Origin of the sequence: Bifidobacterium sp. MSTE12, assembly GCF_000513015.1 — a bacterium.
Classification (GTDB): domain Bacteria; phylum Actinomycetota; class Actinomycetes; order Actinomycetales; family Bifidobacteriaceae; genus Bifidobacterium; species Bifidobacterium dentium.
Genome location: NZ_AZYA01000017.1, coordinates 57672 through 154062 on the forward strand (window position 1 = coordinate 57672; position 96391 = coordinate 154062).

68 protein-coding genes and 1 riboswitch (1 of these 69 running past the window's edge) are annotated in these 96391 nt (G+C 59.1%); of the genes, 48 read left to right on the forward strand and 20 right to left on the reverse strand.

The features are described from left to right. The 6 genes from HMPREF1494_RS04760 to yicI (HMPREF1494_RS04785) all read left to right on the forward strand — a co-directional run. Nucleotides 1-745, forward strand: partial view of a glycoside hydrolase family 172 protein gene (locus tag HMPREF1494_RS04760; protein WP_034520272.1) — the 3' portion only. The gene continues 401 nt to the left of window position 1, outside the view; 745 of the gene's 1146 nt are visible here — the last part of the coding sequence; its start codon lies beyond the left edge, outside the window; its stop codon occupies nt 743-745. Nucleotides 746-987: 242 nt separating this feature from the next. Continuing rightward, nucleotides 988-2007, forward strand: coding sequence for a LacI family DNA-binding transcriptional regulator (locus HMPREF1494_RS04765; RefSeq protein ID WP_034520274.1), 1020 nt, complete (start codon nt 988-990; stop codon nt 2005-2007). 151 nt (nt 2008-2158) lie between these two features. Further along, a complete protein-coding gene (locus HMPREF1494_RS04770) occupies nt 2159-3472 on the forward strand; it encodes an ABC transporter substrate-binding protein (protein WP_034520278.1) in 1314 nt (437 codons plus the stop codon). Nucleotides 3473-3617: 145 nt separating this feature from the next. Then, nucleotides 3618-4589 carry a carbohydrate ABC transporter permease gene (locus HMPREF1494_RS04775; protein WP_034520281.1) on the forward strand — a complete coding sequence of 324 codons (972 nt, stop codon included), beginning with the start codon at nt 3618-3620 and terminating at the stop codon, nt 4587-4589. Nucleotides 4590-4593: 4 nt separating this feature from the next. Next, nucleotides 4594-5454, forward strand: a complete 861-nt coding sequence (locus tag HMPREF1494_RS04780) for a carbohydrate ABC transporter permease (RefSeq protein ID WP_003838273.1) — start codon at nt 4594-4596, stop codon at nt 5452-5454. A gap of 93 nt (nt 5455-5547) precedes the next feature. Then, the gene (yicI, locus tag HMPREF1494_RS04785; RefSeq protein ID WP_034520283.1) at nt 5548-7965 is read left to right on the forward strand and encodes an alpha-xylosidase; all 2418 of its coding nucleotides are present in this window, start codon (nt 5548-5550) and stop codon (nt 7963-7965) included. 310 nt (nt 7966-8275) lie between these two features. Here yicI (HMPREF1494_RS04785) and HMPREF1494_RS04790 read toward each other — a convergent pair whose 3' ends face one another. Next, nucleotides 8276-8938: a YesL family protein gene (locus HMPREF1494_RS04790; RefSeq protein ID WP_034520285.1), complete on the reverse strand. Its 663-nt coding sequence runs from the start codon at nt 8936-8938 to the stop codon at nt 8276-8278. 200 nt (nt 8939-9138) lie between these two features. On the opposite strand from HMPREF1494_RS04790, the gene HMPREF1494_RS04795 reads away from it, so the two are divergent. The 12 genes from HMPREF1494_RS04795 to HMPREF1494_RS04850 all read left to right on the forward strand — a co-directional run bounded on the left by HMPREF1494_RS04795 (nt 9139) and on the right by HMPREF1494_RS04850 (nt 27979). After that, nucleotides 9139-10176: an ABC transporter permease gene (locus tag HMPREF1494_RS04795; protein WP_003838277.1), complete on the forward strand. Its 1038-nt coding sequence runs from the start codon at nt 9139-9141 to the stop codon at nt 10174-10176. Nucleotides 10177-10200: 24 nt separating this feature from the next. After that, complete coding sequence (locus HMPREF1494_RS04800; RefSeq protein WP_003838278.1) at nt 10201-11133, forward strand: carbohydrate ABC transporter permease; 933 nt, start codon at nt 10201-10203, stop codon at nt 11131-11133. A 123-nt stretch (nt 11134-11256) separates the two neighbouring features. Further along, complete coding sequence (locus HMPREF1494_RS04805) at nt 11257-13044, forward strand: extracellular solute-binding protein (RefSeq protein ID WP_034520288.1); 1788 nt, start codon at nt 11257-11259, stop codon at nt 13042-13044. A 170-nt stretch (nt 13045-13214) separates the two neighbouring features. Continuing rightward, entirely contained in the window at nt 13215-13889 is a 675-nt protein-coding gene (locus HMPREF1494_RS04810; RefSeq protein WP_003843733.1) for an SGNH/GDSL hydrolase family protein, read from the forward strand. Beyond that, a complete protein-coding gene (locus HMPREF1494_RS04815; RefSeq protein WP_034520292.1) occupies nt 13882-15375 on the forward strand; it encodes an alpha-L-fucosidase in 1494 nt (497 codons plus the stop codon). The genes HMPREF1494_RS04810 and HMPREF1494_RS04815 overlap by 8 nt, the downstream gene beginning before the upstream one ends. A 68-nt stretch (nt 15376-15443) precedes the next feature. Next, a complete protein-coding gene (locus HMPREF1494_RS04820; protein ID WP_034520295.1) occupies nt 15444-17573 on the forward strand; it encodes a beta-glucosidase family protein in 2130 nt (709 codons plus the stop codon). A 112-nt stretch (nt 17574-17685) separates the two neighbouring features. Next, nucleotides 17686-19716 carry an alpha-xylosidase gene (gene yicI / locus HMPREF1494_RS04825; RefSeq protein WP_034520300.1) on the forward strand — a complete coding sequence of 677 codons (2031 nt, stop codon included), beginning with the start codon at nt 17686-17688 and terminating at the stop codon, nt 19714-19716. A gap of 256 nt (nt 19717-19972) precedes the next feature. Then, nucleotides 19973-22417, forward strand: a complete 2445-nt coding sequence (locus HMPREF1494_RS04830; protein WP_231495328.1) for a cellulase family glycosylhydrolase — start codon at nt 19973-19975, stop codon at nt 22415-22417. Between the two features lie 96 nt (nt 22418-22513). Next, on the forward strand, nt 22514-23362 hold the full coding sequence (locus HMPREF1494_RS04835; protein WP_231495329.1) for a glycoside hydrolase family 5 protein: 849 nt from the start codon (nt 22514-22516) through the stop codon (nt 23360-23362). A gap of 30 nt (nt 23363-23392) precedes the next feature. Next, nucleotides 23393-24904 (forward strand): glycoside hydrolase family 43 protein, encoded by a 1512-nt coding sequence (locus HMPREF1494_RS04840; RefSeq protein WP_034520303.1) that lies wholly within the window; start codon nt 23393-23395, stop codon nt 24902-24904. Between the two features lie 56 nt (nt 24905-24960). Further along, nucleotides 24961-26988 carry a beta-galactosidase gene (locus HMPREF1494_RS04845; RefSeq protein ID WP_034520307.1) on the forward strand — a complete coding sequence of 676 codons (2028 nt, stop codon included), beginning with the start codon at nt 24961-24963 and terminating at the stop codon, nt 26986-26988. A gap of 79 nt (nt 26989-27067) precedes the next feature. Further along, nucleotides 27068-27979: an ROK family protein gene (locus HMPREF1494_RS04850; RefSeq protein WP_003843775.1), complete on the forward strand. Its 912-nt coding sequence runs from the start codon at nt 27068-27070 to the stop codon at nt 27977-27979. A 33-nt stretch (nt 27980-28012) separates the two neighbouring features. Here the strand turns inward: HMPREF1494_RS04850 and HMPREF1494_RS04855 are convergent, their stop codons facing one another. Then, entirely contained in the window at nt 28013-29647 is a 1635-nt protein-coding gene (locus HMPREF1494_RS04855; protein WP_034520311.1) for a PucR family transcriptional regulator, read from the reverse strand. A 148-nt stretch (nt 29648-29795) separates the two neighbouring features. Here HMPREF1494_RS04855 and gabT point away from each other — a divergent pair, with 148 nt between their 5' ends. The 3 genes from gabT to HMPREF1494_RS04870 all read left to right on the forward strand — a co-directional run bounded on the left by gabT (nt 29796) and on the right by HMPREF1494_RS04870 (nt 33477). Next, complete coding sequence (gene gabT / locus HMPREF1494_RS04860; RefSeq protein WP_034520315.1) at nt 29796-31130, forward strand: 4-aminobutyrate--2-oxoglutarate transaminase; 1335 nt, start codon at nt 29796-29798, stop codon at nt 31128-31130. A 122-nt stretch (nt 31131-31252) separates the two neighbouring features. After that, nucleotides 31253-32392: a 4-hydroxybutyrate dehydrogenase gene (locus HMPREF1494_RS04865; RefSeq protein WP_034520319.1), complete on the forward strand. Its 1140-nt coding sequence runs from the start codon at nt 31253-31255 to the stop codon at nt 32390-32392. Nucleotides 32393-32611: 219 nt separating this feature from the next. Then, a riboswitch (TPP riboswitch) is annotated at nt 32612-32714 on the forward strand. A 61-nt stretch (nt 32715-32775) separates the two neighbouring features. After that, nucleotides 32776-33477, forward strand: coding sequence for a TenA family protein (locus tag HMPREF1494_RS04870; protein WP_003843746.1), 702 nt, complete (start codon nt 32776-32778; stop codon nt 33475-33477). 154 nt (nt 33478-33631) lie between these two features. Here HMPREF1494_RS04870 and HMPREF1494_RS04875 read toward each other — a convergent pair whose 3' ends face one another. Continuing rightward, on the reverse strand, nt 33632-34423 hold the full coding sequence (locus HMPREF1494_RS04875) for a TetR/AcrR family transcriptional regulator (RefSeq protein ID WP_003838318.1): 792 nt from the start codon (nt 34421-34423) through the stop codon (nt 33632-33634). A 181-nt stretch (nt 34424-34604) separates the two neighbouring features. Here HMPREF1494_RS04875 and HMPREF1494_RS04880 point away from each other — a divergent pair, with 181 nt between their 5' ends. Both HMPREF1494_RS04880 and HMPREF1494_RS04885 read left to right on the forward strand, forming a co-directional pair. Beyond that, nucleotides 34605-35636: a LacI family DNA-binding transcriptional regulator gene (locus HMPREF1494_RS04880; protein WP_034520324.1), complete on the forward strand. Its 1032-nt coding sequence runs from the start codon at nt 34605-34607 to the stop codon at nt 35634-35636. Between the two features lie 275 nt (nt 35637-35911). Beyond that, nucleotides 35912-37663: an ABC transporter substrate-binding protein gene (locus HMPREF1494_RS04885; RefSeq protein ID WP_012902570.1), complete on the forward strand. Its 1752-nt coding sequence runs from the start codon at nt 35912-35914 to the stop codon at nt 37661-37663. Nucleotides 37664-37752: 89 nt separating this feature from the next. Here HMPREF1494_RS04885 and HMPREF1494_RS04890 read toward each other — a convergent pair whose 3' ends face one another. Both HMPREF1494_RS04890 and HMPREF1494_RS04895 read right to left on the reverse strand, forming a co-directional pair. Next, nucleotides 37753-38574, reverse strand: coding sequence for an alpha/beta hydrolase (locus HMPREF1494_RS04890; protein WP_003843181.1), 822 nt, complete (start codon nt 38572-38574; stop codon nt 37753-37755). A gap of 111 nt (nt 38575-38685) precedes the next feature. Then, nucleotides 38686-41190 carry a GH36-type glycosyl hydrolase domain-containing protein gene (locus HMPREF1494_RS04895; protein WP_034520329.1) on the reverse strand — a complete coding sequence of 835 codons (2505 nt, stop codon included), beginning with the start codon at nt 41188-41190 and terminating at the stop codon, nt 38686-38688. 338 nt (nt 41191-41528) lie between these two features. Between HMPREF1494_RS04895 and HMPREF1494_RS04900 the strand changes: the two genes are divergently transcribed. Further along, nucleotides 41529-42752 carry a glycoside hydrolase family 26 protein gene (locus tag HMPREF1494_RS04900; RefSeq protein ID WP_034520332.1) on the forward strand — a complete coding sequence of 408 codons (1224 nt, stop codon included), beginning with the start codon at nt 41529-41531 and terminating at the stop codon, nt 42750-42752. A gap of 135 nt (nt 42753-42887) precedes the next feature. On the opposite strand, the gene HMPREF1494_RS04905 is transcribed toward HMPREF1494_RS04900, so the two are convergent. Further along, the gene (locus tag HMPREF1494_RS04905) at nt 42888-44465 is read right to left on the reverse strand and encodes a dolichyl-phosphate-mannose--protein mannosyltransferase (protein ID WP_034520439.1); all 1578 of its coding nucleotides are present in this window, start codon (nt 44463-44465) and stop codon (nt 42888-42890) included. Nucleotides 44466-44652: 187 nt separating this feature from the next. Between HMPREF1494_RS04905 and rsmI the strand changes: the two genes are divergently transcribed. Then, nucleotides 44653-45651 carry a 16S rRNA (cytidine(1402)-2'-O)-methyltransferase gene (rsmI, locus tag HMPREF1494_RS04910; RefSeq protein WP_003838339.1) on the forward strand — a complete coding sequence of 333 codons (999 nt, stop codon included), beginning with the start codon at nt 44653-44655 and terminating at the stop codon, nt 45649-45651. On the opposite strand, the gene HMPREF1494_RS04915 is transcribed toward rsmI, so the two are convergent. Beyond that, the gene (locus HMPREF1494_RS04915; RefSeq protein ID WP_033489334.1) at nt 45641-45889 is read right to left on the reverse strand and encodes a variant leucine-rich repeat-containing protein; all 249 of its coding nucleotides are present in this window, start codon (nt 45887-45889) and stop codon (nt 45641-45643) included. The two genes, rsmI and HMPREF1494_RS04915, sit on opposite strands and share 11 nt — an antisense overlap. 52 nt (nt 45890-45941) lie before the next feature. After that, nucleotides 45942-46577 carry a hypothetical protein gene (locus tag HMPREF1494_RS04920; RefSeq protein WP_034520335.1) on the reverse strand — a complete coding sequence of 212 codons (636 nt, stop codon included), beginning with the start codon at nt 46575-46577 and terminating at the stop codon, nt 45942-45944. A 154-nt stretch (nt 46578-46731) separates the two neighbouring features. Between HMPREF1494_RS04920 and metG the strand changes: the two genes are divergently transcribed. The 3 genes from metG (at nt 46732) to HMPREF1494_RS11450 (ending at nt 50217) form a co-directional block, all read left to right on the forward strand. After that, nucleotides 46732-48594 (forward strand): methionine--tRNA ligase, encoded by a 1863-nt coding sequence (gene metG, locus HMPREF1494_RS04925; RefSeq protein WP_003843192.1) that lies wholly within the window; start codon nt 46732-46734, stop codon nt 48592-48594. Nucleotides 48595-49036: 442 nt separating this feature from the next. Next, the gene (locus HMPREF1494_RS04930; protein WP_034520339.1) at nt 49037-49621 is read left to right on the forward strand and encodes a hypothetical protein; all 585 of its coding nucleotides are present in this window, start codon (nt 49037-49039) and stop codon (nt 49619-49621) included. Next, on the forward strand, nt 49585-50217 hold the full coding sequence (locus HMPREF1494_RS11450; protein ID WP_155807156.1) for a hypothetical protein: 633 nt from the start codon (nt 49585-49587) through the stop codon (nt 50215-50217). The genes HMPREF1494_RS04930 and HMPREF1494_RS11450 overlap by 37 nt, the downstream gene beginning before the upstream one ends. On the opposite strand, the gene HMPREF1494_RS11205 is transcribed toward HMPREF1494_RS11450, so the two are convergent. From HMPREF1494_RS11205 to HMPREF1494_RS04950, 4 genes are all read right to left on the reverse strand, one after another. Further along, nucleotides 50138-50464, reverse strand: a complete 327-nt coding sequence (locus HMPREF1494_RS11205) for a hypothetical protein (RefSeq protein WP_231495330.1) — start codon at nt 50462-50464, stop codon at nt 50138-50140. The two genes, HMPREF1494_RS11450 and HMPREF1494_RS11205, sit on opposite strands and share 80 nt — an antisense overlap. An 11-nt stretch (nt 50465-50475) precedes the next feature. Beyond that, nucleotides 50476-51153, reverse strand: coding sequence for a hypothetical protein (locus tag HMPREF1494_RS04940; protein WP_034520342.1), 678 nt, complete (start codon nt 51151-51153; stop codon nt 50476-50478). A gap of 368 nt (nt 51154-51521) precedes the next feature. Continuing rightward, nucleotides 51522-51830, reverse strand: coding sequence for a helix-turn-helix domain-containing protein (locus tag HMPREF1494_RS04945; protein ID WP_034520344.1), 309 nt, complete (start codon nt 51828-51830; stop codon nt 51522-51524). 72 nt (nt 51831-51902) lie between these two features. Then, the gene (locus HMPREF1494_RS04950) at nt 51903-52331 is read right to left on the reverse strand and encodes a restriction endonuclease (RefSeq protein ID WP_034520347.1); all 429 of its coding nucleotides are present in this window, start codon (nt 52329-52331) and stop codon (nt 51903-51905) included. 534 nt (nt 52332-52865) lie between these two features. Here HMPREF1494_RS04950 and HMPREF1494_RS04955 point away from each other — a divergent pair. Beyond that, complete coding sequence (locus tag HMPREF1494_RS04955; RefSeq protein ID WP_034520349.1) at nt 52866-53378, forward strand: hypothetical protein; 513 nt, start codon at nt 52866-52868, stop codon at nt 53376-53378. 635 nt (nt 53379-54013) lie between these two features. Here HMPREF1494_RS04955 and HMPREF1494_RS04965 read toward each other — a convergent pair. Continuing rightward, the gene (locus tag HMPREF1494_RS04965; RefSeq protein WP_034520355.1) at nt 54014-56152 is read right to left on the reverse strand and encodes a glycoside hydrolase family 2 protein; all 2139 of its coding nucleotides are present in this window, start codon (nt 56150-56152) and stop codon (nt 54014-54016) included. 634 nt (nt 56153-56786) lie between these two features. Here HMPREF1494_RS04965 and HMPREF1494_RS04970 point away from each other — a divergent pair. Continuing rightward, a complete protein-coding gene (locus HMPREF1494_RS04970) occupies nt 56787-58262 on the forward strand; it encodes a sugar porter family MFS transporter (protein ID WP_012902564.1) in 1476 nt (491 codons plus the stop codon). A 173-nt stretch (nt 58263-58435) separates the two neighbouring features. Here HMPREF1494_RS04970 and HMPREF1494_RS04975 read toward each other — a convergent pair whose 3' ends face one another. Continuing rightward, nucleotides 58436-59518, reverse strand: a complete 1083-nt coding sequence (locus tag HMPREF1494_RS04975) for an alpha/beta hydrolase (protein ID WP_034520360.1) — start codon at nt 59516-59518, stop codon at nt 58436-58438. A gap of 380 nt (nt 59519-59898) precedes the next feature. Here HMPREF1494_RS04975 and HMPREF1494_RS04980 point away from each other — a divergent pair, with 380 nt between their 5' ends. Both HMPREF1494_RS04980 and HMPREF1494_RS04985 read left to right on the forward strand, forming a co-directional pair. After that, nucleotides 59899-61779, forward strand: a complete 1881-nt coding sequence (locus tag HMPREF1494_RS04980; protein WP_003838349.1) for an ABC transporter ATP-binding protein — start codon at nt 59899-59901, stop codon at nt 61777-61779. A 15-nt stretch (nt 61780-61794) separates the two neighbouring features. After that, complete coding sequence (locus tag HMPREF1494_RS04985) at nt 61795-63582, forward strand: ABC transporter ATP-binding protein (RefSeq protein ID WP_003838350.1); 1788 nt, start codon at nt 61795-61797, stop codon at nt 63580-63582. 364 nt (nt 63583-63946) lie between these two features. On the opposite strand, the gene HMPREF1494_RS04990 is transcribed toward HMPREF1494_RS04985, so the two are convergent. Continuing rightward, nucleotides 63947-65953: a glycoside hydrolase family 2 TIM barrel-domain containing protein gene (locus HMPREF1494_RS04990; RefSeq protein ID WP_034520364.1), complete on the reverse strand. Its 2007-nt coding sequence runs from the start codon at nt 65951-65953 to the stop codon at nt 63947-63949. A 156-nt stretch (nt 65954-66109) separates the two neighbouring features. Next, complete coding sequence (locus tag HMPREF1494_RS04995) at nt 66110-67213, reverse strand: LacI family DNA-binding transcriptional regulator (RefSeq protein WP_231495331.1); 1104 nt, start codon at nt 67211-67213, stop codon at nt 66110-66112. A 340-nt stretch (nt 67214-67553) separates the two neighbouring features. Here HMPREF1494_RS04995 and HMPREF1494_RS05005 point away from each other — a divergent pair, with 340 nt between their 5' ends. The 9 genes from HMPREF1494_RS05005 (at nt 67554) to HMPREF1494_RS05045 (ending at nt 79977) form a co-directional block, all read left to right on the forward strand. Beyond that, the gene (locus HMPREF1494_RS05005; RefSeq protein WP_231495332.1) at nt 67554-69170 is read left to right on the forward strand and encodes an extracellular solute-binding protein; all 1617 of its coding nucleotides are present in this window, start codon (nt 67554-67556) and stop codon (nt 69168-69170) included. Nucleotides 69171-69247: 77 nt separating this feature from the next. Beyond that, complete coding sequence (locus tag HMPREF1494_RS05010; protein ID WP_034520376.1) at nt 69248-70216, forward strand: ABC transporter permease; 969 nt, start codon at nt 69248-69250, stop codon at nt 70214-70216. Between the two features lie 30 nt (nt 70217-70246). After that, nucleotides 70247-71209, forward strand: coding sequence for a carbohydrate ABC transporter permease (locus tag HMPREF1494_RS05015; RefSeq protein WP_034520379.1), 963 nt, complete (start codon nt 70247-70249; stop codon nt 71207-71209). Between the two features lie 113 nt (nt 71210-71322). After that, nucleotides 71323-72429: a glycoside hydrolase family 43 protein gene (locus HMPREF1494_RS05020; protein ID WP_034520381.1), complete on the forward strand. Its 1107-nt coding sequence runs from the start codon at nt 71323-71325 to the stop codon at nt 72427-72429. Between the two features lie 37 nt (nt 72430-72466). After that, the gene (locus HMPREF1494_RS05025; RefSeq protein ID WP_034520385.1) at nt 72467-73381 is read left to right on the forward strand and encodes a family 43 glycosylhydrolase; all 915 of its coding nucleotides are present in this window, start codon (nt 72467-72469) and stop codon (nt 73379-73381) included. A 166-nt stretch (nt 73382-73547) separates the two neighbouring features. Beyond that, on the forward strand, nt 73548-74258 hold the full coding sequence (locus HMPREF1494_RS05030) for a YesL family protein (RefSeq protein WP_034520388.1): 711 nt from the start codon (nt 73548-73550) through the stop codon (nt 74256-74258). A 5-nt stretch (nt 74259-74263) separates the two neighbouring features. After that, the gene (locus tag HMPREF1494_RS05035) at nt 74264-76420 is read left to right on the forward strand and encodes a glycoside hydrolase family 127 protein (RefSeq protein WP_196336389.1); all 2157 of its coding nucleotides are present in this window, start codon (nt 74264-74266) and stop codon (nt 76418-76420) included. A 134-nt stretch (nt 76421-76554) separates the two neighbouring features. Continuing rightward, nucleotides 76555-77292, forward strand: a complete 738-nt coding sequence (locus tag HMPREF1494_RS05040; RefSeq protein ID WP_231495333.1) for a hypothetical protein — start codon at nt 76555-76557, stop codon at nt 77290-77292. A gap of 231 nt (nt 77293-77523) precedes the next feature. After that, nucleotides 77524-79977 carry a glycoside hydrolase family 36 protein gene (locus HMPREF1494_RS05045; protein WP_034520403.1) on the forward strand — a complete coding sequence of 818 codons (2454 nt, stop codon included), beginning with the start codon at nt 77524-77526 and terminating at the stop codon, nt 79975-79977. A 235-nt stretch (nt 79978-80212) separates the two neighbouring features. Here the strand turns inward: HMPREF1494_RS05045 and HMPREF1494_RS05050 are convergent, their stop codons facing one another. Then, nucleotides 80213-81250 (reverse strand): glycoside hydrolase family 43 protein, encoded by a 1038-nt coding sequence (locus HMPREF1494_RS05050; RefSeq protein WP_003838380.1) that lies wholly within the window; start codon nt 81248-81250, stop codon nt 80213-80215. A gap of 65 nt (nt 81251-81315) precedes the next feature. After that, entirely contained in the window at nt 81316-82419 is a 1104-nt protein-coding gene (locus HMPREF1494_RS05055) for a LacI family DNA-binding transcriptional regulator (RefSeq protein WP_034520408.1), read from the reverse strand. A 312-nt stretch (nt 82420-82731) separates the two neighbouring features. On the opposite strand from HMPREF1494_RS05055, the gene HMPREF1494_RS05060 reads away from it, so the two are divergent. The 7 genes from HMPREF1494_RS05060 to HMPREF1494_RS05090 all read left to right on the forward strand — a co-directional run bounded on the left by HMPREF1494_RS05060 (nt 82732) and on the right by HMPREF1494_RS05090 (nt 93325). After that, nucleotides 82732-84096, forward strand: a complete 1365-nt coding sequence (locus tag HMPREF1494_RS05060) for a glycoside hydrolase family 27 protein (protein WP_034520446.1) — start codon at nt 82732-82734, stop codon at nt 84094-84096. A 16-nt stretch (nt 84097-84112) separates the two neighbouring features. Continuing rightward, nucleotides 84113-86434: an alpha-L-arabinofuranosidase C-terminal domain-containing protein gene (locus HMPREF1494_RS05065; protein WP_034520411.1), complete on the forward strand. Its 2322-nt coding sequence runs from the start codon at nt 84113-84115 to the stop codon at nt 86432-86434. Between the two features lie 24 nt (nt 86435-86458). Beyond that, the gene (locus tag HMPREF1494_RS05070) at nt 86459-88015 is read left to right on the forward strand and encodes an MFS transporter (protein ID WP_034520414.1); all 1557 of its coding nucleotides are present in this window, start codon (nt 86459-86461) and stop codon (nt 88013-88015) included. A 10-nt stretch (nt 88016-88025) separates the two neighbouring features. Then, nucleotides 88026-88982: a TatD family hydrolase gene (locus tag HMPREF1494_RS05075; protein ID WP_012902556.1), complete on the forward strand. Its 957-nt coding sequence runs from the start codon at nt 88026-88028 to the stop codon at nt 88980-88982. A gap of 164 nt (nt 88983-89146) precedes the next feature. Then, complete coding sequence (locus tag HMPREF1494_RS05080; RefSeq protein ID WP_003838396.1) at nt 89147-91324, forward strand: KUP/HAK/KT family potassium transporter; 2178 nt, start codon at nt 89147-89149, stop codon at nt 91322-91324. A gap of 107 nt (nt 91325-91431) precedes the next feature. Then, nucleotides 91432-92340 (forward strand): class II glutamine amidotransferase, encoded by a 909-nt coding sequence (locus HMPREF1494_RS05085; protein WP_034520417.1) that lies wholly within the window; start codon nt 91432-91434, stop codon nt 92338-92340. A 139-nt stretch (nt 92341-92479) separates the two neighbouring features. Next, nucleotides 92480-93325, forward strand: coding sequence for an HD domain-containing protein (locus tag HMPREF1494_RS05090; RefSeq protein WP_034520420.1), 846 nt, complete (start codon nt 92480-92482; stop codon nt 93323-93325). Nucleotides 93326-93512: 187 nt separating this feature from the next. Here the strand turns inward: HMPREF1494_RS05090 and HMPREF1494_RS05095 are convergent, their stop codons facing one another. Both HMPREF1494_RS05095 and HMPREF1494_RS05100 read right to left on the reverse strand, forming a co-directional pair. Next, the gene (locus tag HMPREF1494_RS05095; protein ID WP_003838403.1) at nt 93513-94622 is read right to left on the reverse strand and encodes an ATP-binding cassette domain-containing protein; all 1110 of its coding nucleotides are present in this window, start codon (nt 94620-94622) and stop codon (nt 93513-93515) included. Then, a complete protein-coding gene (locus HMPREF1494_RS05100; RefSeq protein WP_231495334.1) occupies nt 94619-95944 on the reverse strand; it encodes an ABC transporter permease in 1326 nt (441 codons plus the stop codon). The genes HMPREF1494_RS05095 and HMPREF1494_RS05100 overlap by 4 nt, the downstream gene beginning before the upstream one ends. Nucleotides 95945-96391 lie beyond the last annotated feature (447 nt).

The following is a 96391-nucleotide window of genomic DNA, read 5'->3' on the forward strand; positions in this document are numbered from 1 at the left end:
CTGCCGCATCAACTCCATCCCGGTCATGGTGGTGCCCAACCGTGGCTTCAACTGCTACTTCACCATGCCGTTCGAACATGCGCGTATCGTGCTGCGCAACGACCACAACGAGGACGTGCCGGCCTTCTTCTACCAGATCGACTACACGGAATACGACGAGCTGCCGGCCGATGCCATGCGCTTCCATGCACAGTGGCGTCGTGAGCGGGTTACGGAACTTGCACGCGACTATGTGGTGCTCGACGGCGTGCGCGGCCGTGGCGCCTATATCGGCACCTACCTGGCGCTCACCGCGCTCGAAAGCCGTTGGTGGGGCGAGGGCGAGTTCAAGATGTATATCGATGGCGACAGCCAATATCCGACCTGGTGCAGCACTGGTGCGGAAGACTATTTCGGCGGCGCATGGAGCTTCGCCGACTTCGATGACAACGGGCATATGAGCGAACGGACGTTTACCGGGCCATACCTGGGGTTCCCGTTCTATTCGCAGCAACTCGCCGCGAATCGGGAAAGCGCCTACTGGGACATCAATACGCCGGTGACGCGCGGTCTATACCGTTGGCATATCCCCGATCCGATCTATTTCGATTCCGATTTGCGCGTTGAATGGCAGCAGATCGGCACTGAGGAGGCCGGCAATTTCGAACGCCAGGACGATGTCGCCTCGGTGGCCTACTGGTATCAGCTCGAGCCGCACACGCCATTCGAGCCGATCGGTGACCGGCATTTCCGCCAGCCGCGGTGAGGGCATCGCCTGATTCTTGGCATGATTCGTCGGTTGACTTGAGCGAAGGCCGCTGAGTATGACTCAGCGGCCTTCGTGCGGATAGTCTAGTCGAAACTCTGCCGAAGCGGGTGTCCGGTAGGCCCAATTCGGCTGACAGGCTGAAGCTGTGAGTGAATCGCATTGCGATGAACGTCGAACGATAGACTGGCATACTATAAAAACCTACGGGCGGATTCAACGGACAGTTGTAGGAGACCGACATGGCTGGCATCAAAGACGTAGCGGCTCGGGCCGGGGTGTCGATCAGCACGGTCTCGTATGTGATGAGTGGCAAGCGCTCCGTCAAGGAGGAGACAAGACTGAAAGTCTTGCGGGCCGCCCGCGAACTGGGCTATCGCACGAGTGGCCAGACTCGTGCCGTACACGGCGGATGGACCAAGGTGTTGGCGTTGAGCTCGCCGCTGCATGAGTATACGGATTACTCGAATTACGCGATTTTCTTCTTTGCGCTCGCCACCCGTGCCAAAAGGTACGGCTATGACATTCTGCTGCTGATGCACGAATATGGCGATCGGGAACTGACCCGCATCGCGCGGAGCGGCATGGTCGACGGCATCCTGTTGCTCGACGTGCTGATGACCGATTCGCGTGCCGAGGTGGCTGCCATGCTTGATGTGCCGGTGGTCTGCGTCGGATACCCTTCGAATTCCGAGGCGGTGTATTCCGTGGATCTTGATTTCGAGCGGATGGGGCGCGAGGCCATGGAAAAGGCCTCTGCATTGGGGCATACGCATGTACTGATCGTCGGCAACAGCGGATTCGCCTACGAAGATGGTTCGAACTACCTGATTCGCTTCCGCGATGCGGTCGTTAAACGGGGTGACGATCTGAATATGAAAGTGTCGTTCATGCCATCCACGGGCTATGGCATGGCTGATGTACGGTTGCTGCTGGATTCCGCATTCGCTCAAGATCCTGAAATCACGGCGATTGTGTGCCAGACCAATGCCACGCATGTCAACAACCTGTTGATTGCGCTGCATGAGCGTAATCTGGTAGTTCCGCAAGACATTTCGGTGATGGCTGCTTGCACGTACGGATTGCAGCAATTGCCGCAAGCGGTTGATGAGATGCCGATGGAGCCGAATGTGGTATGTTCTCGTGCGGTCGACACCATGATGGAGATTCTCGAGTATCGTCGTCATGACGTCGGTGCCGTTGAGCTGTTGCCGGGAAAATATGTTGCCCGCGGCACGATGGGGCCGTGTAACATCCTGTAGTTTCTCCCAATGTTTACGACAATATGATGACTTATCGAAAAAATGTCGAAACAAATTGAAAAGAAGGCGGAAATCTTTTAGTTTATGGGTAATGAGTCCCTCGAATATATTTCGAAACTCATTTCAGTAAAGGCGCTGAAAAGGAGAAACAATGAAGTCCACCCGTAAACTTGTCGCCGCCGGATTGGCAGTGGCGACCATGTTCGGAACACTGGGTCTTGCAGGCTGTGGCGGCGATGACGGCGCACAGGAGAGCAATCCGAAGACCATCAAAATCTGGCACTATGAAGAAGATAACGGGGCCCAAGGCAAAGCTTGGGCCAAGGCCATGGAAATCTTCGAAAAGAAAACCGGCGTCAAGGTCGAATTCGAAAAGAAGTCCTTCGAGCAGATTCGCCAGAATGCGGCCCAGATCCTTAATTCCGATGAAGCTCCGGATGTCATGGAGTACAACAAGGGCAACGCCACCGCCGGCCTGCTGGCCAGCCAGGGCCTGCTCACCAATCTGAACGATTACGTCAGCAAATACAAGTGGGATAAGAAAGTCAGCGGCACCCTGGCCGACACCGGCAAGTACGACGACAAGGGCGTCATGGGTTCCGGCGACTGGTATGGCATTACGAACTATGGCGAAGATGTCGTGATGTACTACAACAAGGACATGTTCGACAAGTACGGCATCGAGATTCCGAAAACCTTGGACGAGCTGAAGTCCGCCATGCAGAAGTTCGTGGATAACGGGGTGACCCCGCTCTCCGAAGGTGCCGCGGAATACCCGTTGCAACATTTGTGGTGGCAGTTGGTGCTGTCCAAGGCAAACGACAAGTTCGTCAAAGCCTATGAGATGTACGATGGCGACGTCGACTGGCAGGGCGAAGCGACCACCTATGCCACCCAGACCATCAAGGACTGGGTCGACAAGGGATACATTTCCAAGGATTGCACCGGCATCAAGGCCGAGGACGCCGGTCAGTCCTTCATGAATGGCACCTATCCGATGTTCTTCTCCGGCACTTGGTGGTTCGGCCGTTTCCAGAGCGACATGAAGAACGCCAACTGGACCTTCTCCACCTTCCCGAACACCGATAAGGTCGTGGGTTCTTCCGGCAACATCTGGGTCATTCCGGAGAATTCCAAGAGGAAGGATCTCGCCGCGCAGTTCATCGACATCACGCTGAGCGACGAAGTTCAGAATCTCATGGGCAATTCCGGCGGTCTGCCGATTGCCGCCGACCCGGACAAGATCACCGACGAAAAGACCAAGGAACTCATCACGTCCTTCAACAGCGTGCTTGAGAAGAACGCCCTCGGCTTCTACCCGGATTGGCCGACCTCCACATTCTACGACGAGCTGAACTCCGCGCTGCAGGAGCTGGTCAACGGCACCGCCGACGTGAAGGATGTGCTTAAGCAACTGGAAAGCAACTACAACAAGGGTGTGGAAGCCGCAGGCGTCAAGTCCTAAGGCCTTCGGAAATCCGATAAATAACTGAATATCGTCGGTGCGCCGACCGGATGACGTCGGCGCACCGTTAACCCAACTGCATCGCCACCGGACATAGGGGTCCGGATCATTATCGGGATGCGAATCATGGGAAGTGATCTACGTTATGAACGCTCATGCAAAACACAACCGACCGCACGGCCAGCAACCGACCGCGCGCGAAAAGGAGATGTCCCGTATTCCGGGCAATCCGTCAAGCCGATTCTGGCTCTACCTGCTTCCCGGCTTCCTGATGCTGCTGTGGATCATCATCGTGCCGGCCATCTGGAACATCTATCTCAGCTTCACCAACTATCGAGGCATCAGACCGCCGAAATTCACAGGATTGACCAACTGGGCGAGACTGGTGAAGGACACCACGTTCTGGGTGTCGTTCCGTAACTCGATCTGGATGATCATCGCCATGGTGGTGATTCCGATTCTGATCGGTCTGATCCTTTCGTCGCTGGTGTTCGACGTGGTGCAGAAGAAATTCGGTCCGAAAACCGCTTCCACCATGCGCGCCGTCTACTACTTCCCGCAGCTGCTGCCGATTGCGGTCGCGTCCCTGGTGATGGGTTGGATATTCCGGCCGGAGAATGGCGCGTTGAATGCATTGCTCAAAGCCATCGGTCTGGGCGGACTGCAGCATGATTGGCTCGGCAAACCGGATACGGCGCTGATCTTTCTGATGCTCATCATGATCTGGATTCAGATCGGCTACCCGCTGGTCATCTTCATGTCCGGCCTGCAACGCGTCGATCCGGAACTCTACGAGGCGGCGAGCCTCGACGGCGCCAACTGGTGGCAACGCTTTCTGGCCATCACCCTGCCGGCCATCAAGCCGGAGATCTTCGTGGTGGCGCTGACCTGCACCATTGCCGCACTCAAAGTGTTCGGACCCGTCTACATGCTGACCAAAGGCGGCCCGGGAACCAGCACCATCGTGCCGTCGTACTACTCCTACGTGCAGTTCTTCCAATCCCAGCAAGTCGGCTACGGTGCCGCGATCGCGACCGCACTGACCGTCGTCATCATCATCGTGGCCGTAATGTTCACGAACCTTCAGGAGAAGGTCGCGAAGGAAGACGAGGAGTGAGATCATGACTTCCGCAACCAACATTCCCGTGCATGTCAGGAAGAATCGCACCGCTGGAGATTGGGTGGTTCTCGCCCTGCTCATCATAGGCGGCCTGGTGATGCTCTTCCCGTTCATCGTGCTGTTGCTCAATGCGTTCAAGACCACCGCGGATTACAACTCGTCCGGTCCGCTGTCCTGGCCGCAGGAATTCAGCGCCGATGGCCTGATGAAGTTCTGGAATCGCGTCAACTATCCCGAGAAGCTGTGGAACAGCATCTGGACCTCCGGTCTGGTCGCCGTGCTTGCCGTGGTGCTGTCGATGTTCAACGCCTTCGCCCTCGGTATCGGCCGAGTCAAGGGCCGCCGCTGGATCGTGCTGCTCATCATGCTTGCCAACATGCTGCCGCAGGAAGCCATGCTGTACCCGCTGTACATCATGTTCAAGAAAATCGGCCTGTACAACTCGCCATGGGCGATTGTGATCATCTTCACCGTCATCCAGAGCGCGTTCGGCACATACCTGCTGTCATCGGTCTACGGTACGTTCCCCAAGTCGATTCTTGAGGCGGCGACCATCGACGGTGCCAGCCGCTGGACCATCTTCCGCAAGATCGTGTTCCCGATTTCCAAGCCGACGCTCAGCGTCATGCTTGTCTTCTTCTTCATCTGGACATGGAACGAGTACATGATTCCGATGGCGTTCCTGATCGACAATTCGACGCAGACCATCCCGATTGCCGTCAGCTCGCTGACCGGCGACCGTCTGATGGACGTGACGACGACCGCCGCCGCATCGCTCATCAGCATCGTGCCGACGCTCATCTTCTACCTGATCTTCCAGCGCACGCTGTCCCGCGGCATCACCGCAGGGGCCGTCAAGTAGCGGAAAATCGTAATTTCAGCAAATCAATCCCGGCTCCGAATCCTTCCTCATTTCCTTGTTCGGAGCCGGGAACCTATATCAGGAGTAGCGACAATGAAGTTCACCAATGGATACTGGATGATTCGAGACGGCGTCAACGCACTGTACGCGCGAGAGGCATATGAGCTGAACGTCGGCGAAGACAAGGAAAGTCTGAATGTGTTGGCTCCGACTTCCGTAGTCCACGGACGTTACGATACGTTGAATCTTCCCACATTCAACATCGATGTCACTGCCCCGGCGGAAGGCGTGATTCGTGTGGTCGCCGGTCACTGGCAGGGAGCGACCGAATATCCGGGATTCCCTTTGAACGCTGACGATGCAGGCGATCGGGATTATGTACGAACGGCGGCCGAAGGCGACGGTGACGGCGAAGTGGGCCAGGAAGGCGCGAGCATTTCGCTCACGTCGGGTGGATTGACGGCAAAAGTGGTCAAAGGCTCCCCCTGGAATCTGACCTTCCTCGGCAGGGACGGCAAGGAGCTCACCCAGTCGTCGGGCAAGTCCTTGGGACGTTTCGCACTGAACGGCCTGTCCAACGTGACCGCCCAGCCGGTCGGTGAATTCGGTGTGACCATGGACGGCTCCGCATACGATGAATCCGACGTATTCACGGCGATTCAGCTCCGTCTTGGAGTGGGAGAGAACGTCTATGGCTTTGGCGAACGGTTCGGCGCATATGTGAAGAACGGCCAGACCATCGACATTTGGAATGAAGACGGCGGCACCGCCTCCGAACAGGGGTACAAGGACATTCCGTTCTACATGACCTCCAACGGATACGGTGTGCTGGTGAATAATCGCGGGCATGTGTCGTTCGAAGTCGGCTCCGAAAATACCGAGGCCGTACAGTTCTCGGTACCGGGGGAGACCATCGACTTCTGTGTGATCTACGGTCCGACGCCGAAGCAGATTCTCGACCGTTACACCGCACTGGTCGGACGCCCCGCCAATGTTCCCGCATGGAGCTATGGCCTGTGGTTGACCACCTCGTTCACCACCAAGTATGACGAGAAGACCATCAACTCCTTCATCGATGGCATGGCCGAGCGAGACATTCCGCTGAGCGCCTTCCACTATGACTGCTACTGGATGCGCGAATTCCATTGGACCGACTTCGAATGGGACAAGCGTTTCTTCGGTGACATCGAATCCACGCTCAAGCGGTTGCATGAGGATAAGGGCCTGCATATCTGCGCGTGGATCAATCCGTATATCGGTCAGCGCGGCTCCATGTTCAAGGAAGGTAAGGATAAGGGCTATCTGGTCAAGAAAGCCAACGGCGAGGTGTGGCAGACCGACTTCTGGCAGGCCGGCATGGGTCTGGTGGACTTCACCAATCCCGAGGCCCGTGATTGGTTCAAAGGCAAGGTCAAGGCGTTGCTGCATCAAGGTGTGGACGCCATCAAGACCGATTTCGGCGAGCGAATCCCGCGCGATGTGGTCTGGTACGACGGCTCTCCGAAGTTGTCCATGCACAACTGGTACACCCAGCTGTACAACCAGGCGGTATTCGAAGCCATTGAGGAGACGTACGGCAAGGGTAAGGCGTGCCTGTTCGCCCGCTCCGCGACCGTCGGCGGCCAGCAGCAGCCGGTGCATTGGGGCGGCGACTGCGAATCGACGTTCAATGGCATGGCGCAGACCTTGCGTGCGGGTCTGTCGATCACCGGTTCCGGATTTGGCTTCTGGAGCCATGACATCGGCGGTTTCGAAGGAGCCCGTCCGGATCCTGCGGTCTACAAGCGCTGGGTGGCGTTCGGCCTGCTGGGATCGCACTCACGCATGCACGGATCAACCGTGTATCGTGTGCCGTGGTTGTTCGACGAGGAGGATGAGAAGAACGGTGTGGTGAATGCGCCCGGACAGACCGCCGTCGATGTGGCCCGCACGTTCACCAAGCTCAAGCTTTCGCTCATGCCGTATCTGTTCCAGACCGGCCTGCAGCCGCATCTGAACGGCACTCCGGTCATGCGCTCCATGTTCGTGGAGTTTCCGGATGATCCGACCTGTCGTACGCTCGACCGCCAATACATGTTCGGCCCGAACCTGTTGGTGGCTCCGGTGTTCACCTACTCCGGTGATGTGGAGTATTACCTGCCTGCTGGCGTGTGGACCAACTGGTTCACCGGCGAGAAGGTGGCTTCCGAGCATGGTGTGTGGCGCAATGAGCGGCATGGCTTCGACACCATTCCGTTGTGGGTACGCGAGGGCAGCGTGCTGGTTACCAAGCCGGGGGCCGAGACTCCGGATTACGAATATGGCAAGGATGCGCTGGTCTCCGTGTTCCTCGATGGCACCGATGCTGCCGAGGCCGTGGTGACCGAGGCGGACGGTTCCTCCGTGGCGTTCTCGGCTCGAAAGACGGCCAATGGCGTGGAGGTTTCCAGCTCGGACGGCCGAGCGTTCACCGCACGTCTGGGATTCGGGGAGGTCGTGGCCGCTTCGGAAGGCAGGGTGATGCTGTCGTAGGACTGCCCGGTTCGGAACCGTCGTTTCCGAACCGGATGGGGCGAGGATCGAAACGCCACTGGGTTGTGCTCAGTGGCGTTTTGTGTTGAGTAGACGGGGTGTACTCGCAGCTTGCGGACTTTAATCCGGGTGTTTGGGGCCCTGATCTGCGAGTACCGCAGGGTTCCTCGCAAATCAGGACCTCTAACATGCGTGTTTGAGGTCCTGGTTGTTGAGCAGCGGTGCGGTTCTCGCTAATGAGGGCCTTACACAATCGTGAAGAGGGCAGGCGGTCGCGTTCCGTGCGTTCGAGGGGATGCGCAGATACGGGTTATTGGATGGAGGCGCTGGGCAACGAGTAATCAGGCTTTTCTCGCGGCGTGTTCGGGTCGCCGCTGACACGCTGGAACGCCCGCAGATAGAGCAGTGACTTAGCATAGGCCAGCCATGCGAAGCCGAGCAGGATGAATAGGAATCGCAGATACGGCGTGAATGCGAAGATCGCACCCGCGGCCACGTCGATGGCGAGGATGCCGAGCGTGTATCCGAAACAGGCCCAAGGCATCATGAAGGAGTTGCGCAGCGTCTGCCGGAAGGTGTTCTCATAGCGAGCCTGAAGCGGATAGTAGTATTCGAAGGTCAGGAACGTGAGCACGCCGAAGATGATGAGGATCGGAAGCGTTATGTAGGCGGCGTTGGTGTCGAGCGCGTTCCAGAACACGATGGCGAACACGATGGCGGCAATCAGCACCACGAAGATGATGGAAGAGCCGATGCCGCGCTTGAATTCGCGTTTGAAGCGTCGGATGTATTCGCGGCCGAGGTTGATGTCGTCATTGTCGCTGAAGGCAAACACGGTGCTGTACATTGCGGCTCGGGCCGGTCCGATGGTTACGATCGGGATGATGGAGATCAGGAAGAACAGGTTGAGGATGAAATACCGCAGGCAGAGCGAGACGAACTGCCATACGGGGCTATTGGGATTGTAGTGCATTGGACCTCCGTTTTCGTTGATATTCCAAGCATACTCGCCGTTTAGCGCGCTGAATTGACAAGTTAGTAAGACGAATATACTATAGCTCCTAACAGCTTATTTATTAAGCAATAAATAAGAAGGTTACCAGATGGGACGGCATCAAGGAAGTGTTGCGTTCCTGAAGGGGCCATCGGATGCATCGCCGAACCAAAGGAGGAATGATGCAGTCACAAGAGGGAATGGAGAGTGTGGTGACATCTGCTGATGGCAGTGGTTCAGGTGCTATGACGCTTTCCGATAAAAAAACACGGCGAGCCGTGCGCAAGGCCGAGAAGCTGAGCCAACAGCAAAGCGACAGGAAGCGCCATGGATTTAAGTTGTTCCTGTTGATTTCGCCATTTTTGATTCTGTCCGTGCTGTTCAGCTACCTCCCGCTGTTCGGCTGGGTTTACGCATTCTATGATTATCAGCCGCCGATTCCGCTGTCCCAGAGCGAATTCGTCGGTCTGCAATGGTTCAAGATGATGGTGCAGAACCCGGCGCAGCTTCAGACCATCGGCCAGGTGCTCATCAACACCTTCGCCATGTCCGGCCTGAACATCCTCACCTCGTTCTTCCCGTTGTTCTTCGCCATCGCATTGAACGAGATTCGCGCCAAGTGGTTCAGGAACCTTATCCAGACGCTGACCACGCTGCCGAACTTCATCTCCTGGGTTCTGGTCTACGCAGTGGCCTTCGCCATGTTCTCCACCACCGGCATGCTCAACGAGATGCTGCAGAACTTGCACATCATCAGCGAGCCGATTAAGTTCCTTGATTCCGATTCGCACACTTGGCTGAAGATGTTGCTGTGGGGCCTGTGGAAGGGCCTTGGTTGGGGCTCCATCATGTACCTCGCCGGCATCGCAGGCATTGACCCGGAACTGTACGAAGCCGCCCAGGTGGATGGTGCGAACCGCTTCCAGCAGATCGTCCACGTCACGATCCCGCAGTTGCTGCCGACCTACTTCGTGCTGTTGATGCTGTCGATCTCCAACTTCCTGAACAACGGCATGGATCAGTACTTCGTGTTCCAGAACGCCTTCAACACCAAGCACATCCAGGTCCTTGACCTGTACGTGTACAACGTCGGTATGGGCAACAACTCCCTGTCGTATGCAACCGCAATCTCCATGCTGAAGTCGCTGGTCAGCGTAGGCCTGCTGATTGTTGTGAACTGGCTGTCCAAGCGTACCCGTGGCGTATCGATCGTCTGATGAGGAAAGAGTAAGGAAGCAATCATGGCAAAGAAAATCAAGCAGGGTATCGCACCGGCTATGAGGCGCACCAAGGGTGAGGAAGTCTACAATGTCTTCAACATCCTGTTCTTCCTCGTGTTCGCATTCATCTGCGTCTACCCGTTCTACTACCTGATCATCAACTCGATTTCCAGCAACAACGCCTCCGCGGCAGGCCAGGTCAACTGGTGGCCGCAGGGCATCCATTGGGAGAACTACAAGCAGGTCTTCGCACTGAGCGGCCTGACCACCTCGGCCTTCATCTCCGTGGCTCGTACCGTCATCGGCACCGTGCTCACCGTGATCGCCAGCGCGTTCCTCGGCTTCATGTTCACCCAAGAGAAGATGTGGCACCGCAAGTTCTGGTACCGCTTCATCGTGATCACCATGTACTTCAACGCAGGCCTGATCCCGATGTTCATCACCATGAAGAACCTGCATCTGACCAACAACTTCTGGGTCTACATCCTGCCGGCCATCGTGCAGCCGTTCAACATCATCCTGGTGAAGACCTTCGTCGAGTCCATCCCCGCCTCCCTGCAGGAAGCGGCGGAAATGGACGGTGCCGGCACGCTGACGATCTTCTGGAAGATCGTGTTGCCGATGATGGCCCCGATTCTGGCGACCGTCGGCATCTTCTCCGCCGTCGGCCAGTGGAACTCCTTCCAAGACACCCTGATCTACATGACGGATTCCAAGCTCTACTCCCTGCAGTACGTGCTTTACACCTACATCAACCAGGCAAATGCACTGGCCGCTTCGGTTCGAGCGAGTGCAGGTAGTGCCATGAACGTAGCGGCTCTCGCAACGCAGCAGACGCCTACCTCGATCCGTATGACGGTTTCCGTAATCGTGGTGCTCCCGATTCTGTTCGTCTATCCGTTCTTCCAGCGCTTCTTCGTCAAGGGCATGATGCTCGGTGCTGTCAAGGGCTGATTCGTAACGGTTCGGTACTCCCTATAGCCATTGTGGGCCGGCGAGATCTGCCGGTCGGACCGGCCCCGCAATCTCAATTCCCATCCCTGCAAAATAAAAGGAAATAGAGAAAGGAAGGACGCAATGTCCCTCAAAAAGAAGGTAACCATTGCTGCGGCAGTGACGCTTGCAGCAATGATGTCGCTCTCCGCCTGCGGAGGGTCCGGCAGCACCACGGCCGCCGAAAAGGATGATAACTCCCTGATGACCGTTGAGGTCTTTGACGGTCTGGCGAACTACCAGGGCGAGCAGAAGGGCTGGTTCGCCAAGATCATCAAGGACAAGTTCAACATCAAGCTCAATATCGTGGCTCCGAACGTCGCAGGCGGCGGCAGCACCCTGTTCGATACCCGCGCAGCTGCGGGCAATCTGGGCGACATCGTGATCTACGGCTATGACACCGGTAAGGGCGCCAAGCTGGTTAAGTCCGGCCTGATCGAGGACATGACCCCGTACCTCAAGGGCATGAAGTACATCAACAAGTACAAGGATGCCACCGATTACGTCAACGAACAGATCGGTCAGAAGTCCGGTGTGTGGGGCGTTCCGGCATCCGTGGTCGACACCCTGACTCCCGACCAGCCGTCCGAAGGCCTCGAACCGACCTTCGGCCCGTACCTGCGTTGGGATCTGTACAAGGAAATCGGTTATCCGGAGATCGACACTCTCGAGGACCTCATCCCGGTACTCAAGCAGATGCAGGACAAGGCTCGCGAAGAGTCCGGCTCCGATGACATCTACGCCATGTCTCTGTTCAAGGACTGGGACGGCAACATGATGAACAACGCCAAGCAGCCGACCTGCTTCTACGGCTTTGACGAAGTCGGCTTCGTGCTGGCCAAGGGTGACGGCTCCGACTTCGAGTCCATCACCAAGGAAGGTGGCATCTACGAGCGCGTGATCAAGTTCTTCAATGCCGCCAACCGTGCCGGCATCGTCGATCCTGAATCCACCACCCAGAACTACGACACCATGAACTCCAAGTACAAGAACGGCAAGGTGCTCTTCTCCTTCTGGCCGTGGCTTGGACAGGCAGCCTACAACACCAACGCCAACAAGGCTGAGGGCAAGGGCTTCATGCTGGCTCCGCTCAAGGACATGAAGATCTTCTCATACGGCGCCGCTCCTCGTGGCGATAAGACTATGATTGCTCTGGGCTCCAAGGCCAAGAACAAGCAGCGCCTGGTCAAGTTCATCAACTGGCTGTACTCTCCGGAAGGCGTCTATGCTTCCTCCAACCAGACCGGTGGCTCCGCTGGTCCGAAGGGTCTGAACTGGGAGATCAAGGACGGCAAGCCGGTTCTGACCGAATTCGGTTCCGCGGTGCTTTCCGGCGAATCCAAGAACGTGCCGGAAGAGTGGGGCGGCGGCTCCTACTCCGACGGTATTTCCGCTCTGAACTTCACCACCGTGACCGTGAACGACATTGATCCGGATACCGGTTACACCTACAACCCGGTCATGTGGCCAAGCGAGATCGAGAAGGCCAACCAGAACCCGCTGAACAAGGATTGGCAGGAGCATATGGGTGCCTCCACCACCATGGAGTACCTGGAGAACAACGATATGCTGCTCGTCGGTGCTGGCTCCAGCTATGTCCAGCCGGAGGAGAACTCCCAGATCTCCACGTTGCGTGGCTCCATCAAGACCGAGATCGTCAACTCCTCTTGGAAGACGTCCTTCGCCAGCTCCGAGTCCGAATGCGAGAAGATCTTCAACGAGATGATCAAGACCGTCAACGGTCTGGACATCGATTCCGTGCTGAAGGTCGACATGAAGAACGCCAAGGATCAGGACAAGGCCCGTAAGAACATCCTGAAGGAGTATCAGAACAAGGAGAAGTCCTCCAGCTCCGATTCCTCCTCCGAGTGATGAGGCGTTAGTCCCCACCACGTAATCCAAATAACTGAAAGAGGCGGGGCGCCAGATGTGCTGAACCGGTATCTGGCGCCCCGCCTTTCTTTACATACCAACCCATCAATCCGACCGTTCATATGAACCGAGCGCTGTTACAACGCCGTATGACACCAAAGGAATCAAAGTTGATTTTCGAAAAGCACTCACGCATTGTTTTCGTAGGCGATTCCATCACGGACGCCGACCGCGACCGTACTGCTATCCCCGGAGGCTGGGGATATGGGCATGGGTATGTCAACACATTGCATAATCTTCTTACGGCCGTATATCCGGATAAGGCATTGTGCACCATCAACGAAGGCATCAACGGCAACGATATCGTCGACATGTCCGAACGCTGGCAGAGTGACGTCATCGACATGAATCCGGACTATGTGTCCATCATGATCGGCGTGAATGACGCCTGGCGTTATTTCGACGGTCCGCTGTGGCAGGCTCGCCTCAACACCGTGGAAACTTACGAGCGTATCTATGATGAGCTTATTGAACGCGTGAAACAGGATGCACCGAATCTTAAGGGGATCATCGTCATGCGTCCGTTCATGTTCGAGCCGAACCCACAGGATGCCATGCGCGCCAAGGTTGAGGAGTTCGCGGCCGCGTCCAAGCGTGTGGCCGAACGTCATGGCGCGATTTTCGTCGATACGCAGGCGGCCGTGGACCATTGGCTCACCCAGTTGCACGGATGCTTGGCCAGCCAGGATCGTGTGCATCCGTACGAGCGTGGTGCGATGATCATCGCCCGTGCATGGTGTCAGGCCGTGGGCTTCGATTGGAACAGGACCACGTTCGATGATTGATCTGAGCACCGTCGAGGCGGTCATCGCCTCCGGGCCCTACGCCGACACCTGGGAGTCGTTGAGCCAGGCTCCGGCCCCGGCATGGTTCACCGATGCCAAATTCGGCATCTTCACGCACTGGGGTCTCTACAGCGTTCCCGAATACCGCAACGAATGGTATTCGCGCAACATGTACATCGAGGGCTACCCGGAATTCGAACACCACGTGAACACCTATGGTCCACAGAACAAGTTCGGCTATCGGGATTTCATTCCGATGTTCACCGCCGAACGGTTCGATGCGAACGAGTGGCTCGACCTGTTCGCCGCCGCAGGTGCACGCTACTACTTCTCGGTTTCCGAGCATCATGACGGCTATCAGATGTACCGTAGCGAATTGTCGCACTGGAACACCTTCGAAACCGGTCCGCATCGCGACGTGCTGGGGGAGTTGCGTGACGCCACGCATGCCCACGGCCTGCATTTTGCCACGTCGAACCATCGCGCCGAGCACTGGTGGTTCATGGGCCATGGCAAGGACTTCGACTCCGATATCAAGGAGCCGTTGCAGAAGGGCGATTTCTATTGGCCGGCCATGCCCGAACCGAACGAATTCGACATTCACAGCACTCCCACGCCGACCGCCGAATATCTGGAGGACTGGCTGCTGCGCGTCTGCGAGATCATCGACGATTACCGGCCGGAACTGCTGTATTTCGATTGGTGGGTGCAACACGAATCGTTCAGACCCTACATGAGGAAGCTTGCCGCCTTCTACTACAATCGTGGCGTCGAGTGGGGGCGGAACGTCTCGATCTGCTATAAGTACGACGGTCTCGCCTGGGGCGCGGGCATCGTCGACGTGGAACGCGGAGGTTTTGCCGATGCCACGCCGTTCGTCTGGCAGACGGATACCGCAATCGCCCGTAATTCGTGGTGCTACACGAACTCGCTGGAGTACAAGACGCTTGCCGAGCTGATCGTCGCGTTGGTCGACGCGGTATCGAAGAACGGCAATCTGCTGCTGAACGTAGGTCCTCGCGCGGACGGTTCGATCGCCGACCATGATCGTGAGCTGTTGCTCGGCATCGGCGATTGGTTGCGCGCGAACGGTGAGGGCATCTACGGCACCCGACCATGGAGGCTCACGCAGGAAGGGCCTACGAAGCAGGCCGACGGCATGTTCGCCGATCAAAAGCCGACCGAATGGACCGCCGCGGATTGGCGATTCACCACGAAGCACGGCGCGATCTACGCATTCTGCCTGCATCCCAATGACATTGCGGATAGTTGTGAAACATCTTGTGAAACACTTGCAATGTCGACGTTCGCCGCGTATCACGACGGCGTCAAACCGCCGTTCAACGGCATCGTCGAATCGGTGGAACAGCTGGGGGCGGGACCGGTGCGCTTCAAACGCGGCGATGAGGCTTTGGAGATCTCACCGCTGCCAAGGGAACCCGATCAGCAAGGCCTGCCAATCGGATTCAAGATAACCGTCGGTTGACGAGAAGAACAACGTAGCGACCGCTTTCAGCCAGCTTCCCGCTGACGGGAGCGAAGAAAGAAGAAGACATGACCGTAATCACCGAAGCCAACAAGACCAAGGCCAGGGACCTGACCGCCAAACTCACGTTGGACGAAAAGATCGCCATCGTGCACGCCGCCGGCCTGTTCAGGAATGGCTGCGCCGAACGACTGGGCATCCCATCACTCAAGATGGACGACGGCCCGATGGGCGTGCGGGCAGAGTTGCATAACGACAACTGGGCGCCGCTGTACAACACCCGTGACTATGTGACCTACCTGCCGTCCGGCTCCGCCGTCGCCTCCACATGGAATCCCGATCTGGCCCGCGCGACCGGTGAGGTACTTGGCGAGGAAGCGCGCGGCCGCGGCAAGGACGTGATTCTCGGACCGTCCATCAATATCAAGCGTAGCCCGCTGTGCGGTCGCAATTTCGAGTACATGAGCGAGGATCCGGTACTGACCGCCACGCAGGGCGTGGCCTACATTCAGGGTGTGCAGGAATCCGACGTGGCCGCTTGCGCGAAGCATTACGCGGTCAACAGCCAGGAGACCGACCGGCTTGACGTTGACGAGACCGTAAGCGAGCGGGCATTGCGCGAGATCTACCTGCCGGCTTTCGAGGCGGCGGTGCATGATGGCGGCGTGCTCTCCGTCATGGGCGCCTACAATCTCGTCAACGGCACCAAATGCTGCGAACACAAGCAACTGCTTGACGACATTCTGCGTGACGAATACGGTTTCGACGGCTTCGTCGTCTCCGATTGGAGCGCGGTGCGTGACACCAAGGCCAGTGCCGAGGTCGGCATGGACGTTGAGATGTCGGTGACGCCGAACTTCGATGATTACTATTTCGCGAATCCGCTGAAGAAAGCCGTCGAGAACGGCGAGGTCAAGGAAAGCGACGTCGATGTGAAAGTCGAACGCGTGATCGCCGTCATGGATGCGTTGCACATGCTGGGCGACGCCCGTGCGACCCGCAAGCCGGGACGTTACGCCACCATCGACCATGCCGCGAAGGCATTGGAGATCGCCCGCGAATCCATCGTGCTGTTGAAGAATGACGAAAACCTGTTGCCGCTTGACGAGCGCGGTATGACCCGTCTGCTGGTGATCGGCGCGAACGCCGATCGCATTCACTCCAACGGCGGCGGTTCGGCCGTGATCAAGGCGCTGCATGAGATTTCGCCTCTGCTGGGGCTCAACGGCGAACTCGGCGGCAACGTCGACATCGAGTATGTGCTCGGCTATGACGCCAAGCAGGTGAATCAGGACGAATCCTGGCAGGAGGAAAGCCTCGAGAACTCCAAGGGTTCCGACGCCAAGGACGAGCTGCACGCACACGAACTGCGCGAAGAGGCCGTGGCCAAGGCGCGCGAATACGCGGCTGCCGGTGATCCGGTGCTGTTCATCGGCGGTCTTGACCACGAGCATGATCTCGAAGGGCGCGACCGCACCGACATGCGTCTGCCGTACGGTCAGGACGAGTTGATCGAAGCGTTGCTCGAAGCCGCTCCGAATACGATTCTCGCTTTCGTGGCCGGCTCCCCGATCGAGATGCCGTGGGCCGACAAGGCCAAGGCCATCGTGTGGAACTGGTATGCGGGTTGCGAATCCGGCGCCGCGCTGGCCGAGGTGCTGTTCGGTCGCGTAAATCCGAGCGGCCATCTGCCGGAGACCTTCCCGATCGCGCTGGCCGACGAACCTGCGCACAGGATCGGCACCTTCGGACTCGAAGACCACGTCGACTATGCGGAAGACATCTATGTGGGCTACCGTTACTTCGACACCAGGCAGGTTCCGGTGCTCTTCCCGTTCGGACACGGCCTGAGCTACACCGACTTCGCATTCCGCGATCTTGACGTGCGTCAGGTGGATGACGAGATCCGCGTCACCTTCACCGTCGAGAACATTGGGGATTGCGCCGGTAAGGCGGTCGCTCAGGTGTATCTCGGTCTTGAAGGCACCGGCGAGGACCGCCCGGCCAAGGAACTCAAGGGATTCGCCAAGGTCGAGCTGGACGCAGGGGAGTTCCGCGAAGTCACCGTGGCGATGCCTGCCGCCAAGGCGTTGCGTTACTGGTCCAACGAATCCGGAGCCTACGCCCTGGCACCGGAGGCAAGCGTGTTCGTGGGAGAATCCGTGGAAGATATCCGTCTCTCCGGACGTGTCGCATAACGCTTATCTATAAACTTATAAATAAAGTAAAATGAAATAACGAACGTCTTTGGAGGATAGGTCGCGGACCGATCCTCCAAAGCGGAATCCCACTAATGCAAAGGAGCAATGTATGAAGTTCCTCAACGGCGGCTGGCTCGTCAAGGATGGCTTCAGCGTCAAGTATGCGGCAAACATCTATACCGCCAACATCGAGCCGAAGAAGCTCACTCTGTTCTGCCCGTTCGGTTCTCCGATCTACAACGCCGGCATGACCCTCGACGGCGGCATCCTGACCATCGAGGTGACGTCGCCTCGCGAAGACGTGATCACCACCAAGCTGATCAACTTCAAGAAGGATCGCAGCAACTGCCCGAAGTTCGGCTTGAACGAAACCGATCCGGATGTCGAAATCGACGAAACCGACGACAAGTGGACCTTCACCTCCGGCCGTCTGACACTCGAGATCGCCAAGGGCGAGACCATCGACTTCAAGTACCTGTACGACGGCAAGGTCATCGCGCATTCCGGCTGGCGTGCCAAGGGCCTCGTCACCGACCCGGAAGGCCAGTTGCACGTCTCCGAACAGCTCGACCTCGGTGTGGGCGAGAAGATCTACGGCCTTGGCGAACGCTTCACCAACTTCATCAAGAACGGCCAGACCGTCGACATCTGGAACGAGGACGGCGGCACCGGCACCGAGCAGGCCTACAAGAACATCCCGTTCTACCTGTCCAACAGGAAGTACGGCCTGTTCGTCGACAATCCGGGCAAGGTCAGCTTCGAAGTCGGCTCCGAAAAGGTCTCCCGCGTGCAGTTCTCCGTGCCGGGCGAGGAAATGAGCTACTCCGTGGTCGGCGGTGAGAATCTCAAGGCGATTCTCAACACCTACACCGACCTGACCGGCAAGGCCCCGCTGGTTCCGGACTGGAGCTACGGCCTGTGGCTGTCCACCTCCTTCACCACCGACTACGATGAGAAGACCGTGCTTGAGTTCGTCGACGGCATGGCTGAGCGCAACATCCCGCTGTCCGTGTTCCACTTCGACTGCCGTTGGATGAAGGAACTCGAATGGTGCAACTTCGACTGGGACAAGTCCAAGTTCCCGGATCCGGAAGGTCTGCTCAAGAAGCTGCATGATCGCGGCCTGAAGATCTGCGTGTGGATCAACTCCTACATCGGCCAGAAGTCCCCGCTGTTCGAGGAAGGCGCCAAGAACGGCTACTTCATCAAGAACGAAGACGGCTCCGTGTGGCAGTGGGACAAGTGGCAGGCCGGCATGGCCATCGTCGACTTCACCAACCCGGAGGCCACCAAGTGGTATCAGGGCTACCTGAAGAAGCTCGTGGCCATGGGCGTCGACTGCTTCAAGACCGATTTCGGTGAGCGCATCCCGACCGAAGGCGTCAAGTATTATGACGGTTCCGATCCGGAGCTGATGCATAACTACTACACCTACCTGTACAACAAGGCCGTCTACGACGTGCTCGTCGAGACCAAGGGCGCCGATGAGGCCATTCTGTTCGCCCGCTCCGCAACCGTGGGCGGCCAGCAGTTCCCGGTGCACTGGGGCGGCGACTGCTCCTCCAACTACCCGTCCATGGCGGAATCCCTGCGTGCCGGCCTGAGCTTCGGCATGTCCGGCTTCGGCTACTGGAGCCACGATATCGCCGGTTTCGAGGACCAGGCGAGCCCGGACCTGTACAAGCGTTGGACGCAGTTCGGCCTGCTCAGCTCCCACTCCCGTTACCACGGCTCCACCGCCTACAAGGTGCCGTGGCTGTATGGTGACGAGGCCGTCGACGTGGCCCGCGAGTTCACCGAGCTCAAGCTGCAGCTCAAGCCGTATCTGCTCAAGATGGCTCAGGAGACGCACGAGACCGGCGTTCCGATGATGCGTGCCATGGTGCTCGAATTCCCGGATGACCCGACCTGCGAGGATATCGACACCCAGTACATGCTGGGCGACGACCTGCTGGTCGCCCCGGTGTTCCGCGAGGATGGCGTGGCCCGCTTCTACGTGCCGGACGACGGCACCGGCCAGGCGTGGACCAACATCATCACCGACACCGCATACGAGCCGGGCAAGTGGTACACCGAGCAGTACGACTACCATACCCTGCCGGTGTTGGCACGTCCGGGCACCGATCCGTTGCACGTGTGATCGCATACGCCGTGCATGCCGTAAATGAATGACAAGAGCGTGCGGACAAAAGGTGTGTCCGCACGCTCTTGATGCATTGTGTTGGATGCGTGGCCTACGAACTCCTCGCCATCCAACCCACGTTGACACAACAGTGTCGATGAAAGTGTACCAACCAGCTGTCGAAGAGGCCTGTGCTCCGGTGTTTGTAGGGCGGTGGCTGGCCGGTGCCTATCAGAAAGGGAAAATAGTGTTGTTGCATACGAGGCACGAAGTTGTGCCGCAAGTCATGGGAAGGAACGGCCGCCAGCGGCGCATGGGTGCGCTGCTGACCGTGGTCACGGCAATGTTCGCCGTGCTTCTCATGATGGCTGGCATGACGACACCCGCTTTGGCCGCCGAGCAGCATGCCGCGGTGACCATCAACGCCGAACGGGTTGCCGCCGGCGAATACCGGCTGACCATCACCAACAACGGCAGTGAAACCATCGTCAAGGCAACCGGTGTCACCACCGTGCCGCAAGAGATTCTCGCGGATGGCGCCGCAGCCAGCTACGCATGGCAGGTGAGCGGACTGCAATCCGGCGCATCCGCGGTCGCGCAGCAGGACGGTAAGGCTCTGACCATCCACATCAAGGAGGGGTCCACTTCCGGCAAAACCAAGGAGCAGATCACAGACAACACCGCCGCAACCGTATCGACGGATACGCAGCGCAAAACAACCGACAACAAGGACGTTAAGAAAAGTGCCGGAATCCTTGGCAGCACAGGCTCCGCGGTGTATGCGATCGCACTGATTGCGGTGGGTCTTGCAGGTGTCGGCATCTCCTGCAAGTGGGAGAACGGCCGTCTTGCCGTACGCCGTACGATTGCCGTGCTGGGAACCGTCGCCATGATTGCGGGCTGCATGTACGCCGTTCCGCAACGGCAGGCATCCGCTGCGCAGCACACCGCCACAGTCCAAGGCGTCACCTCGGCGATTACCGTGAACGGTAAGGAATATCAGCTTGCCTCCGACGTGACCATTACCTACGAGCAAGTTGCCACGTTGTCTTCCACCGAATATGCCAAGGCCATGGGCGCCGGCTGGAATCTGGGCAATTCCTTCGATGGCGTCAACACCGATCTGAGTGCCGAAGACAAGGGTGAAGAGGCCTGGGGCAATCCGAAGGTGACCCGCGAGCTCATCCATTCCGTCAAGGAGAAAGGCTACACGAGCATTCGAGTTCCGATGACCGTCTACCATCGTTCCAGCGAAAACAAGGATGCGAAGGACGGCGAATACCGTTACGTCATCAACGCGGATTGGCTGAAGCGATACAAGGAAGTCGTGGATTGGGCCGTGGATGAAGGCCTGTACGTGATGATCAACATCCATCACGATTCCTGGATCTGGCTGAAGAACTGGAACGGCGACACCTCCGCCGCCGAATACCAGGAGTTCAACGACTATTGGAAACAGGTCGCCTCCTATTTCGCCGATGAACCACTGTCCGTATGCTTCGAGACCATCAACGAACCGCAGTTCGCGGATGGCGACGCGCAGGCCAAGCTCAATGCCGTCAGCAAGGCGGCATACGACATCATCCGCGCCACCGCAGGCAACGAACAACGCATGATCGTAATTCCGACACTCGGCACCGCACATGACGACACCGCCAAACTGCAGGCGACGGTCGACTTCATCCACAAGGATCTCAAGAACGATGCGAACGTCATCGCCACCGTGCACTACTACAGCGAATGGGTGTACAGCGCCAATCTCGGTCGCACCGGTTTCGACGAATCCATCTACGGCGACGAGCGCACCCCGCGCAACGTCATCGATTCCTTCGCCGACCGCATGAATCAGTACTTCACCGAGAACGGCATCGGTCTGGTAATCGGCGAATACGGTCTGCTGGCCTATGATTCTTCCTCCGACGGCGCACTACAGGCGGGCGAGGAGCTCAAATACTACGAGTACATGGGCACAATGGCCAACGAGAACGGCTTCTCCTATATGTTCTGGGATAACGGTTCGGGCATCGACCGCACCAGCTACCAGTGGAAGAAGCCCCTTGCCGGCAAGATGCTCGAAGCGAGCATCAACGGCCGTTCTTCCTATGCAACCGGACTGGACACCTTGTATCTCGAAGAGGATCCGACCGGCGACGTCAAGTTGCCGCTGACCTTGAACGGCAACGAATTCAAGGGCATCGAGGGACTGACTGAAGGCTCCGACTACACCTACGATGAAGCCAGCGCCACAATCACGCTCAAGCAGGGCTATCTAGCCAAGATGTACGAGGCCAAGGGTGGTTACGGCATCATCGCCGACCTGACGCTGAAGTTCTCCGCAGGTGCCGACTGGCACGAGTACGTAGTGCATTCCGGTACTCCGGCCGTGAACGCCACCGGAACCGTGACCGGCACCAAGAGTGAAGGTCTGACGATTCCGATGGCCTTCAACGGTGCCGAGCTGAAAAACATCACCGCGACCGAAAACGGTAATCGCGTCGGACCGAACTCTGGCTGGTGGCAGTACCTGCAGAACAGCGGATCGTTCAGCGTGCACTACGATTCCGCCGACCGTGCAAGCGGTACGCTGACCGTGCTGCCGGCCTTCTTCGACGACGGTTCAGTGACCGACGGCGACGTGACCTTCACGATCACGTTCCAAGACGGCCAAACGCTCGACGTCAACTTCAATATTGCCGGCGAAACGGTGGCGTTGAAGTAGGCAACATAACCGAATCCATATGACTCTCGTCGGGTGGAAGACCCACCAAGGTCTTGCACCCGACGAGAGCGTCAGCAGTACCAGAGAGGAATACGAATGACCACGGCACTTGAGTTTGTGCGCGGCCTCGGACTTGGCTGGAATCTGGGCAACACCTTCGACCCGGTTCCGCTGAACGACGAACGCAACAAGACAATCACCACCGGGGGAGTGTGGACGCCCGAAGACCAGCAGCGACTGTGGTGCAACAAGCCGTTCACCCGCGACTGCGCCTTCTTCGTCAAGGAAGCGGGTTTCGACACCATCCGCATTCCCGTCACGTGGAAGGATTGGCAGGACCCGTACACCGGCAACGTCGATCCGGTATGGATGGCTGCCGTGCAGGAAGCCGTCGACTGGAGTTACGAGGCCGGATTGAACGTGATCGTCGACGTGCATCACGACGGCGGCAACGGCCCGTTCGGATGGATCCGTACCGCCAGCGAGGACTATCCGGGTGTCTGCGCGCGCTTCTCCGCACTATGGCATCAGATTGCGGAACGATTCCGTGATTACGATCATCATCTGATTTTCGAAGGCGGCAATGAGATCTGCTTCCCGCACGTTGCCCATCAGGACACCGCCTACGAACTGCTCAACCGGCTGAATCAACTGTTCGTCGATATCGTGCGCGCCTCCGGCGGCAACAATGCCGACCGATTCCTCCTGATCCCCGGTTACAACACCGACACCGCACTGACCTGCGACGAACGTTTCCGACTGCCGGAAGACACGGTCGACGATCACCTGATCGTGTCGATCCACTACTACTCGCCCGCCGAATTCGTGCTCGCCGAACATGACAGCGACTGGTGTACGCCGGTCGACGTGTGGGGCAGCGACGAGGAAGTGGCCGCGGTCGAAGCCATCTACCAAGAGGCGCGCACCATGTCGGTGGCACAATAACACAACCCATAACGAAGAAAGTTCCCTGCAATGACCCTTTTCAACGTAACCGAAGCCAAGCGTATCGCGTCAGGTTTCCATCCGGATCCGACCATCTGCGAAACCCCTCAGGGTACGTATTACATGGTCAACAGTTCCTTCGAATTCTTTCCGGGACTGCCCGTGTTCGAAAGCGCCGACGGCGAGCATTGGCGGCGTATCGGCAACGCAATGGACAGAGAGTCCCAGTTCCCCTATGAATCCATGGGCAACAGCCAAGGCATCTACGCGCCGACGTTGCGCTACCATGACGGCCGATACTATCTGATCGTCACCAACGTCAACAAAGGCAACATGATCCTCACCACCGACGATCCGCATAACGGATGGTCCGATCCGATCTGGGTGGAGGGATGGCCGGGCATCGATCCCAGTCTGTTCTTTGATGACGACGGTTCGGTCTACATCTGCGGCAACGAAGGTTCCGAGCCGGATGACGACGGTGAACGCGAACCCGCGGGAATCTATCTGTCACGCATCGATGTCGCCACAGGAACCGTGCTGACCAAACGTCAGCGCATCTGCGGGGGCATCACCGGATCGAATCCGGAAGGCCCGCACATGTACAAGCGCGGTGGCACATACTATCTTATGTGGGCCGAAGGCGGCACGGAATCCGGGCACATGGAGAACATCGCCCGCTCGTCCAGTCCGACTGGGCCGTACGAGATGTATCCGGGCAATCCGCTGATCACCAACCGCAGCACACATTTGACCCTGCAGGCCATCGGCCACTGCGATTGCGCCCATTTCGATGCCGATCGAACCTTGATGGTGTTCCATGGCACGCGCAACAACGACGAGTATCCTGCCCAAGGCTGGCTTGGCCGTGAGCCGTATGGAGTGTGGTTCACGTGGAAGGACGGTTGGCCCGATCTTGCCGACCAGTCCTACGATTGCCCTCTCGACGGTTGCGGCGAGGCCCTGGAGCATGAGATCGCATGGATCACACCGAGCATCGACAAGGCGCATCGCTTTACGATGAACGATGCGGGCTCGCATATCACCGTCACGGCCGCGCGGCAGGATTTCGGTTTGGAGGTGGGAGCGCCGATGATCGGCACACGGCAGACCGATTTCCGTTGTGCATTCACGGCGACCATCGCCGATCCGACGCAACTTGTCTCCGGAACGGCCGGCATCGCGATTTACGCGAATGCCAACCACTATATGACCATCGCAGTGCATGCCGCCGAAGCCGATACCGTCGCGATCGATGCAACCGTACACAATGCGGGTCTGATATCACGGGTCGGTGGTGTGCATGTGCCAGCGGGCGGACCGGTACGACTGATCGTCCGAGGTGACGATTACGGCTACACTTTCGCCGTCGGCACCGCTTCCGACGAAACCACGCTCGGCAATGTTCCCGGCAAAGTGCTGAGCTTCACCAACGCCGGAGGATTCACCGGAATCCTGCTTGGCGTCTATGCGCATGGTGACGGCGTCGTCGATTTCAACGAAGTGCACTATCAGGCAGGCAGTGGCGTCGCCGATGAGTAACGGCAGCCGTTGCCAAGTGAACACATACAAGATTCAGTCTGAAGAAGGAGAACCAGATGAAGCCGATTTATGACCACTTCCTGTTCGGCGGCGATTGGAACCCGGAACAGTGGCCGGAGGAGACTTGGGAGCATGACATCGAAATGCTCGAAGACGCCCATATCAACGAAGTCACCATCAACGTGTTCTCGTGGGCGCTGCTGCAGCCGGCCGAAGACCGCTACGACTTCACCATGCTCGACAAGATCGTTGCGCTGCTCGTCAAACACGATTTCAACATCGTGATGGCCACCGGCACCGCGGCCCTGCCCGGCTGGATGGTGCGCCTGCACCCTGAAGTAATCCGCACCGAACAGAACGGCACTCGCCACGTGTTCGGAGGCCGACACAACTTCTGCCCGACCTCGCCGTACTTCCGCGAAGCGTCCCGCGCGCTCGCCGCACATGTGGCCGAACGCTACACCGGCACTCCGGGTCTGGTGAACTGGCATGTGTGCAACGAATACGGCGGAGGCGGCGGCCTGTGCTATTGCGACCAGTGTGCGGAATCCTTCCGCGCATGGCTCAAGGCCAAGTATGGCACCGTCGAAGCGCTCAACCAGGCGTGGTGCGCCAACTTCTGGAGCCACACCATCACCGAATGGGCCGACGTGGTGCCACCCGTCAGCTATGGCGATGGCATCGGCGACGCCAAATGCGTGGTCTCCGGCCTGCAGATGGACTATCGTCGCTTCCAAAGCCAGGCGCAGCTCGCATGCTACAAGAACGAACGTGACGCGATTCGTGAATACGATGCCGTCACGCCGATCACCACCAACCTCATGGGCACGTTCAAGGATCTCGACTACTTTGAATGGGCCAAGGAGATGGACGTGGTCAGCTGGGACAACTACCCGGGCATGGACACTCCGTCGAGCTTCACCGCCATGTGCCACGACCTCATGCGCGGCATCGGCGGCAACAAGCCGTTCATGCTCATGGAGCAGACTCCGAACCAGCAGAACTGGTTCCCGTTCTGCAAGGTCAAGCGCCCCGGTGAAGTGCGAAAACTCAGCTGGCAGGCCGTGGCGCATGGTGCCGACACCGTGCAGTTCTTCCAGATGAAGCAGTCCATCGGCGGCTGCGAACGCTTCCATGGCGCGGTCATCGCGCACGATGGCACCGAAGATTCCCGCGTGTTCAAGGAGACTGCGGCGCTCGGCGACGAACTGGCGCGCATCGGCAAGTGGATCATGGGTTCCGAGATTCGCGCGAAAGTCGCCATCATGTTCGATTGGCAGAGCTATTGGTCGCTCGAAGGTTGCGTCGGCCCGACTGCCGGCTTCTCGTATCCGAACGAGGTGCATCGTTTTTACCGTGCGCTGTGGCGCCGCAATGTGCCCGTCGACATGATCGAAAGCACTACGCCGCTCGATGAGCTCAAGAAGTATGATCTGGTCATCGCGCCGGCACTCATCACCGTGCTGCCGGGCGTTGCCGAAACGTTGGAACATTACGTGTCCGACGGCGGTAGCTTCGTGACCGGCTATATGGCGGGTCTGCATGACGAGCATGATCTTGTGGTGCCGGGAGGATATCCTGGCAAGCTCCGCAGGCTCATGGGCGTATGGGTCGAGGAGATCGACGCACTCGCGCCGAACGAAACCATCGAAGTGCACGGCGACATGGTCGACGCCACGGGCGAGATCGTGGCCAGCATCATCCATCGCGGAGGTGCACGCCGGCTCGCCACCTATGGTGGCAGCGAATTCTACGCAGGCCATTCTGCGCTCACCGTCAACGATTTCGGCTCCGGCAAGGCCTACTTCGTCGGCACTCCGCTCGACGAAACCGGCATGGATGCCTTCATGGCATCAATCGTGAGCGAACTGGGCTTGGGACCAATCGACACCCCGGAAGATGTGAGTCTGTCGGTGCGCTACGCCGATGACGGTACACGCTATGCGTTCCTCATCAACAACGGCAACACCGACAAGCGCCTGTGCGTCAGCGAACTCAACGGCGGTGAGGAGCTGCTGTCGGGCGGCCGCATCGACGATGCGATCGAACTCAGGCCGTACGGCGTCAACGTCATCAAACTATAGGTTGGTGTGCGCGAGTGTCGGGGATGGTTCTACAATGAAGAAGCACCATCGGGCGAACATAGACGGGTTAGATGACGAAATGACGGCGAAGAAGCATATCCTGGCATTCGAAATCGGCACGTTCTTCACCCGTTATGTGGTCTTCGAAGACGGCCGTATGGGCATCCCCGGCACTATCGCGACGCCGGTGGACAGTGCGGAATCCTTCTATCGGGCACTCGCGCACATCGCCAACAACCAACGTTTCCCGCTCGACGGCATCGCCATGAGCATGCCCGGATTCATCGATATCGACAGGCAGCTGGCCGTCACCGCTGGCGCGCTTGGCATGCTGTATAAGCATGAAATCGGCAAAGAGCTGCAGAAATATCTCGATAATCCGGTGCCGACATGGATGGAAAACGATGCGAATTGTGCTGCGATGGCGGAGAAACTCAGTGGCAATGCCGTCAAGCTCGATGATTTCGCGCTGATCACCATCGATTCCGGCGTCGGCGGCGCCCTGTTCCTTGACGGCAAGATTCGACGCGGCAAGGATTGGCGCGCCGGCGAGCTCGGTATGATGATTCCGAATTATGAAAACGGAGGGTTTCAGACCCTGCAAAACTATCTGTCCACCATCGTGCTGGCCGAAAGCTATGCGGAGGAATTGGACGTGCCTTCCGGGTCTATCGTGCCGGCGACGTTGTTCCACAAGCTGGATGACCCGCATGTGCGCAAAATCGTGGATCAATGGATCGACTATCTTGCCATTGCCGTGTTCAACATTACCGCGGTCGCCGATCCCGAATGCGTGCTGTTGGGCGGAGGCGTCTGCCGTGAGCAGCAGCTGTTGCCGTTGGTCAATGCGGCACTTGACAAGATTCCAGCATGGGATTCGTTCCGCACGTCCGTGAAGCGTTGCCGCCACACCAACAACGCCGGCCTGATCGGAGCCTACTACGCCTTCGAAACCGAAGTCGATGGCTTGGAGAAAGTGCCGATTCGCTGATTGCCGCCGTGCAACGCCGTTGTGCTCCGAATGTCACTTCAGCGTGCCGCCAAACCGTGAGAACCGGCATGCGTACCACAGTTCCGCGGTAGTGCCCGGATCGTTCAGATCGGCACCCAGCTCCTTGCCGATGACTCCCAGATATTTGGTCAGCGTATGCCGATGCATGCCGGCCATCCGCGCGGCCTCTTCGGTCCTGCCGCGGCTTTGCAGCCATGCCCACAGCACGTCGATGGCACGTACCTGCGTGCCTGAATCCGTTTCGTCGCTTGACGATTCCGTTGCTGGTGCGGCTTCCGTCGTTCGTGCCGTTCCCGCCTTGGTGTGCGGTCCGGTTGATAGGTCGAACGTGAGATTCGCAATCGGCGCGAGTTTGAGATCCGCGAACGCACGCATCAGCGACGGCTCCACCACGCCTTCCAGCGTCGCACCGCCCTCGCCGTCGCCGTACTGTACCAGCGCCTTGCCGCTGGTCAGTGCCTCCGCGCCCGCCTGATATGCCTCATGTCGCGCACGGGGCATATCGATCCAGGTCGCACCTGAGGATTGGCCCACGGTCAGTCGACCCGTGCGGGTCAGCTGCTGCGTCCACATCGCCGCATTCGATTGCGATACGATCGCCCACATATCGCCGTCCACAATGCCAAACACCACACGATTGTCGTTCTTCGCCACCGTACGTCGGAACGGTTCGAACAGCCGGCCGGCATCCTCCAACGCATCCTGCTGTCCGATAATGCGCAATACGGCCAACGGTTGCACCGGCAGCCCGTTCCATACGTCGTCCGCGAAACGACGCACCGACTGCGATTCGCCTTCCAGGCACAGCCTGGTCATGCTGGAGCGCAGGTGCGTGAGCGCACGATTGGATGCCGCTTCGCTGTTCACGGCCAAAGACAACAGTGAAGCGGCTTCCGCCACCAACGGATGGTCGATGGCGCCGCGCTCGCCTTTACGACCCGCGACCAGATAGCCCAGTGTCTGTCGGTTGGGAGAGGCCACATGAAAAATCGCAATGTCGTAGCCTTTCGCCACCGTGAACTTCGCCTCGCCGAGTACGCTGAACGCGAGCACGTCGCTTAAGGAGTCCATGTCGACCGGCAGCGTGTGATGGGAAGATTCAATGATGCCGCCCGCCGGATTGAGCAGTGCGGTCCAGCCGCCGATCAGTTCGGCCAGACGCGAGATGATCGTGCTCACCGGATCGAGCGAATGCACGCTACGGAGCAGCCGTTGCTGATTGCGGTACATTCGTTCCACGTTGCGATGCGTATCATCGGAGATGCCGCGCGCGATAGTTTTGGAGATGGCGATGAACGGTGTCGCCAATGGCACTGTAAACAAGGGCAGGCCGACCGCTTCGCATTGATAGATGAGCCATTGCGGCACATGTTCATGCTGGATGCCCAAACCGAATCCGACTCCACGTGCGCCAATCTCCGCAAGACGGGAGGCATATTCTCGATGAGCCGCGTCGGGCGTGCCGTCCGGCATTACCAGACCAGTGGTCAGTAACAGCTCGCCGCCCTCCAGATATGTGGTTGGGTCGGCTGATTCGGATACCTGCACCCATGAGATGGGGGAGTCCAGCGTCGCGCCGGAACCTTCCACAGCCAGTCGTAGGTTGAGGGAGCGTTGCTCAAGCAGATTGCGTACGGTAATCGCCATGGCTTCAGATTAGCCGGCCGACAGCGAATCATAACGGATTCGTCTATATTTTGACGATATTTTCGACAACTCGTCTATAACAAATTATGGGCAAACTTTCTAACGTGACAACCAACAGTGATGAGGAACGGATCGAAAGGAAGCCATCATGTCAGTCCCACAGGTAGCACGCAAGATCGTCACCGCCATTCCGGGCCCGAAGTCCGAAGCCCTTAAGGCCGAACATACCCGCTATGTCAGCGCCGGCGTCGGCCAGGGCATGCCGGTGTTCGCCGAGACCGCAAGCGGCTCCACCATCACCGACGTGGACGGCAACCGCTTCATCGACCTTGCCTCCGGCATCGCCGTGACCGGTGTCGGCAACTGCGCGCCGGAAGTCGTCGCGGCCGTGCAGGAGGAAGTGGCTAAGCTCACCCACACCAACTTCGCCACCACCCCGTACGCCAACTACATCGAGGTGTGCAAGAAGCTCGACGAACACACTCCGGGCGATTTTGCCAAGAAGAGCGTACTGGTCAACTCCGGCGCCGAAGCCGTTGAGAACGCCATCAAGATCGCCCGCAAGTACACCGGCCGCTCCGCCATCGTAGTGATGGAGAATGCGTTCCACGGCCGTACCAACCTGACCATGGCCATGACCACCAAGTCCATGCCGTACAAGCAGGGCTTCGGTGCGTTCGCTCCCGACGTCTTCCGCGTACCGTTCTCCTATCCGTTGCGCGACGACTTCGGTGCGGACGGTGCGGCCGCCGCGAAGGCCGCCGCCGCCAAGATCGAGCTGCTGGTCGGTTCCGCCAACGTGGCCGCCGTGATCGCCGAACCGATTCAGGGCGAAGGCGGCTTCATCGTGCCGGCCGAAGGCTTCCTGTCTGGATTGGCCGAATGGGCTCACGCGCATGACGTGCTGTACATCTCCGACGAGATTCAGGCAGGCTTCTGCCGCTCCGGCAAATGGTTCGCCTGCGAGTACGACGGCGTCGTTCCTGACCTGATCACCACCGCCAAGGCACTCGGCGGCGGCATGCCGATTGCGGCCGTGACCGGTCGCGCCGAAATCATGGACGCCGTGCAGCCTGGCGGCATCGGCGGCACCTACGGTGGCAACCCGGTCTCCTGTGCCGCTGCGCTCGCTGCAATCGGCATTATGGAGGAGCAGGATCTGCCGGCAAAGGCCGCACATATCGGTGAGGTCGTCGAATCCGTACTCGGTCCGCTGGTCGACGAAGTGCCGGCGGTGGCCGAAGTACGCGGCCGCGGCGCCATGATCGGTGTCGAATTCGTCAAGCCGGGCACCATGGAGCCGAATAAGGAGCTGGTCGGCCGCATCGCCAAGCGCACCATCCAAGAAGGTCTGATCATGCTGACCTGCGGCATCAACGGCAACGTAATCCGCTTGCTGCCGCCGCTGGTCATCACCGATGACGAGCTGAACGAAGCGCTGGCGGTACTCAAGGAGATCATCGTCGAGGAAAGCGCCAAGTAAGTACGCAATCGTTGCGGGCGAACGAAATCGCCGATAACGAACCCTCAAGCAAACAGGCATAGAGTTGGCTGCAATCGCCGGAATGGGCGCGGTTGCAGCCAACGTTTTGGAAAGGACGCATCATGAAACTGTTGACGGTCGGACCCGACAACATCTACACCTACGATACGGTCAAGGAATTCTTCGCATCGTTCGAACTCGGACCGAAGGACCTGCTGGTCAGCATCGAAGTGATCTACAAGCAGTTCCTGGAACCGTATGCAAACGGTGCGAACGTGATTCTTGTCGACAAGTACGGCGCGCAGGAGCCGACCGATGTGATGATCGACGAATTCATCGCGGATGCGGGCAAATTCGACTATGACCGCATCGTGGCAGTCGGCGGCGGTGCCGTCATGGACATGTCGAAGGTCGTGGCGGTGGCCGGCGGTGCCTCCATCGACGACGTAATCGACCATCTGCCCGACTTCAAGCGCTCCGTACGCCTCGTGCTCGTGCCGACCACTTGCGGCACCGGTTCGGAGGTCACCGAAATCGCGGCCATCAATCGTACGCGCCTAGGTTGCAAGGCCGGAATCGCAGGCCCTGAGATGTTCGCCGACGATGCCGTGCTCGTGCCGGAGCTGCTCTACGGACTGCCCGATCACGTGTTCGCCACCAGCTCGCTCGACGCGCTCGTGCACTCCGTGGAATCCACGCTTTCGCCGAACTCCACGCCATACACGCGCATGTTCGGCTATGAGGCCATGAAGATGATCATCTCCGGCTATAAGGCCGTTGCCGAAGCCGGTCCCGCCGGTTCGCCGGAGCGCCGCGCCAAGCGCAACGAACTGATGCGCGACTTCCTGATCGCCTCCGACTATGCGGGCATCAGCTTCGATACCGGCGGGTGCGCTGCCGTGCATGCGCTGAGCTATCAGCTGGGCGGAAAATATCATGTGCCCCACGGCGAATCCAACTACGCCATGTTCACCGGCGTGCTACGCAACTATATGGAGATCAAGCCGGAAGGCGAGATCCTCAAGATGAACCAGTTCATCGCCGACATTCTCGGCTGCGACGTGGCCGACGTGTACGACGAGCTGGAGACGCTCATCAACAAGCTGCTGCCGAAGAAGGCGCTGCACGAGTACGGCGTGACCGAACAGGATCTGCCGGAATTCGCCGATCGCGTGATCAAGACGCAGGAGCGACTCATGAAGAACTGCTTCGTGCCGCTCGATTACGATCGCGTGCTCAAGATCTTCAAGGAGCTGTACTGATTTTCTTGGGTTGCGGCGTGATATGTCCGTAGCGTGTACAGAGGCGGATTGATTTCGAGGTGGTGCCGTTTTCTTGGGCTCCCTACTGGGGGTACCGGGGATGGCACCACCTCGGTTTTCAACGTAAGGTTGATCATTCCCGTTCACATGATCGCAATGGGATTCTGCTGGCCGGTATGTGAAATTCCGGCATAAGGGCGCATATGCCCGTGTATTATCGGGCACAGACACGGGGGCCGCAAGGCTGAGAGGAAGCATCCGCTTCGACCGTTTGAACGTATACCGGGTAATGCCGGCGCACGGACGTCTCTCTTGTTTCCCGTGCCTTTATGCATGTCGTAGGCGGTGCATCCGTCGGCGGCATCACTAAGGAAAGGAAAATCATGACCATTCACGTACCCGAAGCGCTGGAGCCGGCGCGCGGCGACTACGCTTGGTTGGGCGCGGAGTCGGACTCCGTCGCCGACCGGATGTACATGCTGAATACCGAGGATTGGCGAGAAGCCATCAACTCGCGTTTCGTCAACGAGCTGTTGGATGACACCCTGCCGGAAGAGATATTGAAATCATATTTGATTCAGGATTTCAAGTTCTACAACAACGGCATGATGGCCCGGCTCATCAAGTTGGCTCCGCGTCAGGAAACCAAGGACATGCTCGCCGCCCAGTCGCAATGGTTCGCGGACAACGAGGCCACGTATTTCCAGCATTTCCTCGAGGCCTACCACGTCAGCCAGCAGGAGTATGACGACACCGAACAGACCCAGGCGAACAGAGATTACGGTGCGTACCTCGATACGTTGTCCGATAAGAGCTGGCCGGAACTGATCACCGCGATCTGCTGCATGGAATGGCTGTATCTCGCATGGGCCAAGCGCACGGTCGACGCCGGGGTCGTGCAACAGGTCCCGGCACACAAGGGATGGGTCGACCTGCACGAAGGCGCGCATTTCCGCAAATGGGTCGGCGATCTCATCGCGCTGGTCAACGAATACTGCTCCATCGACGGTCCGGAAGCCGAGGTATTCCGCACCATCGTGCATCTGGAACGCCGCTTCTTCGACGATTCCTACCCACAGGACTGATTCTGCGGGACATCCCGTATCGGTTTCAGTGGGTAGCGTATATGAGATGCAACGTGTTCTGATATGCGCGGAATCCATCCGGACTGCTGTGGGGCCATCGGGCTGGTGGCCCCATGTGGAAGTTGACTGTGAACAGCCCGAATATGCAGGTTGCCTACTGCCGTGCCGAAAGCGTCTTCGGTAGCAGGCAACCTGCGCTGGCGCTCTCGTATTCGCTCGGATCGGTGTATCCGGCCCATTCGCTCGGCGGGAAGATGATGTCGGAAATCGAAATCCACTGCTCAAGCAGGTTCATTGAATCGTCGCCCAGCCAGCGGTACTGCAGACCGTCCATCGCGCTCATGGCAAGCGTGTACAGGTCGTAGAAGCGCTCCTCGTCGACGTACTCCGGCAGTATCCAATTCATGGAGCAGATCATTTCCCAGTTGCGCATATGGCGGCCGATGAAGAAGCTGTGTGCCGGGTGTTCCGGGCTGAGCGCCTCACCGTTGAGTACGGAATAGAGTTGCACCATTTCCGGACGCTGCAGGTTATAGCGAACGATGTTCAGGCAATATCGGGGATAATAGTAGACGCGATGTCCGTCAGCGTCGATCACCGCAGCGGTCACGGCATTGTATTCATCTGCATCCGGAGTGTCATAGCCTTCGGAAAGCACCATGTTGAGCAGATCGTCTTTCGAGGAGATGTAGTGGTAGAGTGCGGCTTCGGTGATGCCGAGCTCGTCTGAGATATCCTGCAGCGACATACCCCAGAACCCTTTGATGGCGATGATCTTGGCTGCGGCCTGCAGAATCTGCAGATGCCGCTCTTCCTGACTCATGCGCTTGCGTTTTTCAAAGGTTTTCTTTGACGTGGTGTCACGTGCGGTGATGCTGGTGCTGGAGGTGTCCGGGCCAGAGCCGGATTGGGCTTCCAAAAACTGAGACCACGCTGCAACGCTCATTGCCCCTCCTCCTTTGCAAAATGGCGCGAAGATTGCCGGATGACGCATTCGTCAATTCTTTTGATTATATCCGAAATCCGTCGAAATACTTGAAAATCTACGCAAGACAAGACTACAAATTTTGTAGGACAGTATGCTTACGGCATCATGGATGATGACCATCTCGTGATAAGGGGTGTTGATGGCGGGAATCAAAGATGTTGCGGTGCGCGCGGGGGTCTCCATCAGTACGGTTTCGTATGTGATGAGTGGCAAGCGTTCAGTGCGGAATGAAACCAAGATCAAGGTGATGCAGGCCGCCCGCGAGCTGAACTATTTTCCCAATGCCGGTGCCCGCATGCTGCGTGGGGAAAGAACGCGGCTCGTCGCGCTGAGTTCTCCGATGAGTGACGAGACGGCATATGGCGATTGGTCGCCGTTCTTTTTCGGGGTGGCCCGTCGCCTGCGCCATTATGGCTATGACGTGTTGTTGCTGATGGGTGAGGATGAGAACGAGGAGTTGGTGCGCATGTCCGACTCCGGTTTGGTGGATGGAGTACTGCTGTTGGATGTTGCGATGAGCGACCCGCGTGCCCGCGCGGCGAAGACATCCCGGGTGCCAGTCGCATCGATTGGATGCCCTGACGATTTGGATGGAGTCTATGCGGTGGATTTGGATTTCGAGCAGATGGGGGAGATGGCGGTACAAAAACTGATGAAGGCCGGGCATCGTCATGTACTGTTTCTCGGTGCGAACTCCCATGCATACGAGCAGGGCGTGAACTTTCTGATCCGTACGCGTGATTCGGTGCGGATCTGTGCTGAGAAGGCCGGTATGCGGCTGACGTGCGATGTAATCGATACCGGTGACGCTGATGAGATGGAATGTGTGGTTGAAAGGGCCTTTGCTTCGGATCCGCGGATAACTGCGGTGCTCGGGCAAGTTGGATTAATCGCGATGTCGAATCTCAAGTCGGCCTTGCAATCGCGTGGTTATGACATTCCGAAGGATATCTCCGTCATCCAGTTGGGTGCCTTCGGTCAGGCGTCAGTGATGAATCCGCCGCTTGATGAGATTCCGCTGAGGCCATACGCCACCTGTGCCCGTGCGGTGGATGTGTTGATGGAGATCATCGAGGGGAAGCGTCGGATGTCCGAGCAGGGGACAAAGGAACTGATTGCGGTGAAGTATTTGAGTCGAGGTTCGGTGCATGACGTTTCGAAAGGTGTGTGATATTCCTCTGCCCGTGAAGGAAGGCGGCGCAATCGAATGTGCCGCAAGCTTTTTTGTCGAAAATCGTCGAAACGATTCGACAATGAAGGATAAGGCCTTGTACCCTGAAATCGTAAACGTCCACGGCATGGTGAGGAAGCCATAGGACGAGCAAATGCAGGGTTGCTTGTATACGCGCATTCGCGGCGGTTACGCGCGATTTACGACGGAATCGTCATGATTGTGGACGTTTGCATGCTCGTGACAATAGCTACGAAAGGACAAGGTGAGGGAAGATGCGTAGTGTCGGAAGAAAACTCGTCGCGGCGTGTGGCGTGCTTGCCATGGCATGCACGATGGCGGCCTGCGGCGGCGACACCGCAAGCGATGCCGATGACAATTCGCTGATGACGGTCGAGGTGTTCGACCAACTGGCGAACTATCAGGGCGAGCAGAAGGGCTGGTTCGCCAAGGTCATCAAGGACAAGTTCAACATCAAGCTCAATATCGTGGCTCCGAACGTCGCAGGCGGCGGCAACACGCTGTTCGATACCCGCGCGGCTGCAGGCAATCTGGGCGACATTGTGATCATCGGCTCTGGCAGCGGTCAGGCCGAAAAAGTGGTCAAATCCAAACTCGTCACTGACCTGAGTTCGTATATCAAAAACACCAAGTATCTCAAGACTTATCAGGGGGCCATCGATCAGTTGACGAAGGATGCCAACCAGGAGAGCGGTATGTGGGGCATTCCGACCTCGGTATCATCCTTGTCTCCGACCGAGTCCAGCGAAGGTGTCGAACCGACTTTCGGCCCGTTCGTACGTTGGGATTACTACAAGGAGATCGGCTACCCCAAGGTTGCCACGCTTGAGGATCTGCTCCCGGTCCTCAAGCAGATGCAGGACAAGGCGCGCGAAGAGACCGGCAGCGATGACGTCTACGCGCTGAGTCTGTTCAAGGATTGGGACGATCAGGCCATGCAGAATGGCTTCCAGCTTCCGGCGTTCTATGGCTATGCCGAAGGGACCGGTTACGTGATGAGCAATGCCGACGGTACGGATGCTCAATCGCTGATCGACGAGAATGGCGTTTACGTGCGTGCGCTGAAGTTCTATAACAAGGCCGAGCAGATGGGTCTGGTTGATCCGGAATCCACCACGCAGAACTACGACACCATGTATTCCAAGTACAAGGAAGGCAAGATCCTGTTCTCCTTCTGGCCTTGGCTCGGCCAAGCGGCCTATAACACGGACGCCCATAAGAAGGACGGTAAGGGTTTCATGATGCTGAGCATCGATGACATGAAGATCGCATCCAAGGGTGCCCAGCCGAACGGCACCACCACGTTCATCGGCGTCGGAGAAAAAGCCAAGAACAAGGAACGTCTGGTCAAATTCATTGATTGGCTTTACTCGCCTGAGGGTATCCAAGCTGCGGGTTCCCAGACCAATGGCGCTGCCGGGTTAAAGGGTCTGACCTGGGACATCAAGGACGGCAAACCGGTACTTACCGATTTCGGTGTCAAAGCCATGGGCGGCGAAAGCGTCAACGTTCCGGAGGAGTACGGCGGTGGCGGTTACTCTGACGGCGCATCCCAGTTGAACGTCTCCACCGTGCTCAACAAGGACATCGATCCGAGAACCAACGCGCCGTACAACTATCAGATGTGGGATTCCGAACTCGCCAAGCGTGATACCGCACTCGACAAAGATTGGCAAGAGCATATGGGCGGTGCGCGCACGACCATGGAGTATCTGGAGCAGAGTGGCAAACTCGCGGTCATTCCGGGAGCCTCGTACACCACTCCGGATGAAGACTCCGTGATCTCCACCACCCGTGGACAGCTGAAGACCGCCGTGGTGAACGCCTGCTGGCAGGCAGTGTTCTCCAAGAGCGATGACGAGTTCAACTCCATCTGGAGCAAGATGCAGAAAGAGGTTGACGGTCTCGGTTACAAGAAGGTCTATGACGTCGACATGAAGAACACCAAGGATATGTTCAAGGCGCGTCAGGCAATCGAAAAGGAGTATGCGAGCCGTGAGAAATAGCCCGGTATCATTCGAGGCAAAAGCCACCTGAAACGTGAGGGTCCCGGCCTATTGGCCGGGACCCTCACGCTGTGCCGCTCGCTATGAGCCTATTTGGCGAACGTCCTACGCATCCACGCGGCAGCCAACTGCGGCCACACCTGCACGCATTCCTCGATGCCGTGGACACCCTGCCATGCCGTTTCGGCGGTACCGAGCGACAGGCCATGGCCGCCGCTGGGGAACAGGTGCGCCTCGACACTGACGCCGGCCTGCTTGCAGGCATTGATGAGCATAAGCGTGTTCTCATACGGTACGCAGTCGTCCGGAACGGTATGCCACACGAACACCGGCGGCGTCTTGGCATCGACATGCTTCTCGATGGACACGGATTCGAGTGCTTCCGGGTCGGCCTTGCGTTCCCCGAGCAGCGAATCGAAGCTGCCGCGGTGTGCGAGCGGGCCGGACGTGATCACCGGGTAGGCGAGCATCAGGCCGTTCGGACGCACCGCATCCGGATCGTAGCCGTGCGCCGCGATCACCTCGTCACTGGCGGAAGTGGCGAGATTTGCGGCGAGATGGCCGCCTGCGGAAAAACCGATCACGGCGATGGCGTTCGTATCGACATGCCATTCGGCGGCATGTTCGCGAATCTGCTTCATCGCTTCGGCCGCTTCCAACAGCGCAACCGGAAAGACGGACGGTTTCACGGAATATCGCAGGACGAAAGCGTTGTAGCCGGCCGCAAGAAACTGCATTGCAATCGGCTCGGCCTCACGGTCGGACGTCATCTCGTATCCGCCGCCGGGAATCACCAGCACGGACGGGCGTGCGTAATCCGGGATGACTTCTTCGCTGTTGTCAAGGCAATATCCGACGAACTTGGCGGCGGTGCCGTCAATGCCGGAAATCTCATGTTCGAAATACTGCATGGATCCATCCTATTCGTAAAGTCAATTCATAAGGGGGGCACATGGGTGACGTGATGTCGTCCATGCGCCCCGTTTCAGCCGTTTGGCAGCTACTTGGCTGCCGTTCGGCCATCAGAAGGTGACTGCCACCTCGACCAACTTGGTGTCGTCGGTCGGGACCGGCACGACGTTGCCTGCAAGCTGCTCGCCATTGACGCTCACCGTGCGCTCGCCGGTGCGCTTCATGGCAATGCGGTAGGTCACGCCACGGAACACACGGGTCACGGTCAGGTCGGTGAACTGTTTCGGCAGATGCGGTTCGATAGCCAGACCGTCGAGCGTCGGGCGCACGCCCAGCAGATACTGGGACACGTCCACGAACGTCCATGCGGCGGTGCCGGTCAGCCAGGAATTCTTGCCTTCGCCCGGGGTCGGGGCCTCAGGGCCGGCCACCATCTGGCAGTAGACGTACGGCTCCACCTTGCGGATGTCGGACTTGTCTTCCACGTAGGCCGGGCAGTTGCGCTGGTAGACCGCGAAGGCCTCCTCGTTGTTGTCGGTCAGCGCATTGGCGATGGAGATCCACGGGTTGTTATGGCAGAAGATGCCGCCGTTCTCCTTATAACCGCGCGGATAGGACGAGATTTCGCCCAGCTCGATGCGGTAGGTGGAATAGGCCGGGGCAAGGATGGCGGTACCCCAATCGCAGGTCAGCTTGTCCTTCACGGACTTCAGGGCCTGCTGGGCCTTGCCGTCATCGAGGCCGATGCCGGCCATCACGCACATGCCCTGCGGTTCGATGTAGATCTGGCCTTCGGTGTCTTCGTGCGTGCCGACCTTGCGCGAATAGGCGTCGTAGGCGCGCACGAACCATTCGCCGTCCCATCCGGCGGTTTTGACCGCTTCGGAGACCTGGCCGATTTCGGCACGCACATTGGCTGCCTCGGAGGCGATTTCGGCATCGGTCATGCCGGTGAGCTGACCGTAATGTTCGATGATGTCGGCATACTGGCCGCCATACAGCACGAACATGCCGCCGATGAACACGGATTCGGCAACGCCGGTGTCGTTGTTCTCCACGGTCTGGAAGCTCTCGCCCGGAGTGTCGGAGAAGCAGTTGAGGTTCAGGCAATCGTTCCAGTCGGCGCGGCCGATCAGCGGGATGCCATGCGGTCCCTTGTGCGTGATGGTGAAGTTCACGGAGCGGCGCAGGTGCTCGAGCAGCGGTACTTCGGAGCCTTCCACGTTGTTGAACGGCACCGGCTCGGTCAGAATCGATGCGTCGCCGGTCTCGGCGAGGTACGCATTCACGCCGGCCACGAGCCACAGCGGGTCATCGTTGAAGCCACCGCCGATGTCGGCATTGCCCTTCTTGGTGAGCGGCTGATACTGGTGCCACGCGGAACCATCCTCCATCTGGGTGGAGGCGATGTCGATGATGCGCTGGCGCGCACGGCCCGGAATCAGGTGCACGAAGCCGAGCAGATCCTGGTTGGAATCGCGGAAGCCCATGCCGCGGCCCATGCCGGACTCGTAATAGGAGGCGGAACGGGACATGTTGAAGGTGACCATGCACTGGTACTGGTGCCAGATGTTGACCATGCGGTCGAGCTTCTCGTCGCCGGATTCCACGCTGTAGGTGGTCAGCAGTTCGGTCCAGTAGGTGTTGAGCTCCTTCAGGGCTGCCTCTACCTGCTCGACGGTGGCGAAGCGGCGGAACAGTTCATGCGCCGGCTTCTTGTTGATGATGCCTACCTTGGCCGGATCGTTCGGATCCTCCCACTTGTCTTCCTTGGCGACTTCGATGTAGCCCAGCACGAATACGAGCGACTTGGTCTCGCCCGGCTTGAGCTCGAGGCGTACGCGGTCGGCGGCGATCGGGAACCAGCCGTGGGCCACGGAATCGTGGGCCTGGCCTTCGGTGATGACCTGCGGAGTGCCCCAACCATTGAACTTGCCGAGGAATTCGTCACGGCTCGTGTCGAAGCCGACGACGGGGGAGTTAACGGCAAAGAACGCATAATGGTTGCGACGTTCCTTGAATTCGGTCTTGTGGTAGATCAGGGTGGCGTCATCCTGCTTCTCGATCTCCACTTCGCCGGTGGACAGGTTGCGCTGGAAGTTGGAGGAGTCGTCGACTGCGTTCCACAGGCACCATTCCACGGAACCGGTCACGTCGAGCACGACCGGTGCGTCGGTGGTGTTGGTCACGTCGAGACGGTTGACTTCGGCATTGGTCTTCAGCGGCACGAACGCGGTGAGCTTGGATTCGATGCCGTGCTTGGCGGCTTCGAACACGGTGTAGCCGATGCCCTGACGGCACTTATAGGAGTCGAGCGGCGTCTTGCATGGCAGGAAGGTCGGCGACCACGTGTCAATCGGCTTGGCGTTGACGGCGTTGGAGTCCATAAGGCTCAGATAGTAGTTGCGCGCGCCGTTGTCGCCGGGCACGTTGTTGTAACGGTAGCGGGTGATGCGACGCAGTTTGGCGTCCTTGTAGAAGGAGTAGCCGCCGCCGGTATTGGAGATCAGGGAGAAGAAGTCCTCGTTGCCGAGGTAGTTGATCCATGGCAGTGGGGTTGCCGGAGTTTCGATTACATACTCGCGGGCGGAATCATCGAAGTGGCCGTACTTCATGGGAATCCTTTCAGACTGCTTCGTTGCGGCTCCTGGCTGCGGGCGTGGGCATACGCGGGGCGGCGTTGCGCGCGGCTACGGCCAGTGTTCGTTGGTTATTGCATTCCCCATAAGGATACCACGTTATTTATAACTTTATAAATAAGTGATTCGACCGTGTTGCGTGGGTTCATTCCGACCTCATTCCGTGGTGTTCTGGGAAAAGCCGAATCGTAGGAAAGGGGAATCCGAATCCCATAGGGACGAAAATCCGAATCGCCGGCATGGCGGAGGCGGGCACGGGCGGACACCGGTAGAGTAGGGGTGAGAGACATGGAGCGACACGAAGGAGCGCTGGTATGGCCGAAGAAGGCACCATCATGAAGTCAAAGCCGGTGGATGACGATCTCAATGCCAAGACTCGCGCGCTGTTTGACGCATTGCACCGCGCAACGGGCGAATTCGCCATGTTCGGCCATCAGAACGAAACCAGCAACGTAATCGGCGAGCATACCGACTCCGATGTGCATGCGGTGACCGGTTCCTACCCGGCTGTGTGGGGCAACGACTTGGGCGGCGTCGAGCTGGACCGGAATCGCAATCTCGACGGATTCGGAGCCGAAGCCATCCGAAACGAAATGCTTCGAGCCTTCAACATGGGCGCCGTCAACACGCTCAGCTGGCATTCCGCCAACCCGCTCACCCTCGGCGGTTACGGCCATAACATGGCCGAGGGTACCGTCAAAGCGGTGCTGCCCGGCGGTGAAGCGCATGAGAAGTTCCTCGGCTGGCTCGACCGCATTGCCGCCGCGCTCACCACCGTCACGGACACGAACGGCGAACCGATTCCCATCGTCTTCCGCCCGTTCCATGAGCATACCGGCGACTGGTTCTGGTGGTGTACCGGTTCTCCCGCACGTCCGACCGACACCACGCCCGAACAGTTCGTCGAACTGTGGCGCATGACCATCGAATACCTGCGTGACGTCAAGCATGTGCACAATGTGCTCTACGCCTACTCGCCCGACCGTAGCCGCATCGATATGAGCACGCCGGAATCGTTGGAGACCGGTTATCTGTATGCCTATCCCGGAGACGACTATGTCGATGTGCTCGGCTTCGACGATTACTGGGACATCGCGCCCGCCGAGAAAAGCGCGGAGGATCCGCAGGCCCGCCATGCCGATCTGATTGCGATGCTTACATTGGTCGGTCGCCTCGGCAAGGAGCGCGGCAAGCTGGCCGCGGCCACGGAAGTCGGTTCTCCGGGAATATTCGCCGACTCGTACGTCTGCGACTCCCACGATCTCGCCATCATCGGCGCCAATGATGACACTGCGGCCGAAGATGGCTCAGCGTTGTCGGATTCGCCATGGACGAAGTATCTGCTGACCGCCGCGCTCGCCAACGAATACGCCCGCCGCGCACTGTGGTACTTGCCGTGGCGCAATGATCCGGATGCCGCTGGCACCGGAGCATACGGCACGCCCGTTGCCGGTTCGCGGTATGCCGATGATTTCAGACGATTCGTCCGTCACGACTTCATGCGTCTCGCCGACGCCCTTCCGCCTCTGTATAGGTGAGCGGTTTGCCGCGTAGGGTCCCATATGTGGTCAGATCCATGATCTGAACCACATATGCTGAGCCGTTAGGCCGGTAGTCCGGTGGACTGCCGGTAGGCGAAGTGAGCGGTTTGCCGCGTAAGGTCCCATATGTGGTCAGATCCATGATCTGAACCACATATGGGACAGCCAGAATTCGTAAGGCACCGGTATCGCCGTCCAGATCGGGTAGAAGAAGGCCGAAACCAGTATGATCAACATAAGGCCCAGTCCGACGGTCAGACGATAGGTGCCGATTTCCGCATGCGTGTGCAACCAATCAAGCACGTAACAGATCGCAAGCACGATCCACGGCAGAATCACAATCGAATAGAACGTGAACGTCGTACGATTCAGATACTGCGCCCACGGCAGCCAACCGCCCAAAAAGCCGGCCAAAACCGCCCAAATTCGCCAATAGCCACCATCTTCGCGGGTAGTGCCGCCACGAATACGCCCGCGCACCAGACCGGCGATGGCGATGATGATCGCCGTCACCGTGCACAGCGAGCCCGCCCACCAGATCAGCGGATTGCCGAGCGACGTGATCGCTGCCACGCATTGCGAATCCGGCGCCAACGAACACAGTCCCGGATGCCCGGACAGCTTCTCCCAATAAAAACTGGTCGGCCTTACCTGCAACGGCCAAGTAAGCGGGTTCGCCTTGTAGTCGTGCGGCGCGTCGAGCGTGGTGTGGAATTGCCACATCTGCGCATGGTAGGCCACAAAGGAACGCAACGATTCCGGCAGCCAGGTCACACCCTCGCCGGGATGATTCGCGGCCCAATCGTGCATATACGAGTCGGCATGCAGGAACCAGTTGAGCCATCCACCCAAATAGGTAAGCGCGTAGATCGGCACCATGTAGCAGGCCGCCACGAGCCCATCCTTCACCAAACCGGTCGTGAACCATGCGCGATAGCCGATCCGCCGGCGCTCCCACGCATCCCATAGCACCGAGATTACGCAGAACACAGCGAATAGATATGTGCCCGACCACTTCACGCCGGTCGCCATGCCAAGCAGGAAGGCCGCACCTACGCGGTACCACGACAAGGCGATCATCGGTCCGCGTCGTTGCAGTATCAAGCCGCGCCTTCCCGGCTTGAAACGTGCCGTACGGGCGGCCGCATCAATCGCATATTGCCGTCGCAGCCGTGCACGGGCCCAATCGCGATGCATCAACATCAACGAAAACGCTCCCAAGGCGAACACCATGATGAAATTGTCGAGCAGGCCGGTGCGGCTCATCACGATGCCGAGACCGTCCAACGACATGAGCAGGCCGGCAATCAACGCAATCGGCAGATTGTGGAACAGGCGCAAGGCCACGCGGGTGATCAGCACGATGGCGACGACACCGGCAACGGCAACGCTCGCACGCCAGGCGACGGGATTGTCGGCGCCGCCGAACAGTTTCAGCCCGGCCGCGATCATCCACTTGCCGACCGGCGGATGCACCACATATTCGGCCGTATTAAGCCAACGGTCGGTGTCGCCGGCTGCGAACAGTCGGTCGATTTCGACATCCACGCCGTCGATGGTCACCAGTTTCGGCCAATCGCGCGCCTCGCCGGTGTTCAGCATGGTCCACGCGTCTTTGACGTAATACGTTTCGTCGAATACCACCGCGCGAGGGGAGCCAAGTCTCACAAAGCGCAGGATTCCGCCGAAAGCGGCCACAAGAATCGTCATCAGCCATGCGAAAGGCCTGGAGGCGGTCCAACGTGGTTCGGGAGAGGCATCGGAGCCGTCACGTTGATGCCACCGTCGTCGGAGTGCGGCGTATCGCGCATTCGCCTTGACCGTCTGTATACTCATCGTCGCCTCATTTCGCCCGCAAGACATGCCCTTGGATACACAGTAGGAGATACTGGAAGATATGGAGAGCATACAAGCGCAATCAACACAGGAGCCAACCGAATTCACGGACGGGACGGATGACGGCGGCCGGATTACCGCCGCCGGCGCGCTCGATGCGTTGGTGGACGGCGTCGGCATTCCGCGCGGTACGGTGATTCTTGCCGCAACGCCGATCGGCAATACCGCCGATGCCTCCGCCCGACTGATTGCGCTCATGGAAGGAGCCGACATCGTCGCGGCCGAAGACACGCGCCGCCTGTATGCGCTCGCCAACCGTCTCGGCATCCATGTGTCCGGTCGTGTGGTCGCCTATCACGACCATAACGAGCGGGATAAGGCCGACGGTCTGCTCGACCAGGTCGAAACCGGTGCCACCGTGCTGGTCGTCTCCGATGCGGGCATGCCGACCATCAACGATCCGGGACTGGCCATCGTGCGCCGCGCTATCGAACGCGGCCTGCCGGTCACCTGCGCGCCCGGCCCCTCTGCCGTACTGGATGCGCTCGCATTGTCCGGCTTGCCGACCGACCGCTTCTGCTATGAGGGATTCCTGCCACGCAAACATGCCGAACGCGTGCAGCATCTGCGCGCACTGCAGTCCGAGCGCCGCACCATCGTGTTCTACGAGACCCTGCATCGCATCGACGACTCCATGGCCGACCTGCTGGAAGTGCTCGGGCCGAATCGGCGCATGGCGTTGTGCCGTGAACTGACCAAGGACTATGAGCAGATCCGCCGTGGAACCATCGCCGAAATCCACCAAAGCGTCATCGACGAGCCGCCTCGCGGCGAAATGGTACTGGTCATCGCCGGTGCCTCCGATGAGGAGGCCGACGCGGCCGCGCCGGCCTCGCTATCCGTAGAAGATCTGGCCGTACTGTCGATCGACCGTGCGCAGGAAGACAATCTGCGCATCAAGGACGCCATTGCGCAGGTCGTGGCTGAGCATCCGCTGGCCGACGGTTCCCTCGCCAATCGCAAGCAGGTCTACAACGCAGTGCTCGCTCTCAAAGGCTGATGGCGGAGTCGGCCCGGCCATCCAGCGAATCGAGCAGTATGCATAACGCTTCGCCTACGCCTGGGCCGCCGACCTGCCCGATATACTCCAGCATCGCCGGACTGGCCGCCGGATTCGCCACCAACCACTTGCGTAGCGACGGAGACTCCCGCGCGATATGCCAGAGCACTTCCGGGTCGGTTTCCGGACTGCAGGCGATGAGCGGCGTCAATTCGAGTGGCGGGCGTGGCGGCTCCACCAGAGCCCTCGGCTTGGGTTCCGGCCGGTACTCCGGCGGACTTCGATGCCGCTTATTGCGCCGTCGGATGCTCATTGGCTCTGCCCGCAATTCCATGAAACAGGGTGCGTGCCTGCGACGCATTCCTGATATGCCGACTCTGCTGCAGCGCCTGCAGACAGTCGTCGGGCCGGAAACGATATTCCTGCATGAGCATGCAGATCACTTCATGCATGACGTCTTTCGTCTCGTCGGTGGCGATCAACGCCAGATCGCAGGCGGTGCGTACCGGCGTGGTCGTGCGTACCGGACCGACCTGAATGACATGGTCCGGGGGTGCCTTGCGATTGAACACCCGCACCTTTCGCCCGTGCCGCAACGTGCGGAAATGCGATGAGGACAGAATGTCAATGGTTTCCGGAAACAATCCGCCCAGCCACAGCCATGCGGCCGTGAAGCCGCAGGCTACGGCATTGCGTGGCATCACGGTCGCGACGATGGTGGCACGGCCATACAGCGTGGTCGAATCCTGCAACGTATAGGCATTGGCACTGTCGAGTTTGCACAGTGTGCCGAAATCGGCCAATCTGTTGAGATTCATCGGTCCCGGCAGATCGCCGTCGCGCAGCAGCGGTGCGAGCGGTCCCGTGGCAAGCGTCATTGCGATATCCATGACGGTACCGTAACGGATGGTCGGCGTCTGCGCCATCGGCTTACGAAAATCCGTGGATATGTGGACAACGATTGTTTCATCATACAACAATGTGCATAATCAGGGGGATTGCGCACTGACGTGGTCGTCATGCGAGCATAGGTACGCTGCAGAGCCTTCCTGTCGCTATCTGAGCCGATAATCGTGCCTTATGAGTCATATTTTGGTGAATGTTGCTTGGCCGTATGCGAACGGCCCCCGTCATATCGGCCATGTCGCCGGCTTCGGCGTGCCGTCCGACGTGTACGCGCGTTACGAGCGCATGAAGGGCAATGACGTGCTGATGGTGTCCGGCACCGACGAGCACGGCACCCCGATCCTGGTGGAAGCCGACAAGGAAGGCGTGAGTGCGCAGGAACTCGCCAACCGCTACAACCGTGTGATCGCCAAGGATCTGTGCGATTTGGGCCTGAGCTACGATCTGTTCACCCGTACCACGACCGGCAATCACGAAAAGGTCGTGCAGGAACTGTTCACGCAGTGCCTCGAGAACGGCTATATCTATAAAGGCACGCAAAAGGTCGCCATTTCGCCGTCTACCGGACGTACCCTGCCGGACCGTTACATCGAAGGCACCTGCCCGATCTGTGGCTCCGACGGTGCCCGAGGCGATCAGTGCGATACCTGCGGCAACGAGCTCGACCCGGACGAGCTGATCAATCCGGTATCCAAGATCAACGGCGAAACCCCACGCTTCGAGGAGACCGAACACTTCTTCCTCGACCTGCCGGCGCTCGCCGAGGCCAATCTCGCATGGCTCAAGACCCGCGAAGGCTGGCGTACCAACGTCATCAACTTCTCCATCGGACTGTTTAAGGAAGTCAAGCCGCGTGCCATCACGCGCGACATCGACTGGGGCATTCCGATTCCGGTCGCCGGCTGGATCGACAACCCGAACAAGAAGCTGTACGTGTGGTTCGATGCCGTGATCGGCTACCTGTCCGCATCCATCGAATGGGCCCGCCGCAAGGGCGAGCCGGACGCGTGGCGCGCTTGGTGGAACGACCCGACCACTCCGGGCTACTACTTCATGGGCAAAGACAACATCACGTTCCACTCCCAGATCTGGCCGTCCGAGATGCTGGCCTACAACGGTCAGGGTTCCAAGGGCGGCGAAACCGGCAAGCTCGGCCCACTGAACATGCCGGAGCAGGTCGTGGCATCCGAATTCATGACCATGGAGGGCAAGAAGTTCTCGTCCTCCCGTGGCATCGTGATCTACGTGAAGGACATCCTGTCGCGCTACCCGGTTGACGCCGTGCGCTACTACATCTCCGTGGCAGGTCCGGAAAGCTCTGACTCCGACTTCACCTGGGCCGAGTTCGTGCGCCATAACAATGAGGAGCTCGCCGCCTCCTGGGGCAATCTGGTGAATCGTGTGGCCAACCTCATGAACAAGAACTTCGGTGAGATTCCAGCGCTTGATGAGGCTTCGATGACCGATGAGGACCGTGCCCTGCTGGCCGAGACCGCAGGTGCCTTCGACTCCATCGGTTCGCTGATCGAGAACCATCGCCAGAAGAATGCGCTGTCCGAAGCAATGCGCGTGGTCGGTGACATCAACAAGTACATCTCCGCCACCGAACCGTGGAAGATCAAGGATAATCCGGCCCGTCTCGGCACCGTACTGCATGTCGCCGCCCAGGCCGTGTCCGATGCCAACCATCTGCTGGCTCCGTTCCTGCCGCACTCCGCGCAGAAAGTGTGGGAGGCGCTGGGCGGTACTGGCACGTTCTCGCCGTTGCCACGTCTTGAAGAGGTTGAGGATCTCGACAAACCGGGCTTCATGTACCCGATTATCACCGGTGACTACGAGATGGGCGAGACCGTGCATCCATGGGCATCCGAACCGATTGTGGCCGGTACCCCGGTGCCGAAGCCGCATCCGATCTTCGCGAAGATTCCGCCGGAGGCCGTTGAGGAAGAACTCGCCCGCTTCGATGCCGAGCTGACCGCCCGTCGCGAGGCCGAGGCCGCCCGTCTGGCTGCCGAGAAGGCCAAGCTGGAGGGCTGAGTCGGATTGAAGCCTGATCCGCTCTTCTGACGAGAACACGATTCCGGAAAACTTCGCTTTTCCGGGATCGTGTTGTTATTTTCGTGCCCAATGGGTATTCGCCTCGGAGGAACCCATTCTTTATGGGGATGGAGCCATTGGGCTTCCGCCATTCCTTGGGGTAGTGGTTCCCGAAGGCTGGGTGGGACCGTGCACGATTCCTCACAGCCGACGCTTTTCACGAATCATGCATGGCTGCGGTCCGGATATTCCTGACTTGGATACTATGGATCCAGTACGCATGGACGCCCGTAGAACGGCGTAACTCCGCCGTTCTACGAGGATTGACCCCGCACCGGAAAAACACTGCGAAGGGGCCGTTTTCGTGCGGATCCTCGCGACAGGCATCAATAAATGCCTACCCTTAGGCTACCCCGCGAAAGGATGCGGAAGGAGCCTGAAAATGGCTAAAAATCAACGACGGACGCGCGGCGCAGGCAGCCTGTACCAACGGAAGGATGGCGTCTGGGTGGCCACCCAGGAACTACCTCCTGATCCACGGACCGGCAAACGACGTCGGCTGACGGCAAAGGGCAAAAGCCGCGCGGCCGCCGTCGAACGTCTGAAGACGAAGATCAAGAACGCGCAGCTGCCGCCCCTGTCCGAATGGCTCACGCATTGGCGGGAGACCCGCGCGTACCGACTACGACCCAGCACGCAGGAGATCTACATGTGCGCATGCCGACGCGTCAGCCGTCTCATCGGCGAAACGCGACTCGACCGACTCACTCCCCAACTGCTCACCAAATGGCAAGCCGATGCCGAAAGGCTGTATTCACACCGGACGGTCTGCATGGACAGGACGGTCTTGACCCAGGCACTCGAACAGGCCGTGACGAATGGTCTGCTCGACGGAAATCCAATGCATGGCGTCGAAGCGCCCGTCGGCTCGCAGGGCAGCTCGGAGCTTGATGGCGGTGCTGACGGGCGTCGGGGGCTAAGGTGGTTCGTATGGACGGGGAATTCCGCAGGTTCGTGCGCGTGCTGACCGACTGCCACGGCGTCGGCTTCGTCGTCATGGTGAACCACCGCGACTTCCACGGCAATGCCGCGTCGTACGACGTCGGGACCACGTATGACGGAGGGATCATGACATGCAAGAACCTGACGCCCGGCCAGGTCCATGCGGTACCCGCGGACCTGACGCTCGCCCACCGGCTCACACCGGACGGTCCGCCCGCCCGCCTGGCCGTCGCGCATGCGGTCGACGACGGCACGCTGCAACGCCTGTTCGACGCATACGAACCCGACCCGGACGACCCGGCCCAGCTCCACTATCGGCAGGTCCGGTACGCGTTCGCGCAAGCGGCCGAACGGCTCGACTGGAAGGGCATGGCCGACGCCATGGCGTCACTTCCCCGCCCGGCGAGGCTCCTGCCGTCATGTGCACTGCTCAACTGGGCCGTGGACGTGGTCGACGCCGCCGTCGGCGGCATGACTATGCCTGCCATGCCGCGGGGTCTGGACGGCGAACGGAAGCGCGCCGAGGCGCGGCTGAACGCCATCATGCCCACGGGCATCGAAGCCATCTGCGAGGGGGAGCGGCTGAAGGCGTTCGCGGACGTATGCCGGGCGTGGACATGACAAGCGCCTCGCGGTCGGTCGGGTCGACCCTGTCCCGGTCGGACAGCAGCCCGTACCGGTTCATCCTGGCCCAATGCTCCCTGTACCGGTTGCCTTGGCCCGCCGCCAATCGTTGCTGGGCGAGCATCCTGCCGGCAAGCATGGTCGTCGACTCGTAGAACACGTCGTACAGGACGCTGTCGGTCAGATCCTCCAAACCCCATTCGGGAACGTCGCCGTGCCGTTCCTCGTTCCCGATATCTTCCATTCGCCTTTCCCTTACAGTCCGATATGGCCGCCGTGGCCGTGCCTGCCGTCCTCCGCATCCAACGTGACGGACGGAAAACCGTCCCAACAGTCGATGAAGTCGTTGACGAGCCGCCATTGGCGGCGGCTGATGCCGATACGCCAGTCGGGCCGCACCATCAGCACCGGAGCGGCGGGCTCGGCCGCTCTGATTTCCGCCATGGCGGCCTGGTCGCATTCCTCGTCGTCGATCCATATGGCCGGCGACGGGTCCGCCGACTTCCGTTCCGCTTGGATGCGCGACAGTATCGTCGACCGTTTGCCCGTCAGCCTGCGTTCCATGGTGACCGGGTCGTACCAGGGGACGGTACGGACGATTCCGGGATCCCAGCCGAGCATCGGATCCAACGTGTTCGTGCAGTATGGCTGCCAGGTGGTCAGCCAGTTCAGTTCGATACGGCCGTTCCTGGCGAGCCCGTACATGGCGTCGGACAGCTCGCGCGACCAGTGGATGCGGAACCGGCCCACGAAAAGACGCGCCTGCGCGTTGCCGTCCAGGTGGAACGCGCGTTCGGGACTGTACAGGGCTTTGCGCGGATCGCCGTCCTTCAGCCATTGCGTGCGGTTCACGCCGCCGCGTTGCAGGACCTTGCGGTCGGGGAACGCGTTCAGCACGCCGTCGAAATCCGTGTACACGACGGGAACGCCCATGTCTACTCCTTTCCGCGAGAACCTTGTTCGACATGCCCAGCATACGCGGCGTTTCCGCCCTTAAAAGCAGACGATGGCCGACGGCGGCATACGTCGGGAACAGCCTCGGACGCATACTCACGGTAACCATGGCACGTATCGCAGGCATTGCCATCATGGCAGGAGCGCGAAAACGTCCGCTAAACACCAACTAGGGATGCGTCCTAGAAAAACTAATGGCAAAGGGAAAGCCCCGTCCTTGGCCGACGTCCCTACCGCAGGAATGGAAGCACGTCACCTCCGTTTCGGCGGAACGTGCTGGAGTATGAATTCGTCACGTTCCTTTTTCACATCGTCCAGCTGTTGCCGCAATGTCTTCATCCGTCTTTCTAATTTCTCGATTTGCCTGTCGTACTGTTCCTTCTCACGGGCTTCGGCCGTGCTAAGGATGGGTTCACCGCGTCGTCGGCATGCCTCAGGTAATCCTCCGCCTCGATTCCGGTACGGCTGCCGGCCTCCGTTTTCACGACGGGTTCTTTTTGATCCAGCAGTATGGACGGGTCGATGCCTCCGAGGGCGCGCAGGATCCTGACGAATTTCCCCGCAGGCATGGTATCGATTCGCCTTAGGCCCGTCTCGTAGTCACTGATGTTTCCCTGGCTCAATCCCACGGCTTTGCCCAGACCCCGCTGGCTCATACAGGTCATCTTGCAAAACGGCTTTTTCGCTCTTCCGATCAGTGGATATCTAAATTTGAGTCGAAAAAATATCTAAATTTGAGTTGGCTGCATGGACATGGGCAGTCCTTGTCGGCCCAGCCGCGCATGGTCTGCGACACGAGCGAGGCTGATGGCGGGCGCGGTGTCGGCGATGATGAAATGCCGGTAGCGGGTGTCGGCCATCGATGCCATGAAGAACGTGGACACGTCCTTGTCCGACAGCGTGTTCGAATAGCATTTCGCCTGGATGGCCCAATACTCGCCGTCCATGTCCTGCGCGACCAAGTCGATGCCGGTGTCCTGCCTGCCAGGATTCGTGGGCGCGTCATCCCACATCCACACATGATCGAACCGGTCCCTCCATGCCGGATCCTGGGTGAGGAACCACTGCACGGCGCGTTCCCATTTCGTGCCCTGCTGGCGCTTGTCCACCGACTCCTCGACGATGCTGTCGAATACCTCATCGACACTGACGGCCATGGTTGATTTTCCGAAGACGCTTTGGAACGGTGTGCCCCATCTACTCTACCCGGCGCGCATGCGGCGGCGGACGTCGACACGCGCCCTCATCCATGAGCCCTCATAAGGGTCGTGCGCATCCCGCCCGGAGACCCCTAAAACGCGGTGGAGCCGTCGTTTGTCGAGGATTCCGCCATGTAGCGGATTTCGTTTGGAAACGGACAGGGGTTTTGTTCTTCGTCTGTGTGGGCATGGTCTTGGCTGCATGCGTGTTTCGTGTCGTATGCCAGTCGGTCGGCCTGGATGGATGGCCGCGCCCGTTCCTGTTTCGGGATGGGGCATGGTCTTTCCGTCCGATGGTTTCGATTCTGGTCCGGTCGGTGTGAAGGTCGTCGTCCTCTACGTCCTGCGATCGCGGACGATGCGTGGTCGGGAATGTTGTTCATGTCGATGGGCGGACCGGAACGTTCCAGACGCAAATCCAACGGTGGGGACGCATAGGGGAGTCTGCCGGAATGGAAAACGGTGAAGACGATCCCGAACGAAAGGAAAGGTATGCGCAATCCATATTCATCCAAACGTCCCGCGCCGAGGATGGTGCTCGCATCAACGCTCGAGAGACTCTCGGACGACCCACGACGCCTCGCCACGATCCTGCTTGATTCGACCCGTTCATGGGACAGCCGGCTTGACGAACTGCACGCGGACGGGATCCCGACCTGTACTGAGCGGGCCATTCCAAACGCCGACGAAGGTTTCCCGACGGCGTTTGGCGATACCGGCAAGTCGGGGACGCATGAAAGGACCATGGGCAACAGCAACATGAACAACGACAGCAACAGCATCGACGACGCCGAAATCATCGTGCGCAAGGGGCGCCGTTTCAGGGTGGTCGGAACGCTCACCCCGCGCAAGGCATGCGAAACGTTCGATTTCGCATGGCATGATTCATGGACGGACGATCCATTCATGGATGTTCTTGCGCAAAGCATCGCCGATATGACGGGATGCCACATCGTCTCCTGCCTTGACGGCACGGTCGCCATCGTGCTCCAGCCCGTCGACTGATGGCACCGGCGATGGCGGCCCTTTCCGCATCCGCCTATGCCATGCGCCGAACCGCCATGGGCGTACGGAACCGTTCCGGCGGCCTCCACGCCATCCGGTCCACCCGCGCCAACCCACGCGCCGGCGGGCCATGGGCCCCGCTGGATTCCACGGCGGCCGTCTTGCCCGCAGACGTACGGGACGCCCCGAGGTCTTGAAACGGCTCCGGGACGCTCCCGCCGTCTTGTCGGCGAACGGGGGCGCCACATGGCGGCCTTCGCCTTCCGTGCAACTGTCTTTCCACGGAAGGGGCGAAGGTGGCCGACTGCGCCACCGGACTTGCAACGCTCGCGCATCACCCTAGACGTATATATCGGGAACCTGCCGGAACCCGGTTTATTAACCGAGTTAAGGCTGCCAATTGGCCGCCACGCCGCCTATGGTGGAGCTGTGGTGCCTACTCGCGTCTAGGATTCTAGCCGAACCATTCGTTAGGTCCATATTCTCAATCCGGTCGGGTCGGAGCATCATCCAATCGCTTCCCGAGCACCACCCGGTACGTGCGGGTACCGGCGAGGCCTCCGACCGGGGGAATTTCGCCGCCTGCGCACGCATCGCAGACCATGCAGGCAAGATGGCCGAAAGGGCGCCTGTGCTTATTCCGTGAGCTTGTCCACGCGCCGATCGTATGTCAGCAGCCCGTTGAGTTCCTCTTCCACGTCGGAAACCTGCGTGTATACGTAGCCGGCCAATCCTTTGGATTCCAATGCCGCAGCCGACGCCAAAACGGAACGTACCGCGGATCGCCAACCCTCAATCGAATCGTATTCGCCGTACCCGTAGGCTCGTGACACTGCGGAATGGTCGGCAATCAGCTGCGCCAATCCTCCGAATTCCGAGAGCATGAACGCGCGCACGCCATGCTGCGCTACCGGCAACACCGCGTAATGCTCGGCACGGCGACGCCTTCTATGCCGTTTCTCATATTCCGCCGCGTATCCGCGTAACGGCCCTTTGTCGGGGTAGACCTCCAGCGGACGGAAATAGTTATGCACGCTGTGATAGTCGCCGCAATGCTGGTCATACCAACCGCTCGTCGCGTCGATCGGACGGGTCGGATCGAGTGCGTGGATGCGTTCGGCGGCATCACACGCATTGAACTGGCCCCAACCCTCGTTGAACAGCACCCACGTCACGATCGACGGATGGCCGGATAGCATGTGCACCATCGCGTCGGCACTACGCGACCAGTCGCGGCGGTAATTCGAATCGTCGGCGCCGAGCGCGTCGAAATGCTGTGCGGTATCGTCGCGGAGTCTGTTCCAGCTGGAGCGCAGTAGCGTCGGTTTTTTGTTGGTCTGCCAAGCGTTGTATTCGCCGCCGCCGGAAACCGCATCCTGCCATACGAGCATGCCGAGACGGTCGCAATGGTAGTACCAGCGCGCGGATTCGATTTTGATATGCTTGCGCAGCATATTGAAGCCGGATGCTTTCATAGCGGTGATGTCATGAATCAGCGCGTCGTCGCAAGGCGCGGTCAGCAGTCCGTCCGGCCAATATCCTTGGTCGAGCACGCCCTTCAGGAACACCGGCTTACCGTTGAGATGGAATCTCGCCACGCCTTTCATGTCGGGCTTGACCTCCACCGTGCGGAACGCGCAATACGATTTCACTACGTCTGCGGATTGCGGTTTCGTCGTAGCCTCTGCCGTTTTCGCCGTCGTGCCGAACAGCAGCGTCGCCGTCACATCGTACAGATGCGGGTCCGTGGGAGACCACATATGCTCGGCATTCGTCTCGATTTCGGTGCGCACCTTGCGCGCGCCTGCCGGCAGTATGGTGTCCGCAACGACCGAACCATCCGACGGCTCGGTCACGACGATTCGCAGTTTCGCGTTCGGCCGGTCACCGCCGATTTCCGCCCGTATGAACAGCTTGCCATCGGCACTGCCTTTCAGTATGAGCGTGCGCAGGTAGGCGTCCGGCACGATTTCCAGCCAGACGCTCTGCCAGATGCCGCTCTGCGCGGTATACCAGATGCCATCGCGTTCGATTTTCTGCTTGCCGCGCGGTTGCGTGCCTGAATCGTTCGGATCATAGACGCACAATGCGATCTCAAACACATCGTCAGGGTCGATGAACGCCGAGATATCGACGTCGAACGGAAGGTAGCCGCCAACATGCACGCCGGCGAACTGGCCGTTGATATAGCAGGCGCACACCCAATCGACCGCCTCAAAGTGCAGGATCAGACGGTTCGCATCGCCGACCTGCCGTACGGTTTCCTCACTGCCGAGCGCCACCGGATGCACGACGGTGCGGTACCAGATCATGTCGTCGGGGTAGATGGTCTGATGTACGCCGGAAAGTGCGGATTCCGGTGAAAACGGCACGAGGATCTTCCCGTCGAACGTTTCCGGGATGGCGGCCTCTTTGACAGCCTCCACGGCCTCATCGCGAGTGAGCGCCGGCGTGGCCTTGTTACGGGAGAACGACCAGCGCGAGCCGGTTTCGTCATTGGGAATCGGCACGATCGCATAATCCCACATGCCGTTGAGCATCGTATGGTTGTTCCTCATCATCGTCGGGCGCGGATGCTCGCCAAGAATCGGCGTTCGGCCGACCTCCAGCTTGCGCTCTCCCTCTTCGATTGGGCGGAACGCCTTGTTTCCGGCGTTTTCGCACAGCCATTCATCGCGGATTCGTTCGCCCCAAGGCGTCCATAGTTGTTTCAGCGGCTCTGAGGAACGCCTTTTCTTGGGCGAGGCCTTCAATGCGCGTTTGATATCCAACATGGGAGCCTCCCTGCGGCACTGCACTCTCTCGACGTTCCCCATTGTAACGAGAAGAATCGCGATTTCGTTGATTTGGAAATCGCTTGCATTGATTCGTGTGGTGGGACGTCATGACATTCCCATTACGCGATTCACAGGAAATTGGCAGGTAGAAACATCGTTCTTCCAAGGGTCGGGCGGTTATATAGAACATGTCAACGGTTACGGCTGTTGGCGAGGTTCCCAATCGAACCCCATAACTGAACCCTTCTTCTCTCTTCTCTCTCAGCCGGCGGCCTTCTCTCCGCCGGCTTTCTTTTTTTCACTCTTGTTCCTCCTTGCGATGAGGGGATTGCTCGAATCCCCACGACGAGTCGTGGTGGAATTGGCCCATAATATCGACCATTTGCGGTCCCATCGGAAGGCAAACCGGATGAGACTGCTTCAAATCACTCCCGTTCAACGCGAAAAATAGCTGGAAAACGTTTTCTGTTTTTCGGAGTGTCGCGGGTCTGCAAGGTTTACACTGGTCAATACAAACGTTATTGGCAGGGTTGCTACTCATACGAGGCAAGACCTGGATCGGTACGGGAATCGTACTGTTCCAGGTCTTTTTTTGTGTGAACCTAGCGTCAAGGAAGATGAAAGGTGAATCATGACGTCAATACAACGCTCCGCAACAATCGCCGGAACTCGAGAAGTTCACGAACCATTGGAAGCCAAGGAGGCCATCGAAACGGTTGAAGAGGCCGTGGGTCGCAACATCTCCACGCGATTCCCGCTCAACAGCGCGTTCATTTTCACATTCGGCGCACTGGGAGGCATGCTGTTCGGATTCGACACGGGCATCATTTCCGGCGCTTCGCCGCTGATCGAATCCGACTTCGGCCTGTCGGTCTCGCAGACCGGCTTCATCACCTCATCGGTGCTCATCGGCTCCTGCGTAGGAGCCCTGTCGATCGGCACGCTCTCCGATCGTTTCGGACGTAAGAAGCTGCTGATCCTCTCCGCCATCCTGTTCCTCATCGGTTCCGGCATGTGCGCCACCGCCACCGGATTCCTCATGATGGTTGCCGCACGCATCATCCTCGGCCTCGCCGTCGGCGCAGCCTCCGCGCTCACCCCTGCCTATCTGGCCGAACTTGCGCCGAAAGAGCGCCGTGGATCGCTCTCCACGCTCTTCCAGCTCATGATCACCTTCGGCATTCTTCTGGCCTATGCCTCCAATCTGGGCTTCCTTGGCCATAACATCGCAGGCGTCCGCGACTGGCGGTGGATGCTCGGCTCCGCACTCATCCCGGCCGCATTGCTGCTCATCGGCGGCATCCTGCTGCCGGAATCCCCGCGCTACCTTGTGAGCAAGGGCGATGAACGCAACGCCTTCAAGGTGCTCACGCTGATCCGTAAGGATGTTGACCAGACCCAAGTGCAGCTCGAACTCGACGAAATCAAAGAAGTCGCAGCGCAAGACACCAAAGGCGGTGTGCGTGAACTGTTCCGCATCGCACGTCCGGCGCTCATCGCCGCGGTCGGTATCATGCTCTTCCAGCAGCTTGTCGGCATCAACTCCGTGATCTACTTCCTGCCGCAGGTGTTCATCAAGGGCTTTGGATTCCCCGAGAATCACGCCATCTGGGTGTCGGTCGGCATCGGTGTGGTGAACTTCGCCGCCACCATCGTGGCCACGCTCATCATGGACAGGTTCCCGCGTAAGAAGCTGCTGGTCTTCGGCTCCGTGGTCATGACCGTCTCGCTTGCGGCGCTTGCCATCCTCAACTTCACCGGCGATGTATCCACTCTGGCCGTGCCGACCATGGTTCTGATTGCCGTCTATATCCTCGGCTTCGCGCTCTCCTGGGGTCCGATCGCCTGGGTGCTCATCGGTGAGATCTTCCCGCTCAGCGTGCGCGGCATCGGCAGCTCCTTCGGATCCGCCGCCAACTGGCTTGGCAATTTCGTGGTCTCCCAGTTCTTCCTCATGCTCCTTGCGGCCTTCGGCAACAATGTGGGCGGTCCGTTCGCGATCTTCGGCGTGTTCTCCGCATTGTCCATCCCGTTCGTGCTGCATTTCGTTCCCGAAACCAAGGGCAAGTCCCTCGAACGGATTGAAGAGGAGATGGTCCGCCGCTAAAAGACCGCCCATCATCCCCGGAGCCATTGCATACCGGGCAGATGTTCACGGGAAAGCCCGTGTGCGATCGTTGAGATTCAGCCGATCGTACACGGGCTTCATGATTGTTCAACCGACAGGAGCCATGCGCAAGTCGAGTGGTTCCCGTGATGAGGCGAATCCGCCGAAGCGCACTAGCAGCGGGAGTAGGAGAAGGCACGTAGCCGTTCGAAACACTCCACGCTTTCCCTGAGCCACGGCATGCCGATGACGAACACGTGGCCCAAGGTCTCATGGCGGCACGGCTTCGGATCGAACAGTTCGAAATCGGCTCCCTTGCGCGAGAGTGCCGCCGCCAATGCCAGATTGTCCGCTTCGAGAAAATCGTCGCCGCAGGTCACGATGAACAGTGGAGGCAGGTCCACATTGAACGCCAGACCCTCCGCAGTGAGGAACTTCGGATCGGCCGCCTCGAGCCCTTCGAAGAACTCAACGCCCAGCATCCGTTCCAGTCCGATGCGGCGATTTGGATCATAGCCTATGGTCAGTTTCGAGCCCATCGTTTCCAGCGAAGCCGAACTGTACGCACCGCACACCGGTGCGGCACCTGCGAATGTGATGCCGGAAGGTTCGTCAATGCCGAATGCGGCCGCCGCTTCGGCATTGTTCTCGATGGCGAGCGTGAGCAGCGTCAGTGCGCCGCCAGCCGAATCGCCCGTCAGGAACACGCCATTCGGATTGATCGGATAGTCGTCCAAATGAGCCCTGATCCAACGTAAGCCCGCTTCGATATCGGCAAGCTGTCCCTTGAGATCGGTCTGTGGCGCGGGCCGGTAATTCAATGAAAACACGGCGAAGCCCATGTCGGCCAGATGCACGTTGAAATTGCGGTTGAGCTCCTTGTACCCGTAGGTGAAGCCGCCGCCATGAATGTCGATGTACGCCGGCAGCGATTTGCCTCCGCGCAACACCGTGTCATGCGGTAGATACAGGTCGAGCAGATGCCCCCGGCACTGCCCGGTCTCCTTGTCGTAGCCGCCATCCGGCAGATACGGGATATCGGCGATCACATCAATGCTTTCCGGAGTGTGCCACAGTTCGGAGCGTGGAGTATCCACCGCAATCGCACTGAAACGCATGTCGAGAATGCCTCTGATGCGTTCCTCTGACAGATCTCCGAGATCGCCGTCGACTTCCGTCCAGCCTTCCGCATCCTTGAGCATGTCATCGGTCAAACCATATTTTTCCGCATATGCTGCACGTAGGTTCGTCGTCATTGCCGTCCTTTCGTTGACGTGGTGTCGGCGCCGTCATGGTTGCCATCGGCGCATCGCATCGGTTCGACGCCCATTATCGCGCAAGTCTCGGAGAAGCGCTTCGATGTGCGGTCTCTGACGTATTTCGCACATCGAAAATGTAACGGTAAAGGTATTGGAATCACTATGATTGCGACACGCCCAAATAAGAGGTGTTGCATTGAAAAACGGTTCGCATAGAATAAACTGCGTTTGCGAATCCGAACAGGGGTTTCGGCCGGCGGAGAGAGCCGGTGACGGGACGCTCGAAACACGACGGACGTGAATCGTTGCGGCAACGAATGGCCGCATAACCCAAACACAACCCAAGTACCAGCAAACAATCCGAAGGAACGCTACGTATGTACGTCGATCCGAATCGCAACCGACAGGCAGGCAACCTCACATGGATCCTGCCATACTGCAAACCCGACCTTCCGCGTGTGGCCGGCGCGGTGGTGCTGTTCTGCATCAACAACGTCATAGCCCTGATCATCCCGCTGCTGTCCGGCCTCATCGTAGACCGCGTCATCACACAAGGCCATGTGGACGAACTGACCCGACTATGCGTGATGATGATCGTCTTCACCGTCGTGCGAGTCGCCTCGCGCTACGGCTACCAGATGTGGATGGAACGTTTCGGACAGAACTCCGTATTCCGCCTGGTCAGCGACGAGTACGAGAAACTGCATGAGCTTGACTTCACGTATTTCAACCACACACGCACCGGCGACATCATGAGTCGCATGACCTCCGACACCGACGCGATCCGCCACGCCTTGAGCTGGGTGAGCTATCAGGTGCTTGACTGTGTGGTCATGTTCGTCGGCGCGCTCGCCATGATGTTCACCATCGATTGGCGGTTGGCGTTGGCGCTCGCCTGTGTCACGCCGTTCATCTTCATCCTCACGCGCGGCCTATCGTCGCACGCGCATCCGCTGTTCTTCGCCATCCGCAACTCGCTGGCCGAAATGAATTCGATGGTCGAAGAGAACATCGAGGGCAACCGAGTGGTCAAAGCGTTCGTACGCGAGCCGTATGAAACCGAAAAATTCGATAGGCACAACGATGACTACATGCGTCGCAACATGGACCTCGCCTATAACAGCCGCCGATACATGCCATGGCTCGATGGCCTGGGATTCTCGCTGCAGCTCATCACGCTCGGACTTGGCGGCTTCCTGGTCATCAAGGGTTACATGACCCTCGGCAACCTCGTCGCATTCAATTCGTATCTGTGGATGATCGACGGTCCGGTGCGCCAGTCCGGCTGGCTGATCAACGACTGGCAGCGTTTCAACGCCTCCTGCATCAAGATCCGCAAACTGCTCACCGCACAATCACGCATTCAGGAAAAGCCGGACGCCAAGGAAACCGTCAAACAGGCGGTGGCAATCGTCAATCAGGTCGGCAACGAGCCGGAAACCGGCATCGCGCAATCGGCGGCTCCGGACGATCCGGAACGTATCGGCGGTGACATCGAATTCCAGCACGTCAGCTTCGCTTTCCCCGACGATCCGGCTACGCCGATTCTCAAAGACATCGACTTCCATATTCCGGCCGGTGCGAAACTCGGCATTCTCGGCGAGACGGGCGCCGGCAAGTCCACGCTCGTCAATCTGATCTCCCGCTTCTACGATCCGACCGCAGGCCGCGTGCTCATCGACGGCATCGACGCACGCGACTGGCCGCTCGCCACCCTGCGCTCGCAGGTGTGCATCGTCGCGCAGGACACATTCCTGTTCTCCGACACCATCGGCGGCAACATCGGCTTCGGCGCTGGCGGACAACGCGAATATGACGAACGCTACATTCGCCGCATGGCCACCATCGCAGGCGCCGACAATTTCATCCGCAGTATGCCGGAAGGCTACGATACCGTCGTCGGCGAGCGTGGCGTCGGCTTGTCAGGTGGTCAGAAGCAACGGCTGAGCCTTGCGCGTGCGTTGGCTGACAATCCGTCGATCCTGATCATGGATGACACCACCAGCGCCGTTGACATGGAGACGGAAGCTGAGATTCAGCAGCATCTGCGTGAGATGGACGAGCGCAAGACCATCGTCACCATCGCGCATCGTATTTCGTCAATCAAGGATTCCGACCTGATTCTGGTGCTTGAGCATGGTCGCGTAGTGGAATGCGGCACGCACGAGGATCTGGTCGCCGCCCACGGGCGCTACTGGGAGATCTATCACAAACAGCTTGGCCTGCAAGCCGGTCGTTCGCAAGGCTTCGGAGAGTAAGGGAGGAGGAGCATCATGGCAAAACGCAACACATTTCGTGAAGACGAGGAGCTTGAGGAGCAGATCAATCTGCATGACATCCTTCGTATCGGCGTCTATCTGAAACCATATATGGCACGTGTGGCCCGCATCCTCGCCGTAGTCGTGATGATGAGCTGCATCGCCGTCGTCGTGCCGTATCTGACGAAAATCATGATCGACAGTGCGATTCCGGCCAAGAATCTCACGCTACTCGGTGGCCTGGCGGCACTGCTGGCGGTGCTGATCGTCATCTACGAACTGGGTCTGCGCTACCGGACCGTGGAAATCACGCGGGTCGGCCAGCTCATGCTCAAAGACATGCGCCGCGACATTTTCACGCATATCCAGACCCTGCCGTTCAGCTATTTCGATTCGCGGCCTCACGGCAAGATTCTGATCCGCGTGGTCAACTATGTGAACACGCTTTCGGATACGTTGAGCTCCGGTCTGATCAATGTGATCTCCGATGTGTTCACGTTCCTGATCACGTTGGTGGTCATGTTCGTGGTCGACTGGCGTCTTGCGCTGTTCAGCCTTGTGCTGTTCCCGTTCCTGATCGCATGGGTGCTGGTATTGCAGCATTTTCAGCGTCGTGCCTATCAGGTGCTGTCCAACAAGCAGAGCAATCTCAACGCATATATCCACGAGTCGATCGCCGGTGTGAAGACCACGCAGACCTTTGCGCAGGAAGCGGCGCAGTTCAAGACCTTCCAGGAGCAGCAGAACGATGTGCGTGCCTCGTGGATGAAGGCCGTGCACATCCAGTTCCTCATGTGGCCGGGCATCCAGACGATTTCCGTCATGACCATCGCGTTCATCTACTATGTGGGCGTTACCGGCTTCGGTGCGGTGAACGTCACCACGGGTGTGCTCATTGCGTTCGTCGGCTATGCGAACAACTTCTGGAACCCGGTGATCAGCATCGGCAACTTCTACAACCAGCTGATCACTTGTTCCGCCTATCTTGAGCGCATCTTCGAAACGCTCGACGTCCAGCCGGAGATTCGTAATGCGCCGGATGCCAAGGATCTGCCGCAGATCGAAGGTCGCGTCGACTTCAACGACGTGGTCTTCCGCTATGAACCGGACGGCCGTAACATCCTCAACCTGGTCGATCTGCATGTCGAGCCGGGGCGTACGATCGCGCTGGTCGGCCCGACCGGTGCCGGCAAAACCACGATCATCAACCTGCTGTCACGCTTCTATGATGTTGCGGAAGGTTCGGTTACGATTGACGGCTATGACGTGCGTGATGTGACGTTGGAGTCGCTGCGCCGCCAGATGGGTGTGATGTTGCAGGATACGTTCATCTTCTCCGGCAATGTGCGCGATAACATCCGCTATGGCAAGCTCGATGCGACCGATGCCGAGATCGAGGCGGCCGCCCGTGCGGTGCATGCGCACGAGTTCATCATGGATCTGCCCGATGGATATGACACGGTGGTGGAGGAGCGTGGTTCGACGTTGTCGGCGGGCCAGCGTCAGCTTATCGCGTTCGCGCGCGTACTACTCGCCGATCCGCGGATCCTGATCCTTGACGAGGCCACTTCGAATATCGATACGCGCACCGAGGAGGCGTTGCAGGCCGGTCTCAACCACCTGCTCAAGGGGCGTACGAGCTTCATCATCGCGCATCGCCTGTCTACCATCGAGAATGCGGACGAGATCTGCTATATCGACCACGGTCAGATTGTCGAGCACGGCAACCATGAGGAGCTGCTGGCTCGGAAGGGCGCGTATTACCGCCTCTATGAGTCGCAATACGCCATGATCAAGGTCTGAGCGGGGTAAATCCGCCAGCGATTGGAGGAATTCGGACGTCAGATGGCATCTTGGCGTCCTATTTCTTCCAGTCGCTGGATGTTTTGGGATGCTGATATCCCCCTGAGCGGGGTGATTCATCCAGCTACTGGGTGAATTTGTACGTTGCCGACGCATGCAGCGTCCCGTTTCTTCCAATGACTGGGTGAATTGGGACGCTGAAAGGCCTCCTAGCGGGGCAATCCTTCCAGTCACTGGAGGAATCACCCCATCGGCACCCCTCTGAGCGGGGTAAATTTGCCAGCCACTGGCGGAATCACCCCGCTGAAGGCCTCTCTGGCGGGGTGATTCCGCCAGCTACTGGGTGAATTCGACCGCTCAGCTCTCAGCCTTTATACCCATAGTCCGGAATGCCGGCCCAGCGCTCGCGTAGCCAATGCGCGGCCATCTTGGGCTGGCGGTCGCGCGTCAGAATGCCCTTGCGATTGCCTTCCACGCGAATGATGCCCTGGAACGTCGCGAAATCGGCGAAATTCCACAGCTGCTCCCCAATGAACCATGGCCGTTTATCGATTTCGGCGTTGATGCGCGCATAATAATCGCGTTGGAATTCCTCGCTGAACATTTCGCCATGCGTGCCATGAACGCCCTCGATGGTGTCGGCGCCATACTCGGTGAACATGACCGGTTTGCCAATGTTCTCCCAGAAGTCCAGTTCGATATTGAGCGCATGGCAGGCCGCATCAAGATCGCCGCTCAGGTTGTACCAGCCGTAGTAGCGGTTGATGCACACCACATCCATGGTTCGTTCGGTGATGTCGGTCGTGTAGTCGTTTTGGCAGCATACCAGTGTGACCGGCCTGTTCTGCGGGTCGCTGGCGTGCGCCAGCTCATACAGCGGACGAAAGTAGTCATACGCCTGCTGCGGACGTTCCCCGTCGCCATCCAATCCCGGTTCATTGGCGATCGACCACATCACTATGCACGGGTGGTTCTTGTCGCGTGCAATCATGTCTCGAATCGCCTCGCGATGCCGCTCCGCGACCAGCGGATTCGCGTACTGCAGCCAACTCATGCCCACTGCCGGCACCTCGTCGATGATTACGATGCCTTCGCGGTCGCACAGATCGTACATGCTTTCCGCATACGGATAGTGACTGGTTCGGAACGAGTTTGCGTGCAGCCAGTGAATCAGGGATACATCCTTGACGTTGAGTACGTCATCGGTGCCACGGCCGTGGAAGTAGCTGTCCTCATGCTTGCCGAATCCCTTGAAATAGAACGGTTTGCCGTTGATGAGGAATGTTGTGCCGCTCACTTCGACCGTGCGTATGCCGAATGTCTGCCGATATGTGTCGATGATGCGCGATGATGATTCCGCTCCGTCCTCCGGCAGCAGTTCCGCTACCGCGGTGTACAGATATGCCTCGCCAGGATTCCACAGTTTCGCATCGCGGATGGCGATTTCGCCGCTCGCCTTCGCCGTCCCGTCGCCGCTTCGCTCGATGTCGGCCGTAACGCCTGCCACGACGGTTCCTTCGCCGTCAAGGATGGAGATGCGTACCTGACGACCGTAGGTCGCTGCGCGCTGGATGTCCGATTCGGCCGATTCGGGCGGATCCGCATGATTGATTGCCGGATCGGACGGCTGGATCAGGGTGTTGGGGTCGGTCGGGTTGGAAGGAAAGTCTCCTCCGAACGTCACGTCATACGCGATCAGGGCGTTCGCCGCGGTGCATGCGTCTCCTGTGATGTGGTCAAGCCGTTCGGTCGTAATTGCGATATCCGCGATATACGCGTCGGCCGGCGTCGTATACAGTTCGACGTGGCGATTCAATCCGGCGAAATTGAAGAAATCGAAATTCGGCAGATTCTGCCGTCTCGCATGCTTTTTCGCCTCGGCCACCGCCGGAACGTTGGCATTGTCGGAGCCCATGAAGGCGGTTCCCGCATCATTGCCGACAGGTAATGTCGAGGACCCAATGCGGTTGTCGACGGCGACGGTCAGCAGATTCTCCCCGGCATGCAGTGCGGAGGTCACGTCGAATTCGAACGGCAGGAATCCGCCGAAATGCGAGCCAAGCAACTGACCGTTCAGGTACACGTCGGCCGCGTGTGTGGCCGCGTCGAACCGCAGCATCATGCGTTGTCCGGCGACCAGGCGCGAGGGTACGGCGAAGCTGCGCTGATAGACCACCCAACCGTAGTGCGCGCGCAGGTTCAGCTCGTCGTTCTGGTCATTGTAGGAGCCAGGTACGGCCATCGGCAACGGCTCGGGCAGGGGAGCGTCCGCCCATTCGGCGGGGTATGAGTCCTCCCCGGCCGTGCGGAAGTCCCATACGCCATCAAGTGGGAACACGATTCGGGAATCATTGGATTGTGGATACAGCACCGTATGCCTTCTTTCGTACTGTTTTTTGCGACTCGGAACGGATTGGTCGTCTGGGCGGCGCGTGCGCGATGAATGTCACATGCGCGGCAAGCGCCATCATGATGATGCGACGGTAACGTCCATATGTCAGGGCTATGCGTCTCACGCCGAGCCTTCCTACGATTCATCGGCCGTCATGGTTGCTTCTGTACGAGTCTTGGTGGTGAAGCCGGTGGTGGCCGTGCGTCCCATGGTGGATTCGCGTTTGAGCAGTTGGAAGCCTACGATAACGCGTTTCGGTATGGAATTGTTTCGTTCGGTGGCGTCTTGTTCGATCTGTTGCTGCATCATCGTCGCCGCGGTTTGCGCCATGCCGTCGAAATCCACGGCGATGGTGGACAGCGTCGGCGTGGTGTACGACCCGCAGCCCACGCCATCGAAACCGATCACCGCTACATCATCGGGCACGTTCACGCCGCATTCCGCGAGGCCGCGCATCACGCCGAGTGCCAGTTCGTCGTTCATGCAGCATAGTGCGTCGTATTGCATGCCGCTTGCGGCCAGTTTGTGTGCCACTTCGATGCCGGCCTCCACGCTCCAGTCGGATTGGATGTAGGCGTTGGCGGTGTTGAGTCCGTAAGCGCCGAGCGCCTGATAGGCGTAGGCGTAGCGGGTCTGCCTCAGAGTGACGGACAGCGAGTGTTCCGCTTCGGCGCTTTTCCCCAAGGTGCCGACGATGCCGATGGTTTTGCGTTCGCGTTCGGCCAGATGTTTGATCGCCGCATACATGCCTGTCTGGCTAGGCGTCTCGATGGAGTCATAGCACGCTTCCGGATCGGTGCTCATGTCGTCGAACATGAGCACCGACAGATCGCCGGCGGCGGATCGTATGTCTTTGCCGCTGTTATGCGTGGAGCAGATGAACAGGCCGTCGCAGGTGGATGGGTCGATCTGCCTGATCTGGTCGAGTTCCCGTTGGCTGTCGTACATGGAGACCTGTACGACCAGGCGTTTTTTATCCGCCGTGAGCACGTTGGACATGGCGTTCGCCATCTTCGCGTAGTACTGATTTTCCAGATCCGGCACGATCATGGTGAAGATGTCCGATTTGCCGGATCGCAGTGCACGTGCGGATAGATTGATGCGGTAGTTGAGCGTGTTGGCTGCCTCGAGCACCCGTTGCGTGGTGTCGGGCTTGACGATGTCTTTGCCTCGGAGCGCAGCTGAGGCCGTAGACATGGAGACTCCGGCCTTCCGCGCCACATCCTTCAATGTGACCATAGGATACCCCTTCTTGTGTGTGCTGCGCTGCAACTGCTGTATTGCTGTCATTCACTATAATGAGGATCCGGAAGAAAATCGAATCGTTGCGATTATTTTTTGCAATTTTTAAGATTGATAAATCGTTAATTCATGCGATATCTAGGGATTTCGCCTGCGTGTCGCGGGATTTGACAGTCGAAATTTATCGTTTCATAATCGAATCGTTGCGATTCTTCGAGGATGAGAGTCGCGGCGCGATGCGACAGGTCTTCGCTGGCAGGAATGTTAGCGTTACCATCGATCGGCCGATATGAAGCAAATGGTGCTCTTCATCGGATATATCAGGGAAAGGACTGAAATGACACGTAAGGGAACGGCAACCAAGGTCGGTGCCTCACTGTGTGCGCTCGCTATGCTGGGCTCGCTTGCGGCCTGTGGGAATGCCAAGGCTACCACGGACGCCAATGGCAAGCCGATCGTCACTATTCTGGTGGTGAAGAACTCCAATCAGACCAAGATGAGCGATATGAAGTGGGCCAAGGACCTTGAGGCCGATTGCGATTGCTCCATCCAGTGGAAGGAGGTCTCCGACGACCAGTGGGGACAGCAGAAGAACGCCTCCCTCGCCGCGGGCGAAATCTCCGATCTGAATATCCGCGCCTTCAACCCGGACGATGCCTCCCGCAACGCCTCCGCCTTCGAACAGCTGGGCAACGACCTCGACAAGCTGCCAAATGTCAAGGCGTTCTTCAAGGAACAGCCGACCGCCAAGAAATTCGTGACCGTCGACGGCAAGGTCACCGTATTGCCGTCCAGCCGTACCAAGGGCTTCCTTGCCTCCGGCCAGCATTTCATGATCAATAAGACCTGGCTCGACAAGCTCGGCCTCGAAGTGCCGAAGACCTGGGACGACCTGCGCAAGGTCATGGAGGCCTTCAAGACCCAGGATCCGAACGGCAATGGCGAAGCCGACGAAATCGCCTTCAACCCACGTGAACAGTCCACCGGCAAGATCGGCGACTGGTGGAGTCCGTGGCTGATGATGAACGCCACCGGCATCGCCACCCATTTCAACTCCGGCCCATCCCAGCAGGGCATCTACGTGAAGAACGGTAAGGTCGGCAACTGGATGCAGACCGAGCAGTTCCGCCAGGTCATCGAGTTTTACAATGAGATGATTCAGAATGGCTGGGCTCCGTCCGACTTCGTCACCGTGAAGGATGACAAGTACAATGCGCGCAACCAGTCCGACGGCAAAACCGCCAAGGTCGGCATGGTGTTCGGCTGGGATGAATCCGCCTTCGGCGCGTACGATTCCGAACTGGCCAAGCAGTATATCTCCATCCCGATTCCGTCGGCCGATGGCGTCTCCGCCTCCGACACCGTATGGGACGGCTCCCGCGATGCCAACCGCTACGAGGACTATCACATGGCGATGTCCGCCAGTGCGGCCAACAAGGACGCCTGCCTGAAAGTCATCGACCTGCTGTATTCCGAGAAATACTCCATCCAGCAGCTGTATGGTTCCATCGATGACGGCTATCTCGAGCAGACCGGCGAACATTCCTACAAGGTCACCGATAAGTTCCACGAGGCGCAGGATTCCTCCAAGGTCCCGGCATTCGAAGACCGTCTTGCTGGCTGGGTTTCGGACAGCGTCACCGTCGAAGGCGATCGCGGCATGGATCACGTCGCCGCGGCCGATGCCCCGTATGAGGAACAGTACGCCAACTACGACCACGAGAAAGATCTCATGCCGATTTACGTCCGTGTGAGCGAAGCCGATCAGAACACCGTGGCCAACAACAACACCGCGCTGTTCAACTACGCGATTCCAGTCGTGTCCAAGTGGGTCGCCCAAGGCGGCGCCGAGGATGACTCCCAGTGGAACACCTTCCAGGAGAACCTCAAGAAGTACAACATCGAACAGAACACCGAGATCTGGCAGAAGGCGTACGACAAGTACGTCAAGTAAGTCAGACGATTCCGACGGTGGGGCGGAATCGTCCCGCCCCACCGGTTCGCACCACAGATGAAAAAGGAGCATAAACGGTGTCCAGAAAAGCAGTCTCCGTCGTCGATGAGAACGGCGTGGTCGACAACAACGCGGTACGCAGGTCATGGCCGTTCTTCAAGCGGCTGGGCTGGCATTTCAAGCACTATTGGCAGAATTGGCTGATGATTCTGCCGGCGATGATTTTCGTGGGCCTGTTCGCGTATGTGCCGATGTATGGCATCCAGCTGGCCTTCCGTGATTTCGTGCCGTCCAAGGGCCTGACTGGTGGTGCGTTCGTCGGATTCAAATATTTCGTCCAATTCTTCACCTCGCCGATGTTCGCATCGACGATGATCAACACCTTCAAGATCAGCCTTGGAACGCTGGTGCTGGGCTTCCTCGCCCCAATCGTCCTGGCCCTGCTGATCAACCAGATCGATTCGCAGAAGATCAAGGGTTTCGTGCAGACCATCACTTACATGCCGCACTTCATCTCCACCGTGGTGATCGTGGCCATGCTCAATATCTTCCTGACGCCGCAAACCGGTCTGATCGGCCGGTTCCTCGGCTCGCAGAGCGTGCTTGACAACGCTGACGCGATCGCCCCGATCTACTGGATTTCCGAAGTCTGGCAGCACGTCGGCTGGAATGCCATCATCTACCTGGCGGCCCTTTCGTCCGTGGACCTGAGCCTGTACGAGGCCGCCAAGATGGACGGTGCCGGCCGCCTGCAGCTCATCCGCTACGTCGATCTGCCGACCATCATGCCGACCTGCGTGATCCTGCTCATCATGAACATGGGCTCCGTGCTCAACGTCGGTTTCGAAAAAGTCTGGCTGATGCAGAACGCCATGAACATGCCGGGTTCCGAAGTCATCTCCACCTACACCTACAAAATCGGCATCCAATCGTTCCAGTTCAGCTACGGTACCGCCATCGGCCTGTTCAATACCGTCATCAACTTCGCCTTCCTGATCATCGCCAATTGGATTTCGAAGCGCGTATCCGATACGAGCATCTTCTGATCTCGCGGGAATCGCAAGGAGGAATACAACATGACTAACACAAGCGTTTCCCCATCCGTCGCGCCGAAGACCAGCGTGGACGAGATTCCGTGGAACAAGCATATGAGCCAACAGCGCAGCATCTCCGACTGGATCGTCGACATCATCATTTGGGTGCTCATCGTGGCGATCGTGGCCGTGGTCATCTATCCGATCTGGTTCATCGTCGTGGCCTCGTTCTCCGACCAGACCCAGGTTTCCGCGGGCAACGTCACCGTGTGGCCCAAAGGCTTCACCGTGGCCGGCTATATCCGCGTGTTCCAGGATTCCCGCATCTGGACCGGCTACACCAACACCATTCTGTACACCGTGTTCGGCACCGCGTTGAACCTGATCGTCACGCTTCCGGCCGCCTTCGGTTTGTCGCGCGTTGAATTCAAACCCCGCCGCGTAATCCTGTTCCTGTTCACGTTCACCATGTACTTCGCAGGCGGCCTGGTGCCGAACTACCTGCTGTTCAAGGCCCTCGGCCTGCTCGACAATCCGCTTGTGTTCATTCTGCCGGGCGCGGTGAGCGTATGGAATCTGATCATCGCACGCTCGTTCTTCGAAACCTCCATCCCTGAGGACCTGCATGATGCCGCGCAGATCGACGGTCTGAGCCTGTTCGGTTATTTCATGAAGATCGTGCTGCCGCTCAGTTCCGCCATCATCGCGGTAATCGGCCTGTACTACTTCGTGGGGCACTGGAACGACTACTTCACCGGCCTCATCTACATTCGCGAAAGCGGACTGCAGCCACTGCAGAACGTGCTGCGTGACATCCTGCTCGCCAACCAGACCAACCAGCTCGGCTCAGGCTCCGGTGGCCAGAACGTGATGCAACAGCAGCAGCTCGCCGATCAGATCAAGTACGGCGTGATCATCGTCTCCACCTTGCCTCTGCTGGTCATCTATCCGTTCCTGCAGAAGTACTTCAACAAGGGCGTCATGATCGGAGCGGTCAAGGGCTGAGCCATAGGCACGCCTGACGGAAACGGCCCGCGTGCTTCTCTGCCCTGCCACACGGGCCGTTTCATACAAGCGGTTGGCCTGTCAGCCGCCTCATCCATCACGTTCGGAGAACCATGTACGACGATTATCCGCTGAGCATGCATGACTTCAGCCTTCATGACCCGTTTATGCTCGCCGATAGGCGCACGGGCCTGTACTACCTCTACAACGCCAACTATTTCCAATACCGTTCCGCCGAACACGGTTTCGGCAAGTCCGTGGTGTTGTATACCAGCCCGGATTTGAAGCATTTCAGCGAACCTGTCTCGGTGTTCGACGTGATCGACCGGCCGGTAGGGGCCTGGTATGACGATTGTGATTCGCCATGGGCCCCGGAAGTGCACGAATGGCAGGGTCGATACTGGATGTTCGTGACCCTGCACGCCCGTCGCGACAAGCCGGTCCGCCCGGAGGCCGGCCCTGACTGGTACCGCCGCGACCGTACCGTCGGCGAGAAGCGGGGCGTGTTCGTGCTGGTCGCCGACACTCCCGCCGGCCCGTTCGTGCCCGTTCATCCACAATCGCCGACCACCCCGACCGGGACCATGGCGTTGGATGGCACGCTGGCCGTTGACTCCGACGGTTCACCGTGGATGATCTACGCGCACGAATGGGTGCAGTTGTTCGACGGCACGATGGAAGCCATTCGATTGGATGCGTCCGACCTGTCCGTAGGCCGATCGGAGCCGTCGCACCTGTGGGCCGCCAGCGAAGGCGTCTGGCATGAGTCCGATGGCGATGCTCCGCAAGGCGGGTGGCATGGCGATTTCGATTCCGATCGTGCCTTACGGCTGATCGCCGAAGGCTCCGGCGGATACGTGACGGACGGCCCGTACGCCATCCGTACGCCGTCCGGCGCGCTTGTCTGCCTATGGACCTCGTATAGCAAAGGTCAATACATTCTGGCTCAGGCCATCAGCGAATCCGGAAGGGTGCTCGGTCCATGGAAGCAGCTCGCCCCGCTGGATTACCGCGATGCCGGTCATGCCATGGTGTTCCGCGCTTTTGACGGACAGTCGATGCTGCTCATGCACACCAATATGACGAGAAAGGATTCAAACGGCCGCGAACTCGTCTCGCACGGCATCATCTACAACGTCGAAGCGACTGACGGGGGAATGATGCTCGGTCCGCACCGCAGGGACATCGACGGCATCGACAACCCCGACAACGATATCTGATTCCCATTTCCGCCACACCAAGAAAGAACAATCCATCATGGCAACAATGCAAGGCGTCCAGCTGTTCACGGATACCGACGGCAACGTCGCGCAACTGCATGGCATCGGCGTGCAACGGTTCGGCGACCGCTGGTATGCGTATGGCGAAATCAAGAACGACGGCAATCTTTTTCAGGGCGTCGCCTGTTATTCCACCACGAATTTCGTGGAGTGGAGGAATGAGGGCACGGTGCTGGAAGTCGGCGAGGAGGGGACGATCACCGGACCGGGGCGCATCATCGAACGGCCGAAGGTCATGCGCTGCCCCGAAACCGGCACATATGTGATGTACCTGCACGTCGACGGAGAAAACGACTACACGTATGCGCATATCGGCACTGCGGTCGCCGACTTGCCGACCGGCCCGTTCGCATTCCTGAGCGCACTGCAGTTCCGTGGCTACGAATCACGTGACATCGGCGTCTTCCAGGACGAGGACGGTACCGGTTACATCATCAGCGAGGACCGTCCGCACGGCACTCATATCTACCGTCTTTCCGACGATTACCTGGCAATCGTCGAAGACGTGATCTGCCTGCGTGGCACCGATTACTGGGCCGGTTACGAAAGTCCGATCCTCATCAAAAAAGATGGAGTCTACTACTGGTTCGGCTCGCAACTGACCGGCTGGGACTGCAACGACAACATGGTCGCCACAGCCACCAACCTGCACGGCCCCTGGAGCGATTTCAGGCCATTCACGCCGGAGGGATCGCATACCTATCAGTCCCAGTGCGACGTCATCGTGCCGCTCGACGGCGATGATCAGTGGCACGCAAGCCGTTTTCTGTATGTCGGCGACCGCTGGAATCCGGACGATTTGGGCAATTCCGAGTTGGTCACCCTGCCAATTGCCATCCATGAGCGCCACGCCGCGCTCACATGGCATGATTCATGGGACAACGGCCTCTAGTCGCCGCCGTTCCCGAGGCGGATTCATGCCGGCAACGCTCCCATCTTCTCCTGGTGCCGGAATGAATTCTCCATCTTTACGCACGTCGTGCAGTTGGGATGGTATATGGTTATAACGATAGAAATATTGGGATTTCAACGAAACTGCGATACAACGAGGTAGTGCCATGAAACGATTCGCCGTTGGCTACGAATTCCTCTGCCGCATCATCATGATGATCGTCGTCGTCAACGTCGCCTTCGTGGCGCATACGCTGCTCGGCCTGATCGTCGGAGGCCTGTTCCCCTCCGTCGCCGCATCGTATGCCACCTTCCGCTCTTGGCTGCTTGACGTCGACGACCGCTCATGGACGGTCAAACGTACCTGGAGCACCTTCCATCAGGCATGGCTGGAGGAGCTTGGCTCCGCCAACCTGTTCGGATGGCCGCAATTGCTCATCTGGACGCTCCTCATCTGGGAATACTGGTTCGTGCAGCACAACGACCTAGGCACCGTGGGATTCGCGATTTCCGGCGCACTGCTGGTCATCAACCTGATCTATGGCCTGTTCGCATTCCTCAGCTGGGCCGTGCACGTCAATTTCGACGAGAAGGCGCCATGGGTGGTACGCACTTCGCTGTCGATGGTAATCGCTCGACCGCTCTGCAGTCTCATGGTGCTGCTGCTTTTCCTCATCACCGTCTGGGCATACTACATGTGGCCCGGCCTGATGATGGTATTCGGTGTGGCCGTGCCCATCTTCGCCACCATGATGGCCGTCTACTCGTGGGGCCGACTGCCCGGCATGGACGTACATGTGCTCGAACCCATCGGACAAGACCAGAACGCCGGCCCTGCCGGTACGACAACCCCCGCACGGAAGGACAATCTCTCGTGACCGACATCCATAACCGCCACAGCCATCCAATCGCGCTGCGCGACGCCACCGTCACCGACCCGTTCTGGGCCGCCGAGCAGGAGCTCGTACGCACCGCGGTGATTCCATATCAGTGGAATGCGTTGAACGACAACGTTCCCGGTGCCGCCCCCAGCTACTGCATGCACAACTTCAAGGCCGCGGCCGCGCAGAATGCCGAGCATCACGAGCAGGGCAAGGCCTTCGTGCCGCCGAAATACACCTTCCGAGGCTTCGAGGCGCTGCCGGAAGACCCGGCCAATCCCGACCCGGACAAATTCTATGGATTCGTGTTCCAAGACACCGACTTCTCCAAGTGGATCGAAGCGGTCGGCTACTCGCTGACCCATCATCCCGACGCCGAACTCGAGGCCACAGCCGACGCGGCCATCGACATCGTGTGCGCGGCGCAGCTGGACAACGGCTACCTTGACACCTACTACATTCTCAACGGCATGGACCGCCACTTCACCAATCTGAAGGACCATCACGAACTGTACTGTTTCGGGCATCTGGTCGAAGGTGCGGTCGCCTACTACGAGGCCACGGGCAAACGCAAGCTACTTGATGCGGCCTGCCGTTTCGCCGATTACATCGATTCCCGATTCGGTACGGAAGAAGGCAGGCTGCACGGCTATCCGGGCCATGAGATCGCCGAGATGGCGCTGGTGAAGCTGGCTGCGGTAACCGGCGAGACCCGTTACGCCGGCCTGGCCGAATACTTCGTACGGCAGCGTGGCCAGCAACCACTGTACTTTGCACTCGAAGATCGCCGCCGTGCCGAAGAGGACGGTCGCAACTACGAGCCACGTGAACAGAACTACGCCTACTATCAAGCCGACAAGCCGGTCACGGAACAAACGGAGGCGCTCGGTCATGCCGTGCGCGCCGCCTACTTCTACTCAGGCGTGGCCGACGTGGCGAGAATCACCGGGGAAGCAACACTGCTGGAATCCTGCGAGACGCTCTGGCGCAACATCGTCGACAGGAAACTGTATATCACCGGCGGCATCGGTGCCACGCATATGGGCGAGGCGTTCTCCTTCGACTACGATCTGCCGAACGACACCGCCTACTCGGAAAGCTGCGCGGCCATCGCACTCGCGTTCTTTGCGCGCCGTATGCTTGAGATTCAGCCGAAATCCGAATATGCGGACGTCATGGAATCGGCCTTGTACAACACCACGCTGGCCGGCATGGCGCTCGATGGCAAAAGCTTCTTCTATGTGAATCCGTTGGAGGTCGTGCCCGAAGCCTGCCATCGCGACGAACGCAAGTTCCACGTCAAGCCGGTACGTCAGAAGTGGTTCGGCTGCGCGTGCTGCCCGCCGAACATCGCCCGCATGGTCGAAAGCGTGCAACAGTACGCCTACACGGTGGCCGACGATGCCTCCACGCTGTATGTGCACCTGTATATGGGTGGCGTGGTGTCCGCGAAACTCGGCGGTTCCGATGTCTCCCTTGAAGTGCGGGCCGGTATGCCGTGGAATGGCGCCGGCGCCATCACCGTGACCCTTCCTTCCTCCGATGAGGGGCAGGTTCCGGAGTCCTTTGCCTTGGCCCTTCGCCTGCCTGCCTGGGCCGGTGGCGAGTCGGCCGCCGACTCCATCCATGCCGCGGGTGAGAAGGATTCTCGCATCACACGCACCATCCGTGACGGCTACCTCTACCTCACCGGTACTTGGCGTGACGGTGACGTCATCGATTTCGACTTCCCCATGCCGGTCAGGATGATTGCGGCCAATCCTCTCGTACGCGAAGACGCAGGCAAGGTCGCCTTCATCCGCGGCCCGCTGGCCTACTGCGCGGAAGGCACCGACAATGGTGACAATCTGCATCTGCTACATGCTGATGCCGAGACGATCGCCGCCGATCCGGACGCCGTCAAAGTCAACGAAATCACCTTCCATGCGCAGGCCGCCGCACAGGACGAACGAGGCTTGGGCGAAGTGGAACCGGTCGATCTGCCGATGGTCACGCTGACCATTCCCGCTTGGCGGGAGTCCTCGCAGGGCGCCTCCGACAAGTCGCTGTACGCACTGTGGCAGCCGGCACAACGTCAACCGACGGAAGTCACGCTGATCCCGTATTTCGCATGGGCCAATCGTGGCGAAACCGAGATGGCGGTGTTCCTGCGCAGCTGACGTTTGACGGCCAACATCCCGTTGGACGGCATACGGAATTCTGCGGGCAGTCCATACCCCCAGCGAAAACGAAAGGCGATGGTGTAGACTGCCCGCAGAATGCGTAAATGGCAGTGATGAAAACGAGGATCAATATGGCCGATGGACGGCATGATGATGACTATGCACTTTCCGACGAGCAGAAGGCGGCCGTAGCCGAGCTTTCCCGATCCAACGTGTACGCGAAGCAGTCGAAATGGAAGACGCTACATGAGTTGCCGATGGCTGAAAAATGGCCGTATTTCAAGGAAAACTTTCTTTCCTATGCCGTCATCATCGCCGTTGTGGTCGTCATCGTCGCCGCGTTCGGCGTTTCCTACCTCACCAAGGGGCCACGCGCCGAACTGAGCGTCGAAGGCATCAATATGGACGGGTACGCCGACCAGCTCGACCGGCTCGGCTCCGACTTCGTCAAGGCGGAGAAGATCTCCGACAGCCGGCTGGTGCAAATGGACACGTCCATCTCCCTCGGTGATTCCGAAAATGCGCAGGACGGTTCCGCACGTCTGCTCGCCATGGTCTCCGCCGGGCAGATCAACATGATCGTCACCGATGCCGATACGTTCGCGGAAGTCAATAATCGAGGTGACATTACCAAGCCGGCGGAGATAATGGGCGAGGCGCAACTGGAACGGATCAGGGATTCGCTGGTCGATGCCAAGGGCAATCCGGTTACGGATGTGAAGAAGGCCGTAGGGTTTGACCTGTCCAAGTCGAAGGTGTGGAAGTCCGTCAAAGGATTGCCGCAGCAGCAGATGATCCTCGGATTCAGCAACGTCACCAAGAGCAAGGAGATGCCGGTCAGATTCGTCGAATATCTGCGATTCGAGTAGCGTTCGGCTTGGTTGGCCGTGCCGCGGCAGCCTTTTCCGCTCTGATCGTCATGCTGTCGGGCTGAAGAGAGGCTGACGCCTGGCCATACGGCCCTCATATCGGGGGATTGCATGCTCGGTTGAGCGGACACACGCGCACCGCCCCCCTCGCATGCACTGCGTAAGCTAGTGTTTATTGCGTAAAACGATGCGTATTGTCCAACGAATGTTGGAGAGCGAAGGAGCTGCACTATGGCCGATGGCAACATGATTCCACTGCTTCCTCAATCGGACGGTCGTCTTGCATGGGGCAATGGCGTGATTTCCATGCTGTTTGATGTTACGGGGGACTCCCCGGTCCGGCTTGCCAATGTCGCCGGTCGAGGCATGGCCACCGCGGAAGGGGGCTTATCGGGGGCTGTTGCGGTGGTAGAACGCGATGTGCGGCCAATCGTCGAGGTACGCGCCGCCAACACCGGATCGCAAGACAACCGTCTATCGCTGATAGCCACCGTTGCCGGCGGCAAGTTGCGTTTCGTTTCGGCCCATGCCAGCGAGCCGGCAGAGGATTCCGGCGATCCGTACCGTTTGGAAATCACCCAATTCGCCTCCTACGATGCGCTTCAGCCGATGGGCCGCGAATTCGAACCCGTTGCCACGGAACGGGACCGCCCTTCCGAAGACGCTGCCCCTTCCCCGCATTGCGAACGGGCGCAAGGCATCGAAGCATCGCCAACGATTCCCGGCAACGCTACGGATGCCCCTCAACCCGGTCTGACCGTAACCAGCGTTTTTGAAGCTTATCCGGGTCTGTCGGCCGTACGCACCCACACCAGGTTGCGCTCACCGGAACCGTTCTCCGTCGAGGCGGTCTCCTCCATGAACCTCACCGTGCCCTTGACCGTTAACGGCGGAACGGTGGAAAGTTCCCACCTGCTCTGGGGTGACGCGGCTTGGGCCGTGGAGAACGACTGGCATATGCGGCCGCTTCGTGAAACCAGCGTGCGCGATCGTAATCAGCGCATCAACCCCGGTCAATCCAGTTCCCGTTTCGCACTGAGCTCCACCTCCACATGGAGCACTGGCATGCATGAACCGGCGGGCATCGTGCAGGTTGAGGAATCGAAGCGTCACCGTTCCCGTAAGGTCCGCGACTTTTCCGTGATGTGGCAGATCGAGCACAACGGTCCGTGGGAATGGGAGGTCGGCGAGGATGATCCGGGTCTGCATATCGCCGCGTTCGGTCCGGAATATCAGGATCATCAGTGGTTTACGAATCTAGGCGAAGGCAACGATTTCGAATCCGTGCCGGTATCGTTCGCCATCGTTGCCGGTGACTGGCAGGATGCCGTCGCGGAAATGACGCTGCAACGTCGCGCCCTGCGGGCGGCCAAGGCCCGCGAGCTGGGTCGTACCGCGGAATTCGAGCGAACGCAAGGCTTGGTGATTTACAACGATTATATGAATACGTTGTTCGGTGACCCTCGTATCGACAAGGAGCTGCCACTGATCGAAGGTGCAGCGGGCGTCGGCGCCGACATCTTCTGCATCGACGCGGGCTGGTATGACAGCACCGACGGCGGCTGGTGGGATATGGTCGGCGAATGGCGGGCCTCCACGAATCGTTTCGGCGAAGTCGGATTGCAGGGATTGGCCGACATCATTCGCGAGCATGGCATGGGTTTGGGATTGTGGCTCGAACCCGAGGTGATCGGTGTGCAATCACCGCTCGCCAAAACGCTTCCGGACAGCGCCTTCTTCCAGCGTCATGGTGTGCGCGTGTGCGATTCCGGGCGCTATCTGCTTGATTTCCGTTCGCCCGAGGCCCGTGCGCATGTCACGCGTACCGTCGATCGGCTGATCGACGATTTCGGTGCGGTCTTCTTCAAATTCGATTACAACACCATTCCCGGGGTCGGCACCGATGTCGATGCCGGGTCGGCCGGTGAAGGTCTGCTCGCGCATTGCCGCGCCTACTTGGATTGGCTTGATGACTTGCGCCGCCGCCATCCGGATGTGATGATCGAGAATTGCGGCTCCGGAGCCATGCGCGCCGATTACGCGCAACTGTCGCGGCTGGACCTGCAGTCGACTTCCGATCAGTGCGATCCGCTGGTGTATGCCGCCATTGCGGCCGGGGCAGGGTTGACGATTCCACCGGAACAGCAAGGCAATTGGGGTTACGCCCAAGAGGAAATGAACGATGAGACGGCCGTGTTCACGCTGGCGACTGGCGTGATGGGCCGCCTGTATCTGTCTGGATTCATCGATCGCATGACCGAACCGCGACTGAGCTTGGTGTGCGATGCCATCGCCCTGCATCGGCGAATTCTCGCCGAACAGTCCGCCCTTGTGCCGTTCTGGCCCGCCGGTCTGCCTGGTTTCAACGCGGAGTGGCTTACCTCCGGCCTGCGCCATACGGAAGCCGCCTCCCGTTGGCGGAGCGAGACGGAAGGAGGCTCATCGGATACGGACCCTCAGACTGATTACATCATCATCTGGCGTCGAGGCGGCACCCCATCCCTCTGCATGCCTTTGACCCAAGGTGATGAGATCGAACAGATTTTCCCCGATCCGGGCAATCCCGATCATGCACCCGAAACCAAGCCGTGGACCATTGAACGGCTCGATCCGGAAACCGTTCGTCTGACCGCGGCTACCACCGAGTGTCCTTCGGCCCGAATCTTCGCCATTCGGCATACATAGGAGACAGGATGCATGCATGATTTCCCAGAATCGACATTTTGGGGAATCATGTTTTTCATATGTGAGATGGAGGGCTTAATGATAGGGAAATCGGCCATGCAAGATGGCAAAAGACCTGAATATATACCCCCTAACATATGGCCTCCGTGCACGATTCGCCTGAGGACCTTTCAGGGCGAATCGTGCACGGCCCAGCCGTCCGGTCCATGCCCGGACGAGCGTCACATTCCAATCCTTATAGGCTGAAGGCGGCCTGCACGGCGTCATATTCGGCGGATGTAATCGGCAGAATCGCACCGTGACGCTTCTTCAAAGTGCCGAAATCGATATCGTCGGCACGCTGCCAATCGGCGGGATCGTGCGAGGCGAGCGAAGCGGTGCGGAACGACAGATAACCCTTGGCTTCCGCGTACTGATCGCACATCAGGCCGAACGGCATGTTCCTTCCGGCCACTTCATGTATGTCCGCATCGTTGTAGCGGAACAGTTCCGGACCTTCCAGATAGTGCATGGAGTAACGCCCATTGCCGAAGATGTCGGTGAGCGTGCCCACATATGACCATTCATTCGGATCGTCGGTGCGCAACACCTCGTAGGTTACCGCGTACGGGTTGCGCGTGCGTTCGATGGTGATTTCCGAATCCTTGGATGCGCGATACCACCAGCCATCATCGTCGAGCAGCATGGTCGAGTCGATGATGACGTTCTTGCGGTCGATCCATTTGACCGGATCGGAAAACGTGACGAAATCGCGCGTGGTCGCGTAATACACGTTCGTCGGGTCGCCCAACTCGTTAGCCAGCGGATTGTCTGGTTCCTCGATGTTGCATTGGGTGGACCAGAACACGATCCACTGTTCGCGGACCGGATCCCAATTGGCTTCCGGTGCCCAAGCCATGCCGGCCCCCGGAATCTTGGAGGCGACATCCACTAGGCGCGGTTCGCTCCAGTGCACAAGATCGGGGGAGTCCCAGATCACCAGACCGGTCGAGCCGTTCGTGGTCGCGCCGTCGTTCGGCCCCCAGCCGCCGCGATAATAGATGCTCAGATCGGTGGCCACGATATGGAACCCACCGCGCGGGTCGCGTGTGATGTGCGGGTCGCGCACACCCTGTTCGCCGTTCAGCCATTGCAATGCCGGTTTGCCGGCGGGGCGAAGATCCTGCCAGTGCACGCCGTCGCGACTCAGTGCGAAATACAGCTGTTCATCGGTCGGCGTTTTCTCGTCGCCGATGAAATGCACGAAAATGTAGGCTTCTGTGGTGGTGTTCATGGGTGTTCCTTTGTCTGTGGCCTTCCCCGTCAGGGGAAGATGGCTCGAGGATCAGGGGAAGGTGTTTAGAGGAGGTGAGGCGCGGTGGATTCGCGTTCCACCAGTTGGTATCCGATTGTGGCTCGGCTTGGCGGTAACGGTTCGGCGTCCTCTTCTCCTCGGCGTTCGACACGTTCGGCGATCATGTCAAGCGCGAACTTGGCAAGCTGATTGAGATCCACCTCGATGGTGCTCAGCGAAGGTGTGGCGTACGATCCGCTGGTCACGCCGTCGAATCCGATCACCTGCACGTCTTGCGGTACGCGGATGCCATGATTGGCAAGACCCCGGATTACGCCGAACGCGGCGAAATCATTCGCGCAGCATACGCCGTCGAATGGCGGGTCGGCCACGTCTCCGACGTCGGCGTTTCCGCGCGTCGCCAGAATCTGCTGCGCAATCGCATGCCCTGCGGCGATGCCGTCTTCGGCGCTGCCCGCTTCGAAAACGGTGGTTTCGTCATATGGCAATCCTGCGTCCAGCAGTGCGTTGCACGCGCCGCGGAGACGCAGCAGAAACGCGTTCTGCGCGTGGGCCAGGTCGGCGCGTTTGGTAAAGGCATGGCCCACGATTGCGATTTTGCGGCATCCATGGTCGATCAGATGCTGGGCCGCCGCGCGTTCGGCCTCCTCGTTGGGAAAGTTCACGGCATCGACGGTCGGTATCTCCTCGCAGGCGTCCACCAGTACGAACGGCCTGCCGCCGTTCAGCTTGGCGAGCGGCAGATTCGTACCTAGGCCGGTGGCATGCAGGATCTCACCGTCGAATAATTGTCCGGAGAACGGATTGCTGGTCAGCGCGTGCGCGGCGGCGTCGGCGGAATAGCGCGTCTGTTCGATGAACGGCGTGAGCCCGCGTGCCACGATTTCGTTGCTCAGTGCCTGCGTGAGTTTCGAATAGAACGGTGAGTCGAATTCGTTGACGATGACGTGGATGATGTTGCTGCGGCCGGATTTCAGCATGCTGGCGGTCAGATTGATGCGGTAATCCAGCTTTTTCGCCGCAGCGAGCACTCTAGCCCGTGTCGATTCCTTGACGCCCGTTTTGCCGCGCAGCGCATTCGAGGCGGTCATGGGGGAGACCCCGGCCGCGGCGGCTACGTCGCGCAGCGTCGGCTTGCTGGTTGCCATAGATGGCCTCCTCGATGAATGAACTACTGATTATATGTAACGATATTATATATTTTCGTTGCTGTAAAATCGGAGTTTCTTATCTGAAAAATGCTGAAAAATCAGCAGACTCACCGAATGGTTGTGCAAGTTGTGCGATGCTGAAACCTTATTAGAATATGTACCGTTACATATAGTGATTGTCGGGAAGGACCGACGATTGCGACCATGGAATACGGAACGTATGCCGAGCGATCGCACAGATCGGACAAACAAAGGAGCGGCTCGATGACGACACTGCCTGACACATCGCTGAAGGCCTGGCGACCACCAATGGGCTGGAACAGCTGGGATTCCTACGGCACCACCATCACCGAAGACGAGGTGCTCGCCAACGCGCGATTCATGGCGGAACATCTGAAGGCCGCCGGCTGGGACACGCTGGTAATCGACGCCGGTTGGTTCGATCCCAACGCCCACGCCCACGGATATTCCGACGGTACGCCACTATGCATCGATGAATACGGCCGGCAGTTGCCCGACGAACGTCGTTTCCCGAGCTCCGCCGAAGGCAAAGGGTTCGGCCCGCTCGCCGATGCGGTGCATGAGCTTGGTCTGAAACTCGGCGTGCATGTGATGCGAGGCATTCCGCGTCAGGCCGTACACGAAAATCTGCCGGTGAAAGACACCGATCTCACCGCGCGGGATGTCGCCGACACTGAGCACAACTGCGTGTGGAATCACGACAACTACGGTCTGAAGCGTGGTGATGCCGGCGCTCAGGCTTGGTATGACGCGCAAGTCGACCTGTTCGCCTCATGGGGCTTGGATTTTCTGAAGGTCGATGACATGCAGACGCCATTCTTCCCGGAAGAGATCGAGGCCTACCATAATGCCATCGCGAAGGCGGAAAAGCGGTATGGCCGCCGGATCACGCTCTCGCTGTCGCCGGGCGGCTGGGTGGCCAGCACGCATGTCGATTTTCTGCGAGACGTTGCGCAGATGTGGCGCATTTCCGACGATCTGTGGGATCGGTGGGAAGACATCTTCCAGCAATTCCCTCGCCTGGCACGTTGGGCACCGCTGCAACGGACCGGCCATTGGGCCGATGCCGACATGCTGCCGCTCGGTCATATCGGATTGCGTGCCGAACGCGGCGACGACCGGCAGTCACGGCTGACGCTCGATGAGCAGAAGACGCTGCTGACATTGTGGTGCATGGGCCGTTCGCCATTGATGGTCGGCGGCGATCTGCCTACCAGCGATGATGACACGATTGCACTGCTCACCAATCCCGCATTGCGTGAAGTGACGGCCGGTTCCGCCAACAACCGTGAGATTGTGCGCGAACGGCTGTTTTCCGAATGGAACGTCGAAGACAGCTATATCGGCGACCTCATCGTATGGACCGCCGACGCGGTCAAATGGGCCGACGGCACGCCTTGCGCACATCCGGGCAGCCATTATGGAGCGATCTTCTGGACCGGCGACGAACCCCATGAGCTCAAAGGCAACATCCAACTGCAAAGCTTCGTCGGCATCGCCGACCGGAATCGCGACTGGACACTTGCCGACCTGTGGGCAGACGCTCCCGGAACCCCATCCGACATACGCATCGAAGGCGAGGGGGAAGACCGCGTGATCCGCGGGACCATCCCTGCCCACGGCGCACTCTGGTTCGCCATCCGTCCCCTCTGAGAAAAGGAACAAGAACATGGACAAGCTCACCGCAATCCTGAACAAGGCAGGCATACGCAACATCAGCACCGACCTGTGGGGCATTTTCTTCGAAGACATCAGCTACTCCGGCGACGGCGGCCTGAACGCCGACCTCGTACAGAATGGCGCCTTCGAATACAATCGCGCCGATGCCGCCGACTGGAGCAACTACAGTTTCTGGCGCAAAGTCGTGCCGGAAGGCTCATTCGCCGCCTTCGACGTACTGACCGACGATCCTGTGGCATGCGAAAACCCGCATTACGCCTCAATCGAAGTTGAGCAGGCACCCGTCGCGTTGGAAAACGTCGGATGGGACGGCATGGTCTTCCGCACCGGCGAAACCTATGACTGCTCTGCCTGGATGCGCGTCGAAGCTGGCGCCTCCATGCCCGTCACCATCGCTCTGCTTGGCGATGACGGCAACGTGCTCGCTGAAACTTCCGTCACCATCGACAACACCGTCTGGAACAGGATCGAAACGTCCCTCGTCGCCTCGGGAGCCGCCACGCAGGGCACGCTACGCCTGACATTCACCCAACCGGGCACCATCGACCTTGACTTCGTCACGCTCGAACCACGCACCACCTACCAGGGTCTCAAACACTTCCGCCCCGACCTGGTGGAGGCGCTCGCCGACCTGCATCCGCGATTCATGAGATTCCCGGGCGGTTGCATCACGCACGGTCTCGGCATGGACAACATGTACCACTGGGACCGCACCATCGGCGAAGTGGAGCATCGCCCGCATAACTTCAACCTATGGGGCTACCACCAGTCATTCCGCATCGGCTACTACGAATACCTGTGCCTGTGCGAAACCATCGGCGCAAAGCCGTTGCCGGTACTGCCCGCCGGCGTGAGCTGCCAGAACACCAGCCAAGGACCGGTACCGATCGCGCAGAAAGACATGCCGTCCTACATCGATGAAGTACTGCACCTCATCGAATTCTGCAACGGCGACGTCACCACCGAATGGGGCGCAAAGCGCGCCGCCATGGGACATCTCGAGCCATTCGGCCTCGAATACCTCGGCATCGGCAACGAAGACCTCATCGACCCGGTGTTCAAGAATCGTTTCCAGCAGATCTTCGACGCGATCAAGGCCGCATATCCCGACATCGTCGTCGTTGGCACCGTCGGGCCGGCCCCAAGCGGTCAGGACTATGAGGAAGGCTGGAAGTACGCGCGCGAGGCCGGCGTACCGATCGTCGACGAACACTCCTACCAGTCATCCAGCTGGTGGTTCCACAACCTCGACCATTACGACGACGCGGACCGCAGAGGCCCGAAAATCTATCTCGGAGAATACGGATCCTGGAACACACAGCTGATCAACGGCCTGTCCGAGGCGGCATTCATGGGACGCATGGAATTGAACGGCGACGCGGTGGTCATGTCCTCCTACGCCCCGCTGTTCGCCAAAAACGGACATCACAGCTGGAATCCGGACCTGATCTACTTCGACAACGAACGCGTCTACCTGCCATACAGCTACTGGGTGCAGCGGATGTACGCCACCACCACGGCCGACACGGCATGGCCGGTCGCGGTCGAAGGACCCACCACGCTACGCCGTGACCTGCCGAACACGGTGAGGCTACTCATCGACGGCAACGCCAAAGCCGATCTGAAGGATCTGACCGTCACCACGGCCTGCGGCAAGCGGATCGAACTCGGCGACGTACACTACGACGCCCGCCGCATCGACACCGGTCTCGATCTCAGCGCGGACGACTACTCCATCGACGCCACCGTCGTCTACTACGAAGGCCGCTGGGGCATGCAACTGATCAGCGGCGACGTCGACGGCAAGAATCACAACATCGTCTCCCCCGGCCGCGGCCACAGCGTACAGGTGGTCCGCGACGGTACCGGCTACGCGCTCGCCGGTACCGAAGTCTCCATGAACGAGGTGCGACCAGGCACCACATGGCAGGTGCATATCGAGATCTCCGACCGCGGACAGGCCATGAAGCTGTACATCGATGGAGAACCCATCGCCTGCGGGGAAGAGGTCCGGGACGAGCCGAGGCGCACCGTTACCGTCGCGCGGAACGAGGGCGAAGGCGAGACCTATCTGCGCATCGTCAACGCGATGTCCGAACCGGCGATGTTCGACATCAGTCAGATTCTCGCCGAACTCGGCATTCCCGCTGAGATCGCCGCCGCGACGGCCACAGTGTTGGAAGGTGACGATCCGTATGCCGGCGACATCGGCAAGGCATCGCCGACCAAACCGGTCGAAGCCGCCGTCGATCTGACGGACGGCGCATATCTCGCGCCCGCCTGGTCGTTCAGCATCATCACCATCAAATGACGGCATAGGCAACGGGCGGTATCCATGCAGGAATCGCATCAACCACGCAAGGTCACTGCCATATCGGCCATCGGCTACGGTATGGGAGACCTTTACGGCGGCGGGCAGGGTGCGCTCGTCGCCACCTATCTGGCATTGTTCTGGAATCGCTTCTGCGGCATGGACATCGGCCTGACGCAAAGCGTGATCGGCATGAGCGCCATTCTGAGCGCTTTCGCCGCGCTCGGTTTCGGCGTGCTGTGCGACAACCTCTACCGGTTCCGCATCGGCAGGCGGTTCGGCCGTCGGAGCCTGGTGCTCGCCTTCGTGGCTCCGGCGGTGCTTGTGGGCTGCCTGCTGTGGATTCCCGGACTTCCGACGTTCCTGTACTGCCTGGTGTACGTGGTGTGGGTCATGCTGGCGCAGCTGTTCGGCACATCGTATAGCACGTTGCCCGGCGAGATGACCGCCGATTTCAGCGAACGCACTACGCTGTCCACCGTACGGCTGTTCCTCTCCACCGCGTCCGGCACGTTGATCCCGTTGCTTGGAGGCATCGTGCTCTCGGCGGTGGGGGAGGACCATCCCGGCGGATATATGGGATTTGCGTTCGCGGTCACTTCCATGTTCGCCTTGGCGGTTTTCATCTGCTGGCGTTCCACGTGGGAGATGTCGCCACGGCAGGCAGGGTTCGGCATGTATGAGGATTCCGATGGAGACTCGGCCACGATCGCCGCCGGTCCGATTATCCGTCCGGCCCGTCACGTCACGCAGGTCTGGCTGCATCGCATGTCCGTCATGCTGCGTGAATACGCTTCCACGCTGCGTATCGCGGAATTTCGGCGTCATCTCACGGTTTACGTCATGGTGATGGTGTCAATGGACATCTTCGGCCAGCTGTTCCTGTTCTTCGCGATCTACGATTGGGGCGTCACGGCCGCGTTCGCCTCGATGCTGCTCACCTGCGCCGTGATCTCACTGCCGCTTATGCCGGTCTTCGGCTGGGCGATCATCAGGATCGGTCCACGCAGGCTGTACGCCATCAACTTCGCCGGATGCCTGATCGGCGTGGCCTGGATGTTTGCCAGCTGGATGCTTTCAGGCACGATGTCACGCGCCGCATGGACGGCGTTCACCATCATCGGAGCGGTCTGGTTCTTCTCCTTCAAATCGCTATGCGGCTACCTGCCATGGCAGGTCTTCCCCTATATGGCGGACGTGGACCAAATCGTCACCAAACGTTATCGTTCGGCCACATTCCTTGGCGCACAGACCTTTGTACGCCAGCTGTGCAGCGGCCTGCTCTCCATCGGCACGGGCCTCGTGCTGGCCGCCACCGGCTTCGATTCCCGACTCGATACGCAACCCGCGTCAGCCCGCATCGGCATCGGCGCGATACTGCTCGGCTGGTTCGCCATCGCCATGACCATCGGATGGGTCGAATCGCAGCGCATGAGCCTCAGCAAGGAAACCGACAACATGCTGCTCATGGAAATCCACCGCCTGCAGCATGGCGGGGCCAAGACCGACGTAAAACCGGAGATCCGCAACACAGTGGAACTTCTTACCGGTCTCGACTACAACGACTGCTGGCGGGACTAATCTAGGTCCTATGAGCAAACACCATCGCGACCGTAGCTGGGCCCCGGCCCCGCAGCCCCTTCCCGACGACGCGCACGTCATCGACAATCACACGCATGTGGCCTCCGTCGTGCCCTTCTCCCGAGCCATGAGCCATGAAGCCGCAGAAAAGGGCCAACCCGAAGTGCCCGTCTACAGTGTCGACGAATTGCTGTCCCAAGCACAGGCGGTCGGCGTGGAAGGTGTCATCGACTGCGGCTGCGAACTGCCCAACCTCATGACCGCCATCGACATGGCCCGCGAACATCCCGATGTCGTGCATGCGGCCATCGCCATCCACCCCAACGAATCCGTGCTCCATGGACACCGCGGCGTACCCGGCCCCGACGGCCTGCCGCTCAAATACAAACCGTGGCATGACGTCAATTTCGATGACGCCATGGCCGAAGTGCACCGGCTCGCCGTCACCTACCCGAAGCAGGTGGTCGCCATCGGCGAAACCGGCATGGACCTGTTTCGTACCGGCGAAGCCGCCAAGGAACTTCAACGCGAAGCCTTCCGCGCACATATCGCACTCGCCAAGGAATTGGGACTGCCCATGCAGATCCACGACCGCGATTCCCACAAGGAGGTCATCGAAACCTTGCTCGCCGATGGCGCTCCGGAACGCACCGTATTCCACAGCTACTCCGGCGACGCCGAAATGGGTGAGATCGCGCGTGAAAACGGCTGGTACCTGAGCCTTTCCGGCACATCCAGCTACAAAGGCAATGATGGCATCCGCGAATCGGTCAAACTCGTCGGCCTTGACCACGTCATGGTCGAAACGGACGCGCCCTACCTGAGCCCCATGCCCTATCGTGGCCGCACCAACGCGCCATATATGATTCCGTACACCCTGCAGGCGCTCGCCAACTATCTTGATAAGCCATTGGCTGAAATTGCGCGCGCCACTCGTGAGACTACGCGCAAAGTGTATGGAATCTAAGGGTTTTGAGAGAGCCGCCATGGTGCTGAGCACACGTCGAACATGATTGTCGACGGCTGAATCGGGCTTGAGGATTTGACAACCGCCCACGGCGCTCCTAGTGTGCCGCCTTGCGTGTTATTTTGGGGAGTGGGTTGGAAGGCCCGCCACTTGGAGGAAGCGTTATGGCGAACGAGCCAGACGAAGAGAAACCGTTGCTCCACGCAGCGGCCTATACGCAGGCGCCCAAGGTCTCGCACAAGGTCCTGACCAAAGAAGAGCGCCAGGAGCTCATCAAACAGCACGAGGAAAAGCAGCAGGAAGCCGCCAAGCTCGATGAGGCGGCCAGTAGAGGCCGTCTGGGCCGCTGGTGGAGCAGACTGCAGTCCGGCCCCGACAAAATCACCTTTTCCATGGCAGTGGTCGCACTTGGCGTGGTATATGGCGATATCGGCACTTCGCCGCTGTATACCATGCAGACCTTCCTCAACGGTCAGGGCGGCTTGGCCAACGCCGATCGCGAAGCCGTGCTCGGCGTGCTGTCGCTGGTGTTCTGGTCGATCACGCTCATCACCACCGTCAAGTACGTGCTGATCGCCATGCGTATCGACAACAAGGGCGAAGGCGGCATTTTCGCGCTGTATTCGCTGATTCGCAAATACGGTGCATGGCTTGCGATTCCCGCCATGCTCGGTGGCGCGGCGTTCCTCGCCGATTCCGTGCTGACTCCCGCGGTATCGATCAGTTCCGCCGTGGAAGGCTTGGAAACGTTGCCTGCGCTGGAACATGTGATGACGGAGAACAAGGAACTTACGCTGATGATCACCGTCGTGATCATTGTGGTGCTGTTTTCCGTGCAATCGCACGGCACCGAGCGCATAGGCCGTACTTTCGGCTCCGTGGTGATGATATGGTTCTCGTTCCTGGCCGTCGTGGGGCTCATGAATCTGAGCAACGACTGGAGCGTTTTCGCCGCGCTCAACCCGGTGTATGGCGTCCGCTTCCTGTTCAGCCACCACAACGTGGCCGGCATCGCCGTGATGGGCACCGTGTTCCTGTCGACTACTGGCGCCGAGGCGCTGTATTCCGACATGGGCCATGTTGGCCGCGGCAACATCTACTGCACTTGGCCGTTCATCAAGATCGCACTGGTACTGTGCTACTTCGGCCAGGGAGCGTGGATGCTCGATCATTGGGACGATTCCGCCTACCGGCGCATGCACGGTCTGAACCCGTTCTTCGAGATGATGACCCCGTCCGTACGGTACATTGCCGTGATACTGTCCGTCGCTGCCGGCGTGATCGCCTCGCAGGCCCTGATCACCGGCGCCTACACCATGGTGTCGGAAGCCACCCGCCTCAACTGGATGCCCCATCTGCAGGTGCGCTATCCGGCCCGTACGCGCGGCCAGCTCTACATTCCGGTCGTCAATGGGGTGCTTTGCGCGGCTACGCTGATCGTGTTGGCGATTTTCCGCGATTCCGAGCATATTTCAGCCGCCTACGGTCTGGCGTTGACCATCACGATGATCACCACCACGATTCTGCTGGCCGTCTACATCTGGCATGCCGGCAGACGGTTCGGCGCCATCGTATTCACCGTGCTGTTTCTGGCCATCCAGTTCATGTTCTTCTTCGCTTCCATGGCAAAGTTCCTGCGCGGCGGTTGGTTCACCATGCTGCTCACGCTGGCGATTCTGACGATCATGTATACGTGGAACGAGGGTACGAAGCTGGAGCGTACGCAACGCCGGCACATGCAGCCCGCCGACTGCCTGCCGGTGCTGCGGCAGCTGCATGACGACGATACCGTGCCGTATTTCGCCGACAACATCGTCTATCTGACATCCGATCCGGAAACGAAACGTGTCGATACCGACATCTTCTTCTCGATTTTCGCCGATCATCCGAAGCGTGCCCGTGCATGGTGGGCCGTTTCCGTGGAAACCGCCGACGAGCCGTTCACCCGCGAATATTCGGTTGAGAATTTCGGTACGGATTTTCTGTTCCGGGTGCGTATCCGGCTGGGATTCAAGGTTGCGCAGTCCTTGCCGGCCTACATTCATCAGATTATGAACGACATGTTGAAATCGGGTGATCTGCCGACTCAGGAAAGCCGTTATCCGAAGCTGGACGCCGATGTCAATATCGGCCCGATTCGTTACGTGCTGATTCATAAGGCGCTGATGCCCGAATCGAAGGTGTCGCAACGTGGCGCGGTGTCTTTGCAGATCAAGTATGCGATTCGCCGGTTGGCCGGGTCTCCGGTCAAATGGTTCGGGCTCGCCCCCTATAATCCGCTGGTCGAAATCCAGCCGTTGTTCCTCGCCACCGAGCGTCCTCCCCGTCTCAAGCGCGTCTGACCGCCGCATTTCACCGCCCGTAGCGGTTCGTTGCATTTCCGCCCGCTATAAGGAATGCTGATAGCAGTGTACGCGCGTCGAAATGTGAGGTCGGTATGGTTCTAACCATGTGCAGATTACTTGGATTCGCGACCGCAGGCAGCAACACCAGTCTCAATGGTGTGCTCGGCATGCAGGCCGTACGCGAATTCCGTGATCTCAGTGAGGTGCATAATGACGGCTGGGGAGCCGCCTTGGTCACCGTTCCGGAGGAATCCCCGTACCGTCGTGACGGTGGCGCGCCTTCTCCGGAAACCGGTACCGCGATCTACAAGAACACGATTGCCGCCCGTCATGACTCGATTTTCGACGAGCTTGCCGGCACCCCGGCCCGAGGCGGCCTGTGGCATCTGCGTCTGGCCAGCTCGAATCTGCCGCTGATTCTCGAGAATCAGCAGCCGTTCTACGCCAACGGCTTGAGCTTCATCCACAACGGTGACATCTCCGATGATCAGGGGCGTAACATCATCACCAACCGTTCCTTCCCGGTTGACCCGAACATCGTGCAGTCCACCGGCGGCCGTTCCGATTCGGCCATTTTCTTCGCCGTGATCCTGCAATACATCGGCTTTGGCTTCGCGCTTGACGAGGCTGTGGCCCAGGCCGTACGTGAGTTGCGCAAGAGCTATCCGAAGTCAAGCTACAACTGCATGATTCAGAGCCAGGATCAGTTCATCGCCTTGTGTGCGGCAGGTCGTGAGGTCACTTCCAAGCGCATCCTCGAGATTTACGACCAGTACGGTCGCGGCGAGCAGGCCCATGATTACCGCGTACTGCGTTACCGTGCGCTTGATGAGGGTGCTCAGGTTCCCGATGGCGGTGCCGTCCCCGCCGAATCCGCTGCCCGGCTGAAGGGCGTGGTCGTGGCCAGCTCCGGTTTCGAACAGCGTGCTGAAGACGGCTGGACCCGTCTTGAGAACGACCGGATGATTGTCGCCTCCAATCGCACCGGTGAATTCCGTATCCGTTCCATCTGATGCGGAATGTCTTCGGACCGTTCGCTCGATGCGGCTCGGCTCCGACCGGTTCCCGACCGGTTTGTGCAGGGGCTGACTTTCGATTTGGATTCGTAGCGTAATCGGAGCGGCTGAGCGTTCGGACGCTAAGATGAGCCCTATGACAACCGGATATATCCCTACGCTCGCCCAAGTGGATGAGTTGCATAAGAAAATCGCGCAGTCGCAGGCCGCCTATGACCTGATTCATGGTCATTGCGTGGTCGTGGCCGACATCGCCCGCCGCATGGCCCGTCGTCAGAACGCCCTGTTCATGCGTCGATGCACCCTGCCTGCGGATGTGCCTGAGAAGACCGGCGATTTTGGCTTGGCGCTGACTTCCGACGAGCCAGGTGAGATCGGCGGCACCAAACCGGATGGGGGTGCTGGCGTCCCTGCCATCTCGGGCTCCGAATCGTTCGGTATGCTCCACATTCCGGCCGTGCCGCCAACCGACGGCATCACCGGTGGCATGGTGCCGCCGCGTCTGATCGACGAGCATATGGTGGTGATTGGCGGCCTGTTGCATGATATCGGCACGTACTTTCTGCTCAAGCAGGACGGTTCCGACGGTGAACCGCTCAAATTCGACGGGCCGCACTATGTACAGCATGGGCTGAAAGGCTACGAATATCTGCTGGATGGGGGCGTGGACGAATCCATCGCCCAGTTCGCCCGCAACCATACCGGCGTCGGCCTCACTAAGGAAGCCGTAGTCGCACAGAATCTTCCGCTTCCGCCGGACGACTATGTGCCGATGAATCTCGAGCAAGAGGTCGTGATGGTGGCCGACAAGTACAACAGCAAGTCGATTCCGCCGAAATTCCTCACCGCCGAGGCCTACACCCGCAAAGCCGCCCGTTTCGGTGAAGCCAACAAGCGTGAGTGGCTGCATCTGCTCGAACGCTATGGCATCCTGGACGTCAGGCCTCTGGCCGCTCAATACCACATGCGGGTCGTCGAATAGGCGTCTATCCGTCTCGCATGGGGCGGATTCGTCTTTTGCTGAGGCCATCCGATGCGAGGCCATCCGGCGTTACCAAGGCATCCGATATGGATAATCCCGGGTATGAGATGTTGATCGCCCAACGGTTTTCAACATCTCATACCCGGGATTATCCATATCTGTTCGCCATATAAGGCGGGACAGGCGTTTACTCGAGTTCTACGCTATGCTCCATCGCATCGGCGACCTCTGGATTGACGGTCACCACGATGATGGCGCGTTTGCGATCCGCATCACGCTTGAACTTGCTCAGCAACGCCAGCACTTCGGCGGCTTCGTCGCGATCCAGACCGACGGTCGGCTCGTCGGCGACGATCACCTCGGCTTCGCAGCACAGGGCACGCGCTATTGCCACGCGGCGCTGATCGAGTTCGCTCAGCTTACCGATCGGCAGTCCGGAGGTCGCCTCGGTGAATCCCACTCGTTTGAGCAGCTCTCGCGCGATCACCGGCTTCGGCTTGAGGAAATTGCGGTTCGAAGCGTCCATCGCATAGAGGATGTTGCTTTCCGCGTCGAGCTCACCGCGCACGGCGAAACGTTGCGGAATGAAGCCGATGCGATGCCCAAGCACGTCCAGCGGCTCCACTTCGTTCAGATTGGCGCTTTTGTTCATCACATTGCCGCGATCCGGACGAATCATGCCCACCATCGTGGCGAGCAGCGCCTGATGCTGTTCGTTGTCTTCGGCATCCACCAGCACGGCGTGGGTTGCACCGGCTTGGAACGCCAATGACAGGTCATCGAGAATGTTACGCCCCGTCTTACGGTGCGTCACCGTCACATGGTTGAGCGCGAACGTCGGATTCGACTTCAGGAAGAAGGCGTCCTTCTTCCTGGTGCGCTTGATTTCACGGTTCAGCCGTGAAGACACGCTCGTTGCGGAATCAGATGCCGCGGTTGCACGCGCATCCAGTGATTCGATGTCGTCGGACTTGTGCAACGCCAGCGTCTCGTTGACACGATTCGCATTGTCTTTGACGATGTCAGCGTCGGCCGTCTCGTCGTTCTGCTCCGCTGCTGACGGTACGTCCACGGTTTCGGAGGATTCGGTATCGGCCGCGGCGTCGGTTTCGTCTTCATCGTCATCATAGATGACATCGAAATCGATGGATGCCGCATCGACATCGGTCGTGGCGTCGGTGCCTGCCTCAGTGGTTGATTCGACGGCTGCATCCGACGTTTCGACCGCTTCGGTCGTTTCCGCTTCGGTCACGGTTTCATCGGGCCTCTCGTTGAGTTCGTTGTCCTTGTCGCTCATGCCTTCACCTCCGAGCGGTTTTCAAACAGTTGATTCAGGTTGAAGCACAGTACGCGAATCAGCGCGATGATGCCCAATACCAGGCATGCGCCCAAGCCGCACCAGATTACGTTCCATACCGAAGCGGATGTGATCGCCACGGCATGACCGCCTGCCCAAGCGGTGCCCAGTGGTTTGGCGAGTAATGCGCCCGCAATCAAACCGATCGCCCAAGCGGGAATGGTCATCATGAAGGTTTCCAGCATGAACTGCCATCCCAGACGTCCCTTGGATACGCCCGTCACCATGGCCATGCCGATTTCGTCTCGACGGCCGGCGATTGCGGCCCAGAGAATCAGCGCAAGCAGCACCAGTCCACCGCCGATCAGCGTTGCCGGCAACGCCTTACGTGCCGTGGAGGCGGCGGAATCCAGCTTTGCGATGGATTGCTTGTATGCGGTCAGCGACGGTGAGGTGATCTCATACGTCTTGGTGTCGAGCTTGGCCTTCTTCACCAGCTTGCCGAAGGTGTTGTAGTCGCTCGGATTGCTCAGCGTGAAGATGATGTTCAGGTCCGGCTTGGCCCAACCTGTGGCATCCGTGGTGTCCAGGCCGTCCTTGGCGAATGTGAGATACGAGGTATAGATCACGTTTTCGCGATTGTCCTTGGCGTATTTGGCGTCGGAACCGAAGCCGGACGGTGCCTCTCCGGTGTATTCGTAGATGCCGCGAACGGTGAACGTGTAGGTTTCGGATGCGTTGGTCGGATTGCCGACGGTGATGGTGTCGCCGACCTTGAGGTTGTTCTTTTTGGCCAATGCCTGAGAGATCAGTGCGCCGTCGCCCTGGGTCTTATAGCTCAGATGCTTGCCTTCGGTCACCTTGTAGGTACCGTATTCGTTGAGTTTCGCCGCATCCAAAGTGTAGAAGGCCTGCAGCGTCAGATTGCCGCCGGTCTTGTCTTCGCTGGTGTCGGTTTTTGCCGAAATCGCAGTCAGCGACTTGCTCTGCCTCACCGGTACCGAAGTGGCAAGCGTGTATTCGAAGGTCAGGCTTTTGTTCTGTACGGCGGTTGCGTATTCGCTGTACTTGGCCCAAGTCAGGTAGTTGTCGGTATAGCTGGAGTCGGCACCGTCACGTTTGGCTTTGGTTTGCGCGTTTGGCCGAATCACCGCCGAAGCCTTTTGCGACTGATATGTTTCATTATTGGCGGTGTCGTCGGAGCGTAGGACCGTCAGGTCCACGGCTGCCGAGAACGACACCAGCAGTGCTATGAGGGCGATAAGCGCCGTACGCCACTTGCAGCGTCCGAGCGCGGCCCATGCGTTCTTGAGAACGAACATGCGGTACTTCTCCAGTTCTCTGTGTTGTTGCGCCGGCGGCATGCCGACGTCGACGTTGGCCGGGACGCGCACTTCAGCAAGGCAGACTCAAAGCGCACGTTGCGTCCCGTACCAACATGATGGTCATGCTACGTGTATGTTTTCTTGCGCAATACTGTTATACCCCTGCATGAAGTCTGAATACTTCCTGAGAATCGTAGTTTGAGAAGGCCTGATCACAGCTGATGCCGGCCTTCGGCGGTGCCTGTTCAAGGTGGTCGGTCCGGATGAGGCGTAGTGTCGCATCCCCCTTTTCATGTGATCGGACGGTTGTTCCGTCGTTGTCGTCACGATTGTGCGATTGCACGATCGGATGGTTGCCACGGCATCGTCTTTTACGTATTGCCGTTCGTCTTCGGTGAGGAAGCCGCCGTGAGGATGCGTGGCTGAGAGCGGGATGGCAACTCC

Excerpts from the sequence above, each read along its gene's own strand:
- HMPREF1494_RS05080 (WP_003838396.1), top strand. The coding sequence starts at position 89,147 with ATGGCGAACGAGCCAGACGAAGAGAAACCGTTGCTCCACGCAGCGGCC.
- HMPREF1494_RS05040 (WP_231495333.1), top strand. The coding sequence starts at position 76,555 with ATGGCCGATGGACGGCATGATGATGACTATGCACTTTCCGACGAGCAG.
- HMPREF1494_RS04790 (WP_034520285.1), bottom strand. The coding sequence starts at position 8,938 with ATGCACTACAATCCCAATAGCCCCGTATGGCAGTTCGTCTCGCTCTGC.
- HMPREF1494_RS04945 (WP_034520344.1), bottom strand. The coding sequence starts at position 51,830 with ATGAGCCAGCGGGGTCTGGGCAAAGCCGTGGGATTGAGCCAGGGAAAC.
- HMPREF1494_RS04770 (WP_034520278.1), top strand. The coding sequence starts at position 2,159 with ATGAAGTCCACCCGTAAACTTGTCGCCGCCGGATTGGCAGTGGCGACC.
- HMPREF1494_RS04890 (WP_003843181.1), bottom strand. The coding sequence starts at position 38,574 with ATGCAGTATTTCGAACATGAGATTTCCGGCATTGACGGCACCGCCGCC.
- HMPREF1494_RS04950 (WP_034520347.1), bottom strand. The coding sequence starts at position 52,331 with ATGGCCGTCAGTGTCGATGAGGTATTCGACAGCATCGTCGAGGAGTCG.
- HMPREF1494_RS05020 (WP_034520381.1), top strand. The coding sequence starts at position 71,323 with ATGTACGACGATTATCCGCTGAGCATGCATGACTTCAGCCTTCATGAC.
- HMPREF1494_RS04850 (WP_003843775.1), top strand. The coding sequence starts at position 27,068 with ATGACGGCGAAGAAGCATATCCTGGCATTCGAAATCGGCACGTTCTTC.
- HMPREF1494_RS05025 (WP_034520385.1), top strand. The coding sequence starts at position 72,467 with ATGGCAACAATGCAAGGCGTCCAGCTGTTCACGGATACCGACGGCAAC.
- gabT (WP_034520315.1), top strand. The coding sequence starts at position 29,796 with ATGTCAGTCCCACAGGTAGCACGCAAGATCGTCACCGCCATTCCGGGC.
- HMPREF1494_RS04940 (WP_034520342.1), bottom strand. The coding sequence starts at position 51,153 with ATGGGCGTTCCCGTCGTGTACACGGATTTCGACGGCGTGCTGAACGCG.
- HMPREF1494_RS04845 (WP_034520307.1), top strand. The coding sequence starts at position 24,961 with ATGAAGCCGATTTATGACCACTTCCTGTTCGGCGGCGATTGGAACCCG.
- HMPREF1494_RS04780 (WP_003838273.1), top strand. The coding sequence starts at position 4,594 with ATGACTTCCGCAACCAACATTCCCGTGCATGTCAGGAAGAATCGCACC.
- HMPREF1494_RS05090 (WP_034520420.1), top strand. The coding sequence starts at position 92,480 with ATGACAACCGGATATATCCCTACGCTCGCCCAAGTGGATGAGTTGCAT.
- HMPREF1494_RS04895 (WP_034520329.1), bottom strand. The coding sequence starts at position 41,190 with ATGAAGTACGGCCACTTCGATGATTCCGCCCGCGAGTATGTAATCGAA.
- HMPREF1494_RS04765 (WP_034520274.1), top strand. The coding sequence starts at position 988 with ATGGCTGGCATCAAAGACGTAGCGGCTCGGGCCGGGGTGTCGATCAGC.
- yicI (WP_034520283.1), top strand. The coding sequence starts at position 5,548 with ATGAAGTTCACCAATGGATACTGGATGATTCGAGACGGCGTCAACGCA.
- HMPREF1494_RS04970 (WP_012902564.1), top strand. The coding sequence starts at position 56,787 with ATGACGTCAATACAACGCTCCGCAACAATCGCCGGAACTCGAGAAGTT.
- HMPREF1494_RS05070 (WP_034520414.1), top strand. The coding sequence starts at position 86,459 with ATGCAGGAATCGCATCAACCACGCAAGGTCACTGCCATATCGGCCATC.
- HMPREF1494_RS11205 (WP_231495330.1), bottom strand. The coding sequence starts at position 50,464 with ATGGAAGATATCGGGAACGAGGAACGGCACGGCGACGTTCCCGAATGG.
- HMPREF1494_RS04965 (WP_034520355.1), bottom strand. The coding sequence starts at position 56,152 with ATGTTGGATATCAAACGCGCATTGAAGGCCTCGCCCAAGAAAAGGCGT.
- metG (WP_003843192.1), top strand. The coding sequence starts at position 46,732 with ATGAGTCATATTTTGGTGAATGTTGCTTGGCCGTATGCGAACGGCCCC.
- HMPREF1494_RS11450 (WP_155807156.1), top strand. The coding sequence starts at position 49,585 with ATGGACGGGGAATTCCGCAGGTTCGTGCGCGTGCTGACCGACTGCCAC.
- HMPREF1494_RS05085 (WP_034520417.1), top strand. The coding sequence starts at position 91,432 with ATGTGCAGATTACTTGGATTCGCGACCGCAGGCAGCAACACCAGTCTC.
- HMPREF1494_RS04880 (WP_034520324.1), top strand. The coding sequence starts at position 34,605 with ATGGCGGGAATCAAAGATGTTGCGGTGCGCGCGGGGGTCTCCATCAGT.
- HMPREF1494_RS04795 (WP_003838277.1), top strand. The coding sequence starts at position 9,139 with ATGATGCAGTCACAAGAGGGAATGGAGAGTGTGGTGACATCTGCTGAT.
- HMPREF1494_RS04865 (WP_034520319.1), top strand. The coding sequence starts at position 31,253 with ATGAAACTGTTGACGGTCGGACCCGACAACATCTACACCTACGATACG.
- HMPREF1494_RS04875 (WP_003838318.1), bottom strand. The coding sequence starts at position 34,423 with ATGAGCGTTGCAGCGTGGTCTCAGTTTTTGGAAGCCCAATCCGGCTCT.
- HMPREF1494_RS05005 (WP_231495332.1), top strand. The coding sequence starts at position 67,554 with ATGACACGTAAGGGAACGGCAACCAAGGTCGGTGCCTCACTGTGTGCG.
- HMPREF1494_RS04835 (WP_231495329.1), top strand. The coding sequence starts at position 22,514 with ATGACCACGGCACTTGAGTTTGTGCGCGGCCTCGGACTTGGCTGGAAT.
- HMPREF1494_RS04930 (WP_034520339.1), top strand. The coding sequence starts at position 49,037 with ATGGCTAAAAATCAACGACGGACGCGCGGCGCAGGCAGCCTGTACCAA.
- HMPREF1494_RS05055 (WP_034520408.1), bottom strand. The coding sequence starts at position 82,419 with ATGGCAACCAGCAAGCCGACGCTGCGCGACGTAGCCGCCGCGGCCGGG.
- HMPREF1494_RS04975 (WP_034520360.1), bottom strand. The coding sequence starts at position 59,518 with ATGACGACGAACCTACGTGCAGCATATGCGGAAAAATATGGTTTGACC.
- HMPREF1494_RS04980 (WP_003838349.1), top strand. The coding sequence starts at position 59,899 with ATGTACGTCGATCCGAATCGCAACCGACAGGCAGGCAACCTCACATGG.
- yicI (WP_034520300.1), top strand. The coding sequence starts at position 17,686 with ATGAAGTTCCTCAACGGCGGCTGGCTCGTCAAGGATGGCTTCAGCGTC.
- HMPREF1494_RS04805 (WP_034520288.1), top strand. The coding sequence starts at position 11,257 with ATGTCCCTCAAAAAGAAGGTAACCATTGCTGCGGCAGTGACGCTTGCA.
- HMPREF1494_RS05030 (WP_034520388.1), top strand. The coding sequence starts at position 73,548 with ATGAAACGATTCGCCGTTGGCTACGAATTCCTCTGCCGCATCATCATG.
- HMPREF1494_RS05100 (WP_231495334.1), bottom strand. The coding sequence starts at position 95,944 with ATGTTCGTTCTCAAGAACGCATGGGCCGCGCTCGGACGCTGCAAGTGG.
- HMPREF1494_RS04900 (WP_034520332.1), top strand. The coding sequence starts at position 41,529 with ATGGCCGAAGAAGGCACCATCATGAAGTCAAAGCCGGTGGATGACGAT.
- rsmI (WP_003838339.1), top strand. The coding sequence starts at position 44,653 with ATGGAGAGCATACAAGCGCAATCAACACAGGAGCCAACCGAATTCACG.
- HMPREF1494_RS04985 (WP_003838350.1), top strand. The coding sequence starts at position 61,795 with ATGGCAAAACGCAACACATTTCGTGAAGACGAGGAGCTTGAGGAGCAG.
- HMPREF1494_RS04820 (WP_034520295.1), top strand. The coding sequence starts at position 15,444 with ATGACCGTAATCACCGAAGCCAACAAGACCAAGGCCAGGGACCTGACC.
- HMPREF1494_RS04995 (WP_231495331.1), bottom strand. The coding sequence starts at position 67,213 with ATGGTCACATTGAAGGATGTGGCGCGGAAGGCCGGAGTCTCCATGTCT.
- HMPREF1494_RS04775 (WP_034520281.1), top strand. The coding sequence starts at position 3,618 with ATGAACGCTCATGCAAAACACAACCGACCGCACGGCCAGCAACCGACC.
- HMPREF1494_RS05045 (WP_034520403.1), top strand. The coding sequence starts at position 77,524 with ATGGCCGATGGCAACATGATTCCACTGCTTCCTCAATCGGACGGTCGT.
- HMPREF1494_RS05015 (WP_034520379.1), top strand. The coding sequence starts at position 70,247 with ATGACTAACACAAGCGTTTCCCCATCCGTCGCGCCGAAGACCAGCGTG.
- HMPREF1494_RS05095 (WP_003838403.1), bottom strand. The coding sequence starts at position 94,622 with ATGAGCGACAAGGACAACGAACTCAACGAGAGGCCCGATGAAACCGTG.
- HMPREF1494_RS05060 (WP_034520446.1), top strand. The coding sequence starts at position 82,732 with ATGGGCTGGAACAGCTGGGATTCCTACGGCACCACCATCACCGAAGAC.
- HMPREF1494_RS04920 (WP_034520335.1), bottom strand. The coding sequence starts at position 46,577 with ATGGCGCAGACGCCGACCATCCGTTACGGTACCGTCATGGATATCGCA.
- HMPREF1494_RS04800 (WP_003838278.1), top strand. The coding sequence starts at position 10,201 with ATGGCAAAGAAAATCAAGCAGGGTATCGCACCGGCTATGAGGCGCACC.
- HMPREF1494_RS05065 (WP_034520411.1), top strand. The coding sequence starts at position 84,113 with ATGGACAAGCTCACCGCAATCCTGAACAAGGCAGGCATACGCAACATC.
- HMPREF1494_RS04840 (WP_034520303.1), top strand. The coding sequence starts at position 23,393 with ATGACCCTTTTCAACGTAACCGAAGCCAAGCGTATCGCGTCAGGTTTC.
- HMPREF1494_RS04855 (WP_034520311.1), bottom strand. The coding sequence starts at position 29,647 with ATGGCGATTACCGTACGCAATCTGCTTGAGCAACGCTCCCTCAACCTA.
- HMPREF1494_RS05050 (WP_003838380.1), bottom strand. The coding sequence starts at position 81,250 with ATGAACACCACCACAGAAGCCTACATTTTCGTGCATTTCATCGGCGAC.
- HMPREF1494_RS04815 (WP_034520292.1), top strand. The coding sequence starts at position 13,882 with ATGATTGATCTGAGCACCGTCGAGGCGGTCATCGCCTCCGGGCCCTAC.
- HMPREF1494_RS05075 (WP_012902556.1), top strand. The coding sequence starts at position 88,026 with ATGAGCAAACACCATCGCGACCGTAGCTGGGCCCCGGCCCCGCAGCCC.
- HMPREF1494_RS04955 (WP_034520349.1), top strand. The coding sequence starts at position 52,866 with ATGCGCAATCCATATTCATCCAAACGTCCCGCGCCGAGGATGGTGCTC.
- HMPREF1494_RS04885 (WP_012902570.1), top strand. The coding sequence starts at position 35,912 with ATGCGTAGTGTCGGAAGAAAACTCGTCGCGGCGTGTGGCGTGCTTGCC.
- HMPREF1494_RS04870 (WP_003843746.1), top strand. The coding sequence starts at position 32,776 with ATGACCATTCACGTACCCGAAGCGCTGGAGCCGGCGCGCGGCGACTAC.
- HMPREF1494_RS04905 (WP_034520439.1), bottom strand. The coding sequence starts at position 44,465 with ATGACGATTCTTGTGGCCGCTTTCGGCGGAATCCTGCGCTTTGTGAGA.